101 protein-coding genes (1 of these 101 only partly in view) are annotated in these 115343 nt (G+C 45.7%); 57 read left to right on the top strand and 44 right to left on the bottom strand.

Annotated features, from left to right (window positions below; genetic code table 11):
• Positions 1-1553 carry the 5' portion of a RagB/SusD family nutrient uptake outer membrane protein gene (locus tag DF182_RS32105; protein ID WP_161964069.1) on the bottom strand. It extends 121 nt beyond the left edge of the window, so only the first 1553 of its 1674 coding nucleotides appear in the window; it begins with the start codon at positions 1551-1553; its stop codon lies beyond the left edge, outside the window.
• 11 nt (positions 1554-1564) lie between these two features.
• Complete coding sequence (locus tag DF182_RS05670; RefSeq protein ID WP_161964068.1) at positions 1565-4735, bottom strand: SusC/RagA family TonB-linked outer membrane protein; 3171 nt, start codon at positions 4733-4735, stop codon at positions 1565-1567.
• Between the two features lie 305 nt (positions 4736-5040).
• On the opposite strand from DF182_RS05670, the gene DF182_RS05665 reads away from it, so the two are divergent.
• Positions 5041-5790, top strand: a complete 750-nt coding sequence (locus tag DF182_RS05665) for a DeoR/GlpR family DNA-binding transcription regulator (protein WP_113614687.1) — start codon at positions 5041-5043, stop codon at positions 5788-5790.
• On the opposite strand, the gene DF182_RS05660 is transcribed toward DF182_RS05665, so the two are convergent.
• The 4 genes from DF182_RS05660 to DF182_RS05645 all read right to left on the bottom strand — a co-directional run bounded on the left by DF182_RS05660 (position 5787) and on the right by DF182_RS05645 (position 9785).
• On the bottom strand, positions 5787-6677 hold the full coding sequence (locus DF182_RS05660) for a DMT family transporter (protein ID WP_113614686.1): 891 nt from the start codon (positions 6675-6677) through the stop codon (positions 5787-5789). The two genes, DF182_RS05665 and DF182_RS05660, sit on opposite strands and share 4 nt — an antisense overlap.
• Before the next feature lie 102 nt (positions 6678-6779).
• On the bottom strand, positions 6780-7520 hold the full coding sequence (locus DF182_RS05655) for a polyprenol monophosphomannose synthase (protein ID WP_113614685.1): 741 nt from the start codon (positions 7518-7520) through the stop codon (positions 6780-6782).
• Positions 7521-7593: 73 nt separating this feature from the next.
• Entirely contained in the window at positions 7594-8367 is a 774-nt protein-coding gene (locus tag DF182_RS05650) for a 3'-5' exonuclease (protein WP_113614684.1), read from the bottom strand.
• Between the two features lie 59 nt (positions 8368-8426).
• Positions 8427-9785 carry a UDP-N-acetylmuramate--L-alanine ligase gene (locus tag DF182_RS05645; RefSeq protein ID WP_113616786.1) on the bottom strand — a complete coding sequence of 453 codons (1359 nt, stop codon included), beginning with the start codon at positions 9783-9785 and terminating at the stop codon, positions 8427-8429.
• A gap of 350 nt (positions 9786-10135) precedes the next feature.
• Here DF182_RS05645 and ytxJ point away from each other — a divergent pair, with 350 nt between their 5' ends.
• From ytxJ to DF182_RS05625, 4 genes are all read left to right on the top strand, one after another.
• Positions 10136-10468: a bacillithiol system redox-active protein YtxJ gene (ytxJ, locus tag DF182_RS05640; RefSeq protein ID WP_113614683.1), complete on the top strand. Its 333-nt coding sequence runs from the start codon at positions 10136-10138 to the stop codon at positions 10466-10468.
• 34 nt (positions 10469-10502) lie between these two features.
• Positions 10503-11078: a UbiX family flavin prenyltransferase gene (locus DF182_RS05635; RefSeq protein ID WP_113614682.1), complete on the top strand. Its 576-nt coding sequence runs from the start codon at positions 10503-10505 to the stop codon at positions 11076-11078.
• 38 nt (positions 11079-11116) lie between these two features.
• Positions 11117-11575 carry a type II 3-dehydroquinate dehydratase gene (aroQ, locus tag DF182_RS05630; protein ID WP_113614681.1) on the top strand — a complete coding sequence of 153 codons (459 nt, stop codon included), beginning with the start codon at positions 11117-11119 and terminating at the stop codon, positions 11573-11575.
• Between the two features lie 203 nt (positions 11576-11778).
• Entirely contained in the window at positions 11779-12537 is a 759-nt protein-coding gene (locus tag DF182_RS05625) for a hypothetical protein (RefSeq protein ID WP_113614680.1), read from the top strand.
• 42 nt (positions 12538-12579) lie between these two features.
• On the opposite strand, the gene DF182_RS05620 is transcribed toward DF182_RS05625, so the two are convergent.
• From DF182_RS05620 to DF182_RS05605, 4 genes are all read right to left on the bottom strand, one after another.
• A complete protein-coding gene (locus DF182_RS05620; protein ID WP_113614679.1) occupies positions 12580-13680 on the bottom strand; it encodes a M42 family metallopeptidase in 1101 nt (366 codons plus the stop codon).
• 62 nt (positions 13681-13742) lie between these two features.
• A complete protein-coding gene (locus tag DF182_RS05615) occupies positions 13743-14585 on the bottom strand; it encodes a UbiA family prenyltransferase (protein ID WP_113614678.1) in 843 nt (280 codons plus the stop codon).
• A 94-nt stretch (positions 14586-14679) separates the two neighbouring features.
• Entirely contained in the window at positions 14680-16218 is a 1539-nt protein-coding gene (locus DF182_RS05610; protein WP_113614677.1) for an acyl-CoA carboxylase subunit beta, read from the bottom strand.
• 90 nt (positions 16219-16308) lie between these two features.
• Positions 16309-16758, bottom strand: a complete 450-nt coding sequence (locus tag DF182_RS05605; RefSeq protein WP_113614676.1) for a hypothetical protein — start codon at positions 16756-16758, stop codon at positions 16309-16311.
• A 150-nt stretch (positions 16759-16908) separates the two neighbouring features.
• Between DF182_RS05605 and DF182_RS05600 the strand changes: the two genes are divergently transcribed.
• Positions 16909-17892: a LuxE/PaaK family acyltransferase gene (locus DF182_RS05600; RefSeq protein WP_113614675.1), complete on the top strand. Its 984-nt coding sequence runs from the start codon at positions 16909-16911 to the stop codon at positions 17890-17892.
• 97 nt (positions 17893-17989) lie between these two features.
• A complete protein-coding gene (locus DF182_RS05595; RefSeq protein WP_147243356.1) occupies positions 17990-18856 on the top strand; it encodes a hypothetical protein in 867 nt (288 codons plus the stop codon).
• A 47-nt stretch (positions 18857-18903) separates the two neighbouring features.
• Here the strand turns inward: DF182_RS05595 and DF182_RS05590 are convergent, their stop codons facing one another.
• Positions 18904-19632 (bottom strand): hypothetical protein, encoded by a 729-nt coding sequence (locus DF182_RS05590; protein WP_113614673.1) that lies wholly within the window; start codon positions 19630-19632, stop codon positions 18904-18906.
• A 335-nt stretch (positions 19633-19967) separates the two neighbouring features.
• Between DF182_RS05590 and DF182_RS05585 the strand changes: the two genes are divergently transcribed.
• From DF182_RS05585 to DF182_RS05570, 4 genes are all read left to right on the top strand, one after another.
• On the top strand, positions 19968-20309 hold the full coding sequence (locus tag DF182_RS05585) for a hypothetical protein (RefSeq protein ID WP_113614672.1): 342 nt from the start codon (positions 19968-19970) through the stop codon (positions 20307-20309).
• 71 nt (positions 20310-20380) lie between these two features.
• Positions 20381-21208: an HvfB family MNIO-type RiPP peptide maturase gene (locus DF182_RS05580; RefSeq protein ID WP_113614671.1), complete on the top strand. Its 828-nt coding sequence runs from the start codon at positions 20381-20383 to the stop codon at positions 21206-21208.
• Positions 21192-21941, top strand: a complete 750-nt coding sequence (locus tag DF182_RS05575; RefSeq protein WP_113614670.1) for an HvfC/BufC N-terminal domain-containing protein — start codon at positions 21192-21194, stop codon at positions 21939-21941. Before DF182_RS05580 ends, DF182_RS05575 begins: the two co-directional genes overlap by 17 nt.
• Before the next feature lie 3 nt (positions 21942-21944).
• Positions 21945-22373, top strand: a complete 429-nt coding sequence (locus tag DF182_RS05570; RefSeq protein ID WP_113614669.1) for an HvfX family Cu-binding RiPP maturation protein — start codon at positions 21945-21947, stop codon at positions 22371-22373.
• Positions 22374-22402: 29 nt separating this feature from the next.
• Here the strand turns inward: DF182_RS05570 and DF182_RS05565 are convergent, their stop codons facing one another.
• Entirely contained in the window at positions 22403-22828 is a 426-nt protein-coding gene (locus DF182_RS05565) for a response regulator (protein WP_113614668.1), read from the bottom strand.
• A gap of 211 nt (positions 22829-23039) precedes the next feature.
• Here DF182_RS05565 and DF182_RS05560 point away from each other — a divergent pair, with 211 nt between their 5' ends.
• Positions 23040-23462, top strand: coding sequence for a PepSY-like domain-containing protein (locus DF182_RS05560; RefSeq protein ID WP_113614667.1), 423 nt, complete (start codon positions 23040-23042; stop codon positions 23460-23462).
• Between the two features lie 87 nt (positions 23463-23549).
• Here the strand turns inward: DF182_RS05560 and DF182_RS05555 are convergent, their stop codons facing one another.
• Together DF182_RS05555 and DF182_RS05550 are read right to left on the bottom strand one after the other, a co-directional pair.
• Positions 23550-24299, bottom strand: coding sequence for an SDR family NAD(P)-dependent oxidoreductase (locus DF182_RS05555; RefSeq protein ID WP_113614666.1), 750 nt, complete (start codon positions 24297-24299; stop codon positions 23550-23552).
• Between the two features lie 74 nt (positions 24300-24373).
• Positions 24374-24853 (bottom strand): Crp/Fnr family transcriptional regulator, encoded by a 480-nt coding sequence (locus DF182_RS05550; RefSeq protein ID WP_394337286.1) that lies wholly within the window; start codon positions 24851-24853, stop codon positions 24374-24376.
• Between the two features lie 193 nt (positions 24854-25046).
• Here DF182_RS05550 and DF182_RS05545 point away from each other — a divergent pair, with 193 nt between their 5' ends.
• Positions 25047-25562 (top strand): hypothetical protein, encoded by a 516-nt coding sequence (locus DF182_RS05545; RefSeq protein ID WP_113614664.1) that lies wholly within the window; start codon positions 25047-25049, stop codon positions 25560-25562.
• 64 nt (positions 25563-25626) lie between these two features.
• Here DF182_RS05545 and ric read toward each other — a convergent pair whose 3' ends face one another.
• The 4 genes from ric to DF182_RS05525 all read right to left on the bottom strand — a co-directional run bounded on the left by ric (position 25627) and on the right by DF182_RS05525 (position 30010).
• Entirely contained in the window at positions 25627-26370 is a 744-nt protein-coding gene (gene ric / locus DF182_RS05540; protein WP_113614663.1) for an iron-sulfur cluster repair di-iron protein, read from the bottom strand.
• Positions 26371-26375: 5 nt separating this feature from the next.
• The gene (locus DF182_RS05535; protein WP_113614662.1) at positions 26376-26765 is read right to left on the bottom strand and encodes a group III truncated hemoglobin; all 390 of its coding nucleotides are present in this window, start codon (positions 26763-26765) and stop codon (positions 26376-26378) included.
• 341 nt (positions 26766-27106) lie between these two features.
• Positions 27107-28399, bottom strand: a complete 1293-nt coding sequence (locus DF182_RS05530) for a hypothetical protein (protein WP_113614661.1) — start codon at positions 28397-28399, stop codon at positions 27107-27109.
• 228 nt (positions 28400-28627) lie between these two features.
• Positions 28628-30010 (bottom strand): glycoside hydrolase family 28 protein, encoded by a 1383-nt coding sequence (locus DF182_RS05525; protein WP_161964067.1) that lies wholly within the window; start codon positions 30008-30010, stop codon positions 28628-28630.
• Positions 30011-30199: 189 nt separating this feature from the next.
• Here DF182_RS05525 and DF182_RS05520 point away from each other — a divergent pair, with 189 nt between their 5' ends.
• Complete coding sequence (locus DF182_RS05520; protein ID WP_113614659.1) at positions 30200-30553, top strand: hypothetical protein; 354 nt, start codon at positions 30200-30202, stop codon at positions 30551-30553.
• 83 nt (positions 30554-30636) lie between these two features.
• Here DF182_RS05520 and DF182_RS05515 read toward each other — a convergent pair whose 3' ends face one another.
• Both DF182_RS05515 and DF182_RS05510 read right to left on the bottom strand, forming a co-directional pair.
• On the bottom strand, positions 30637-31161 hold the full coding sequence (locus DF182_RS05515; RefSeq protein ID WP_113614658.1) for a hypothetical protein: 525 nt from the start codon (positions 31159-31161) through the stop codon (positions 30637-30639).
• A gap of 11 nt (positions 31162-31172) precedes the next feature.
• Positions 31173-31805 (bottom strand): DUF6000 family protein, encoded by a 633-nt coding sequence (locus DF182_RS05510; RefSeq protein WP_147243355.1) that lies wholly within the window; start codon positions 31803-31805, stop codon positions 31173-31175.
• Positions 31806-31864: 59 nt separating this feature from the next.
• On the opposite strand from DF182_RS05510, the gene DF182_RS05505 reads away from it, so the two are divergent.
• From DF182_RS05505 to DF182_RS05455, 12 genes are all read left to right on the top strand, one after another.
• On the top strand, positions 31865-32368 hold the full coding sequence (locus tag DF182_RS05505; protein ID WP_113614656.1) for a hypothetical protein: 504 nt from the start codon (positions 31865-31867) through the stop codon (positions 32366-32368).
• A 95-nt stretch (positions 32369-32463) separates the two neighbouring features.
• Positions 32464-33660, top strand: a complete 1197-nt coding sequence (locus DF182_RS05500; protein WP_113614655.1) for an acyltransferase family protein — start codon at positions 32464-32466, stop codon at positions 33658-33660.
• Between the two features lies 1 nt (position 33661).
• Entirely contained in the window at positions 33662-34708 is a 1047-nt protein-coding gene (locus tag DF182_RS05495) for a sensor histidine kinase (RefSeq protein WP_113614654.1), read from the top strand.
• The gene (locus DF182_RS05490) at positions 34705-35415 is read left to right on the top strand and encodes a LytR/AlgR family response regulator transcription factor (RefSeq protein WP_113614653.1); all 711 of its coding nucleotides are present in this window, start codon (positions 34705-34707) and stop codon (positions 35413-35415) included. Before DF182_RS05495 ends, DF182_RS05490 begins: the two co-directional genes overlap by 4 nt.
• A gap of 58 nt (positions 35416-35473) precedes the next feature.
• Positions 35474-36046 carry a DUF4142 domain-containing protein gene (locus tag DF182_RS05485; RefSeq protein WP_113614652.1) on the top strand — a complete coding sequence of 191 codons (573 nt, stop codon included), beginning with the start codon at positions 35474-35476 and terminating at the stop codon, positions 36044-36046.
• A gap of 357 nt (positions 36047-36403) precedes the next feature.
• Positions 36404-37033 carry a response regulator transcription factor gene (locus DF182_RS05480; protein ID WP_113614651.1) on the top strand — a complete coding sequence of 210 codons (630 nt, stop codon included), beginning with the start codon at positions 36404-36406 and terminating at the stop codon, positions 37031-37033.
• A 215-nt stretch (positions 37034-37248) separates the two neighbouring features.
• A complete protein-coding gene (locus DF182_RS05475) occupies positions 37249-39396 on the top strand; it encodes a TolC family protein (protein WP_113614650.1) in 2148 nt (715 codons plus the stop codon).
• Entirely contained in the window at positions 39393-40448 is a 1056-nt protein-coding gene (locus tag DF182_RS05470; RefSeq protein ID WP_113614649.1) for an HlyD family secretion protein, read from the top strand. Before DF182_RS05475 ends, DF182_RS05470 begins: the two co-directional genes overlap by 4 nt.
• 21 nt (positions 40449-40469) lie before the next feature.
• A complete protein-coding gene (locus DF182_RS32435; RefSeq protein WP_211327058.1) occupies positions 40470-41456 on the top strand; it encodes a TackOD1 domain-containing metal-binding protein in 987 nt (328 codons plus the stop codon).
• Between the two features lie 12 nt (positions 41457-41468).
• Positions 41469-42767, top strand: a complete 1299-nt coding sequence (locus DF182_RS05465; RefSeq protein ID WP_211327057.1) for a glycosyltransferase family 2 protein — start codon at positions 41469-41471, stop codon at positions 42765-42767.
• A 40-nt stretch (positions 42768-42807) separates the two neighbouring features.
• The gene (locus DF182_RS05460) at positions 42808-44886 is read left to right on the top strand and encodes an LVIVD repeat-containing protein (RefSeq protein ID WP_147243354.1); all 2079 of its coding nucleotides are present in this window, start codon (positions 42808-42810) and stop codon (positions 44884-44886) included.
• A gap of 359 nt (positions 44887-45245) precedes the next feature.
• On the top strand, positions 45246-45704 hold the full coding sequence (locus tag DF182_RS05455; protein ID WP_147243353.1) for a hypothetical protein: 459 nt from the start codon (positions 45246-45248) through the stop codon (positions 45702-45704).
• Positions 45705-45887: 183 nt separating this feature from the next.
• Here DF182_RS05455 and DF182_RS05450 read toward each other — a convergent pair whose 3' ends face one another.
• From DF182_RS05450 to DF182_RS05440, 3 genes are all read right to left on the bottom strand, one after another.
• Entirely contained in the window at positions 45888-47216 is a 1329-nt protein-coding gene (locus tag DF182_RS05450) for a DUF3472 domain-containing protein (protein WP_211327056.1), read from the bottom strand.
• 268 nt (positions 47217-47484) lie between these two features.
• The gene (locus tag DF182_RS05445; protein WP_113614646.1) at positions 47485-48894 is read right to left on the bottom strand and encodes an MFS transporter; all 1410 of its coding nucleotides are present in this window, start codon (positions 48892-48894) and stop codon (positions 47485-47487) included.
• A 20-nt stretch (positions 48895-48914) separates the two neighbouring features.
• Entirely contained in the window at positions 48915-49955 is a 1041-nt protein-coding gene (locus tag DF182_RS05440; protein WP_113614645.1) for a bifunctional transcriptional activator/DNA repair enzyme AdaA, read from the bottom strand.
• Between the two features lie 258 nt (positions 49956-50213).
• Between DF182_RS05440 and DF182_RS05435 the strand changes: the two genes are divergently transcribed.
• The 4 genes from DF182_RS05435 (at position 50214) to DF182_RS05420 (ending at position 56630) form a co-directional block, all read left to right on the top strand.
• Positions 50214-50774: an RNA polymerase sigma factor gene (locus tag DF182_RS05435; protein WP_113614644.1), complete on the top strand. Its 561-nt coding sequence runs from the start codon at positions 50214-50216 to the stop codon at positions 50772-50774.
• 86 nt (positions 50775-50860) lie between these two features.
• Complete coding sequence (locus DF182_RS05430) at positions 50861-51913, top strand: FecR family protein (RefSeq protein ID WP_113614643.1); 1053 nt, start codon at positions 50861-50863, stop codon at positions 51911-51913.
• A gap of 98 nt (positions 51914-52011) precedes the next feature.
• Positions 52012-55233: a SusC/RagA family TonB-linked outer membrane protein gene (locus tag DF182_RS05425; RefSeq protein ID WP_113614642.1), complete on the top strand. Its 3222-nt coding sequence runs from the start codon at positions 52012-52014 to the stop codon at positions 55231-55233.
• Between the two features lie 11 nt (positions 55234-55244).
• The gene (locus tag DF182_RS05420) at positions 55245-56630 is read left to right on the top strand and encodes a RagB/SusD family nutrient uptake outer membrane protein (RefSeq protein WP_113616784.1); all 1386 of its coding nucleotides are present in this window, start codon (positions 55245-55247) and stop codon (positions 56628-56630) included.
• 101 nt (positions 56631-56731) lie between these two features.
• On the opposite strand, the gene DF182_RS05415 is transcribed toward DF182_RS05420, so the two are convergent.
• The 4 genes from DF182_RS05415 to DF182_RS05400 form a co-directional block, all read right to left on the bottom strand.
• The gene (locus DF182_RS05415; RefSeq protein WP_113614641.1) at positions 56732-57700 is read right to left on the bottom strand and encodes a zinc metalloprotease; all 969 of its coding nucleotides are present in this window, start codon (positions 57698-57700) and stop codon (positions 56732-56734) included.
• 166 nt (positions 57701-57866) lie between these two features.
• Complete coding sequence (locus DF182_RS05410) at positions 57867-58778, bottom strand: helix-turn-helix domain-containing protein (RefSeq protein ID WP_113614640.1); 912 nt, start codon at positions 58776-58778, stop codon at positions 57867-57869.
• Between the two features lie 8 nt (positions 58779-58786).
• Positions 58787-59674, bottom strand: coding sequence for an NmrA family NAD(P)-binding protein (locus tag DF182_RS05405; protein ID WP_113614639.1), 888 nt, complete (start codon positions 59672-59674; stop codon positions 58787-58789).
• 87 nt (positions 59675-59761) lie between these two features.
• Positions 59762-60691 (bottom strand): NAD-dependent epimerase/dehydratase family protein, encoded by a 930-nt coding sequence (locus DF182_RS05400; RefSeq protein ID WP_113614638.1) that lies wholly within the window; start codon positions 60689-60691, stop codon positions 59762-59764.
• 89 nt (positions 60692-60780) lie between these two features.
• Here DF182_RS05400 and DF182_RS05395 point away from each other — a divergent pair, with 89 nt between their 5' ends.
• Both DF182_RS05395 and DF182_RS05390 read left to right on the top strand, forming a co-directional pair.
• Complete coding sequence (locus DF182_RS05395) at positions 60781-61143, top strand: winged helix-turn-helix transcriptional regulator (protein ID WP_113614637.1); 363 nt, start codon at positions 60781-60783, stop codon at positions 61141-61143.
• A gap of 199 nt (positions 61144-61342) precedes the next feature.
• Positions 61343-62110: a basic secretory family protein gene (locus tag DF182_RS05390; protein WP_245957379.1), complete on the top strand. Its 768-nt coding sequence runs from the start codon at positions 61343-61345 to the stop codon at positions 62108-62110.
• A gap of 154 nt (positions 62111-62264) precedes the next feature.
• Here the strand turns inward: DF182_RS05390 and DF182_RS05385 are convergent, their stop codons facing one another.
• On the bottom strand, positions 62265-63134 hold the full coding sequence (locus DF182_RS05385) for an AraC family transcriptional regulator (RefSeq protein ID WP_113616782.1): 870 nt from the start codon (positions 63132-63134) through the stop codon (positions 62265-62267).
• Positions 63135-63226: 92 nt separating this feature from the next.
• Entirely contained in the window at positions 63227-63640 is a 414-nt protein-coding gene (locus DF182_RS05380; protein ID WP_113614636.1) for a nuclear transport factor 2 family protein, read from the bottom strand.
• Positions 63641-64397: 757 nt separating this feature from the next.
• On the opposite strand from DF182_RS05380, the gene DF182_RS05375 reads away from it, so the two are divergent.
• The 16 genes from DF182_RS05375 to DF182_RS05300 all read left to right on the top strand — a co-directional run bounded on the left by DF182_RS05375 (position 64398) and on the right by DF182_RS05300 (position 85003).
• Positions 64398-65675 (top strand): lysine N(6)-hydroxylase/L-ornithine N(5)-oxygenase family protein, encoded by a 1278-nt coding sequence (locus DF182_RS05375; RefSeq protein WP_113614635.1) that lies wholly within the window; start codon positions 64398-64400, stop codon positions 65673-65675.
• 34 nt (positions 65676-65709) lie between these two features.
• Positions 65710-67677, top strand: a complete 1968-nt coding sequence (locus DF182_RS05370; RefSeq protein ID WP_161964065.1) for a class I tRNA ligase family protein — start codon at positions 65710-65712, stop codon at positions 67675-67677.
• Positions 67662-68726, top strand: a complete 1065-nt coding sequence (locus DF182_RS05365) for an NAD(P)/FAD-dependent oxidoreductase (RefSeq protein WP_113614633.1) — start codon at positions 67662-67664, stop codon at positions 68724-68726. Before DF182_RS05370 ends, DF182_RS05365 begins: the two co-directional genes overlap by 16 nt.
• A gap of 5 nt (positions 68727-68731) precedes the next feature.
• On the top strand, positions 68732-70180 hold the full coding sequence (locus DF182_RS05360; RefSeq protein WP_113614632.1) for a class I adenylate-forming enzyme family protein: 1449 nt from the start codon (positions 68732-68734) through the stop codon (positions 70178-70180).
• Positions 70181-70210: 30 nt separating this feature from the next.
• Complete coding sequence (locus DF182_RS05355; protein WP_113614631.1) at positions 70211-71125, top strand: amidohydrolase family protein; 915 nt, start codon at positions 70211-70213, stop codon at positions 71123-71125.
• Between the two features lie 2 nt (positions 71126-71127).
• Positions 71128-71361: a phosphopantetheine-binding protein gene (locus DF182_RS05350; RefSeq protein ID WP_113614630.1), complete on the top strand. Its 234-nt coding sequence runs from the start codon at positions 71128-71130 to the stop codon at positions 71359-71361.
• Positions 71362-71369: 8 nt separating this feature from the next.
• The gene (locus DF182_RS05345; RefSeq protein WP_113614629.1) at positions 71370-71798 is read left to right on the top strand and encodes a GNAT family N-acetyltransferase; all 429 of its coding nucleotides are present in this window, start codon (positions 71370-71372) and stop codon (positions 71796-71798) included.
• Positions 71799-71808: 10 nt separating this feature from the next.
• On the top strand, positions 71809-73581 hold the full coding sequence (locus DF182_RS05340; RefSeq protein WP_113614628.1) for a C45 family peptidase: 1773 nt from the start codon (positions 71809-71811) through the stop codon (positions 73579-73581).
• 14 nt (positions 73582-73595) lie between these two features.
• Positions 73596-75668 carry an alpha/beta fold hydrolase gene (locus DF182_RS05335; protein ID WP_113614627.1) on the top strand — a complete coding sequence of 691 codons (2073 nt, stop codon included), beginning with the start codon at positions 73596-73598 and terminating at the stop codon, positions 75666-75668.
• Positions 75669-75685: 17 nt separating this feature from the next.
• Entirely contained in the window at positions 75686-76807 is a 1122-nt protein-coding gene (locus DF182_RS05330; RefSeq protein WP_113614626.1) for a hypothetical protein, read from the top strand.
• Positions 76791-79010: a GMC oxidoreductase gene (locus DF182_RS05325; RefSeq protein ID WP_113614625.1), complete on the top strand. Its 2220-nt coding sequence runs from the start codon at positions 76791-76793 to the stop codon at positions 79008-79010. Before DF182_RS05330 ends, DF182_RS05325 begins: the two co-directional genes overlap by 17 nt.
• Entirely contained in the window at positions 79003-79629 is a 627-nt protein-coding gene (locus tag DF182_RS05320; protein ID WP_113614624.1) for a class I SAM-dependent methyltransferase, read from the top strand. The genes DF182_RS05325 and DF182_RS05320 overlap by 8 nt, the downstream gene beginning before the upstream one ends.
• A gap of 96 nt (positions 79630-79725) precedes the next feature.
• On the top strand, positions 79726-80991 hold the full coding sequence (locus tag DF182_RS05315; RefSeq protein ID WP_113614623.1) for an aminotransferase class I/II-fold pyridoxal phosphate-dependent enzyme: 1266 nt from the start codon (positions 79726-79728) through the stop codon (positions 80989-80991).
• Between the two features lie 204 nt (positions 80992-81195).
• Positions 81196-82971: a fatty acyl-AMP ligase gene (locus DF182_RS05310; RefSeq protein WP_113614622.1), complete on the top strand. Its 1776-nt coding sequence runs from the start codon at positions 81196-81198 to the stop codon at positions 82969-82971.
• Between the two features lie 21 nt (positions 82972-82992).
• Positions 82993-83247, top strand: a complete 255-nt coding sequence (locus DF182_RS05305; protein ID WP_113614621.1) for an acyl carrier protein — start codon at positions 82993-82995, stop codon at positions 83245-83247.
• A gap of 10 nt (positions 83248-83257) precedes the next feature.
• Positions 83258-85003 carry an acyl-CoA dehydrogenase family protein gene (locus DF182_RS05300; RefSeq protein ID WP_113614620.1) on the top strand — a complete coding sequence of 582 codons (1746 nt, stop codon included), beginning with the start codon at positions 83258-83260 and terminating at the stop codon, positions 85001-85003.
• 59 nt (positions 85004-85062) lie between these two features.
• Here DF182_RS05300 and DF182_RS05295 read toward each other — a convergent pair whose 3' ends face one another.
• Positions 85063-86115 (bottom strand): proline iminopeptidase-family hydrolase, encoded by a 1053-nt coding sequence (locus DF182_RS05295; protein ID WP_113614619.1) that lies wholly within the window; start codon positions 86113-86115, stop codon positions 85063-85065.
• Between the two features lie 201 nt (positions 86116-86316).
• Between DF182_RS05295 and DF182_RS05290 the strand changes: the two genes are divergently transcribed.
• A complete protein-coding gene (locus tag DF182_RS05290; RefSeq protein WP_147243352.1) occupies positions 86317-86904 on the top strand; it encodes a hypothetical protein in 588 nt (195 codons plus the stop codon).
• Positions 86905-86989: 85 nt separating this feature from the next.
• Complete coding sequence (locus DF182_RS05285) at positions 86990-87586, top strand: hypothetical protein (RefSeq protein WP_147243351.1); 597 nt, start codon at positions 86990-86992, stop codon at positions 87584-87586.
• 97 nt (positions 87587-87683) lie between these two features.
• Here DF182_RS05285 and DF182_RS05280 read toward each other — a convergent pair whose 3' ends face one another.
• Together DF182_RS05280 and DF182_RS05275 are read right to left on the bottom strand one after the other, a co-directional pair.
• Entirely contained in the window at positions 87684-88811 is a 1128-nt protein-coding gene (locus DF182_RS05280; protein WP_211327055.1) for an agmatine deiminase family protein, read from the bottom strand.
• Between the two features lie 89 nt (positions 88812-88900).
• Positions 88901-89737 (bottom strand): AraC family transcriptional regulator, encoded by an 837-nt coding sequence (locus DF182_RS05275; RefSeq protein WP_113614615.1) that lies wholly within the window; start codon positions 89735-89737, stop codon positions 88901-88903.
• Positions 89738-89891: 154 nt separating this feature from the next.
• Between DF182_RS05275 and DF182_RS05270 the strand changes: the two genes are divergently transcribed.
• The 3 genes from DF182_RS05270 to DF182_RS05260 all read left to right on the top strand — a co-directional run bounded on the left by DF182_RS05270 (position 89892) and on the right by DF182_RS05260 (position 95168).
• Positions 89892-91001: a serine hydrolase domain-containing protein gene (locus tag DF182_RS05270; protein WP_113614614.1), complete on the top strand. Its 1110-nt coding sequence runs from the start codon at positions 89892-89894 to the stop codon at positions 90999-91001.
• A gap of 181 nt (positions 91002-91182) precedes the next feature.
• Entirely contained in the window at positions 91183-92769 is a 1587-nt protein-coding gene (locus tag DF182_RS05265; RefSeq protein ID WP_113614613.1) for an RICIN domain-containing protein, read from the top strand.
• Positions 92770-93416: 647 nt separating this feature from the next.
• Complete coding sequence (locus tag DF182_RS05260; protein WP_113614612.1) at positions 93417-95168, top strand: hypothetical protein; 1752 nt, start codon at positions 93417-93419, stop codon at positions 95166-95168.
• Positions 95169-95245: 77 nt separating this feature from the next.
• Here DF182_RS05260 and DF182_RS05255 read toward each other — a convergent pair whose 3' ends face one another.
• Positions 95246-95644, bottom strand: coding sequence for a winged helix-turn-helix transcriptional regulator (locus DF182_RS05255; protein WP_113614611.1), 399 nt, complete (start codon positions 95642-95644; stop codon positions 95246-95248).
• An 81-nt stretch (positions 95645-95725) separates the two neighbouring features.
• Between DF182_RS05255 and DF182_RS05250 the strand changes: the two genes are divergently transcribed.
• Complete coding sequence (locus DF182_RS05250) at positions 95726-96622, top strand: NmrA family NAD(P)-binding protein (RefSeq protein WP_113614610.1); 897 nt, start codon at positions 95726-95728, stop codon at positions 96620-96622.
• A gap of 65 nt (positions 96623-96687) precedes the next feature.
• Here the strand turns inward: DF182_RS05250 and DF182_RS05245 are convergent, their stop codons facing one another.
• The 3 genes from DF182_RS05245 to DF182_RS05235 form a co-directional block, all read right to left on the bottom strand.
• Positions 96688-97527, bottom strand: coding sequence for an RNA polymerase sigma factor (locus tag DF182_RS05245; RefSeq protein WP_113614609.1), 840 nt, complete (start codon positions 97525-97527; stop codon positions 96688-96690).
• 51 nt (positions 97528-97578) lie between these two features.
• Complete coding sequence (locus tag DF182_RS05240) at positions 97579-98382, bottom strand: SDR family NAD(P)-dependent oxidoreductase (protein ID WP_113614608.1); 804 nt, start codon at positions 98380-98382, stop codon at positions 97579-97581.
• A 203-nt stretch (positions 98383-98585) separates the two neighbouring features.
• A complete protein-coding gene (locus DF182_RS05235) occupies positions 98586-98903 on the bottom strand; it encodes a hypothetical protein (protein ID WP_147243350.1) in 318 nt (105 codons plus the stop codon).
• Positions 98904-99320: 417 nt separating this feature from the next.
• Here DF182_RS05235 and DF182_RS05230 point away from each other — a divergent pair, with 417 nt between their 5' ends.
• Together DF182_RS05230 and DF182_RS05225 are read left to right on the top strand one after the other, a co-directional pair.
• Entirely contained in the window at positions 99321-100904 is a 1584-nt protein-coding gene (locus tag DF182_RS05230; protein ID WP_113614606.1) for an ABC-F family ATP-binding cassette domain-containing protein, read from the top strand.
• 5 nt (positions 100905-100909) lie between these two features.
• A complete protein-coding gene (locus tag DF182_RS05225; protein WP_113614605.1) occupies positions 100910-101503 on the top strand; it encodes a TetR/AcrR family transcriptional regulator in 594 nt (197 codons plus the stop codon).
• An 81-nt stretch (positions 101504-101584) separates the two neighbouring features.
• Here the strand turns inward: DF182_RS05225 and DF182_RS05220 are convergent, their stop codons facing one another.
• Complete coding sequence (locus DF182_RS05220; RefSeq protein ID WP_113614604.1) at positions 101585-102019, bottom strand: hypothetical protein; 435 nt, start codon at positions 102017-102019, stop codon at positions 101585-101587.
• Between the two features lie 637 nt (positions 102020-102656).
• Between DF182_RS05220 and DF182_RS05215 the strand changes: the two genes are divergently transcribed.
• On the top strand, positions 102657-104174 hold the full coding sequence (locus DF182_RS05215) for a hypothetical protein (RefSeq protein WP_113614603.1): 1518 nt from the start codon (positions 102657-102659) through the stop codon (positions 104172-104174).
• 282 nt (positions 104175-104456) lie between these two features.
• On the opposite strand, the gene DF182_RS05210 is transcribed toward DF182_RS05215, so the two are convergent.
• The 7 genes from DF182_RS05210 to DF182_RS05185 form a co-directional block, all read right to left on the bottom strand.
• A complete protein-coding gene (locus DF182_RS05210; RefSeq protein WP_113614602.1) occupies positions 104457-105821 on the bottom strand; it encodes a RagB/SusD family nutrient uptake outer membrane protein in 1365 nt (454 codons plus the stop codon).
• Positions 105822-105875: 54 nt separating this feature from the next.
• Positions 105876-108893 (bottom strand): SusC/RagA family TonB-linked outer membrane protein, encoded by a 3018-nt coding sequence (locus DF182_RS05205; protein ID WP_161964064.1) that lies wholly within the window; start codon positions 108891-108893, stop codon positions 105876-105878.
• A 668-nt stretch (positions 108894-109561) separates the two neighbouring features.
• Entirely contained in the window at positions 109562-109729 is a 168-nt protein-coding gene (locus DF182_RS32270; RefSeq protein ID WP_153259994.1) for a hypothetical protein, read from the bottom strand.
• Between the two features lie 7 nt (positions 109730-109736).
• Positions 109737-110831 (bottom strand): c-type cytochrome, encoded by a 1095-nt coding sequence (locus tag DF182_RS05200; protein ID WP_245957378.1) that lies wholly within the window; start codon positions 110829-110831, stop codon positions 109737-109739.
• 276 nt (positions 110832-111107) lie between these two features.
• Positions 111108-112499: a c-type cytochrome gene (locus DF182_RS05195; RefSeq protein ID WP_245957377.1), complete on the bottom strand. Its 1392-nt coding sequence runs from the start codon at positions 112497-112499 to the stop codon at positions 111108-111110.
• A 731-nt stretch (positions 112500-113230) separates the two neighbouring features.
• Entirely contained in the window at positions 113231-114100 is an 870-nt protein-coding gene (locus DF182_RS05190; protein ID WP_113614599.1) for an AraC family transcriptional regulator, read from the bottom strand.
• A 418-nt stretch (positions 114101-114518) separates the two neighbouring features.
• On the bottom strand, positions 114519-115157 hold the full coding sequence (locus tag DF182_RS05185; RefSeq protein WP_113616780.1) for an SCO family protein: 639 nt from the start codon (positions 115155-115157) through the stop codon (positions 114519-114521).
• Positions 115158-115343: the final 186 nt, after the last annotated feature.

The following is a 115343-nucleotide window of genomic DNA, read 5'->3' as shown; positions in this document are numbered from 1 at the left end:
ACACTGATATATCCGTTTTCATCAACGGTCAGGTCTTTATTGCCGGCTGGTGGAGGAGGCACTTTAGCACCTTTTGTGATATCCGGATTGGTGGTAGTGGTCAGGTTGTCGCCTAATGACCAGCGCATCAGGTCGTAGTAACGGAAACCATCGAGCATCAGTTCTACCCTTCTTTCGCGTCTGATTTCCCAGATGAGTGAGGAAACCTGAGTATTGTTTGCAGGGTCGCTGAAGCTTGCTCCGTTTACAGCTGTTTGTCCGCCACCGGATGTCTGCAGGATCGGAATACCGGCACGGGTACGCAGTTTGTTGATGGACTTATCCAGATCCGCCTGAGTGAAAGTGTATTGACCCTGCTTGTCGAGAACAGCTGCGGCTTCTGCGTAGTTCAGCAATACTTCTGCCAGCCAGAAAAGCGGAGCGTCTGTATCGTTATAAGGAGCTACGATGTTGGCTACCTGCGGGTTCAGGAATTTGGTAGGGCGATAGCCGGTGGTGCTGGTTCTTCCGGATACCAGGTTGGTTGGATAACATAGCACGGTATCGATAGAAAGCAACAGGCGGTTGTCCCTATTGGTTCGGGTGGCCTTGATATTATTATCTCCCTGGTACAGCGGAGAAAGTTTGATAGGTAATCCGTCAGAGCATACAAATGCATCAATAGCGGATTTATTAAGACCACTCATGGTAGTACTGCTGGTCAGATAACCAATCAGACTATGTCCCAGATAACCCGGCACATACCTTTTATAAAGCATCACCTCTTTGTTACCGGTAAGGTCGAGGGAGTTATAGGTAGTGGTATAGTTGGCGTTCAGCGCAAAAGGACCGTTTATTAATTTTTCGCTGGCATCTTTGGCAGCCAGGAGGAATTTGGCGGCATCAGGCAGTTTTGCCTCTTTATGATATTCGCGCCAGGTTCCTTCAAACAGACATATCCTTGATTTAAGTGCGAGGGCTACGTACTGGTTGATGGTATTTTCCTGATCTTTTACACGGAGGTTAGCACAGGCAAAATCGAGGTCGGCCAGCACGCTGTCCATTACGGCAGCACGGGGATCGCGGGATTTGTATACATAAGCGGTGTCGCTGATGTCGGCGGCGCGGCCCATCCAGGGTACATCACCATAATCCTTTACCATGTTGAAGTAGGAATAGGCGCGGAAAAAGCGGGCTACACCTCTCCAGTGGTTTTTAGCATCATCCGGCATGGGCACTTTGTTGATCCTTTCCAGCAGCACGTTGGCTTTACGGATCAGGGTGAAATCCCATTTGGAGGATGTAGTTGGAACTACCGTGGTTAATACCGAGATAGCGGGAGATGCCTGGTCATCGTTCAGCGTGGTGAAATAAAAATCACCGGAGCCATTACCGTTGCCATAGCCTTTAAATATTTCATAGAAAGGCCAGGAATACATGCGGACATTATCTTCTGAAATCCAGAAGTTATTATCGTCAAACTGATCAACCAGACCTTTATCTACATACTTCTTGCAACCCACAGCTGCGAGCGCAATTGTCAATATAATGGGTAAATATTTACGTTTTCTCATGTTGCTGTTTTTTAGAAGTTCACCTGTAAACCACAAGACCATGTTTTCTGGAAAGGCCAGGTTCTGCCGAAAATACCGGCCTCACCGGTAGTGATTTCCGGATCGAGCGGTAAGCCAACATTGGAGATGGTTGCGATATTCTGGGCACTACCGTAAATGCGTACACGTTGTAAATGCGCGCGTTTGGTCCATTCATCCGGCAGCGTATAGCCGAGGGTGATATTTTTCAGACGCAGGTAAGCGAGGTTCAGCAGATATTTTGACTGAGGGTAGAAGTTATTGCTACCGTCCAGGGAAGTCAGACCTGGTACTTTACCATTGTTGTTGCCTGGATAAGGATTTGGATAACGGGCATCCTGATTGTCCGGAGTCCAGAAATCGATTTGGTGTGCGTACAGGATGTCGCCAGCGCGGTACATCGGAGTTGTTACGTCTCCCTGACCCCAGTAATCCATTTTACCTACACCCTGGAACAGTACGTCCAGATCGAATTGTTTGTAGCTGGTGCCGAGGCGGATGCTATACTGGTAGCGTGGACGGGAGTTACCGATACGTTTCAGGTCACCATGATCGGCGAGGGTACCTTTACCACCGTCGATTACGCCGTCGCCGTTGAGGTCTTTGTATTTGATATCGCCAGGACCGAATTTGAAGTTACCGCTAACCAGTTTGGACTGATCCGGAGAGTTTTTAACATCGTCATCTGAAGTAAAGTAACGATCGGTTTCAAAGCCCCAGATTTCTCCGAGCACCTGACCTTTATAGTTTTGGGTGAGGAGCATGGAAGGGTTGTTCCATTCTGTAACAACGGTTTTGTTGTCCCAGAAAGAGAGGGTACCATATACGGTCCAGTCTTTTTTCAGGTTGTAGTTACCGTCTACAGATATTTCATAACCACGGGTACGCAGGCTGCCGTCATTAATTTTTGGAGCGCTGGCACCGAAGGCACCAGGTACTGCTTTACTGGTGATCATACCATCATTCACACGTTGGTACCAGTCGAAGGTTACGTTGATGTGATTATTGAGCAGGCTGATGTCTGTACCGAAGTCGAGGGTGCGTACTCTTTCCCACTTGAGGCTCTGGCTAACCGGAACAGGTGTTGCGGCGCCCAGTGCATAACTGTTGCCCACCATCCAGTTGACGTTGCTGGTGTTGATAGCAGGGATATAATATTTTCCACCCAGGTCCAGGTTGCCCAGGCTACCATAGGATGCGCGGAGTTTCATGTCGGACAGCACTTTGCGGAAGGGCTGCATGAAATTTTCCTCAGTGATGCGGTAACCGGCAGAAACGGATGGGAAAAATGCCCAGCGGTCGTGTGCAGGGAAAGAGGCGGCGCCATCATATCTGCCGTTCAGTTCCAGTAACCATCTGTCTTTGTAGCTATAGTTTACTCTTCCGAACATACCTGCATAGGCGGTGATGTAGTGGTAGCCACCAACAGTCTGGTCTCCAACAGCCAGTGGAAGTTCAGCTTTGGTAGGGTCCAACGGTGAACGTCTGGAAGCGGAGAAACCGAGGGTATCAGTATCTTCAGAGTTCATACCGGCCATTACTTTCAGGTGGTGGTCTTTACCCAGCTTTTTATCGTAGGTGGCGTAGATGTTGAAAGTATTGGTTTTAAAGCGGCTGTTTCTGTAGGTAACGATGTCGTTTGCATCACCACCAACGCTGGCGAGTGGCATAGTAGACTGCCAGAAGTCCCACAGCATTACTTTTCCACCTACTTCATGACGAACAACGTTATCGCGGCCAATGGTGTAGTCTGCACGTACGTTCAGGTCTTTGGTGAGTTTCAGGGTAGCGCCCAGATTTATGCGGCTATAGTTGTCTGTCACCGTATTGGTATTGGCGTTAGCCATGAAACCGGGCGTATGGCGGAAATATTTTCCCTGGTAGGTGCCGTAAGGGAAGTAGGCTCCCCAGCGCCACATATACTGGAAGTAGTTCTGATATTGGTAAGGAGCGTCGTATTCGTAGTTACGGTACATCATCTTCATGTCCAGGTCCAGCCATTTGGTAACAGCGGCATTCAGGGCACCGGTGATGTTGTATTTTTTCATGTTGTCGGGGTTGAGTTTCATAACACCACCCGCATTATTGAAGCTACCGGAGAGGTAGTAGGAGAGTTTTTCACTTCCGCCCTGTACGTTCAGGTTATGGATTTGCTGAGCGGTCCATTTTTTAAACATGATATCCTTCGGGTTCCAGACGCGGTAGAAATAAGCCGGGCTGGTGGCTGTGGGGAGATCAAAGTCTTCACCAGGTACCATTTCCATGCCCTGACGGTTGTTGGCATATTTCTCTTTCCAGTTGATGATACCATCACGCAGTTTTGTCAGCTGCATACCGAAGAGTTCGGGAGAGGCAGGGCCGGTACGTTTGGCGGCATTGATCATTCCGGTGAGTTCGGCTACCGGGTCTGCGAAGTCGGGCAGGCTGGTAGGAGAGTTCCAACCGAAGTTGTTGGAGTAGGTGATTTTTGTTGGCATGTTGCGCACACCGGATTTTGTTTTGATCAGCACTACCCCAAAAGCGGCGCGGGCACCATAGATGGAGGTGGAGGCGGCGTCTTTCAGTACAGAAATACTTTCAATGTCTTCCGGGTTGATCAGTGTCAGATCTGGTGTTTCCACGTTATCTACCAGGATCAGCGGACGGCTGGTACCGTTGAGGGAGCCGGCGCCGCGGATGTTGATAGAAGGGCTTGCGGTGAGTCCTCCGTTGGAATACTGGATGTTGAGGCCCGGAGAAATACCCTGCAATGCTTTGGAAGGATCTGTGATCGGCCTTCCCTGCATGGTTTTGCCGATGTCAACGGTGTTTACAGCGCCGGTGAGGTTGGCTTTTTTCTGTGTACCGAATCCTACTACAACTACCTGCTCAAGTGAGCGTTGGTCAGGTGCAAGGAGAATTTGCAAAGCATTTTTGCCAACAGAAACATCTTGTGGTTGGTATCCGATGAAGGTTACGTGTACCACAACAGTACCTGCTGGTGCGTCTAATGAAAATTTACCGTTGACATCAGTTACGGTACCCTTTTTACCGGCCATGACAGTGGCCCCGATAATAGGTTGCTGGTTGTTCTTGTCCAGTACGATCCCGGTGACCATCTGTTGGGCCCAGGAACTCGCACAAACCAGCAGAAAACTGAAAATGAAAAGTAGCCTTTTCTTCATGTTTCGAGATTTAGATGTTGGCTGTTTTGAATAGTTTTTAAAATATAACGTGTTAAAATACAGGTGATTACTATGTTGATTGTCTAGCATTTATGGTTACGGTCAGAACGCGGTATAGTCTCTCAGGTACACGGAATCTTGCATTTATATGCGTTTTACTGCATGAATGTAAGGTAAAAATTTTTGAAAAAGGAGCAAGTTAATGGAAATTGCGTTTATTTAATGCGAAAAACTGCTAAAACACGCATCGTTAATTTGAATTAGAATTTTTTAAATTTGTGAGCAAGCAAAAAATTCCCCATAGCATGTTGAAAGAAGAGCGTCAGGCTTTTATAATGAAGCAGATCAACCTGCACAACAAAGTTTTGTCAACCGATATCAGTGCCATGCTCAGTATTTCTGAAGACACCGTCCGACGCGACCTGAAAGAAATGGCAGAAGAAGGTAAGGTATTGAAAGTTCATGGCGGCGCCATCGGCCGCTCTTTTCATTATCCTTTCAATGAAGGCAATACTGTATATGCGCAAGCTGCAAAAAAGCAAATAGCCGAAAAAACACTCAGACTGTTGAAGAACGATATGGTCATCCTCACCGGCGGCGGCACCTCCATGATAGAACTGGCCAAAGCCATCCCGGAAAACCTGAGGGCTACGTTTTTCACCATCAGTCCTCTGGTAGCCCTCCAGCTGGTGGAACATCCCAATCTTACCGTCATCACCATCGGCGGACAATTATCCCGCAGCTCCCATATTCATATAGGCGCCAGCGTTATTAACCAGCTGGCGGATATTAAGGTAGATCTCTGTCTGCTGGGAGCCAATGGTTTTTCTGTACAGGATGGTATGACAGAATCAGACTGGGAAGTAGTACAGGTGAAAAGAGCGATGCTCAGGGCTTCCAAAAAAATGGCCGTCCTCAGTATTGCAGAAAAACTGAATTCCTCCCAACGTATGAAAGTGTGTGATGTTAACCAGATCAACTATCTGATTACAGAACTGGAACCCGACAACCATTTCCTGGCTGCCTATCAGCATCTCGACCTGCAGTTGTTTTAATGGGCGAGCATTTTACCCGTCTTATGCTGCCAGGCCACCCTGGTCATCTGTAATATCACCGATAATATAATACAGGCCAGCCCTATATAAAAAGCACCATTGAGGAGTTGGTTCTCATGAAAGAGAATAAACGCCATCACAATGCTATACACTGGTTCCAGATTAAAACAGAGGTTTACAGTAAAAGGAGAGATTTTTTTCAGTGCATTCATGCTCAGCGTGTACATGCATATTGTGCAGAGCCATGCCAGTACCAGCAGGTAGATAAAATCGGAAGTGCCGGGTATAAAGGAGGTGACAGGGAAAAAATGCAGATAAAACGGCAAGGCGATGGAGAGCACTACCAGGCCAGTAGACAATTCATAAAAGGTAATGGTATTGGTATCAAAACGTTTGACCAGCCGCTTGTTGTACACGGTGAACAAAGCGGCGAACATGGCGGAGATGATTCCCAATATGATACCGGTGCGGTATTGCGTATCGAAATGGAAAATCAGCAAAATCCCGAAAAGCGTCAGCATACTGAGCAGCATTTCGACGATATCAAAACGACGGCGGTTGAGCAGCGGGTCAAAAATAGCTGTAAAAAGACTTGTCAGCGAAAAGCAGATTACTCCGATAGAGACGTTGGAATATTTGATGCTGCCATAAAAAAACAGCCAGTGCAAAGCTACTACCACGCCTGTAGCGCCTATCGGCAGAATATCTTTCCAGGGCAGTTTACGGAAGGTGCCCTGAAGGCGGAACAATATGTACATGGTCACCGAAGTGAGCAACAACCGGTACCATACCAGCAGACCTTCATTCAGAGAGATAAGTTTGCCTAAAATGCCGGTAAATCCTGCAAGAAATACAGAAAGATGCAGCTGGAGAAATGCTTTTTTCATTTTATCAGTCAGAATGACCTGCGTTGAAACCGGCAGGAAGCACGGGTTCGCACCTACGAAGTTTCTCTTCGCGGGAGCCGCATGTTTCCTGCCGATTTATCCTTAGTTGGTAACTCTTTTTTTATAGTTACGGAAAAGACTTTGCCACTGAATTTTTAACACACCTAATACACCTTCCTTAATGATACCTTTGCTCATTTTGGAATATCCTTCGCGGCGGTCTTTAAAGGTAATGGGTACTTCTGCAATGGTAAAGCCAAGTTTCCAGGCGGTAAATTTCATTTCGATCTGGAAGGCATAGCCTACAAACTGGATCTGGTCCAGGTTGATTGCTTCCAGCACGGTATTCCGGTAACATACAAAACCGGCGGTAGGGTCTTTTACCGGCATCCAGGTGATCATCCCTACGTAAACAGAGGCACCGTAGGACAGTACAGCACGGTCCCATGGCCAGTTTTCAGTTTTACCTCCTTTGACATAGCGGGAGCCTACAGACACATCGGCACCACCTTTGGCGCAGGCGTCGTATAGTCGTACCAGGTCTTTGGGGTTGTGGGAGAAATCCGCATCCATTTCAAAGATGTACTGGTAACTTCTGGCCAGTGCCCATTTGAAACCATGGATGTAAGCGGTTCCCAGCCCTTGTTTGCCGGAACGTTCTTCCAGGAACAGTTGTCCGGGATACTCGCTTTGCAGCGATTTTACAATATTACCTGTACCGTCAGGAGAACCATCGTCCACAATCAGGATATGGAAATTCTGCTGTAAGGAAAATACAGCGTCAATGATGTTGCGGATATTATCCTTCTCATTGTACGTAGGAATAATGACAAGCTTTTCCAATTCAGCCGATAAAGTTTTGTGTACTGCGAAATTAGTTCAATTACGACGCAAGATACCCCGTTCCTGAAAAATATTACAGTTTTTTTAACATCATATTGTGATAGATTTCTGACAGTTTTTGCTTGGTATTGAGCGGAAAATCTGCCTTCATCATCCAGTCATAGTATTGAGGCTCAGCCTTCAGCACTTCTTTTACGGGGCGTCCTTTGTATTTACCGAAGTTGAATACTTCCTGTCCGCCCTGCATAACGATACGACGGGCAAAGTCGATGTATTCTTCTTCTTTGGTAAAGTCTGCCAGTCCATCGATATCCTGCTGGAGGTGTTCGTAGCGGCCCAGCTGGGCTTCCAGGATCTCGTAGGTGGCCAGGGCGTCTGCTTCGGCGCTATGGGCGTTTTCCAGGTGTTTGTCGCAATAGAATTTATAGGCTGCGGCCAGTGTTCTTTTTTCCATCAGGTGGAAGATGCGCTGAACGTCCACAAATCTGCGTTTGGAGACATCGAAGTCCATCTCTGCACGGAGAAACTCTTCTACCAGCAGCGGAATATCGAAGCGGTTGGAGTTATATCCGGCGAGATCGCAGCCGTCCATAAACATTTTCAGTTCGTTGGCCGCCTGTTTGAAGGTGGGCGCATCTTTAACGTCTTCGTCCTTAATACCGTGAATTGCTGTAGATCCTGCAGGGATAGGCATTCCCGGGTTGATACGTTTTACTTTGTTTTGGATGGATTTATCAGGGAATACTTTGATGATAGCAATTTCGATGATGCGGTCTGTGGCCACGTTGGTACCGGTAGTTTCCAGATCGATTACGGCCAGCGGCCTTTTGAGGAGCAAAGAAGGCATTATATATCTTATTTATTAATGTTATTGTGTTTTTGAATTAATCCCGCAAATGTAGGGTATTATTTGTGTAGGAGCTTCTCCAGTGATGGGAAATCCAGTCCGTCGTAGGTGCCGGAGCTCATCAGGAGGAGGTTGGCATCGTGATAGTTCTGTTCCTCCAGGAAGGCTTCCAGCCGGGCTCTGTCGTTGAAGACATGAAGGTCTGTGCGGCCAAATTTTTCCATGATCAGTTCGGGTGCCAGGTCGGGCATACGTTTTATTTCGAGGGCATGTTTGCTATAGAATACCACGGCCACATCGGCGGCTTCCAGTGCTCCCTGGTACTGGGAGAGGAAGCTGGCATTGAGGCTACTGTAGGTATGCAGTTCGAGTACGGCGATGAGCCTGCGTTGTGGGAACTGCTGCCGGGTGGCTTCCATGGTGGCTTTCACCTTGGAAGGGGCATGGGCAAAATCGCGGTAGATGACACTGTGATCGTTTTTAGCGACCAGTTCCAGTCTTTTGGCAGCACCTCTGAAAGAGGCGATAGCGGCCAGGAAGGCTTCGTCTGACAGTCCCAGTTCGTTGCACACCAATTTGGCAGCATGCATATTGAGGAGGTTATGTTCTCCGAATACTTCCAGATCGGCATATCCTTCATCAAAAAACACGCGGGTTACACCATCCCGGATCATGTGGATGGGCGTGGTATAAGGTATCAGCCGGAGATGGCGTCCTTCGGCGGTCACGAGGTTGCTGAGGGCGGTGTCTCCGCTGTTGTAGATCAGCACGCTGCCCGGCTCCATCTGACGGAGGAAGAGGGCGAACTGCTCCTCATAGATCTCGTAAGTAGGAAATACGTTGATATGATCCCAGGCGATGCCGGTGAGTATAGCTATCTGCGGGTGCAGGAAGAGGAATTTGGGTCTTTTTTCGATGACGGAAGCCGGGTATTCATCTGCTTCGCAGACGATGAGCGGTGCGTCGGTGATGTTAACGGACTGGTTAAACCCTTCCAGTCTGGCGCCTACGAGGTAGTCAAAAGCTTGCTGGTTGTACTGCAGCACATGCATGATCATGGCGGTGGTGGTGGTTTTACCATGACTGCCACCTACGGCTACCCTTGTTTTATTTTTACTTTCCTGGTAGATGTATTCCGGGAAAGAGTAGATTTTGAGTTGCAGTTCCCGGGCGCGGATGAGTTCGGGGTTGTCTTCCCGGGCATGCATACCTAATATGACCGCGTCTATATCGGCGGTGATGCGGGTGGGGTCCCAGCCGAGTGAGGCGGGCAGGATGCCTGCCTGCCGGAGATTGGACAATGCCGGTTCAAATATCTCGTCGTCACTGCCTGTCACCTCATAACCCTTATGCCTGAGTGCGATGGCCAGCTGGTGCATTACACTTCCACCAATTGCAATAAAATGTACTTTTGCCATAACCGGGAAAAATATGTCCGAAAAGATAACTTTGATATCTTCTGATACCAAAAAGTTACCTAATCTTAAAATGGTATAGTTGTTTTTTTTAATGTATTATTTATATTTGCAAAATAACGTTACAAAAGACTATTAAAAAAGTTGTCGTATCATAAATTCCTATGAAATTTCGTTTACTTATTAAATCTTCTCCCATTATGAAATCGTTTGTAAGAATTTTGGGCTGCGCAGGTATGGTGTGTATCTTTGCAGCTTTCTTAACTTCGTGCGCAAGCCGTCAGAAATTAGGTTGTCCGATGAGGGGAATGGCGAAGGCTCCAGCCGCACATCATAATAAAATGAGCTAACTAATGAATTGGAAAACGTTAACCAGTGAGGAACAATTGCAGGAAATCAATGTGGCTTCTGCTCATCAGCCGGTAGTGATCTTTAAACATAGCACGCGGTGTTCTATCAGTTCGATGGCCAAATCCCGGCTTGAACGTGCAGCAGCTCCCGATGGGTTAACGTTTTATTATCTCGATCTGATTGCTTACCGCGACCTGTCTGGCCAAATAGCGCACACTTACCAGGTACAGCACGAATCACCCCAGGTGCTGCTCATCCGTAACGGAGTATGTACCTATGATGAGAGCCATAACGGTATCAACATGGATGAGATTGCCGATCACCTGAACGGATAATAGACTAGCTTTGTGCTATCATATCGTATAGCACATGAAACATCGTATAGTAGTAGCAGTTACTGGTGCCAGCGGGTCGATATATGCGAGGCAGTTGCTTAACAAGCTGCATGCCGCTGCCGACCAGCTGGATGAAGTAGCCGTTGTAATGACCGAGAATGCCAAGACTGTCTGGCAAACAGAACTGAAGAACGAAGATTATCATCAGCTGCCTTTCCGTTTTTATACCCAACAGGACTTTCACGCTCCTTTTGCTTCCGGTTCCGGGAGATTTAATACCATGATTATCTGCCCCTGTTCCATGGGCACCCTGGGCCGTATTGCCACGGGTATCTCCAACGACCTGATCACGAGGGCGGCGGACGTGGTGCTGAAAGAAAGGCGTAAACTGATTTGTGTGGTCAGGGAAACGCCCTATAACCTGATGCATATCCGTAATATGGAAGCGGTAACACTGGCGGGCGGAATCATCTGTCCGGCTACACCGTCGTATTACAGTCTGCCTGCCACCATTGAAGAGGTAGCAGCCACTGTAGTGGACCGTATTGTAGACCTGGCCGGCGTGGAGCAGCAAACCTTCCGCTGGGGCAGTGATAATAAAGCAGAATAATTATCTTCGTTTATTCATCAACCTACTTTATCATCATCATGAAGATAGCCATCATTAACGGGCCTAATCTCAATCTGCTGGGCAAGCGGGAACCCGGTATCTACGGCAGTGAGTCTTTTGAAGATTATTTCAAGAAGCTGCAAAAAAGTTTTCCTGCTGTAGAACTCAGCTATTTCCAGCACAACGTGGAAGGAGAGATCATCAATCATCTCCATGAGATCGGCTTTTCCTATGATGGTATCCTGCTGAATGCCGGTGGTTATACCCATACTTCCGTAGCCATCCGTGATGCCATCGCAGCCATCAAAGCACCTGTCATCGAAATTCATATCAGCAATGTATATGCCCGGGAGGAATTCCGGCATACTTCCCTTATCGCGGCCAAATGTGTAGGTTCCATCTGCGGATTAGGTATGAATGGGTATCGGCTGGGTGTGCAGCACTTTTTAAATAGTATCGAATTTGATTTTGCGGTAAAACCACCCAGCTTTCAATAAAAGCCAAAGAACATTTGATTAATAGTAGCAGCCATTGATGTATATCAATGGCTGCTGCTCTTTTATCTCCCTATATCAGGAGCATCCTCAGTATCACATAAATCACAGTTGGGAAAGTCATTGAAAAGTAGTTATTTGCGGGCACTCAAAACCACAACCGAGTTTAACCTCTATTTCAAAACCTCTATTTCAAAACCATTGCTATGAAAAACACCTTCAGTGGCAAGCTGCTCGCTTGTTTTTTCCTATCGGTCTTTGTACTGTCCTCCTGTAAAAAACATGATGATCCTGTGACACCGGTTTACAATCTGGATACGCTGTATGCGCATGCTGTAGCGGATGCCATGATTACGGACAGTAACAAGATCTCCAAAAACCTGTGGGCTATCACAGAAAGTAATCCCAATCTTCAATGGAAGACGATTAATGGTCAGACTTATGTACTGATGGCTACTTTTATGCGTTTTCCGACCAGTTATCCGGAAGGCGATTCCATTACCAATACGTGGGGCGAGTCCTGGCTGTTTATTCCAAAACAGATGAAAACCCGGATTGGTCAGAGTTTTACGCCCACTTCCGATACGATCCTTCGTGTCAGCCAGCTGCTGGGGTTGCCGCCGGTGAATCCCAAGAGCAATACGCATATTGCGGAAGTGTGGGTGAAGGCCGTTAATTTGTTCCGTCCGGCAGGAGATCCGGCCATTAATACCACTACAGCCGGTCCTGTACTGATTCCTTCTGCACCGGTGGATTATGTTACGTGGTTTAACAATTACATCATTTATGCGTACTACCGTCCGTTGGTAACGGCAACAGATTACCATTATCCCTGGACGCGGATGGGATATACCTATGACTGGGCTTATGGAGCTAATAAAGTGGGGTTGAGCGAGTATGTGGTAAAGGCTTCTTCCGGTATGTGGGTAGAGAAAGTACGCAGGGCAGCTGATTACTTCCGTTGATCGGGAGCAGCAGGCCGCCCTGCGTAGCAGGGTAACTAACGGTTACAGATATTTGAAATTTGTTTTCGGCGTGATCTGTAATAAAGTCTGATAGATCAGCTGAATTGTATTTTCGATATCATCCCGTTTCACCATTTCAACGGTGGTATGCATATACCGCAGTGGTAAACTGATCAGTGCGGATGGTGTACCATCGTTGGAATAGGCAAAAGCATCGGTATCGGTGCCGGTGCTGCGGCTTACGGCATGCAGCTGGTACGGGATCTCGTTCTTTTTAGCAGTTTTGATGATCAGGTCGCGGAGGATGTTGTGTACAGCAGGGCCATAGGTGATGCTGGGACCGCCGCCGCATTTGATTTCCCCTTCAATGTTTTTGTTGATCATCGGGGTGGTGGTATCGTGGGTTACATCGGTGATGATGGCCACGTCCGGTTTAATACGTTTAGCGATCATTTCGGCGCCGCGCAGGCCAACTTCTTCCTGTACCGCATTCACAATATAGAGGCCGAAAGGCAGTTCCTGTTTCTTTTCTTTCAGCAGGCGGGCCACTTCCGCGATCATAAAGCCGCCGATACGGTTGTCGATGGCGCGGCAGATAAAGTAGTCGTAGCTCAGTTCTTCAAAGCCATCTTCAAAGGTGGCTACACAGCCGACATGTATGCCCAGGTCTTCCACTTCTTTACGGGAGCGGGCGCCGCAATCCAGGAAGATGTTTTCTACTTTGGGCTGGGGCTCTTTGCCGTCGCCGCTGCGGAGGCGGGTATGAATGGCAGGCCAGCCGAATACGGCTTTTACAATCCCCTTTTCAGTATGGATATTGACTCTTTTGGAAGGTGCGATCTGCTGATCAGAGCCGCCATTGCGGATTACATAGATCAGCCCTTCGGGGGAGATATAGTTTACGAACCAGGAAATTTCATCTGCGTGAGCCTCTATCACCACTTTAAAAGGTGCTTTGGGATTGATGATACCTACTACAGAGCCATAGGCATCTACCTGGTGTTCATCAATATATGGTGTCAGATATTTGAGCCACAGTTTTTGTCCTTCTTTCTCAAAACCAGTGGGAGATGGATTGTTCAGGTAGTCTTTGAGGAATGCCAGTGATTCCTTGTTGAGGATGGATTTCTGTTTCTTGGACATAAGAATAGCTTTTTGCGATCGGACAAATGTAGCAAATTACGTTATACGACGGCAGGCTTCTTTTATGCCTGTGCCCAGTAAATCAGGAGGTGTAGCAGGGCCGACAGGGCCATGAGTCCATCGAGTACGAAGTAGAACAGATAATCTGACGGGTTGTGCTGCGCTTTGCGGGTGAGCAGAGCGGTGATCACTACGGGCGCCATCAGGGTAGCGATGACGGGGATGGTTGTTTCCGGGCCCAGGAGGCCGGCAGCAACAGCAGACAACAACAGGGTGAGGTAATATAAGCGGTTGAGGTTTTTCAGGTCGAGGTAAGTGATCAGGCTGCGGATACCTTCTTTTTTATCGGATTCCAGGTCGCGGTAGTCAAACAAGATACAGATCGCATAAATCAGCAGGAAGCGGTGCACTGTAAAAAAAAGCAGCGCCCAGGAGAAGCCCAGATTGGCTACCAGTGCTGGCAGCAGCGTAGTTACATAGGTCCATACTGCTGTCAGAAACAGGGTTTTACCGATCGCGATTTTACGCAGCCAGGTAAATGTTTTGTGTGGCACCTTGGGAGCGGAGTAGAGGAAGGTGAGGAAAGCGCCTCCGCTGAGGGCCATCCAGTGTTCCCGCAGTTGCCAGAAATAAAAAAGGGCGCCTGCCAGGCCTATTCCACAAAACACAAGCATCATGGTACGATGCCGTTCACCCCACTGCAGCCGTTCTGAAGAGGAGTAGGTGCCAGGTGTCAGGTACCAGTGAAAATTATAACTACAGATAGTGGAAAAAAATACGAACAGATAAAAGGTACAATGCGGATAATCCAGATGAAGTAACTGGTTAGTCTGCCATATCATCAGCAGTGCGCAAAGTGCAATAAAGAGGGAGGTGAAAAGGAAAAAGTTAAAAACGGACCGCATAGAAAACAATTACGAATTACGAATAGCGAATTACGAATTACAAGGGGGCCCGGGAGCCTGCGTTTGTAATTCGTAATTCGTAATTCCTAATTAGTTACAAAGGTATATTACCGTGTTTTTTTCTGGGCATATTCACCACTTTATTTTCCAGCATTTTAAAGCCTTTGATAAGTTTGGCGCGGGCTTGTTCCGGGATGATGACTTCATCGATATAACCTTTTTCTGCGGCCAGGTACGGGTTGGCAAACCGGTCGGTGTAATCTGTCACCAGTTCAGTGGTGCGTGTTTCCGGGTCTGCAGCGGTATCGATTTCCTTTTTGTAGATGATCTCTACGGCGCCTTTGGCTCCCATAACTGCAATCTCGGCTTGCGGGAAGGCGTAGTTGAGATCGGCTCCGATATGTTTGGAGTTCATTACACAGTAGGCGCCACCGTAGGCTTTACGGGTGGTGATGGTGATTTTGGGTACCGTAGCTTCGCAGAGGGCATAGAGCAGTTTGGCACCGTTGGTGATGATACCGTTCCATTCCTGGTCTGTGCCGGGGAGGAATCCGGGTACGTCTACCAGTACCAGCAGCGGGATGTTGAAGGCATCACAGAAGCGGGTAAAGCGGGCACCTTTTACAGAGGCGTGGATATCGAGTACACCGGCCAGTACAGCGGGCTGGTTGGCCACAATACCGATGCTTCGTCCGGCAACGCGGGCAAAGCCTACAATGATATTGTCTGCAAAGTCTTTATGTACTTCAAAGAAGCTGTCGGTATCGGTGATCTGAGCGATGACTTCCTTCATATCATACGGCTGGTTGGGACTGGCCGGAATGAGGGTGTTGAGGGCGTCCCGCAGTTCGTTGCCTGGTTCGTAAGGATATACCGGTGCTGTTTCTTCGCAGTTTTGCGGGATATAACTCAGGAGTTGTTTGATGTTTTGTATGCATTCCACTTCGTTGGCGCAGGCGAAGTGCGTCACGCCGCTTTTGGTAGCATGTGTCTGGGCGCCGCCCAGTTCTTCAGAAGTCACTTCTTCATGGGTGACGGTTTTTACCACGTTGGGGCCGGTCACGAACATGTAGGAGGTTTGTTCCACCATCATGATGAAGTCGGTGATGGCGGGTGAGTATACGGCGCCGCCGGCGCAGGGGCCCATGATGGCGGATATCTGTGGGATTACGCCGGAGGCGCGGGTGTTGCGGTAGAAGATATCAGCATAACCGCCCAGGCTTACCACGCCTTCCTGGATACGGGCGCCGCCACTGTCATTGAGACCGATCAACGGAGCGCCGTTTTGCATGGCGAGGTCCATGATCTTGCATATTTTACGGGCATGAGGTTCGGAGAGGCTACCGCCATATACAGTGAAATCCTGTGAAAAGACATAGGTCAGTCTGCCATTGATGGTGCCATATCCTGTAACTACGCCGTCGCCGGGGAATTGTTCCTGATCAGTGGTTATACCTCTGTTGCGGTTGGTCACCAGCATATCCAGTTCTTCGAAAGATCCTTCGTCCATCAGGAGTTGCAGCCTTTCGCGGGCGGTCAGTTTTCCTTTTTTATGCTGTGACGCGATCCGTACTTCGCCACCACCTAACATAGCTTCTTTAATCTTCGACTGTAATTCCTCGATCTTGTTCATATGTGGAAAAATGAATGATAAAGCTTTAAAAAATAAAGGATTCCGTTTAAGGAATCCCTGATATCTTGTAAATGTAAGGCTTTTGAAAGACTATCTGTTCCGCCGGAACGGAAATTTTGGTGTGGGAATGGTATCACTGAAATTGCCGGCGTTGTCGCGGAGGAACACGATATAGTGGGCGCTATCATTGGGAACAGGGTTGTAGGCGGCGGCGAAGTCAATTTCCTGGAATGGCATGATCACGTCGGCTTTCACCTTGTTGCCCCTGTTTTGTCCGATGTTAGGCATTTTATAGAAGGTCCAGATGGTATCGTGGCTGGTGGCTTGCTGACTGTCTTTGAACATGGCCACGGCGATGCTGTCTTCAATATCTCCGTCACCGTCCTCCACCCGCATGGTGAGTACAAAGGTTTTGGTGGTAGGTGTTATACTGTCTTCAGAATAACTTTTGAAGGATAGCAAAGGTTTGGTGCCGATTTTATCCTTTTTACAAGCATAGAAGAGACCGGCGGCCAAGATCAAAAAGAGAATTTTCTTCATAAAACAAACCTACATTAATTTAGGAAATATACAAATATTCAGCTATCTCTGTCTCCCTCCCGGAAAACGTTTTTTTCGGGTCAATTGTTACTTCCGGTAGGTAAATTTATTCTTCTCCCTAACTTTGTGTTCTTTTAAAGACCGATATCCATGCGCGTAGTTTCGCCCGACCATATATTCTCCCTGCAACACCATGAGCTGGAAACGGCCGCTCTGGAGGTGTTTCATTACCAATACCAGGAAAATGAGCTTTACCGTGCCTATACGGATGCCCTGCGTATAAATCCCCAGGAAGTGAAAGGTATCCTGGACATTCCCTATCTGCCGATCCAGTTTTTCAAGACCCATACGGTGGTATGCGGCCAGTTTGAGCCACAGCTGATATTTGAAAGCAGCGGCACTACACAGACCGTCAACAGCCGCCATCTGGTAAAGGATGCAGCCATTTATACCCGGAGCTTTATGATCGCCTTTGAGCAGTTTTATGGGCCGGTGACCGATTACGTAGTGGTGGGGCTGCTACCTTCCTATCTGGAGCGGCAGCATTCTTCGCTGGTATGTATGGTGCAGGAGATGATTGTACGTAGTGGCCGTGAAGAAAGTGGTTTTTACCTTTATGAGCATGATAAGCTGTTTCACCAGCTGCAGGCTTTGGAGGCAAGGCAACAGAAGGTGCTGCTGATCGGTGTTACTTTTGGTTTGCTCGATTTTGCGGAGAAATATTCCCTGCAGCTGCAGCATACCATTGTGATGGAAACCGGCGGGATGAAAGGGCGCCGGGAAGAATGGACCCGTAATGAGGTACATGATTTTCTGAAAAACAGATTAGGCGTTGACGTGGTACATGCTGAATACGGTATGACCGAATTATTGTCACAGGCCTATTCCCGCGGGCAGGGGTATTTTGAAACGCCACCCTGGATGAAAGTGTTGCTGCGTGATGAAAACGATCCCTTCCAGCTTACGGCCGGCAAAGGGTCAGGGGTTATGAACATTATAGACCTGGCCAATATTTATTCCTGCGCATTTATTGCTACCGAGGACATCGGAAAGATCCATGAAGACGGCCGTTTTGAAGTATTAGGCCGACTGGATAACTCCGCTTTGCGTGGTTGCAGCCTTATGGTCAGCTGATACCATTACGAATTATAAATTATGAATTACGAATTACGAATTACGATTAAAATATATTTGATTGTCGTAATTTGTAATTCGTAATTATTCTATGCTTATGCCTATTAAAAAACAGGTTTTACTCCTTGCCTGTATATTGCTGGCCTCTACCCTGCAGGCGCAGATATTGAAAAAAGTGAAAGACAAGGTTCGTCATCTTGCCGGGGCTCCGGTTGATACCGTGTTAACTGAGGGACCTTATGAGACAGAGCACAGCGGCCCGGTCAGCAAGGGGCCTTCCCTTATTATTGGCGGAGATCAACAGGTGCAGATAGATTCCATATTTGAATTTGATATAGCTGTTTACCAGGAAAGTGAAGCCTGGGAAGGCGGTCAGCGTGTAGAGAAGGGAGGGGAGGAGATGATGATTTATTACAGCAGTGCGAGGCCGCAGCTAGGCGTACATCTGCTAAGTAAAAGTACGGGGGCGCGGTATCGTTTTTATGCTGATTTTTTAAAGGGGGCCCAGCTGAGCATTACAGCTATCCATCAGGTGGGGAGCGGCACCCGGGAGAAACTGAACCTGAATACGATGGAACCGGTATATCCCGGTGAGACGGGGTATCTTAACCGGCTTATCCGGACCGGAGAGAAGAAGGTAATTGCCGGTATAGCCTGTGAAGAATATACAGCTGATACTACACGCCGTGATTCCGCCAGTATCGGAGTTACCAGCAGGGTGCTTACAGCAGCCAGCATCTGGGTGCCACAGGAGCCCCACACGCTGTTTCCCGGTTATGTTTTTATCCCTGATCATTATAAAGACCAGATCGAACAGCTCCTCATAGCGGGCAGTTATCCTCCTATAGCCCTGCCGTTGGAGACGCACCTGGAGTACAGTAACGGGGACAAGGTAAATACCTGGACCACTGATATTGTAAGAGGGGAAAGCCGGATGGTGGTGGTATCAGAAGTGATACGATAGCGGGCCGGTCTGCCGCATGGCTGCAGACCGGAGCCGGTTCCTGCGGTTTATTGCCTGCTGCTCTGAGCGGCAGCATTGAGCAGTGCCGGCAGTTTGGAAGGATCGTACATCATGTCGGCGAGCGAAGACATATAGGGGAAGGAGTAATGGTCCATGCCGAATTTGTTCAGCAGGTATACGTCCAGTTGTTCTGGTGCGGTATGGCCCTGTATATAGTCGCCTACGTAAAAGAGGAAACGTTGTTTTTCCTTTTCAAACAGCAGCACCAGCGCTACTTTGTCTTTAAGCTGGTCGCGGAACGGATTTCTGAATATTTTAAGTATCTGTGTAAAATGGGCGGAAGTAAGTGGTTCAGAAGGATTGGGCAGCAGCTGGGTGCAGAAATAGTCCACAGCCAGATCATCGAAGTAGCTGATACCGTTATCTTCTCCCGGATCGTTGTGCCAGGTGGCCCATTGCAACAGCTCTGCCTGGGTAGTGTGGCCGGCCAGCAGTGCTTCCAGCTGATGTATTACTCCTTCACGGGTAGGTGCGGAGTCTTTAGCCTGAGTGAGGGCACCAACTATCTCCTGATAATAATCTTCATGCATGTTAGCGGCAGTCCTCAGCAGAAGGCGGGTAACATCTTCTCCGGAATCTTCCGGGTCTAAAGGTTGTAGGTTTATTTCTCCGTACAGGTCCTGTAACACTTCCTGTTTAGTTTTAGTTCCACGCAAGTATGCCTTCAGCAATGAAATAAAGTATACGGACGTTACAGGGGGCATCTTATTTTTCATGGGCCTTTTTTAATCACGCAGCAGCGTTCAGGCCAAAAATAGCATAAATTGAATAACATTTATTTGCGTTTTCAGGAAAACTAAAACATTTAATTTTCCGTAAGCTTTCTACAGGCAAGATGATGGACGCAGTGACCCCGGATAAAAACTGGTGCAGTAATTGAGGAATGACATCACCGCCCGCACGCAGAAAATGGCTGTAGTAACCGGCCCGGCACTGACCGGTACAGGCAATCAAACAACAGACTGAACTTTGACCCCAGCAATCAGACAGCACTCCGCTTTCAGGTATAAGTCATATATCTAACTATTTCACTCAGTTTAAATTCACAAAAATGGAAAAAAAATCAATCAACAAAAAAGTGCTTTTTTCCGGCTCTCTCGTAGCCAGCGCTATCCTGGGTCTTGCTGCCCTGCAACCTACAGCTGCCAATCCGGTTAGTTATACTAATCTTGGCTCTGGTGCTGCTGTCAGAAGCGTCCTGACTGGTCATTCCTCCCCTGTCAGTGCAGTAGAGCTTTCTTGTAGTAACCACAAGGATTCCACTATGAAATCCCATGAAGGTAAATGCTCTCCGGGCAAATGTGCGCAAGGCAAATGTGTAGGTCACAAAAAGGGCAAAAAAGGCGGCGGTAAAGGCAAGCCTGCCGCTGATACTACCAAGTCCGGCAAATAATTTCCCATTAAATTAAAAGGGAAAGGCGGTTACAGGTCTTTCCCTTTATCCTTTTACCAAAATACCTGGTCATGGTAGGATTAGGCTTTCGCCGCGAGATTGCGGAAGAGATGATCAGCGGAACGCTGATCACTCCTGACTTCGTTGAATTTGCTCCGGAGAACTGGATGAACCTTGGTGGTTACTGGAAAAAGATGTTGCACCGGGTAGTGGAAAAGTATCCGGTACTCTGCCATGGGCTTTCCTTGTCTGTCGGCAGTCCTGAAGAGCTGGACAAAGCGTTCCTCCGTTATGTGAAATCTTTTCTGGAAGAATATAAAATACAACTGTACTCAGAACATCTGAGTTATGCCAAATGTAATAATGCCCATCTGTACGATCTGCTGCCAATGCCTTTCCGGATGGACGCGGTAAAACATATCGCCGGCCGTATCCGTCAGGTGCAGGACTTTCTTCAAAGGCCGCTGGCTATGGAGATCATCTCTTATTATATATCGGTGGCACCGGAAATGAGCGAGATTGATTTTATCAACGAAGTGGTAGCACAGTCTGACTGTCAGCTGCTGCTTGATATTAATAATATCTATGTCAATGCCTTTAATCATCATTATGATGCGAAGACATTTATTTCACAGCTACCGCTTGATAAGGTAGCTTATATACATATGGCTGGTCATGAGCAGGTATCCCCGGATATGATCCTGGACACACATGGGAATCCGATTGCAGATCCGGTATACGATCTGTTTGAATGGGCCATCCAGCGGATAAAACCGGTGCCGGTATTGCTGGAGCGGGATAACAATATTCCGGCTGTGGAAGCGCTGGAGACAGAACTGACGCGGCTGAAATCGATTTGTCAAAAACAATGGAAACAGAAAAATGAACTCGTTGCCTGATACATGGCAGCTGCAACAGCAGTTTGCGACCCATTGCCGTACCGGCGACAAAGTAAAGTTGCCTGGCGTGCCCCAGGACCGTCTTGCCCACTATCGCCGCACTATTCTGCATACGGTGAAAGCTACCATCGAAACCGCTTTCCCGATTACCTCCACCAATATCCCCGCGCGCAAATGGAACAGAATGGTCAGCACTTTTTTTGCTAACCATGCTTGCCAGTCGTACCAGCTATGGAAGATGCCGCTGGAGTTTTACACTTATTCGGTGGAAAACAGCTGGGATGAAGTATATGGTATACCGTATCTCAGTGATCTGCTCGGATTTGAATGGGCGGAGATAGAAGTGTTTAATATGGAAGATATTGCTCCGGCTCCTTTCAGGCAGGAAGGCAGCTGGCTGGAGACGCCGCTGGTACTGAATCCGGAGTACCGGTTGCTGTCATTTAGTTATCCGGTGCACCTGGAAGCGAAGGCAGCGCGGTTGCTGAAACAGAAGGGGGCCTGGTTTGTGCTGTTGTACCGGGAGGCTGGTACCGGCCATGTACAGTTTACTGATCTCTCGCCCTGGCTGGCTTTTGTAGTGGAGCAGCTGGTGCAGGGGGTAACGGTGAGGGACATACTGGATTATTCGCCACAGCTTGGAATAACGTTGACAGATACACTGGAAAAAGATACGCTGGCATTTTTAGGTAATATGTACCGGCAACATTTTGTGCTGGGCTTTCAATCCTGAATCATGCGTTTTTATGCTGCATATGCGCGCCGGCTTTCGGCGCTGAAAGATATTCCCCTGTTGTTTTTCCGGCTGGTGCTGGCTTATGGTTATTATCATCCGGCGCTGCTGAAGTGGAAAGATATCCACAGTATTGGGGACTGGTTTGGCCAGTTGCATATCCCTGCGCCTTATATCAGTGCTTATGTGGTGGCTGTTACGGAAACGCTGGGTATCATTTTGCTGACGCTGGGACTGTGGGTGCGTTATATTACACTGCCGCTGATGATCAGTATGGTGGTGGCTATTATTACAGTACACTGGGCCAATGGTTTTGAGGCCGGTGACAATGGTTTTGAAATCCCTCTTTATTATATTCTCATGTTATTTACCCTGTTAGTGTATGGAAGTGGTAAAATAGGGTTGGATGCATTGTTGGAGCGTAACCGTTAGGGCTATACTACGATGTTCTGATCGCAGGATCAGCTGGCTATAGGGAAAGAGTAATTACCCAGGCTGCAATCGTGGAACTGTTGCATAATTTCCAGCCCTTCTTCATAAGTGTCTGGTTTGACTACAAAAGCTTCTGCACCCAGTTTGATACACTGTTGTTTCTGTATCTCATTCAGGAAAGTGGAATAGATAATAACCCGGATATCCTGGTACCGTGTGTGCTGCTTCAACAGTTCCAGTGTTTGCGTACCCGTAAGTCTGGGCATATTCAGATCAAGGACAATGAGCGAGGGTAATGGCTTTTCGTATAGTGCATCCAGGTATTCGAGTGCCATCATGCCATCCTGTACAAAATGGATGTTATCTGAAAAAGAAAGCTCCCTGCACATCATTTCCATTATGAATACGTCCTCAGGGTCATCGTCGGCTATGAGGATCTGTGCATATTTCTGCATGTTAGGACAAATATTTTTGTAACAATAAGTTAAAAATCTACCTGCAAAGCGGATGCCTGACGCTATACTGCTGCCAGCTGGCTTTTTGCGGGGTATAACCGATACTTTCTGCGGTATCACGTCCTTGACGGGCTACAAAATGTGGAAGAATGTCAGCGCCACAGAAAGAAAACAGAATCCGGATGTAAGTTGCTGCTAAAACAAGCTACATATGAAAAAGCACCTGATGATGGTTTTGTCCATTGGTATAACGGTCACGGCTGTAGCGCAGGTAAAAGTGCCTGCAGCAGCCAAAACGGCCTTTGAAAAGGCTTATCCCGGCGCTACCAAAGTGAAGTGGAATAAAGAAGGGATTGCTGATACCGAAGTAAGTTTTGTGCATAATGGGAAACATCAGTCTGCTGTTTACAATCAGGCAGGCATCTTGCAGGAAACAGAGGAGACGATTGCTGTATCAGCTTTGCCGGCAAGCGTTACTGCTTATTTAAAGGAGCATTATAAGGGCGCCCGTATTGCAGAGGCGGCAAAGATTACCAAAGCCGGTGGCGAGGTAAATTATGAAGCTGAAGTGAATAAGAAAGATGTGTTGTTTGATACCAATGGCAAATTTCTGAAAGAAGTAGTAGAACATTGAGCATGAGCAAATGCGAATGATGGGTGTGTTGCTGTAATGGCAGCACACCCTTTTTTAATTACGAATTACGAATGGAAATCCTGATTATTACCAAGGAATAGTTTGCCACTGATGGGTGAAAAACTGTCGGGTGGGCACTTCTTCCTGGGCTGCCTGTACAATGATCCTGGCGCCTTCAGGGATTTCCAGCAAAGCATCAGCGGTGCCCATGGAGGTCTTCACCCAGCCGGGGCTTACAGTATAGGCGCTGACGGTAGTATCACGTAGTGCTTCCTGGAGATATACAGTGAGCAGGTTGACCATTGTTTTGGAGCTGTTGTAACCGAATTTTTTTACATGATAGATGGGAGAAGCGGGATCGGCCTGTAACTGAATGCTGCCCAGCTCACTGCTCAGGTTGATGATACGTCCGGTATTGCTTTTCAGCAGGAGAGGAAGCATGGTTTGCGTGAGCAGTAGCGTACCCCATACATTGGTATCAAAAACAGCTTTAAGCTCTTCTATGTCTGCCTGCAGGATAGTATTGGCCATTCGTTGAGCGGGCAGCCGGGAAGGGCTGGCATGGGTGATTGCAGCGTTGTTAATGAGAATATCCAGGTGGCCGTACAGGTGATAGATCTTTTCGAAGAGTGCCTGTATCTGTTGAGGCTGGCTGATATCCAGCGGGAGGAAGGCGGCGTGGGGATATTCGTGTTGCAAGCTGCGGACGGCAGCTTCACCTTTTATAGGGTCCCTGGCGGTGAGGATAACTTTTACTCCCTTTTGCAATAACTGCCGGGCGGCTTCCAGGCCCAGCCCACGGTTGGCGCCGGTGATGAGCGCAATCTTTGCTGACATAACGATGTGTTTTATACAACAAAGCTCATGAACATCCGGGCGCCGGAAATTGTCTTAAGGCAATTAATGGAAGCTCAGGTTTGCATGCGGCGCCGTAGCCGGCTGAGGGAAGAAGGGGTGATGCCGATAAAGGAGGCAAGATGTTTCAATGGCACCCGTTGCAAAAAACGGGGCTGCTGTAGCAGCCGGTTGTACCTTTCCTGCGGGGTGTCGAGGAGTAGTGAGGTAGCTCTGCACATGGTGCCTACTAATATTTCTTCCATCAGTTTCCGTCCAAAGGATTCGAATCCGGGTATTTTTTGATAAAGTGCATGCAGCTGATCGTAGTGAATGGTAGTTATTTCGGAATGCTCCAGTGCCTGGAGGTAATAGCGGGAGGGCTGCCGCGTGAGGAAGCTGGCCGGTTCGGTAATCAGGGTGTTTTCAAATACAAGCCAGGTGGTCGTTTCATTACCGGCTTCATCTACAGCAAAAAGCCGGAAGGCTCCTTTCAGGATGATGGAAAGCGTGTCACAGGTTTGTCCTCTCCGGAGGATAACAGTATCTGCCGCAATTTCTCCGAAAGAAAATTGTTGCAGTACTTTTTCAAGGTCCGGATCGGACAGGTTGCAATAGCGAGTGATAAAATCAGCCAGTAGTTTTCTGTTGTCCATCGGGCTGAAATTAGCCATTTAATTTAACAGTTTAGTGGCATATGGATGGTGGGCTGGCATCCCCTTTGTTTTCCAGTAGGTAAAACCATGCGATATGAAAAAGATATTATTTATCGCGTTAGTGATTGCCAGTGGTTTGTTATACCAGGGTGCGTTACAGGCACAGGTGAGGCTGAATGTGAATTTTAATGTTGGCAGTCAGCCTGTATGGGGGCCGGTAGGGTATGACTATGCTCAATACTATTACTTTCCGGACATAGACGCCTATTATGATGTTGCCAGCCAGCAGTACGTATACCTTAACGGAGGAAGCTGGATGTTTGCGCCCACTTTACCACCGCGATATAACTTTGATGTGTACAGGGGGTATAAGGTAGTTATCAATCAACCGAACCCCTGGATGCAAGATAATGTTTACAGGAATAAATATGCGCGTTACAAGGGGCAGGAATGGTACGGCAGCCAGCCGATCATCCGGGATAGCCGGGACAGCAAGTATTTTATTGTGAAAGGGCATCCGATGTATGGCAAGGGTAATGAACAGATGCATGCACGTGGACATGAAGATCATGGTGAAAGAGGACACGGACATGATCATGGGCATAACTAGTAAAATATTTTATAACAGATGCAGGAAGATAAGGAATGGCCGGTGTTTTGCCGGCCATTCTTTTTTATGAAGGTATTTTGCAACTGCCGGTCAGTGTTTTTTCGGCTGCTATTGCTTTAGGAAAAAGGATATTGTTTTCGAGATGTATGTGCTGGTGCAGGTCGTCCTGGAATTCTTTGAGTATGCCGTAGGTAACACGATAGGTGTTGCAGGCATTTTCGGGTGGTGTGTAGTTGTTGCTCAGCTCAGCTATTTTGCGGAAGCGTTCCCCTTCCTGGTCGTGTTCGCCCATCATGACAGCGATGGGTTTATCCACTTTGCTGACAGCGCCGGATTCGAAGTATTCGCCTGCCTCCTGTTTTTTGACGATTTCCCGGATGCGTGGGAAAAGTATCAGTTCTTCCTTTTCCATGTGGGCGGTGAGCTCTGATGCCGCGGCGGTAAACAAGGCTGCTATCTGCCACAGTTCAGGATGTTCTTGTCCATGTACCTGGCAGACTTTTCTCAGGTATTGGTGGAGGACTGGTATTTTTTGTGCGACATAATGGTGGTGTTTGCGGACAATATGTTCTGCTAGCTGATCGAGTGGCCATATGTGATAGGTTTGTATACTACATTCAGGCGTTGCCGTTATATCATGCAGTTCGTTCAGGATAGGGGCCATGTCGAGTTTTTTTTCTGTGCAAACCTGGCCTATGGCCCGGTTTCCTTTGCAACAGAAGTCGATGCCGTGGTGGCGGAAAACGTCGGCGGTGCGGTAGTCGGTGGCAACCAGTTGGCCAATGATGGTGTTTTCATTGATTTCCATAATAGCTATTTTATTGCTGTGGTACTATTGTAATACGTGATCTTGGAGAGGAACATCTGCGCCATTTTTTCTCCCCGCCAGCAGGCTTCGCTGGCTTTTGGCCCGTCAAAAAGCTGTGTTACCGTTTCCCGGAAAAGCTGCTGCCAGCGGTCAAAATGGGTTGCATTCACGGGCATTTGGGCATGTGGCCAGAAAGGACTACCATGGTAGGTATGGTTGTCCAGCAGCAATGTTTCCCAGAAGCGGTACATTTTGTCGAGATGTTCAGGCCAGCGGTTTTGTATGATGCCGTTGAAAATGGGCCCCAGCAGCTCATCAGCACGAGCTTTCCCGTAGAAACTGTCTACCAGCAGGCGGATATCGTCAAGGGAGGAAATGTCTTTTAGTTGCTCCATGATAAATAAATACATTTTTGTCCTTAATTAGGAATCGCGTTCAGGCCGATTAAGGAGATCCTGCAGCAAAAGTAAGTATATTCATTTTAATAAAAGACAAAAATATCCTTAATTAAATAAAATAAAAACGGCGCCGATGATAAGGCGCCGTTTAGTGGGGCAAGCTTTTAGACTAGCCGCTGGCATTTGGGCCTGGGATGTAGCTCTTGTGCCGTTGCATTATTTTTTTTGACTTACCGCTGGCATTGGGACTATGGATATAGTCTTTGTGCCGTTGTGTATTATTCTTTAGACTTAGTATTGATATCTTGGCTACGGATAAGCTTTCGGTCAGCCTGGTATTAATTCTTTTTCAGGGAATAATTACCGTTGGCATCCTGGCTAAGGGTATAGCCTTCGTTGAGCTGAAGTTTCCAGCCTTGTCCACTCACTTCACGGATAGTAAATGCCTGCGGGAGGCTCACCGTCACCTTGTCCCAGTTGGTGCTCATCAAAGAGCCGTCGGTTACGGTGAGAATGCCCCATTTATCGGAGATCCGCATAGTAGGGTATACGGTGCCGTATCCTTCCAGCGGAACGATGTTACTGGGGTTGAAGGATACATTCATTTTTTCGAAACGGAGTTCGGTATGTGGTTGTGTGATGAAGGTTCGGGTATAGGCAGCGATCTGTTCCTGTATACGGACTTCCCTGGTTGTTTCCGCGGCTATGATGGCTGCTGCGTCGTATTGTCCGGCTTGTGCGAGGGCGGCGGCTTTGACATCTTTCGGTATCGTGATGTGGAAGCCTTTGATCAGCAGGGGCATCAGTTGGGAATGGCTGTTAAGTTGTCTGTTCCAGCCTGGTGTGGTCTGAGCCAGCAGGTAGCCATATACGGGAATGGTCTGATACGGGAACGACCGTACGAAAGTAGGATATTCCAGAAAGGTCTGCAGGTATTGACTGAAGTGTGCCTGTGCATCCTTTTTATTCCTGTTGCTGACCATCATACCGGTATATTCGGCTATGCCTTCATTCAGTTCCAGGGCGTTTTCCGTTGTATCGGCGCCGGGGAAGAGGATATAGCGGTATTGGCGGAAGGTCAGGGCATTGGCGAGGTGCTGTTGGCGTTCTGCAGAAGAGGTGGCCTTCAAGGCTTTTTGCAGTGCATTGAGTTCGAGACGCAGATATACACGACCATCCTTTTTATCGAGGTGGTTATTGGGCGGGTCTTGCAGGGTAAAATGCAGGGAGGGCTGCGCTCTGTGGAAGAGTTCATGGGCCATCAGATTCACCCTATCTGCTTTATTGCCGGGGAGGGGCAGCTGAAGCATGGCCCAGTCGCGGCCTTCCCAGTGGAAGGAAGTGTTGGCTGTATTGAACTGCTTTGGCAGTTTGCCGGTGTACACTGTTCCTTGTTTCTGCAATATGCCGGAGCTGTCGGGCATATTGGTGATGATCTCCCGGGTGGCCGGATTTACCAGCAGCATAGGCCCATAGAGGTCGATGCCCCATATCTGCTTTTGTTGCAGGGTAGCGGTGGCTGCTTCGTTGAAGTAGGTTTGCATTTGAGCGGCCAGAGAATCCTGTTGCTGGCAAAAGGTTTTGCCGGCAGTGCTGCATAGCAGGAGACCAGCGAGGTAAGCAGATTTCATAAGTTTGAATTGTTCTAATTACTGTTGCAGGATATATTGATTAAATTCTTATTTTCTTTCTTCAGTATTTCCGCCCATACGGCATATCCTTCCCGTTTCAGATGCAGCCCGTCTATTGTAAGCTCAGCGCGGAGATGATTATCAGCGTCGAGGAAATACAGGTCTATGACGGTTACGGCTTTAGCTGGTTGGCCGGCGATTACTTCGTATCAAAGTTAGAAAATCCGGTTAGTTTTTTAAGATAGAAACAGTGGCAGTGGTGCCGTTGACCCAGCAGCGGTTGTTTTCGAAGCCGCTGACATCGTCCAGCACAAATGCCGGGCGAGCGTCAGGCTGCAGCGTGTTGACGCGGATATCTTCGAAGGAAATGTTTTTGACATGCCGCAGATAAAAGGCTGCTGCAGGCAGTGTGGTACCAAACATTCTGTTTTCGGGATAAGCGGCTATGTTTTCGGGTACGGGTTTGTTGCTATTGGCAGCTCCGCCTGGCGTGGTAATGATCACATGACTGATGGACACATTTTCCACATAATAGCCGGGGATGCCGGTAATGCTGGATGTGAGCTGGCTGGCGCTTTGCGCGATGATGTTGCTGATGATCACATTTTTCAGAGAGCTGATAGTATTGCCTCTGTTACGATCGCCCAGGCGGATGAAAACGGGTGTCTGCACGTCTTTCATAGCGACTCCCGAAATGATGACCTGGTCCATGCTACCGCCGTCTACTACTTCCAGGGCTATTCCGGCGATGACGGTGGTATCGGTGGTGATACCCATCCAGGGCATATTTTTTTTCCAGTGACGGCGGTTTTCTTCGGAAGCCTTGTGTATAGCGATATTGGAGACAGCGATGTTTTTGAAGCCACTGAAGGAGCCGGTGCCGAACTTGAGCGCATTGCAGTTGCTCCGCAGCACACAATTACTGACGGTAATGTTTTCGCAGGAAGCATTGACTTCACTTTTGAAACAAAGTGCATCATCATCGGTATCGATATAACAATCGGAAATGAGTACGTTGCTGCTGCCGCTGATATCTATGCCATCGTTGTTATAGTTGCCGTGGCTGTATATTTTAAGTGCATGTAGTGTTACATCGTCGCAACCTTCGTATTTCTGTACCCAGTAGGCTGCGTTGCGGATATGGACATCTTTTACGGTGATATGCCGGCAGCGTTCCATATGGAGGAGCATAGGGCGGATGGCGCCGGTTTTACTGTCGTCGCCCAGCTGGAAGCTGGGATGGTCGCCCTGGCCGTCGATCGTGCCTTCACCGCAGATGGTGATGTTGGCGGCATCTGCAGCGTGGAGCAGGGAAGGGGTGCCGCCTTTGGCGGGGCGGGGATATTTTTTCATATCGGGGATACCGGTGAGGGTGGCACCGTATTCGAGATACAGCCGGATATCAGATTTGAGGACAAGCGGGCCGGTGAGGTAATTCCCCTGGGGAATAAGGACCGTGCCTTGCTGGCATTCATTTATAGCCTGCTGGATGATGGCGGTATTGTCAGTTTTGCCATCACCTTTGGCGCCGCGGTCGGCAATATTAATGGTATTGGCCATAACATCGCATAACAGGAGAAGAGCAAACAGTGTTAAAAAAACTGTTTTCATAACGAAATGTTTAAAATTTTCAGGAGGTCGGCAGGACATCTTCATCTCTTCACAAAAAAAAGATAAACTACGCTATAATATTTTATTACGCAAGGGGGATATACTTATCAGGGTAATGAGTTGACTATTTTGTGGGATGATCTGCTATAGTCCTGAGGAGTATATTGCAGCGAATTTATTAACTAACCTATGAATGAAAAAGATGCCCGGCAACTGGGCGCAACAACAGCCCTTAAATGCATACTACCGGGCGTGGTGCTGCTGGAAATCATGTTCCTCGTGTGGCGGAGCGATCCCTTCAATAGTATTATCTTTATACTGAGTAGCCAGATCAATCCTGTAGATGGTATTTTGCTGGTGGCCATTGTGCTTCCTGTCTGGCTGCTGGGCCGTAAGGCTGGTAAAGATCTTTTAATAAAAAATAAGTCTTATCCCATTACGGTAGTCAGGTATACCTTTTGTCTGCTATCGCTCCCTGGATCTGTTTTCTCTTTATATACATGCTTACTGCCAGCCTTGATGTTGCAGACAATGCAGTGTTAGGGATGGGGGTGGTGACTACCCTTGTACTCGGAGTGGTATGGGCGGTGGCGTTCAGGTGGATGAGGCTGAAGGCTGCCTGAGACTTACTTTTGCGCCGGTTTCATGTTTTTATTGACATATTCATCCAGCTGTTGCCGTTCAATGACTTCCGCCAATTTTTCGAGGGCTTTGTTTTTATTCACGCCTATTCCTTTTTTATACACCTTGGAAATCGCTATCAGTGCGGATTTAGTGGGTTCTATCTGGTCTTTGTAGGACTGGTGGGAGATGCAGTAACTGGCGTAATTGGCCAGGTAAACCGGGATCAGGGGTGGGTTATTGTCCAGCAGTTTCATGTGGGGTTTTTCAATGACAATGCTGACATTGGGAGATCCGGTTGTCCAACGAAGGATAAAAATGTTGGTAGCCTGTCTGATATCTGTTTGTTTATCGATATCTGTTTCCACCAGCCATTCGGCAGCTGATATCACCAGTGGTTCGTATTTCGGATAATCTTCTTTTACTTTCAGCTCGTTTTCATCCGGGAAGACGGGTCTGTTCTGTGCCTGGGCATGGATTGCCACAAAGCTCAGCAACAATACAAAAACGGCGCTAATGATCTTGTTCATGGCACTATGATTTAGCTTTTCTGTAAAATTTTAAGGAGCGAAAGCTGTTCTTCGTAGTATTGAAGAGAGAGGCCGGATACGTGCAGCCATTGTTGCCGGAGCTGTATCCAGTTCGGAAAATGGCGGCTGCAGTGGTTAGTACCGTTGATGGTGTCCAGATACAGCAAGGCTTCCATTGCCGATTGCTGGTCGTAGTGCAGTTCCGGTTTTTTCAGGTAATAGAGGAGGTAGTTGTCGAGATAATCGATGCTTTTGCTGGTATTGAAGCTGGCGAGTACGAGGGCGTACATGCGTCCCTGATATTGCTCATTTTTGAGAAACCGGGAGCCAATGATGTCTATCAGGTCAGTATAATTGTTGACTGCGGCCAGATAGGCGCCTACTTTTCGGGTCTGCCAGTTGGAATCGCCCAGCAATAAAGTTGTCAAGTCGTGTGTGATGAGTGGCTTGATATTTATAAAGGGTTCTATCCATTCGTCATTGCCGGATCCTACATTCATATAGTAGGGCTTTACCCATTGATGAATGATGTTTAACGGCAGTTCAGAGTTGTTTTGATGAGAAGGCAGGCTGGCAAAGGGAGATGGTTGTTGGACAAGGTTTCCGCCCGCATGGAGGTCGGTCATATGCTGCAAATCGTTCATGGTATAGGATAGCTTAATTACGGGTAATTTACGCGGATTGAAGTAAAATAACAAATGAGATGGATGAAGATATTTTTGTAAGTTTAAAGATATCCCTGACCGTTATAAGGCATAAGCCCATGGAAATTGTATCTACCCAAAAACAGAGGGGTCGTTTATTATACTATGCTGCCTTGGGGCCGTTCCTGCTGGCAGGCTTCTTAATAAATGAAAAAGTGGTGCAGATAATATTCGTACTATTATTTTTGTTTCTTGCTTTTCTCATAGCGATGGACTGTGATACGATAGCCCTGCGTCTCCGGGGCGACCAGATAGAGGTGGATTATATCCGTTTTTTCCGGCGCAGGCGGGTTTGTTTTAATATAGCTGATACTGTTCTGGAGGTCCGGCAACATCAGGAGGCGACTACTTACAAGTCCTTCCGGGAAGGCCGCCGTTATTTTGTACTGCATATTCTTCAGCAGGGAAAAACAAGGTATTATGCAGATGGCAGGGATGGTTTTGAACCTGAGGCTTTTATGCAGTTTTTGAATGCCTTTGCAGCTGCCAGGGTAGCGGGCTGAGGCTAATTTGTCTATTTACCTGGCAAAACTGTCCACACGTCAAAGATCTTTTCTGAAGGCCCGGTTTACGGGTAGGTTTGCATAAAACTGATCACATGCAAACAACCTACCGACAAACTTATCTCGACTGGTTACGGATCATCGCCATTGCCGGCGTATTGTTTTTTCATTCTGCCATGCCGTATGTGGCTGAGTGGGGATGGCATATTAAAAACAATGCCACGAGCCACGCGTTGCTGGAGATGAATGATTTCCTGCACCGTTTCCGGATGCCACTGTTGTTTTTTATTTCGGGTACCGTTAGTTATTATATGCTACAGAGCCGCAGTGGTGGCGGTTTTCTGGGGCTTCGTTTTCGGCGTTTATTTGTGCCCCTGCTGGTGGGCGTGCTGGTGATAGTGCCACCGCAGGTATACCTGGAGCGGGTAACGCAGGGGTATAAGGGTAATTTCTGGGATTTTTATACCGCGATGTTTAGTACAGGAGCCTATCCCAAAGGCAATATGAGCTGGCATCATCTCTGGTTCATCTGTTATCTGCTGGCCTATGATATCCTCTGTGCGCCCTTGTTTGTGTGGCTGGGATCTCCCAAAGGAAAACAATGGCTGCAGAAGCTGAATCCGTTGGCCTCGGGCTGGTGGGTATATATACTGATGGTGCCTAGTGTGGTTTCTCATGCTTTCCTGTCCCGTATGTACCAGCAAACCGGCGATCTTATCCATGATTATGCTTATTTCCCTTATTATCTATGGTTTTTACTGGCTGGTTTTTGCTGTATTGCCAATCCGCTGTTGATGGATAGCCTGGAGCGTAACCGCCGTACTTCTTTTGCCATCGCTTTTGCCAGTCTGATGCTGATCAATTATTTACGGTGGAATAAGCTGGAGCCGGGTTATGGCTGGCAGGGCCTGCAGGGATGGTCATATACAGCCCTGGCCGTTGTGTGTGCCTGGATGTGGGTATTTACAGCGATTGGTTATGGTAAAAGGTATCTTCAGAAAAAAAGCAGGGTGCTGGATTATGTCAATGAGGCGGTTTATCCCTTTTATATCCTGCATCAGACTGTTATTGTGATACTGACTTTTTACCTGGCCAATTTGCAGGAAGATATCGGATTGAAATATATCTTTACCGTACTGGTCACATTCTTTATCAGTATGAGTATTTTTCATCTGTATATCAGGCCCTACCCAGTGATGCGCTTCCTGTTTGGGATGAAGCCGGCTAAACGAAAGAAGGCCCCGGAGAAAGCTGCAACCGAAATTGTATTACCTGAAATGTCGAACGTATAATATGAAATTCTTCTGGAGATATATTTTCCCGGCCTTATATGGTCTGATGGCTTACTTCACGATCCGGCTGCTGACAGACAGTGTTACCGGCATGCAGTTCTGGAAGAGGTCCTGGGCGTTAAACTGTACTGAAATGGCATTCAGTATACTGATGGGGTTTATGTTCCTGTGGGGCGACCGCCGTGTGTTTCACTATTTTGATAAAAAATGGCATGACAATTTTTCCTCCAAAAGAATCCGTCAGGAGTTGCTGGGTGTATTTTTGATCAATCTGGTGGTACAGAATGTATTTATGATACCGATGGTAGCCCTGACAGATAATGGTCTCCAATGGTTTGATCTGGTGGATGTGAATATCATTCCTTTGTTTTATGCGCTGATTTATTATGGGGTAAGACGGAGTTACGATTATTCCATGGCTTATGCTGATAACAGGCTGCAGCTGGAAAAAATAACGAATGACAAGCTGGAAACGGAGCTGAAGTTTTTACGGGCGCAGTATCATCCGCATTTTCTGTTCAATGCGCTGAATACGATCTATTTTCAGATGGATGAAGATGTGGCGGCTGCTAAAAAAACGGTGGAGAAATTTGCGGACCTGCTTCGTTATCAGTTGTACGACCAGCAGGAAAAGGTATGCATCAGCCATGAAATACAGTACCTGCAACATTTTGTAGAACTGCAGAAAATCCGTTCTACCAGAAAACTGCAGTTGCAGGTATATTTTGATGAGCAGTTGCGGGATGAAAAAGTGTATCCGTTGCTGTTTCTGCCGCTGGTAGAAAATGCGTTTAAATATATAGGAGGCGAATATCAGCTGCAGTTGCTGCTGCGTAAGCAGGGTGGTGAGATCAGCTTTTATGTGGAAAATTCCCTGCCGGCCGCAGCACCGGATTTACCGGATATGGATATTGAAAGAAAAAACGGTATAGGGTTAGAGAACCTGCAACGCAGGCTGGAATTGCTTTATCCCGGCAGACATAGATTTTCTGCGGGTGTACGGCAACAACAATTTATAGCAGAATTAAAACTAACGATCAACGAATGAGCAACGTGACTATACGCTGTGTGATCACAGATGATGAACCACTGGCTGCCAGAGGTATACTAGGGTATGCAGAGTGTACCGGTTTTTTACAGGTAGTGGCAGTATGTGAAGATGCCATACAGCTGAATTCCGTCCTGAAACAACAACCGGTAGACCTGTTGCTGCTGGATATAGAAATGCCCTACATCAATGGTATAGAATTTCTGAAGAACTATCCCAACCCGCCCAAGGTAATTTTTACTACTGCTTATGAACGCTACGCCATACAGGGCTTTGAGCTGGACGTGCTCGATTATCTGCTGAAGCCGGTATCTTTTGAGCGGTTTCTGAAAGCGGCGAATAAGGCATATGATTTTTTTGCGGCGCAGAATACAGCAACACAGCCATATTTCTTCATCAAGTCTGACAAAAAGCTGGAGAAGGTTTTATATCAGGAAATTTTGTTTGCTGAAGCATTGGAGAATTATGTGGCTGTTTATACCACAGACCGGAAAATCATTACACATGCCACTTTAAAATCGGTAGTGGAAATGCTGCCGGCTCAGCAGTTCATACAGCCGCACAAGTCGTATGTGGTGAATATCCAGCATATCAGTGCTATCGAAGGTAATATGCTGCATATGGGGTCTCATCAGGTGCCTATCAGTAAATACCAGAAGGAAGAGGTACTGGAAAAGATTGTGAACAACCGCTTGCTGAAGAAGTAACTGGTTGATCCTGCTACGAATTGGCACTTCAATTGATGCCCTTCCTAAAAAAACGATCATGAAAAGACTTTGTATTCCAGTGCTGGCAGTAGTGTTGATGGCCTGTGGACAGCGGGGGAATGAGGCGCGTCATGACAACACGGAAGCCAGGGAAGAAATGACCCGGACGGAAGAAAAAGAAGGCAGTTTCCTGGAACGTATGGCTGCGTTTGATCTGAAACAGATCCGGTTAGGTGAGGTCGCTGTACAAAAAGCGACAGATGATCGGGTGAAAAAATTCGGTGGTGATATGATAAAACAGCATACCGCTTCTACGCTGCAATTACAGGACATCGCGCATAGACAAGGCGTTAACCTGGTGCCGGAGCTGTCAAGGAATGACCAGGACGAAGTAGGGCGGTTAAATGAAGAAAACAAAGATGAATTTGACCGGTCTTATATCAGGCATATGGTACATGAACAAAAGATGATGATTGAAAGACTGAATAAGGATACCAATGATAAGGATACTGCTATCCGGTCATATGTGCAGAGAACACTGCCTGCGCTGGATTCCAGTATGACTGAGGCAAACAAGATCCTGGAAGATATGCGTAAACAGATGAATAACCGGAATATTTCACACGATTAACAGGTGTGGTGTCTGTTTACTAACTCCCTATCCTATACGCGGGCAACGTTCTCATTGTTTCCCGTATCATGATCTTTAATCTGTTAGTGCAACAAAATCTATTTACTGCTTCTGCATTGTCGCGGGGGCGAGAGCTTTCCGCGTTCACATCCAATACCAGAACGGTACGTTTTTTACTTCCAGCAAAGTATCCATCATCCATATAAATAATTAAAGGAAAAATATTATTTGTTTATTTTTTAATATTCAATTCCCAGGAGGAATAGGATTGTTATTTTATAATAAAATAAATACATGTAACCTGTTGTGTTTTATGCGATTAGCTTTTATATTGCAATACATCAGATTCCTAATGCTATGGATGTGCAAATGTACCGTGTTGTGTTGGTGGAAGATAATGAGATGGTCAGCAAAACAATCAGCCACACACTGTCGACTGCTACGCGTTATCAATTAGTGAGCGCATATGATCGTTGCGAAGATGCCTTGCAGTATCTGGATCACGACATGCCTGATATTGTGTTAATGGATATCCGGTTACTGGGAATGAACGGCATTGAAGGCACTTCCCGGATTAAAAAGAAGTTACCCAGATGCATAGTGCTGATCCTTACTGCAGCAGAAAATGATGAACTGATCTTTAGTGCATTAAAGGCCGGAGCAGTTGGGTATATTCTGAAAGATGAAAACATTCGCCGGCTTATTCCTTTGCTGGACGAGGCTTTGGCTGGAGGTGCACCTATGAGTCCTTCAGTAGCCAGGATGGTAGTCCAGTCTTTCCAGCGGCAGCAGGATTCACCCTTGTCAGAGAGAGAAGTGCAGGTGATGCAGGGGGTGGCAGAAGGTAAAAGTTATACCCGTATTGCAGATGATTTATTTCTGAGCAAAGAAACCATTAAGAGTCATATAAAGAATATTTTCCAGAAGCTGGATGTCAACAACAAAGCCGACGCTATCCGTGTAGTGAATGCCCGTAATTGGATTTGATCCTACCTTTTTACAGACCTTTTTATCCCCGGGGTTTAAAAATCCCCCCAACGGGGTGATAACGTATATCCCACACCGTCGTACTTTTGCGCCGTACTTATAAAAATGCAGTTACCCACGCATTCATCGATATACTCCCAATCTGTTGCCTCATAAGGAAACACAATTAACAGAGCATCGCGCATAAGTGCAGAAACCCGAATCATATTAATACGATGGTAAATATATTCTCATACAGGCAGCCCTTCCTGTTGCTGACAGCCCTTTGCATCTTCTTTTTACAGATGTCACCTGTTGCACAGGCACACGACACCCGAACTAACGGTGACGCACCTACTCGTGCTGCATTAACACAAGCCATCGCTTCTTCCTACGGTACACTTTATTTTTCTGAACAAGCCAAACTGTTGCAGGAAGCGAAAGCTACTACCAATACCGCAGTCATCGATAATCTGCTGAATACACCAGTTACTGCTGCCTCCCGTTATGAGTTGCTTAACCGTATCAGTGAACTGGAACTACAGGAACGCCGCCGTAATAATGGCCTTAGTCTTAATGGTGGTTTCCAGCAGAACTTCAAATCAGGTCTCAGTTTCGAAGAAGACATGTACTTCCGCAACCGCGCTTATGCCGGTATCGACTGGGCTTTGCTGGGAAACAAAGGTTTTTTTGACAAAAGCAGAAGCACTGCAAAAGCAAAAGTAGATCAGCAGATCAATGACCTCCTGCAACAAAAACAGGTACGTCAGGAAGCTTATCCGTTGCAGTTACGTTACCTCACTTATATTTTCACCAGAGCAAGAGAAGTCCTCACGGAGGAACGGCTGCAGATGCTGGAGGCGCATACCGCCCTGGCTGCCGATATGCATCAGGTACGTCTGCTGCCTTCCGAACAGTTGATCCGCCTTAAAGGCGAAGCAGCCGCCTGCCGGCAGCTGTTGGAAGATCTGCACAACTTCCGCACTTCCCTCGCTGTCAGCATGGGCAACACCGCTCCTGACACGGCGCTGAACGTAGCTGCACTTCCCCTGCTGGAACTGAATCCGGGCGCACTTGTAGCACAACAGCCCGCAAACGCCCAGTTGACAGACCTTTACAAACAACAATATGAACTGAGCCGCAAACAGAGCAGCAAAGTAAATCTGCATACCTGGTTGCGCTATAATAACTACACCGGCAATTCCGGCAGCGCACGCAACTTTGGTAGCGCCGGCCTCACCGTAGCAGTACCACTGACCGGCAAAAGTAATGTGAAAGCATTGGCCGAGCAACAGGCCCTGTTGCAACAGCTGGAAAATGACAACAACGAACAAGACCATCTGAACGGTCTGCTGAACCTCAGCTACGAGTATACGGACGCGTTACACCGTTATCAGGAAGCTTATGGTCAGCAGATGTACCTGCTGGAAAAAATAAGAAAAGAGTCTTTAAAAGCTTCGCTGGACAGTGCGCACTTCAGCCCTGTTTATGGTATGGACCTGGTACGCCAGTACTATGCCGTAGCTTATGAAATGCTGAGCACCCGTCAGCTGCTGTATATGAAGCTGGTGAAAGCACATTGTCTTTCTGAGAATAAAAGCATTATGGAATATACCAAACCGGTAAAGCTGGAACCTGTATTACAGCCATATGCCGGCCAGCGCTCCGTATACATCTGGAGTGAATCTTTCAGTCAGTACAGTAATAGTGTTATCCTGGCTTACATGGGCAACAACCACATTACAGAGGCGATTCTATCGCCAGGTGAAATGAAAGATAACAGCAAGCTGACGACTTTTTTACAGCAGGCTGCCAAACAAGGTATCACTGTATCAGCACTCATCGGCAACAACAAACTACTGAACAGCACGACAGGAGAACAGGAGCTGGTACAACGTATGGAAACATTAAAGGCCGCAGGTTTTGTACGCTTCCATCTGGACATAGAACCACATGCGCTTCCCGATTGGCGTCAGCAGAAAGATACCTACCTGCAGCGTTTACAGCAGCTGGTATCTGCCGCCGCTCAATGGTGTGCCCGTAATCAATTCGCTGCCCCGGCCGTGAGCATTCCGGTGTTTTATCCGGAATCATTTCTGCAGGCTATGGCGCAACAAAATATTACCGTATATGCGATGGCGTATGAACGTAAAAGTGCTGATGATGTACTGCAGCGTACAGCCGCCGCCAGGGCCATACTGGGGCATCATCTGGTAATCGCACTGAGCGCAGCCGATTACGATAACCGCAACACTATGGAGCAATGGATACAGGATATCCTGACACGCACCGGCGAGAGCACCATTGCTATACATGATCTCAAACGTATGTTGATGCTGGACCAGCGTACCATCTTTAACAAAGAAGGAGAAACGCAGCCATGAACAACACAACGCAAAGACAAGCCATGAAACTGAAATTTACACATCAGCCGGCTATGCCGGCCAATATGACACCGGTAAAGACGGCCAAAAAAATAAACTGGGGACGCTGGATCTATCTGGCCATACTGGCCATTGCTTTGATTTCCTTTAGTGTATGGCTGTTCAACCGACTTTTCTATTACCATGCAGTAGGCCAGCTGCGTCGTCAGTCTGTTGTCGTGAATTTCCCTTATGATGTTCGTGTACTGCAATACCTGGTGAAGGAAGGTGACAGCATCCGCCAGGGACAGCCGCTGTTCCGGTATACCAGGGATTTTCGTCAGGCCAGTAATGACCTGGCTTACCGTGAAGTGACTATGGACCATGCCGATGCAAAGGAAAGGCTCAATATTATCCGCACCATCGAGCAGAAAAAAGCAGAAAGAAGTGCGCTGCTGGCCCAGCAGCGGATATATCAACAGGAAAAGGAAGCCCAGCAGCTGAAGGTATATCTCGATGTAGCACCAGCCACCAGTGTAGACGACGCCAACCGCCAGTCAGCTATGTTGGGTGCCAAAGCCACTGCGTTGGCTGCAGAGATAAAGGCGCTGGAAAATTATGCTGCTCAGTTGTCGGGACTGCAGAAACAGACCACAGCCGCAGTGGCTGCACAAGCCGCCAATGCCGACAGCACCACTGAAACCTACTATGCTCCTGTACATGGCCGGCTGGACCGCCTGCATACGCCTGCACAGGAAGTGGCATACCGCAGCAGTGAAGTTACCAGCATCTTACAACAGGACCAATATATACAGGCTTACCTGGAACAGGACGACCTGCTGCATTTTTCCGAAAACGACCGTGTAGAGCTGCTCTTCCCGGGCAAGATCAAATCAGAAGGCGTGATCGTACGCATATACGAAGAGCTGGCCAAAACACCTGCTGAACTGCGTCTTACCGACCGGCCCGCTGCCCGTAAGCTGGTAGCTGAAATAAGGCCCAGCAGTGGTGCCCGCTGGCCCGCACAAAATATATTAAGCGTAGAGATCTCCCGTAAACGCTCCCTCTTCTAACGATAGTAAAACAGACAAGATATGATAGCAACAATAAAAGACGCAACGCTCATCCTTCACGAATTTGGTAAACACCTGCTGTTTGTACAACAATGCAGGGAAGTGACACCGGCCACGCTGCCGGGCTTTGATGCCGTGATACTGGATGCAGGTGAGGAAAAGGAATGTCTGGATTTGCTCAAAAATATACGTGCGGCCAATGATCCCGCCTGTTATCTCAAACCGGTTTTTGTAATCAACTGGCAGCACTGCCAGGAAAAGGAAATGTTCGCAGAACTGTCTGACGGTCTGCTCAACAGTGTTTCCATAGCAGCATACCTGCCGCTGCTGGGCCGTGTGGAACAACTTATTGAAAAATGGAGCGACAACCATCAGCTGCAACCAGGCATGGCTTTGCCGCTGCTGAAAGCTATGCGTTTTGCGTATAGCCGCCACCGTAATATCACTCCGGTACCTTCCAGGTACTCATTGACAGGTTATATGCTGCCTGTATTTGATGTGAACTTCGCCCATGGCCAGTTTCAGGAGTACGAAAGAATATTGCAATACGCCATTCAACATAACCTGCTGTCCAGGAAGTTTGTGGACAAACTGCATCTGTGCAGTCACTGTTCCAGTGGTTATCTCAATTACCGGGAGACCTGTCCTTCCTGCCACTCTCATCATCTGCATGCAGAGCATGTGATACATCACTTTATGTGTGCCAACGTGGGCCCTGAAAGTGACTATGTACATGGCGACCATCTGAGCTGTCCCAAATGCAGCCAGTCATTAGGCCACCTGGGCACTGACTACGACCGTCCTTCCATGGTGATGACCTGCCAGAGCTGCTACAATACGTTTCAGGAACCGGAGATCTCCGCTTTCTGCGTAAGCTGTAAACATGTGACACCTATTGAGCAGCTGAAGGAGCATATCGTATATGAATATGCGCTTACTCCGGCCGGTGTACAAACTATCTGGAACGAAGGCCGGTACAACCTGCTTGCCGGTATTATGGCATCTTAATACAACCTGGGTATGTGGACTTATCTGTACGACTTTTTTCACGCGCTGGACGACCGTAGTATGATACGATTGTTCTGGTTTGTGCTGTTTATTGAGTTTCCCCGCTATGTGCTGGGAGATTTGATAGGTGTGGTTTTTTCCCGTCTGCAGCGATGGCTTACCCGGAACGAGTGGAAGGCTGCGAGAGAAAGACTATTTACGGAAAACCCGCTGATAACCGTGCTGGTGCCGGGCAAAAATGAAGGTAAACATATCTATGCCCTTGTAAAGTCGCTGGCAGCACAAACCTATCGCAACTATGAGCTGATCATCGTAGATGATGGTTCTGATGATAATACACCGCTGATATGCCGCGACCTGCAGAAGAATGGGCTGATTAACCTGTACCTGCGCAACCCCGAACGAGGCGGTAAAGCCAGTGCGGCCAACTTCGGACTACGATATGCGAAAGGACAATATGTGGTACATCTGGATGCCGATTCATCACTGGCTCCTGATGCTGTAGAAAAAATACTGCTCCCGTTTTTCCGCTATGAAAATGTAGGTGGAGTAGGGGGAAATGTAAAGGTGCGTAATAGCGGAACGAATCTGTGTACTTCGCTCCAGGCGCTGGAATATCTTAACTCTGTGCATGTGGGCCGTATTGTATTGTCCTGGCTGGGCATCTACAAGATTATATCCGGAGCCTTTGGCGCTTTCCCCACAGCATTGTTGCGCCGTATCGGCGGCTGGGACATTGGTCCCGGACTGGATGGAGATATCACCATCCGTATCCGTAAACTGGGCTTCAGAATAATATTCGAAGAAGAAGCGGTTTGTTTGACCAATGTGCCCGAAACCTGGAAAGGGCTTACCAAACAAAGACTGCGCTGGAACAAGTCTATCATCCGGTTCCGACTGCGTAAGCACCGGGATGTTTTCTTCCCCGGCAGAAACTTCAGTATGCTGAATTTTCTGGCCTTCGTGGAAAATATATACTTCAACGTGATTGCAGATTTTATCTGGGTGGTGTATGTCATCGGATTGATATTGTTCAACTTCACGGCGCTGGTATTTGTGTTGCCCATTAAACTGGTCATGTATTTTATTATGAACCTGATGCAGTTTATGATAGCACTGGCGATCAGCAAACAGAAGAAAAAAGACCTGCCGCTGTTGCTGTATGTACCGGCACTTACCGTTTACGTAGGTTATTATATGCGGATAGTACGCACGGTGGCCTATATCAGGGAGTTATTGTTCTATTCATCCTATAAGGACCCATGGAACCCCGCCAAGACCTCCCGTAAAGCATTGGAATATGGATTGTAAATATTAACCGGGAATTTTATCATTTAGATTAGACATGAGAATGAAGCAACATTACATTTACACATTTTGTTTGTTCGCCTTGCTGGCGATGGTAGGCTGCCGTAAAGAACTGCAGCAGGCGATTACGACTCCGGAAAGCGATGCGCGTATCGAAGAAATAACAGATGCCGGTGTACTCAACAGCCGCCTTGCGCTGTCCAATCAGTCACTGGAGTTTGCAGGGCCTAACGGTATGGTCCGCCAGGCTATGGCTACTATGGCAAAAACTGCCACCGCTCCTGATTGCCAGAGTGGTTGCACCCGCACTATCAGCGGTAACGTAAACGCCACACTGGAAGTAGGCAGCGGCGAAGTAGTATGCGTGGAAAGCGGCGCTGTATTCAACGGTGGTATCAATATGAAAGGTGGTGCTTTGCGTATATGCGGCACCGTTAATCTGCAATGGATCAGCGGCAACAAAGGCGAGATCATGATCACCGCCGGCGGCAAATTTTCTGCCAACGATCTGAGCATTCAGAACGGCGTAAAAGTGACCAACTATTCCAACAATTTCTCCCTGAACAGTGAGCTGAGCATCAACGGAGAATTTGTGAACTACGGTATTATCACCCTTAACGGTATCAACGTAAATGGACAGGGTGCTTTCACCAATGGTGGCGAAATTACTGTCAACAACAACGTAAACGTAAATCATTTCTTCCTCAACGAAGGACTGCTGAAAATACAGAAAGAGCTGTCATTTAATGGTAATTCCACCAATACCAATAACTGCAGGGTGATCGTTGGTGGTAATATCAACAGTAATTCCCGCGTTAACAACAACGGCTATATGCAGTCCGGTAATACCCTTTATATCAATGGCAAAGGCGCCATCTATATGACTGGTGGCGCTTACCTGAAAGTAAAAGAGCTGTTTGTAAACGATGGTATTTATGGCGGTGATAACGCTTATGCCCGTGTAGACGTGAGCGGTAAAATCACTGTAAATGGCAGCGGCGTGCTGGATGGCAAGCTGGATATCAATGATCCTGCTGGTATTAGTATCATGAACGGCCGTAAAGGTCCGGAAGTGACTGTTAACGGAGACAAATATATTGCTGCCACTGAATGTAACCCTGGCGCCGGCAAGAACACTTATTGCAGCAACAGTGCTTCCTTTACGCTGATTGCCAATGTAGCGGCTCCTGTTGTAGGTGGTAATAAACTGAGTGCTACAGATGTACGTTTCAGAAACGGATATGCTTATGTGTCTTACCACCAGAATGGCGAAGCTTATGCCGGTGCGCTGGAAGTATTCAATGTGAGTAACCCGGTACGTCCTTCCATTGTGCAGCTGGTGACTTTCAAAGATGCTGAGTTCAACGGTCTGGGCCTGGATGACAGCCGCCTGTTTGCCGTAGGTCAGCGTAATCCTGACAAGTCTAAATACAAAGAAAACAATACCCGTGGTGCTATCATCGAAAAGATACCTTTCTCCGGTGATATGCTGGCAGGTCAAAATACTTTTGCAGAGGCTCCACTGCCTAGTTTCAGCGGCAACTCCGTACTGCCTGCTAATGGTAGCCTGTGGGTTGTTTCCGGTGCTACCGGTGGTGGTTTGTTCTCTCTGGACTACAACAGCCTGAGCATCCTCACTTCCCAGCCCGACGAAAAGGCCAAATACCTGGCCACCAATGGTAACCAAAATGCTTTCCTGACCGTTGCTGAAACAGAAGTGCACCTGAAAGTGTTCAGCAATGGAGGTGGTATGAAAGACTATAAACTGGACCTGCAGGTAACACCGCTCGATGGTAAAAACGTGGTGGTAATGGATGATGAATATGCTTACATTACCCTCAGTAAATACGGCGTAGCCAAGGTGAAACTGAGCGATGGCAGCATCGTGGCCCGCTACCAGCACAAAGGTAAAGGCCTTACCAACGGCGCTACAATTGACCCGTGTTTTGTATATCTCGCCAACGGCGCTGATGGTCTCGTAGTGTTACAGAAAAAAGACCTGTCTTTAGTAGGTACTGTTGCACTGCCTGCATCTTCCAACCTTGTAGCCATCAACAACGATATGATCTTCGTTGCCAGCGGTACAGCCGGATTGCAGATCATACAAGTGAAGAAAAATTAATCATCTTCCTATAAACCAAAAGCGGCAGTAACATCTGTTACTGCCGCTTTTTTATTTCCCTGATAACTCCTGCCTGCTGCAAGATGATTGACGCGCCATGCACTGGAGGAGTTGGTGATGTATACAACAGCGCGTAAATACCAGTCTTGAAAAGCTTGATGTTGCAAGGCTAATTAATCGTGTAACCCCACTGCATATAATATGCAGTAATGCTATACAAATTCTGTCGATAACCGCATAATGTATGCAGTAGTGGTTTATAGATTTGGGAGTAATTTATTAAGGAATCCTGCTTATGGTGTATATGTAGCATGCACTATCATTCCTCTTTTTTTATTCACCCTCATAAAAAACTAAACATGAAAAAGTTAACGCTATTCATTTCCATGTTGCTTGTTGTGCAAGTACTGACAGCAAAAGAAAATCTGCTTACAAAGAAAAATGCCGGTGTAAAGAAAACCACTGTTTCCGCTGATGCACATGGCCGTCGTTCTGTTTCTATCGTTGTGAATGCTCTCTATATCTATCGTGACAATGGCAGCGAGACAGTAAGCCCTCTGTGTAGCATTCTGGCGACAGACAAGGCGTATGTTTTTAATCAAAAAACGAGCACATACAACTATATCAGTTGTCCTTCGTCCAGCACGAATATAGTTGTTTCAGTGGGAGACAGGATAGAACTGCGATACAAGTCAGCTACTCCCTGGCCTGGTGGAGTATTGGGCAGTGGTCCCTATACCATTACGCAGGAGGATATCAATAATGGAACGGTGGAGTTAAGTGTAGGATATACGAATAATGAGCATTTGCAAAAATAATAGTTAACCGGATGAGTTAAAAAGAGGTTGTCTTAAAAATAGTTTGAGGCAACCTCTTTCCTTTTTGAGATTATTTCCGCATACCGAAGGCGGTTTCTACGCTTGTATCCCTTTAAAATAAAAAGGGCTGACCTATTAATTTTAGGTTAGCCCTTTTGTATAAGCAACAGCCGCTATAAACCATCAGGGTAAAGTATTCAGGTTCACTGTTGGTGCTACACCGGTAGCGGAGCGCGTGAAAGTAGTATTGTAGTTAACATAGTCAGCGAAGAAGCCGCCGTTTTTGAGGAAAAACCGGCCGGTGCTGTTGTCTACGCCGCCGGCGTAGTCTCTGCGCTGGTCATTGGTGGCGGTGGCATCAGCGGTGAATCTGGCGCTGGTGATTTCTGTCCATACGCCGGTGGTAGACCGTATCCATTGGTTGTTGTATTGTCCGCTTCTGCCGAGATAGCCGTTTTGATCATTGAAATTTTCCAGGAAGGAATATAATCCACTATGGTAGGTGGTGGTGTTAGGTTGTTTCCAGGTGGCGATAAAGCGCCAGCTGGCTGTTTCCGGAGTATAGATCCAGGCGGAGAAATCGGAGCCGCCTGCGCCATCGGGCAGGATATGCGTAAGGAATTTATAGGTGGTGCCTGCCTGCCAGTTGAACAGCAGATAACTCTGGCCACCGGTACCTTCGCCGCCGAAGGAGTTGTCTACTACGTTGATGCCTTTCCGTACCAGCGTGGTTTTACCAACAGCGGGGTCCCAGATGGAGAACAGGGCACGTCTTTCGGTGGCGCTGTTGACCTGGATACCGAAATAACCACCGTTGAAGCCGTTGCTCATAAAGTAGGAACCGATTTTATCTTCTCCTGCGGGCACGGTTACTTCGTTATAGAACCATTCTGCCGTTGTGCCGGAAGGAACGGGGTAGTTGAGATGTACAGAAGGGCCGCGTCTGGACCAGTAGTAATTGGCAGAATCATTGGCGTATACTACGTTGCTAGTAGTGGCGCTGCCGCTGATGATGATATGAGACACATCGCCGAAGTAGCTGCTGCTTTTGCTGATGCCCTGCAGGTCTACCTTTACATAACCGGCGCTGGTAACGTTTACGGTGCCGATGTTATAATCCGTATAGGCGTTACCGGTAACCGTTTTTGTGAAGACGGTACCATTTACGGTCACCTGGATATTACTGGTGCCGCTGGGCACTTTCATGCGTACGGCCACATTAAGCTGACCAGTAAGGCCCAGACGGAAATAGGTGCTGGTGATGCTGCCGGCATTGGTCCAGTTGCCTAATCCGTTGTTGGTGATCACTTCTGCGCCGCCGGCAGGAAGTGTAGTTACAAAACCATTACCAGCCAGGGCTACTGCATAACTGGATGCGGGTGGTACAGTGGCCTGCTGGAGCTGGTTCTGTGAACGTGCGTTGGCAGGAAGGGTTTCCTGCATGTTTTTACTGCAGGAGAAGATAGCCATGACAGCTATCATCATAAAGATAAGGTGTGCTTTCATTTTCATGGATCGTAATTTTTGATGGTTGCATGAGACAGTTTTGCTTATACTATTTTTTTACAGGACATGACCTTTCTGAGCCTGTAACAGGCCAGGGCAGTACATATGCTGATGGTAAAACGTAATATGGCTAACAGTAACTATTACCCTTCTCTATTGTTCACTACGGTAAAGATTACACGGGAATATTATTCACTGTTGAAAGTATGGTCCAGTCATTTTGGTTATACTGTAAGTTAAGGTAGTATTATCAGAAAAAATATTTTTTTCTGAATTATTTCGTGGCTGATTTGTGAGGCAACCAGTACAACATCAGCGCTACTATGAGCAGGCAGGCCATTCCTGCAACAAGACCGTAGCGCAGGGCAGTGGCATATATCTGTGGTTGTTGTCCGGACTCCAGTACGGCAAAAAATATCCCGCCAATAATACTGATGCCCAGTCCGGATGCTGTTTGCTGAAAGGTGGAGAAGATACCTGAAGCAGCGCCGGCATCTTCCACCGGCACATTATCCAACACAATGTTCAACAGAAAAGGAAGTACCAGGCCATTGCCAAGCCCATATATCGCAATAAATAATATGGATAATAACGGGTGATGCTGACTGCTGCCAAAAAAGAGCTGCAACAGAAAAGCCAGCAGAATGATCAGCAAACCTGTTTGCAGCACCCGTTTACCATAGGTCACCAGCAACCGGGAAGCTATTACAGACGATAACATAAATAATAAAGCATGCGGAATAAAACAGGCGCCGCAGGCCAGTGCAGAGATGCCCAGGCCGTTCTGCAGGAATACCGCCATCATCAATAGGTAAGCGGTATGCAGCATAAAGTGGAAAAGCACCGCCAGCAGCCCAATATTAAACGCCGGCTGTTTAAATAATTGCAGATTAATCAGCGGCCCCTGATCAGCGGCCAGCTTTCGCTGCTGCACATATACAAATATGCCCAGGAGTACCAATGATAAAATCATCAACAGAAAACTCCATCGGGGCCAGTGTTGTTCGCGGCCTTCCGTGATGGAATAGATCAGGCAGCCCAGTGCTGCCGTGAGCACGATAGCTCCGGGATAATCAAATTGTACCTGGTCTGTTTTCTCCGTTTCCTGCAGATAACGACGGATAGCCCACATAGCGGCCACTCCCACAGGCAGGTTGATAAAAAAGATCAGTCTCCAGCCTTCAACGGCAACATGCGTCTGAGAGAGGTAACCACCCAGCATCTGCCCGATGATAGCGGCAATACTCAGTGTAATACCATACCAGCCAATAGCTTTGGCTCTTTCTGCAGCATCGGGGAACAATACCTGTATCAGGGAAATAGACTGTGTGACCATAAACGCAGAACTGACGCCCTGCAGAAAACGGGCAATGTTCAACTGAGCAGCTGTTTGACATAAGCCACATAAACAGGAGGTGAGCGTAAACCAGCCCATGCCCCAGAAGAAAACTTTCTTTTTGCCGAGATAGTCCCCAGCCCTGCCACCAGTGATCAGGAAACAGGCGCTGCCTAGTAGATAAGCGGCTATCACTAACTGGACTTCGCCATCGGTGGCATGTAGACTGCTTTTGATAGTAGGGATGGCGATGTTGATGATAAAGATGTCGATCACATATAAGAGTGGCGCGGTGAGGACAATAAGCAGCGCATACCACTTGTTGATAGTGGAAGAAGAGGATGTCATAAAGCGGTGATGTTAAAAAATCAGGAGTTGTTTTTTTCGAAGTCGAGCAGCCACTGTTTGCGCCAGATACCGCCGCCGTAGCCGGTCAGGTTACCATTGGTACCAATGATACGATGACAGGGGATGAGGATGGATATTTTGTTCATGCCGTTGGCATTGGCCACAGCTCTTACAGCATCGGGGTTTCCCAGCGTGGAGGCCTGGGTTTTATAGGTTTGGGTGGTACCGTAAGGCACCTGTTGCAGTGCCTTCCAGACAGATTGTTGAAATACGGACCCTGGTGTGTGTAAAGGTACTGTGAAGGTTTTGCGCTGTCCTTCGAAATAGTTTTTCAGCTGAGATTCCAGCGTATCGAAGTGTGGGTTGTCGCCTTGTACAATGGTCGCATTCAGTGTACGGGACAGGTACCGGAATTCTGTTTCCAGCATTTTTCTGTCGGTAAACTCGAGCAGGCAGATACCTTCTTCCACAGCACAGGCGTACATGGTGCCTAATGGTGTTTCCAGCCGTTTGAGATCGATGACCCGCTGTGCCCTGCTTTTTTTAGGAGAGACACCAAAGATGTTTTTAAAGGAATCACCAAAGCCGCTGAGGGATTCGAACCCCGCATCATAGGCAGCTTCTGTGACGGATTCACCCTGCTGTATTTTTTTAAAGGCAGAATTGATCCTGAACATACGCTGATAAGCATGAAAGGTGATACCGTGATTTTTAATAAACCAGCGTCTTATCTGATGTGGTTCTATGCCGCGTTTGATAAGGTCTGCATCTTTGTATTTGGTGCCCGGATCAGCAGACAGTTCTTGTAAGAGTTGCCGTATTGCCGGAGGTGTCTGGTTGAGTTTTTCCAGCGGGTGGCATACTTTACAAGGCCGGTAACCTTTCAGTATACACGCTTTGGAGGTTGGGAAAAATTCAATGTTTTCCGGTTTGGGCTTTCGCGCATGACAGGAGGGGCGGCAGAAAATGCCGGTTGTTTTTACGGCGGTAAAAAACACTCCTTCAAAAGTGGCGTCCTTTTCGATGGAAGCCTTATACATCCGGTCAAAGCTCAGTTCCATGGTCAGTTGTTTTAATTACTGCTGCAAAAGTATTTATACGCTGTCCGGCAGACAACCGGAAAATTGACAAGTATTTTTAACTGTGATAATACTGATGTTTTTGATAATACTGATAGGGGGAGATGTTTTAACGGGCACAACAAGAAGATAGTTACTTACTGATAATTATTATTTAATGTCATCCAGTCGCTATTTTATGGGTTCGATTGTACTTTTGTTTGTCGGGAAATTCTATCGTAAAGTAAAATAGGCACAACTTTGACTTCCTTTCTGAACTCAGCTGATGTGAAAGCTTTTGATATGATCTATGATCAGTATCATCATGCCGTTTTTAGGAACATCTGCCGGTTGGTAGAGCAGCACGACATTGCAGAAGATATTCTTCAGGAAGTATTTATGAGTTTCTGGAACAGCCGGCATGAGCTGGACCTGTCACAGGGAGCGGGCAATTGGTTGTTTGTGGTCAGCTATAATAAATCATTACAGTATTTAAAAAAGGCAGCCGCTGAAAAATCGAAACTGGTTGCTTATCCATCTATTCTGGATACTATGGAAGATGATAACCCCGATCTTCGGGAAGCCCGGCTGACATTGATTAGCGAGGCTATAGAGAATCTTCCTCCCCGCAAAAAGGAAGTGTTTCAGTTATGCAGGCTGGAAGGTAAAACAGCCAGTGAAGCCTCCGACATCCTGGGTATCTCCCATCATACCGTAAAAGAATATCTGCAGGCTTCTGTTAAATCTATACGCACCTACATCGCCTCCAGCCAGCGCACAGTACCGGTTTGGGGCGCACTCTTTCTGACTGTGTACCTGTAATAAGCCTATCTTTTTTTGTTAACAATTCCGTAACCTACCTCTTACCCCTCTTTTTTCCGGCATCTTACTTTTTATATTCGAAAGATATGAAACACATCATCGCACTGATACAGAAAATGAAAGACCGAAAAGCAAAGGCGGCCGATGTGACACGTCCGGAAACTACGGCGGAGTGGGGCGGAGAGGGGATGTTGCAGCAATGGCTGCGGAAGGAATTTGATCGGACTGTGGACAGTGGTGAGCAGGTATTGACACCGGAGAAGACCGCTTCTATATTAAAGCAGCTGCATCACAAAATGGAGGAGCAGGAACGGCAGCAGGAGCCTGTACAGCGTTTACGCGTCTCCGGTAGTATATATCGGAGGATGTTGCCGCAGGTTGCTGCTGTTGCAGGCCTGATCATGCTGGTGGGGCTGGGTACAATTTATTACAGTCAACTGCAAAGAAAAAGACATCATCCAATAGCAGCGGCACAACATGTGAAATTCATCCGTAATACTACCGGAAAAACCGTGAAGATCAGCTTGCCGGAAGGATCTCAGGTGACGATGGAGCCAGCAGCTACCTTGTCGTTTTCGGAGAATGCTGCACGGGATATTACGTTGCAGGGTAAGGCTGTGTTCAGTGTACAGGCTGATGAACATCATCCGTTTACTGTTTATGCCGGCAATATTATCACCACAGCATTAGGCACGGTGTTCACCGTAGATGCGCAAACACCGCAGCAGGTAATCGTGAAACTGGAAACGGGGAAAGTATTGGTGAGAACAAAAGACGGGACCGCTAAAGAAGATATTTGTTTATTGCCTGGTGAAGCGTTTCAATTTGATCCTTCCCGGCATATCTATTCGGTAACAAAGGCGAATGCCGGTGACGATCATTCTTCTAAAACAACTGTTACAAAACATGCGGTGCTGATGGCATTTAATAATGCACCGTTATATACAGTACTCAATAAATTACAGACGGCTTTCGGAGTGAGTATCCATTATGAGCACAGCGATGTTGACGGAGCGTATTTCACCGGACAGGTGATGAAAACAGATTCATTGCGTAATATTCTGGAGGTCATATGCCAGTTGAATAACCTGGAGTTAATACCCGGAGAGGGAAATATGTCAATCAGAAAAGTCAGATAAAAATTATCCATCTACAATAAAAATAATGCTTTCAGCATCTGCAATTGTGCAGGTGGCGGGCTTTCTATTCTTAAACTATAATTAATACCTGTCAAAAAATGATCAGACTATTAAAAAGGTACATCTGTGTACTTTTAGTATTAATCTGTGCCTTGCACGCTCATTCACAGGATCCAGGCTTCGCTGTAACCATTAAGGGCAGCGTTATGAGTGAAGACGGGCAGCCGTTGCCCGGCGTGTCTGTAATGGTGAAACAGCGCAATGGCAATGGTAGGATAAACACTGTAACAGACGAAAAAGGTTTTTTCAGACTGGAAGCAATGAAACCCGGTTCGTTGTATGATTTTACATTCAGTTTTGTAGGATATGAAAACAATTCATTAAACGGGTTTCAGGTTAAAGATGGTAACGGTAATCTGTTGCTGATCCGGATGAAAGAAGCCAGCAAAGGGTTGAGTGAACTGATAGTAGTGGGTTATGGTACCCGTACAAAAAAGGAGCTGACAGGCGCTGTATCTTCCCTGCGTTCATCTGACCTGAAACAACAGGCAGTGACCTCTTTTGACGAGGCGCTGGCTGGCAAGATGGCCGGTATCCAGGTGATGCAAACCAATGGAGCACCGGGTGGTAACGTATCTATTCGCGTACGTGGTATCGGTTCTATCAGTGCCGGCAACAATCCTTTGTTTGTAATAGATGGCGTACCTATTACCAACGATACCCGTAGCGCTTCTCCCGGTGTAAATAGTTATCAGCAGCCGTTTAATCCGCTGGCATCTATCAATGTGAATGATATTGCTTCCATTGACGTGCTGAAAGATGCGGCTTCCGCTGCCATCTATGGTTCCAGAGGATCTAACGGCGTAGTACTGATCCGCACCAAAAAAGGGGTAGCCGGTAAAATGACTGTCAGCTATGATGGTAGCTATGGTCTGCAGAATGTAAATAAACATGTAGATGTGCTGGATGCCTATGATTACGCAAAGCTCGTATACGAAGGGCATAACAATGCCTACTTCGATGCTGTGCCTACCGGTAAGCCCACTGATCCCAACAGCATCCGGCCAAAGAACCCATCCACCTGGATTCCGCCGCAAATACTTCCCTATCTGGAAAATAAACCGGGACTTACCAATACCGACTGGCAGAAAGAAATTTTCAGACAGGCGCCCATGCAAAGCCACACCATCAGCATGACCGGCGGAAGTCCCAATCTTTCCTATTATTTTTCCGCCAACTATTTTAACCAGGATGGTATTGTGATCAACAACAACTACAAGCGTTATTCCAGCCGTTTCCGTGTTGATGGCAACTCCGGTAAGTTCCGCTTTGGCGTGAATATGACACCGTCCTATACTGATAACCGGGTGGTAAATGCCGAAGGGCCCTGGTTTGCACCCAACTCCGGTGTGATCGCCCTCGCGCTGGGTTATGCACCTATTTTCCCGGTACGTAATCCGGATGGCACTTTCGCAGACTCTGTAAACGTATGGGGTTATGGACAAACCAATCAGCTTAACCCTGTTGCAGTAGCTTCCCTGGTAAAAGACCGGATCAAAAATTTCCGTCTAACGGCTAACGCCTATATGGAATATGAATTTATCCGTAACCTGAAATACAGGATCTCTGCCGGTACAGACCTGAACAGCTTCCGCAGGGATTATTACCGGCCTTCCAATTTACCACTGCCCTCCGGTACACTGCCTTCTGTAGCCACAGGCTTCTCCAATACGGATATGTATACCAACTGGCTGACAGAGCATACCCTTACCTACAATACCACTTTCGGTAAACACAAACTGGATGCCCTCGCAGGATTTACAGTACAGAAGGAAAACCAGGAACACAATACCCTTACTGCCAATAATTTTCCTACCGATATCATCACCACGCTGAACGCAGGCCAGGTAAATGCAGGCAGCTCCAACCTTGAACAATGGAGCCTTAATTCCTGGTTGGGCAGGGCTCAATACAGTTACGCCGACAAATATTTTCTGACAGCATCCATCAGACGTGACGGTTCATCCCGTTTCGGTATCAACCGCAAATGGGCTTCCTTCCCCGCTATATCAGGCGCCTGGCAGGTTTCCAACGAACCTTTTTTCCGTAAAGTAAAACATATCAGTTCTCTGAAGATCAGGAGCAGCTACGGTCTTACCGGCAACTTCCAGATCCCGAACTACGGATCACTGGCACAGATGAGCAATACAAACAGTAACTACATTCTGGGCAACAGCACATTGGTAAACGGCGTATCCATCACCAGTCCGGCTAATCCCAATCTCACCTGGGAAAGTATGGCCAGCTTTGATCTGGGGCTGGAACTGGGTTTGTTTGATGAGATGCTGAACTTCACCATCGATTATTATAACGCAAACACCACCAAACTGCTGCTTAATCTCCCTGTTCCTGGTGCATCCGGTTTCAGTACCTACCTGCAGAATGTAGGAGCCGTAAACAATAAAGGAATTGAAATATCACTGTCGTACAACAAAAAGATCGGAAAAGACTGGCAGCTGGAAGGAAATGCAAACATTGCCTTTAACACCAATAAGGTAACCAGGCTGGGACCTTCCGGTGCTCCTATCATTGCTACAGGTGGTACCGGTAATACTTACTTTATCACCAAGATCGGTGAAACCATCGGCTCTTATTATCTCTATGTAACAGATGGTATTTACCGCGATCAGCGGGACCTGGACACCTCCGCCAAAACCAGCAACCCTACTCGCATAGGTGACCTGAAATTTAAAGATGTGAATGGTGATGGCAAGATAGATGCTAACGACAGGGCCGTTGTAGGCAGTTTCCAGCCAAAGTATATCTTCGGCTTCAGCAATACTGTCCGCTATAAAAACCTGGACCTGAGCATTTCCATTCAGGGTAGTCAGGGTAATAAGATCCTCAACCTCTTCAGACGTTACATCGCCAATGTGGAAGGCAACTTCAACAACCTGAGCGAGGTAAAAGACCACTACGTTTCTCCGGAAAATCCGGGCAACGGGCTGGTAAACCGCGCCAACAGGCTAGCTACAGGTGGCAATGGTATCACTTCTTCCTGGCATGTGGAAGACGGATCCTATATCAGGGTGAGAAATATTGCACTCGGCTATAACTTTCCGGCAGCACTGCTTGGCCGCACAGGCATATCCTCCGCAAGGATTTATGGCGCTGTTCAGAATCCGTTCACTTTCTCCAAATATTCCTTATTCAACCCTGAGATCAGCAACCGCACGGAAAATGCGCTTACTGCCGGAGAAGACTATGGCTCCTACCCATTGGCACGTACTTACATGATTGGTCTTAACGTCACCTTTTAATGCAGCAAACCATGAAAAAATATAATTGCTATCTCCTGTTACTGATATTGATTTTTACCTCCTGTAATAAAGAATTTCTGGACCTTAATCCGGTTTCTACCATAGCGCCCGGTCAGTTCTTTAAAACCGCAGACGATGCCATTACGGCTGTTAATGCTTGTTATGCCTCACTTGCCCAGGGCAGCCAGTATGGCGCTACCTTTCAGGTACTGATGGAAGCCAGGGCAGATAATTTTACAGACCAGGATCCGTCTTCCAACTCAGGACAGAACTATCAGATCAACCGTTATTCAGATAACTCCGGTAACACTAACTTTTATAATGCCTGGGTAGGCGTATATAACGGTGTTTTCCGGTGTAATACGCTGCTGGCTGCTTTGGACGGTATTCAAATGGATGAAACACTGAAGAACCGTATCAGGGGAGAGGCTCGTTTTATCAGAGCATTGGCATACTTTAACCTGGTAAGGTTATGGGGAGCAGTGCCATTGCTGACTACAGCAGTAGATCCTGTTAATGCGAGCAACCTGAAGCGGGATAATGTAGCAGCTATCTATGCGCAGGTAGAAGCGGACCTTGTATTTGCAGCCGCCAATTTACCGGCCACCTATGCTTCGACTGAAACAGGGCGCGTTACCAGCGGGGCAGCCAAAGGCTTGCTGGGAAAGGTATATCTCTATCAGAAAAAATATGCTCCTGCTCAAACAGTGTTACAGGATGTTGTTAACAGTAACGTATACACGCTATTGCCTAAAGTGGCAGATGTATTCAGTACTACTAACAAGTATAATGCAGAAATATTGTTTGCGGTACGTTATGCCAAGGGAGTGGCTAATCAGAGCCATGGTTTCTGGTATGCCAATTCACAAACGATCACGGTAGATACCACACTGCAGAAAGCATATGATGATGCTGACCAGCGCAAGCCGTTGTCGGAATCGGTGAAGCCAGCAGGTAATGCTAACATGATGCCGCGCAAGTTTGTAGATGATCCGGTGAATGGCCAGGCCGGTAATGACTTTCCGGTATTGCGTTTGGCAGATGTGTTGCTCATGCAGGCGGAAGTGTTGAATGAGCTGGGATACAGTACTACCGGTAATGCCTATACTTACCTGAACATGGTACGTACCCGTGCGGGGCTGTCTTCGCTGACAGCTGCTGATCTGCCGGACCAGGCCAGCTTCCGTAATGAGGTATATAAACAACGCCGGCTGGAGCTGCCATTTGAATGTGACCGCTGGTTCGACCTGATACGCACCGGCCGCGTTGTTTCGGAGATACTGGCCAACAAAAAGGTTAACCTGCCTGCTTTTCGTTTGCTCTATCCTATACCACAGCAGGAGATAGATATCATGAATAACAAAGCGACCTTCCCGCAGAACCCGGGATATGATTGATGAAACTGTTGAGACTTTAAATCCAAGCGGGTGCCTTTTTGTGAAGGCACCCGCTTTTGTTTGTGAATACGATGGCTGGTGATCTCTCCCCTTTGTTTTAATTAGTGTGCAAAGCCGTTACGACCGCCGCCAGTCAGGAAAGTGGCTAGCATCCTGGTTTTCTGGCCTTTGGTGAACATAGCCATGCAGGCATCGTCTGAATAGTCCATGTAGTTCATGGTCATTTCAATTGGTGTGCCGGTGCAGGTGCTGCGATGCGGGTAGGTAGGGCAACCGAAGTTGGCTGCATCATGTAATGGAGTATCGTCTACCAGGTCGTTGCCGCAGGTGGCATCGCCCCAGATATGGCGAAGATTAAGCCAGTGGCCTATTTCGTGGGTGGCTGTACGGCCTACGTTAAACGGACTGGCAGCAGTACCGATGGTACCAAAGCAGTCATAGGCAATCACAACACCATCAGTGGCAGCAGGACCACCAGGGAATTGGGCATAACCAATCACTCCGCCGGTCATGGCGCCTACTACCCAGAGGTTGAGTACAGAGTCCGGAGTGGTAGGATTGATACCACCTTGCGCACTCTTCTTCATGGCGTCGTTGGTGCCCCAGGAAGTTTTGGTAGTGGATTTACGCACTACGTTTTTCAGCGAGAAGCGAATACCTACAGATGCTCTCAGGGAATCAAAAATTGGGGGCACAGTATACAGGGTGTTATAGTCTGCATTGAGCGCATCTATCTGTGACTGGATCTGCGCCTGGGACACGTTTTGTGCTGCTGTTCTGTAAAGTACGTTCACTACTACAGGGATTTCTATTGTTCCATTCGGTAGCAGTCTGTATAGTGATTTGTTTTTCTGTACATCGGCCGTCAGCTGTTCTATCCTGGCCATGCGTCCTGCCAGGGAAGGATCGGCCAGCAAACTTTGCTGCAGTACATCATACGATGCGCAACGGCGTTCTTTTATTGCTGCTACTTCAGGTACAGGATTTTGCTCAATGATTTGGTTGTCTTTTCTGGTACAGCCGGAGATGGCCATAGTAGCCAGAAAAAGGAATAGTGCTTTTTTTTTCATGATAATGAGGGTTTAGGTTTTTGGGAGTATTATCTATAGGGAGAGGTTGTAGGGGAGAGATGGTTGATTGGTTTTTTATGGATAATGAATAACAGATTTTACCCGATAAAAATAATGGAAAGCACTGCGGGAGGAATACAGGACAAAGGTGTGTCTGTTGTAATGTTCAGTTGAATGACTGCCGGAACTCCAGCGGTGAAAGGCTGGTTTTGGCTTTGAACAACTTGCTGAATGACTGGGGATGTTCAAAACCCAGCTCATAAGCGATTTCACTGACGGATAGGTTTGTAGTAGACAGTTTTTCCTTCGCCTTTTCTATCAGTGTATCATGAATATGTTGCTGGGTACTTTTGCCGGTCAATACCTTGAGTAGTCCACTTAAATAATTAGGTGATACGTTTAAGGTATCTGCAATGTACTGAACAGTAGGGAGGCCATTTGTCAGCAGTTCATCACTGTTGAAATAGCTGGTGAGCAAGGTTTCCAGCCGGTCGAGAATTTTATGATGGGGGATTTGCCGGGTGAGAAACTGACGATGATAGAACCGCTCTGAATAGGTGAAGAGTAGTTCAAGCTGGGCAATGATTACAGGCTGGCTGAACTGATCGATGTTGGAATGGTATTCCCGCTCTATGTTTTGCAGGATTGTTGTAATGGTGGTTTCTTCTTTCTCTGACAGATGCAGGGCTTCATTAGCAGCATAGCTGAAATATTCGTATCGTTTGATCGTTTTGGCCAGTGGCGTATTCCAGAGAAAATCGGGATGGATGAGTAACAGCCATCCCGTATGTTTAAAATCATCATCTGCCTCAATGGAAAATACCTGGTTGGGCGCAACAAAAAAAAGTACTCCTTCATTAAAATCATATTGCTGCTGCCCATACTTCATTTTACCATTAAAATTCCGTTTCAGCGCTACCGCATAAAAATCCTGTGTAATATTTTGGGGATCATCCGGCCGTTTTTGAATTGTTTCAAAATTGATTACACTCACCAAAGGATGTTCAGGTTTGGGTAAATGCCTGAACTGATGGTATTCACTGATGGTTTTAATCCTGTATGGTTGTGTATCTGCCATATGATGATTTAATTGTTGGTGTTGAAGGCGGCTGCAAACTCTGCTGCAAAATCTTCCAGTTTCACTTTACCCATTACGGCAGGCGGGTTCTGGTAATAATCTTCTGCCAGTATCCCGCTGTGAAGGGCTGCATTTAATTCTACCAGGAGGCTGGCTATCAGCGGAGGTACGCCATTCGCTTCGAGACCTGTTTGCATCTGCTCACCCGGAATGATATTCCATTGCAGGTGGGGCTGACCAATAGCCTTGCCTAAAATAGCGGCCACTTCGTTGCAGCTGCGTTCGTCGCTGGCAATATACCGTATTTTAGGGCCATGAGGCCTGATAATTTCTTCGGCCACCGCTTCAGCAATATCTGCCGGAGAAACCCATAAAACCTTGTCTGTGCCGCCATAGTTGGCAGCCATAAAGCCCATCTTTTTTATCATGCCTGCAAATGTGTGCAAATTATAATAAAAAGCAGCGGGACGCATATGCGTGACAGCCACGTCTGGCAGCTCGTTCAGCATTTGTTCTACATAGTGGGAGCCCAGGATGATCCCGGTACCTTTGTTGAGATGAGCACCAAAACTGCTGAGGAGAACGACGCGTTTTACGCCAGTCGTTCCAATGGCTTGTGCATAGTTTTTTCCGATTTTTCGGTAGTAGGCGATGAGGTCATTTTCTGCAAAATTGGATGGTGTCATACAATACACTGCATCTGCACCGGTAAAGGTGTTGACAAGAAAATTCACATCTTCCAGTTGTCCGATAGCCGCGGTAGCACCCAGGGATGTTATTTCATCCTGTTTTTTTCCATTACTGCTGATAACGGTTACATCATGTCCTTTTTCTATGAGTTGTTTGGTCAGTGGCTTACTGATATTTCCCAGCGAGCCTGTTACGATGATTTTCATGTTTGGATCTTTTTATTGCTGCAAAGTTCTGTTGCAATAAAGAGAAGGATGAAGCCAATTCTATGTTTGTTGTAGCCGGATCTGCGTTTACTGTACAGCAAGACTTTCCACCGTGAATTGCACTGCTTCGCGATTGCTGGTAGGAGTGTAGTTAAACCTGTTATTAAATTTAGTACTGTCAAAATAATAATCCCGGTCGTATTGATAAAGCATTTCATGTGTTTCCCGGATAATGGAATCTGACAGCCCTATTGCTGCAATGGCGTCATGAGACAAGACTTCAATTTGATGGGGTTTATTTAATGCGGTGGCAAATAGCTCTGTCCATTGTCTGCCGGTTAGCCCTTCTGTAGCGACTGGTAAATTCCATATCTGATTGAAGGTATTGTCGTGGTTGCCTAACATGGCAGTGCCAATGGCGAGGTCTCTTGTAAGCCCGCTGGAATGAATAACGTCTGCATTGCATAACCATTTAGCGGGAGTGTGCTGTATCAGACTATCATAAATCAGCCCCATCATCAGACTCTTGTGTTTAACAGGCCCGAAAAAATCAGGAGCTCTTGCAATAATAGCTTCTATATTGCCTTTTTCAACATTTTCGATAATTAGCTGATCCACCTTTGCCCGTACGGCTCCTTTTCTGCTGACAGGGCTCACAGGGGAGGTTTCGGTGATATGATTAACATGGTTGCCTCCAATGGCGTATACATTGTCGAAGAAAACGAGCCTGGTTTTATGACGGATACATGAAGCTATTACCCGTTGCATGAAAGCGTACCATTTAGCCTCCCATACCGCGATATCATAGTCGAAGCCTATGGTAACGTAACAGGTTTCGCTGCCTTCAATGGCCTTATCTAGCTGATGTGTTTCATTCAAATCGGCCGGAAACAGTATATCTGTGTCGTTGATTTTCTGAGGATTCCGGCTAACCAGCCGGATATCATGGGTATATACGTTCAGTGCTTTGGTTAGTTCCACGCCTATTGCTCCGCCGGAGCCTAAAATTGTTTGCATGTTATTCTGTAATTTTATTGCAAAAATCAGTCAGCTCATTGTTCCGGACAATAACGAACAAAATTGTGAGCCATAAAAACGGAGATGTCATGCGTAAGGAAAATTCCAGCAATGCTATCAACAGGCAGTTCCTTTCTGAATCCTGTATATTAAATGCAGCCGTGGATGCATTCAGCGGGCGTTGGATTCCTCAGATCATTTACTCAATTTCAGAGGGATTGAATCGTTTTCATTTATTGAAGAATGAATTGCCCAATATTTCGGAGCAGGTACTAGGTAGAAAACTGAAGGAGTTGGAGAAGGAGGGTATTATTATTAAAGAAGTAATTCCGGATACTGTTCCGGTGGGAGTTTGTTATATTCTTACCGGGAAGGGGAAAGATTTACTGCCGATATTTGTCAGTATATGTGAATGGGGAAAAAAATATGTGGTGGAAAATGAGATGAGTTGATTATCAGGGTACACTGCAAAATCGATATAGTCAGGTATTGCAGCCGATGACATAAAACTGCGTTTTTCTTTGTTCTTCTTACAGATCTATCTCAAAAAAATGTCAGTTTTAGATAAATGTTGTGGGAAAATAGAAGTGATTTCTTTATCTTACATAAGATCGACTGATTTATCAGCCCCCTATAGAACCCAACATCCACATGAAATATCCATTGAAGGATTGCATCATTCCCATTGTTGCATGTACGCTGTTATTCTGTTCCTGCAGCAAATCCGCCCTCGTATCTCCTGATCCGCAAAACAATCCGGCTAATATGCCCGGAGGAAAACAAACCAGTGTAAGCGCTGCTGCCACCACACCTGTAGGTACTGTTATCTATACCAGCAACGGCTATACGCTTACCTTCACCAACAACGATGCTACCTTTGACGATGCCGTGCGTCAAAGATTGGTAAACACCTTCTTTACTGTTTATCCAAAAATGCTAAATCGATTTTATCCTGGCGCGACAAAAAAAGTAACTTTCCTCATTGATCCCAATTACAATGGGGTGGCTTACACCTCCGGTGACCAGAGCGTTTACAGCCCGGCCTGGTTTCGCAGCCATCCGGAAGATATAGATGTGGTAACCCATGAGGTAATGCATATCGTTCAGGCATATACGGGCGGAACGCCAGGATGGCTGACAGAAGGTATTGCCGATTATGCCCGTTATAAATATGGTGTCAACAACGGCCCTGCAGGATGGTCGCTGCCCAACTGGTCGTCTTCTCAAAAATACACAGATGCCTATCGTGTTACTGCCCGTTTCCTCGTATGGCTCGAAAACCATGTACGCAGCACTATTGCAGATGACCTTAACACCGCGTTACGAAACAAAACCTATACGGCCAATACCTGGAACCAGCTCACCGGTAAATCTGTAGATCAGCTATGGACGGACTATTCCAATAATCCGGCATTATAATATTTCAACTTATAATAGTGTTGCTAATTATTCTCTAACCAGGGGAATGATGAAACAGTCGATCAACTTTTCCGGCAATACTATTTCTTACCGGTTACCGGCAACCTGCACGGGTTGCCAGGTGGCCGGTATTCCCGTTTCTGCAAGGTAAAACCTATATATTCTTCCTGAAGCTTTCGGGGGAGAGTCCTGTCTGATTCTTAAAAAACTTACAGAAATAGGAATTGTCTTTAAAATTCAGGCTGTAGGCAATCTCCGTTACGGTCATATCCAGGTGGATCAACATGCGCTTTGCTTCCAGCACAATCCTGTTCCTGATCATATCTCCGGCGGATGTGCCTAACAGCTCCTGGCAAATATTATTAAGATGGCCAGGGGTGATACATAGTATTTCAGCATAATATTTGGGCAGTCGCTGTTGGAGATATTCTTTTTCTATCAGCTTTTCGAAATTACGCAGCACAGTATAATTATGATGGGTGGCCGCTTTCACCGTGTCATCCTGATGAGTGGCTTTAGCCATCAGCAGAAAAAACGTTAGTAACAGCACCCGCAGCGTATCTGTACGGTATTTACCTGTGTCCTCTGCCTCGTTAACGGCCTTTTCCAGTATATCAATGGCCTGCTGGCGGTAGTGGTCGGGGATATCTATTGCTGAAAGAGCGGCATTACCGCTGAAAAATGGGAACTGTTCGAGATACTGGCTATCTAATAGAAAGGATTTAAAAAAAGAAGCCGAAAAATTAATGACATAACCATCTGTTTCTCCTTCAAAATTCCAGCCATGGACCTGACTGGGGGCCATGAAATAAACATGATAAGGGCGTATCGTAAATTGCTCGAAATCGATCGAATGGGTACCGCCACCTTTGGTGAAAAAAACAATATGGTAGAAATCATGCCGGTGTGGGAAATGCAGCTTCCGCATGGCCTGGAGGTAGGGCGCAAATCGTTTTACAATGACGTCTTCTTCCTGAGAATAAGAAAATTTGCATATATCGTAAACCGGAAACTCCTTTTTCATTATATATGAATGCCCGGATTGGCGGGCATCCTGCGGTAAAGATACAGTATATTGTAATGGGCCGGTTTTAGCACGGCCCATTACAATATCTTTTACAATATCCTGCGCTCCGATTCCTGTATGGGCACATCGTTGATGCTGGCATATCGTTTTTGCATATAGCCGTTTTCATCAAATTCCCAGTTTTCATTGCCATAAGCCCGGAACCATTGCCCATGATCGTCATGGTACTCATATTCAAAACGAACGGCGATACGGTTGTCTGTAAAAGCCCACAGCTCCTTTTTTAGTTTATAGGCATGTTCCTTTTCCCATTTGGCGGTCAGGAATTGTACGATCTCTTCGCGGCCATTAATAAAGGAGGAGCGGTTGCGCCATTCGCTGTCTATGGTATAGGCCAATGATACTTTCACCGGGTCCTGGGTATTCCAGGCGTCTTCTGCCATCTGTACCTTTTGTTGTGCTGTTGCTGCAGTGAACGGGGGTAATGGGTGTCTTTGTTCCATGATATCAATAGTTTATACTGATTTACTGACCCAAAGATAGCAGCGGATATCCGTCGTGTTACGGTGGTTTTTATGGATGGTACGGTAAAAATTGAAAACGATACTCAGCTTGAAGATACAGGCTGTTTCTTTCCTGTTATAATTCCGGTTGCAGTCATTCGTTGTAGCTTTCCTTATTATAATGTCCTGATTCCATTATTGCTGCTATTTGTAAAGTTGATACCGGAAAACCAATAAACTATGCTATAAATCTTACCGGATTTTTCCCGTAAAAATTATATAGATGATATAATCACGATTCATAGTTCTGCTACAATTATAATCTGTTATGATTTAATAAATTAACAGTTTGTGTGCTGCTCGTATGATGGCACAGAGACTGTTTTTTGTTTCTTGAAAACCGTTTCAGCAGCGCTTTTCGCCGCAGTAATACTGCGTGGAAACGGGGGCTGGTGGCTCACCGCAAATATGCTGCAGACAGTCACAATAACTTTATCTCACATCTGATAAACAGGTGATTGATAACATGTATATAACAGGTTAGTTTTGCCAACAATAAATAGGAATACTGCTGGAGACAACATGTTTGAAGATGCCTGGCAGTGTTTATTCCCAAAATCAGTATTAAATCTATTGGAGAGAAATATGCTAGAATCAGGTAATTGACCCCCAGTTAACATAGAACCTACAATTTTTTATTTGCAAAGCGTCAGACATTTTGTTCCCTGAAGATGTTGACCTGTAAAAATAATTTCCTATGCTTGTGTATGACGTATTAGGCGTGGGTATTGGCCCATCAAATCTTAGTTTGTCTGCCTTATTGTATCCACAGAATGAGATCAGCTCTTTATTCCTTGATAAAAAGTTTTCTTTCGCGTGGCACAATGGAATGCTGATGCCTGAAGCGGGACTACAGGTTTCTTTCCTGAAAGATCTGGTTACCCTGGTAGACCCCACCAACCCTTTTTCTTTTCTGAATTTTCTGAAAGAAGAAGGACGTCTGTACAGGCATTCCATGACAAGATTTCCTTCTATTAAGAGGAAGGAGTTTAACCAGTACTACAACTGGGCCATCAGTAAAATGGCTAACCTGCGTTTCGGCTGTGATGTGGTAGATGTAACATTTTTACAAGATAGATTTTTGCTGAATTCTACCAGTGGTATGTTTGCCGCAAAGCACCTGGTGGTGGGAGTTGGGCTGGTACCCTATATCCCTGATTTTATGAAAACACATCTCAGCAATGAAGTGTTTCATTCTTCTGAATATCTGCAGCGTAAAGATATTGTAGCTAATAAGCGTGTAGCCGTTATCGGTGGTGGTCAAAGCGGTGCTGAGATCGTCAATAACCTGCTGAATGAAAGCAGTGGAGACGGGCCTTTGTCTATTAACTGGATCACGCGCAGATATAATTATCTGCCTATCGATGATACTTCTTTCACCAATGAATTGTATACGCCGGCGTACAGCGAGTTCTTTTTTAAGCTGCCGCTGAATATAAAAGATAAGTTACTGGACTATCAGAAACTCACCTCAGACGGCATCAGTCAGGATACCCTGCAAAACATTTATAATAAGCTGTATGAGATGGAGGTGATAGAGAACAGGCCGCGCATGTGTCATCTGAGCCCGGGTATGGAAGTGAAGGAAGTGGCGGTGAACGGCTCTTCCCGGCGGATTACCTGTGTGTCTATGCAAAAGGATGTCACCGTGCTGGATGCTGATATTATTATTCTGGCTACAGGTTATCAACATAAGATACCGGCGTTCATGAAAAACATACAGGGTGAATTCAGGAATGGTGATCAGATAGTGTCCATGAACGAAGATTTCTCTATCCGCTGGGATGGCCCGGCGGGGCATAAAATATTTATTCAGAACGGTAACAAAAGGATATGGGGTGTGCCCAATCCCAATCTGAGCCTGAATGCCTGGAGGTCTGCCAAGATTGTTAACTCACTGCTCAATACAGAGCGGTATCTACTGAAGAAAGAGAGCTCTGTGTTTGCATGGCCGGCCAGCAATGAATACTGCTGAATACCCTATTGAACCAGATAAAATATTTTGTTTCATGCGCATATTTGGATCTCCACAGGTAAGGAGAAAATATTTACTGATCCCTGCAATGCCTACACCCAATGGCAGATTACACCTCGGACATATGGGTGGTCCGTTTCTTAAAATGGACATACTGGCAAGGCTATACCGCAGAAATGGCCATCAGGCTGAAGTGATGTCTGCATCGGATGTGTATGAATCGTATACCCTGATGAAATCTTTCCGGACTCACCTGCCGGTGAAAACGGTGTGCAACGATTTTCATGAGCTGATCGTAAAAGATCTCTCCGCCATGATGGTGGAGTGCAGCCACTATTTTAATCCGTTGGAAGAAACTTTTCGTACTACCGTTGACGATACCTACCGGGATACCCTGGAGAAAATTACTGCTGCAGGTGCTGTGGTGAAGAGAACTGAAAAAGTATTATACAGCCCTTCTGCTGATAAATATATCGTGGGCACCTGGCTGAAAGGCAAATGCCCGCATTGCCACAGCGATGCCGGTAGCTATCTGTGTGAAGCCTGTGGGATGCAGTTTAATCCGGAAGATGTACTGGAACCTGCTGCTGTTACCGGAGAAACAGACCTGGAAGAAGTGACCGTAGATTCTTTTTTTCTGAAGATAACACAACCCGAAGCGCTGATTGCACATATACAAAAGATGGGCGTACCGGATATTAATCTGGAGATCGTGCAGCGTTACCTGACACATTATAACAATGAAGTGAGGCTGACTAATCCTGGTAAGTGGGGCGTGAAATGGCAGGATGATATATGGCGTGGAGAAAACTACAATGTCGTTTTCCCCTATAGCGGTTTACTTTCCCTGTCAAGGGTTTGCGGCGGGCTGTATCCTGGAGGGCAGCATCCGTTCAGCAAAGATTCGGATGTGATCACTATCGCCAGCTTTGGCATTGACAGCACTATTCCCTGGTTTGCAGGCGTGCTGGGGAGTTGTCTGGCTACAGATGAACTGAAGCCTTTCGATTATTTCCTGACCAATCATTTTTACAGATTGGAAGGTTCGAAATTCTCTACCAGCAGGTTGCATGCCATATGGGCCGCAGATATTGTTAATAAAACCAAAGCATCTGTAGATGCTGTCAGATACTATCTCACAAAGAACAATCCGGAGTTTGAAGAGAAGGATTTTTTTGTGCAGGATTTTATATCGCTCAATAATCATTTTCTGGTTGAACGCCTGAACAACCAGATAGAAAAATGCTGGCATTATCTGGAGCCAGCGGAAGTGCAGCCTATATCGGATAGTTTGTTGCGTGCGCTGGAGGCAGCGCTGGAAACACAATCCGCTTATCTGGAACCTCCCCGGCAGCAACTGGCTGAAAGCCTCACTGTATTTGATAGCTGGGTGAAACGCCTTACTGATAAAAACATCTGGAAGCAGCAGCCTTACTGGGCTTTGAAAAGTATTGCACTACTGGCTTATCCGGTGATGCCGAAGATGAGCCAGGCGCTGTGGACAGCTTTGTCTGCTGCCGGGGCACCTTCACTGGAGGGATTTTTGGCGATCGAGCCTGTTGTGAAGAATGCGTCCTTGCCCCGCTTCTTTGAAGTGCTGACGTATGAAGACCTGCTGCCTTGTCTGCCTGCCACTTTAACACAGGCTACAACCCAGTCTCAGACATCATCTAAGATCCTGCTCGATTTTATGGAACCCGAGGTCGAAGCAGGTATCATGGAAGTAAGGGAAGTGAATCTGATCAATAACGATGAACGTATTGCGCCATTTAAAGCGTCTCGTTTCGAAGTATATCCTGGTCAGCAATCACCTTTAGACATACACGAAGTAAGGGAGTGCTGGTTTGTTTCACAGGGAAAGGGAGAGGTGATTTACAATGGTACTGAAGTAGTGCCGGTGTCATCAGGAGATGTGCTCTACTTCGAATCGAATCAGTCGCACCAGGTAACCAACACCGGTGAGGACCAACTGATAATATTTTCTGTATGGTGGAAGGAATAGATGATAGCATCCTGTACGACCTGGTGATAGTGGGTGGCGGATATGCAGGCGCCTGGCTAAGTTATTTCGCTGCCAGGGAATGTCCGGACTGGAACGTGTTGTTGCTGGACCGCAAGAATTTGGGCAGTGGTGCTTCGTATTATTCCGCGGACCTGGATTTTCCGAATAATGCAACGCCAACGCATAAACGTCTTTCCAGCGAAAGCAGGGCATTGATCGCAGCAGCGCAGGCTGGGATACCGGACCTGCCTATAGCAGGACTGCCGGCTTTTGCTATAGGAGATACTGACACCCAACTGGCACAGCTGGCAGAAAGTGAAGGTGGTGTCCCTGTTGAGGAGGAGATGTACGTTTCCGGCTTCCGGTTCAGAAAGGCTTATCAATGGCAGCGTAAAGGTGTCCGTGCTCAACGAGCCGTCGATAAAACCACCATCAGTAAACTGATGGGGCAGGCTATGCAGAATACCAGTGTTTTTGTGAACCACCAAACGGAGGTGACCAATATCATGGCTGGTCCGGCAGGTAACGAAGTGTTTTACAGTAACAAGAGTGTACAGGCCCGGTATGTGATTACGGCTGTGGGGCCCTGGATATTGCAGGCGCCATGGATCAATGAAGATATACATGCAGCGGTACGGATCAAAAAAGTGGTAGCCTTTGAGCTGCGGCTGCCGCCGGCTCCGGACGATACGCTGATCTATATGGTGAATGAAGGCGCTTTCCTGTTGCCTCAACCGGAAGCAGGGCAGTGGCTCTTCAGTATCACCAGTACAGAATGGGATTGCAGGCCGGTGACCGGAGAGTTGAAGATCAGTGCAGATGATAGAGCCACGGCACAACGTATACTTGGCAAATACGTTCCGGAGTTGTTGCCTTTCCTGTCAGACGGACGTGTATTCTGTGATGCCTATCCGGTTTGCGGGCATCCGGGAGTATTTAAACTGAATGAAGAAGGTACACACCTTTTCGCCGGCGGCGGCTCCGGATCAGGATTCCGGCTGTCACCAGCCATTGCATATGAAGCCATACAAACAATCAAAAACCGATAATAAAGATGAATGGATTGAATAAAAACGCATTGATAGATGTCAGCAGCGGAACCGCTGTCACTTACCAGATGCTGTTTAATGCGGCAGAGGGTCTCGCAACTATGTTTGCTGGCCTGGGAGTGCGGAAGGGTGGTGTGGTGATGGTGCATTGCAGGGAAAGACTGCATCAGGCACTGTACGTACTCGCTGGTTTGCATTTGCCCTATGTTATCAATCCGGTCAACCCCGAATATACAACGGAGCAACTGCGGAGAGTAATCGTTCATGCAGAACCAGCACTGATCATCACAGATATGCGGGAGTTATTGCCCACGACAAATATTAATGTGATCTCCGCGGATGCTGAGCGGCACTGCTCTGGCAAGGTATCTCCGCAGGTGCGCCGGTATGAGGTGAACGGCAGTCTGCTGATCTATACTTCCGGTACCACCGGCAATCCCAAAGGGGTACTGCTTTCTCCGGGAAACATCACGAAAAATACCACGGAAGCTATACTGGCGTTCGGATACAATCCGCAATCTGTTTCTGCGAGTCTGCTACCCATGTTTCATACATTTACGCTGATCAGCGACCTGATACCGGTGCTCCGTGAAGGCGGCACCTGTATTGTCTGCCCGACATTCAGTGCTGCTGTTTGCGCCGGCATACAACAGGAATTGATCCGGTACCGGGTACACACTTTCAGTGCGGTACCGGTGATCTTTCAGGCTATTACCAGCCTGTTTGATACTTCACAAACATCTTCCCTGCGATTCGTTATTTCCGGCGGTGCGCCGCTGGGTGAAAATGTTCGTTTAGCCTATAGCGTGAGATTCGGTCATCCTATAATCCCCTGTTATGGTCTGGGAGAGGTGACCTGTTTTGCTACCATCTCTCCGCTGGATGGTATCAGGGCCAGATCTGCGGGCAAGCCTGCCGGTGTGACCATCTGTATCGTAGGTGCAGACAATGGCAACGACTACCTGCCTGTCGGAGAAACCGGAGAGATTGTGATCAAAGGTGCCAGTGTAATCAGCAACGGATATTTCAGAGATGAGCGTACTTGTTATAACATCCATGGTGATTTTTTAACCGGTGATATCGGTCATCTTGATAAAGATGGTTATCTGTTTATTACCGGCAGAAAAAAGAATATGATCATCCGCGGCGGTACAAAAATTTATCTGGAAGACGTAGATCGCTGTATGGAAGGGAGTTCCGGCGTCAGGCACTGTGTAAGCATCTCGCTGGTGAAATCAGGAGAGCAGGACAAATCATTGTGTTTTATTGTACTGAAAGATGAAGCGCAGCTGAGCCGGGAGGAAGTGAGGGCAAGAGTACAATCGGTACTGTCTTCGTTGCATATTCCTGATGAGATTTATTTTGTGGATACCATCCCGATGACCAAAACGGGTAAACCCCTGATAGACCAGCTCCTGCAGCTACGGGAAAACGAAGTAGCCCACAAGCGTTAATTGTTATCACTACTTATAACCATCACCGTAATGACGATCGACTGTCATACCCATATTGCCTCCGCCCGCGTTATCCCTGCACCTTTTGTGAAAGGGATAGGCGATAATATTTATGCCAATGCAGTAGCAACACAGGAAAATATAAAAGCGGAGAACATCAATATGCTGCTGAGCCGTCTGATGTCGTTTGACGAAGACTGTGAGTTGTTGCTCGCAGAGATGGATAAAGCAGGTATTGAAAAATCGGTGTTGCTGATTGTAGATTTCAGCATCACTTTCCCGGATGTGGCAGAAGACCTGGAAACATTATACGCCCTGCATAAACGTATACTAGACCGTTATCCTGGCAGGTTTGAAGTATTTGCTGGTATTGATCCCCGCAGAAAAACGGGTGGCCTGGAGCTGTTCGAGAAATCAGTGCGGGACTGGGGATTCAAAGGGCTTAAACTATATCCGCCCTGCGGTTATTCACCCAGCGATGAACGGCTCTATCCCTACTATGAGATCTGCGCGGCTTACGATATACCAGTGTTGCTGCATACAGGGCCTACCAGCCCAAGCATGTCTTTTGCTTTCTCTGCGCCGGAACTGATCAACGATGCGGCCCACCAGTTTCCTACCGTAAACTTCATCCTGGCACATGCCGCTTTTATGATGCATGAACAGGCAGCCATCCTGGCGGAATACAGGCCCAATATATATCTGGACGTATCCGGGTTTACGAATGCACTGCGCATGGAACGATTTGAAACCATATTATCAGAACACAAAAAGAGAGGCATCATACATAAAATATTGTTCGGTACCGACTGGCCCATACATAAGTTGAGCGGCAGCCAGCAAACACTGGTAGAGCTGTTCCGCAACGCTGCCGGCAACATACTGAACGAATCCGAAATGAAACTGGTGATGGGAGAAAACTTTAACCGACTGCTAAAAATGTAATCATGGAACAGTTATTTACAATACTGGCAAAATACGCTTACGCCGACGGCCCTACGAAGGAGATAACGCTGGAAAGCCCTATCAACACACTTGGGATAGACTCACTGAAGTTTTTGCTACTGTTGATAGATCTCGAAGCGAGTGGCCTCATGAGACCCCTGCAGCCCGGTGTACTCAGTGATATCAAAACAGTGGGTGATCTGGCTAATCTCTGTAAAAAAGAAGATAAAAAATAAACAACACTATGGATATAACATTGAAACTACTGACGACTGATGATGAAATCAGGTCATTCTTCAAAGTGATGAAAGAGCTGCGTGGTCATCTGAAGGAAGAGGAATTTCTGGATAATATCCGGGAACAGGAGCAGCTGGCTGATTTCAGGCTGTTGGGCATTTATACCGACGGAGAGCCGGAAGGCGTAGCCGGATTCAGGATCAGTAAATGCCTGGCATGGGGCAAGTTTCTTTATGTAGATGATCTGGTAACCCTGCCTGTAGAGCGCTCTAAAGGACATGGTAAAAGGATGATGGACTGGCTGATTGATTATGCCCGTCAGCAGGGATGTGCACGATTTGAGCTGGACTCAGGTGTACAACGCTTCGGGGCCCACCGGTTCTATCTGCGCGAGCGCATGGAAATATCCTGTCATCATTTCTCATTGATTCTATGACCCATGTTTTATGAAAGAAAATGAAACAGCCGGTTCCTGGACAAGCAGGGCCGTTCATAATACTGCCGGATTCAGGTCCACAGAAGATATTATCAGTGCCTTTGAACACGACGGCTATGAGGTGATTAAAATAGTGGAATATGAAGGCGTCCGTGGCTTCATGGCGAAAAGCAAAACTGCTTTTAACTATGAAACCGGTGAACGCAAACTCAGCTACTATGTAGAAGGCACTTCTTTTCAGATGGGGTATCTGATGGGATTGCTGGCGCCTCAAACCGTGGAACGGATGGCTGTTGACTATGTGTACAATTTCATTCCCTGTATGCTGAAGCCGGATGGAGACCCTGAAAAATTCAGGCTGCTCTGGAAAGTGCTGTGGTGCTTTATTTCACTGGCTACCCGCTGGCTTCGTAGAAAATATCCGAAGGATATCCCTGCTATGTATGCAGAAGAAATGAAAGGGCTGGTGGCTGGCTGTAAAAAAGCTACCAATGGCAACACAAAAGTCACTTTCAATAAACTGTGGAATTTAAATACCTCCTTCGATCTGATATTAAGTCTGACCTACACCAATTTCGGTATGTCAGAACTGGAGCGTTATGTTAAAAAGCGGCTGCCCTGGTTTAATCGTACCATGATGATGATGCCAGCCTTCTGCAATGGTTTTTCGGCATTCGGAGCGGCTACTGCCAGCGGTAATGCGCATTACTTTGGCCGCGACTTTATGCTTAGCACCGGCAATGTGCTGGAGTTTACAGCGGCCATGATCATCTACAATCCTGTTGAATCATTCGACGGACATAAGGCTGTTCCGTTTGTAAGTATGGCTGCTCCTGGTTTTGTAGGCTCGCTTGCGGCCATGAATAACCATGGTATCGGTATGGGCGTGAATACAGTGCCTGCGGCCAACTGTGCGCCCTGCCGTCCGGGGATCAATTCCGTGCTGCTGGTGCGTCATTGTGCGCAATATTCACAAAGCGCGCAGGAAGCGGTGGCGATCACAACAGAGAGTCAGCGCGGCGTATCCTGGCTGTATATTGTTGCCGACGGTACTGCGGATAAGGCCGTCGTGATAGAATGTGGCAAAAAGGAAATTCACACCGACTACCTCAGCTACATTCCGGACAACCTGAAAAAACTACTGCCGGACCAGGCTTTTCTGAAAGCACACCCGTCTGATATCCCGCAGCAAATGGGACTTATGCAGCGATGGAATGACTATCGTTATCCACAGGCATATATGTCTTTCAACAAACCACTGTTTGAACATTTCAACAAACCATATACTGACTGGCAGTTTTCGGAGAAAGGTTATGTAGATAAAAAAGTGACCGATACCGGTTGTCCTTTTACCTATTATTTTTCACCACAAAGAGAAGATAAAAAAGATCTGCTGCTGGTCACCAATATGTACATCATTCCGGAGATCCGGCTGGCGATGATGAATGCTTCCACTGTCAAAAAGGCCAATCCTGCACAGGCCATCAAGATCGCGAAGACTACCTATGACGACGTACAGTGGCGATACGATGTACTGAACGACGAATTGCTAAACGCATACGGTCATATTGATCTGGCTGCCGCAAAGGATATTATCAGTTTCCTGCGGCCTGACGGAAAATATCCGGACTATACAGAGAAAAACCCTACCAGCAGCGATGGTAAGGTGAGAACTATCCAGGGGACTATTTCACTTTGTGATCTTAAAAATAAGGTGATGGAAAGTCATTACGGTTATTATGCTGATGCCTGGCTGAAACTGACATTGCCCCAATATTTATAAATAATGCTACCGATATGAACAATCGCAAAAATATCTTTTTTACAGGTGCTACCGGGTTTCTGGGTGGTTATGCCATCATCCACCTGTTACAACATACTTCTCATCAGTTGTATTGTCTGGTACGTCCGGGAAGAAATACCTCAGGGGAACAGCGTCTCAGAGCGAAACTGGAAAAGATGGAAGGTTTTGATGAAGAAGCCTATAATACCCGGGTTGTAGTGATTGAAGGTGATATTACAGATGAAGGACTGGGCATCGTAGAGCCGTTCCCGTATCATATTGATGAATGCTGGCATTCCGCTGCTGTATTGTTTTTTGAGCACTACCTGGAGAAGGAAACCATGCATGTCAACTACGGTGGTACCCTGAATGTGCTGAAGTTTGTAAAGGAGCAGCAGATACCACTGTTGAATTTTGTGAGCACTGCCTATGTGTCGGGTGAGGCTAACGGTCTTATCAAAGAAGCCGTGAGTGAGCATGTACACAACCCGCATAATCCATATGAGAAATCCAAACGTTTTTGTGAAGCTGCTGTGTTGGATGCGCACAAGGAATGGGGCCTTCAGTTCCGTATTCTGCGCCCGTCCATTATAGTGGGGGATTCCAAAAACTTTGTGGTGGATTCCAATTCCGGATTATATGCCTATCTGTCTATACTGTTGAAGCTGAAAGACAAGATAGAAGCGAAGATGCCGGAGTACTTTAAATTCAATCCGTTGCGGGTGCTGATCAAGGAAAATGCCACCGTAAACCTTATCTGCGTAGACCACGTAGCCGCTTTGATGGCAGCCGTATGTGAAAAACCGGAAACCATCAATGATGTGTTTCATCTCACCAATCCCAATCCTACACCACTGGAAGAATATATCGATGTAATCGGTAAGGTGACTGGTGTCAACGCATTTACCGTAACGGATGAATCTGTGTTGAATACAGTAGACCATCTGTTGTTGTCGGAAGAAGAGGTGTTCAACTCATACCTGAAAACCGTGCAACACTTTGAATGTAACAAAGCATATGATATCTCTGGTATGAGCAGGGATCTGCCCAGGCTCAGCTATCAGGATGAAATGAATATCACACAGAATGCCAAAGACAAATACGATGCTGATGAAAGGGTGCAGGCCAAACGCCTGAGGAGCGTGGTTCACCGGCTCAGCGCTTCACAGCTGTTGATCGATGGTGAAGAAGACCTGACTTATTACACTGGCGGCAACGGCCCTGTGATGGTGATTCTGAATGCATATGGCCAGAGCCTTGCATTCTGGGACTGGGCGGTGGAGTCGTTGTATGAACATTACCGCATTATTATATGGCCCATGCGAGGCACTTCTTCTCAGAAAGGTGGTGTGGCACAGGTGTTTCCTGTACAGTCGCATGTCAATGATATCAAACAGATACTGGACAAGGAAGGGGTGAAGGAATGTTATATCGTGGCCTGGTGTACCGGGCCTAAGATAGCGTTGCATTTCCAGGAGCAGCATCCGGACTATGTGAAGTCCATGGTTTTCCTGAGCGGCTGCTTTAAAGGGCTGCCCCAGTTTGATATGTATCATACCAATTACGAGCGTGATATGCAGGAGATCTGCAGTCGTGTAGATACACATCCTCATATAGCCGGGATCGTGATTGAAGCCCTGAAAAACGTGCTGGTGAAGGAGAATAAAACTATTGCGTTTGCAGAACTGAAGGATGAAGATGGTAAAAGAGATTTGGTGGATGATATCCTGTCTCTTGTTAGTGAAGATATCAAACCCATGGTAGTAGAGCCTTTCCTGATGCCTTCCAGTGTGCTGAACTATGCAAGGCAACTGTTATTGCTGTGGAACGAAGATGTAACCTTACAACTGGAACGACTAAACGTTCCTGTGCTGATGATCACCGGAACAGCCGATAATATCGCTTCTCCGGAAATATCACAGGCAGCCGCGAAGCTGTCTGATAATGCCACCTGCGCTGTTATTGAAGGAGGCTCCCATTATCTGCAGTTTGATAATATCCAGCTGGTGGTGCCTATGATCAGGGATTTTATCAGCGGCACAGGCAAGTATCAGTTCAAGCATGGGCTGGTAACCATTTGCGACTAACAATAAAATGAATACCTATGGCCAACATCATGGTGAAAGAAGTAAATGATAGCAAACTGCTGGGGCAGTTTGTAGACTTTCCGTATCACCACTACCGGGAGTCTTCCTACTGGGTGGCGCCGCTCAGGTCGCAGGCGCTCGCATGTTTTGATAAAAAAGCCAATCCTTTTTACGAGTCCGGTGATATGCAGTTGTTCATCGCTGTAGACAACGGAAAGGTGATAGGAAGAATTGCTGCTATTGAAAACAATGCGCATAATATTCACCATAATGACCGTACCGGTTTTTTCGGATTCTTTGAATGTATAAATGACCGGGAAGTAAGCCGGCAGCTATTGGACAGCGCTGCTGCATGGCTGAAGAAAAGAGGGCTGATGACCATGAGAGGACCGGTAAGCCCCAGTACCAACCATGAGTCAGGGTTTCTGGCTGTTGGTTTCGATGATACACCACGCCTGATGATGCCCTATACTTTCCCTTATTATCTGGAGCTGATGGAACAGTGCGGACTCAGTAAGATAAAACAGTTGTGGGCATATAGTATCTCCGGCGATAAAGTGCTGGCCAATGATAAAGTAAGGCGGGTGGCCGACATCGCGCAAATAAAGTCGCGTATAACGCTGAGGCCTGTACGAATGAAACACTTTCAGGAAGAAATTAATACCATCGCGGATATCTACAACAAATGCTGGAAAGACAATTGGGGTTTTGTACCTATTTCAGAAAAGGCGGCCTTCCTGATGGCCAAAAGTATGAAGAGCATTGTAGAACCTTCGCTGATGCAGATTGCAGAGATAGACGGAAAACCCGTCGGCATGATTGTTACCCTTTATGATTATAATGAAGTGCTGAAGAAGGTAAAAGGTAAACTCTTTCCGTTCGGTATCTTCCATCTCATCAATGCCAGAAAAAAAATCAGCTGGGTGCGCATGATGCTGATAGGCATATTGCCGGAGCACCGCAAAAAAGGCATCGATGCCGTTCTGTATTACCAGGCCAGCCTGATTGCCCGGAAACTGGGCATAAGTCGTTGTGAAGGCAGCTGGACACTGGAAGATAATGATGATATAAACAGAATTGCCACGATGATAGGCGGTGAGGTTTATAAAAAATACAATATCTATGAAAAAGATATATAGCCGTCTTTTAAAAAAATCGGAGCAGCTGTTGCTTTCATGGTTGCTGCCTTCCAAAGAAAAGATAGAAGCATTACATTATGCATTGTTCGATTTTTTCCTGCCCTATAAGGATGATAATGAAGAAGTAAAAGCAGCTATCAAGGAAGCGCGTATCCGGCAGTATGCGATGGCCAGGAAAAACCTGCAGCTGATGTGGATATTGCTTTTTATTTCCAGGCCAGCCCTGTTATTGAAATCAGGATGGATCCGGTTTTATTTCCGGAATATGGAAAAGACAAAGGTGAATGATGCGGTGATAACAGCGGCAGTGGCTGAATGCAGGCAGTTTCTGTCCGGTCTGTCCACGACTTCATTTGTGAATATGACTGATTTGCAAAGGAATCAATTTCTGCAGCTGCTGACAAACTCAAGGATTAATTTTTACCGTCGTATCGGCGCTGGTATCAGGGCCTACTATATCGTGAATGTCTACAAAGGCAGGATAGGCCGGCTGTTATCCGGTATTGGAGATTTCAAGCAGGATGCTTTTATTCCTGACCTGGACATTCCGGTGCCGGCGTTTAAAACGTCCTTACAATACAATTCCGGGCAGCGCTGTATTACCGGTGAAATAGACTGTGTGGTGATCGGCAGTGGTCCCTCCGGATGTCTTGTGGCCGCCGAAATGCATAAGGCCGGCAAAAGGGTGCTGATACTGGAGTCCGGCTCTTTCTTCATCCCCGGCACTTTCGATGGCCGGGCCGGGTTGCAGTTCTATGAAGATAAAGGATTCAGGACTACCAGCGATGGAGGCGTATTTGTGCTGAATGGTAGTGTGGTGGGCGGTGGCGCCACTGTTAACGTGGATATGGCTTTCGAGCCGATGATACCTTCTGTCAGCGGCCGTTTTGAGCGCTGGCATGCGGAAGGGATCATTGATGACAGCATCTGGACAGCATCCCAGCTGAAAGCTGCTCACGACAGTATAGCGCATTTACTGAACACCAGAGCAGTGGAACACAGTGAGATGAATGCGCATAATAAGATATTGTATGATGGTGGGCTGCAGCATGGTCTTCACCCTCATTTCTATAAACTCAATACTTATAAGCCCGGTGAATCTCCCTACAAACGGACAGACAAAAGAGGGCCTGTAGAGCATTACATTCTGGATGCCATGCAGGATAAACACAATCCTATTACACTCATCCCGGATGCACAGGTGGAAAAACTGGTTATCAAAAATGGCAAGGTAACAGGAATAGAGTTCGAAGTGCGTGCTGCGGATATGTTGCAGGGAATCATTGCAGATCCTTTCCGGCTGGGGCTTCCACTTAATAAACGTATAACCGTCAGCCCCCGGGAAGTGGTGGTTACCGGGGGTAACCTCGGCTCTTCTGTGCTGCTGAAAAAATCAGGGCTGTCTGATCCGATGATTGGCAGGGGATTTATCATGCATCCTTTTATGCTGGTGCTGGGCCTTTTCGATCATATTGTGGATAACCATATCGGTACGCAGTCATCCGTTTATATCAGTGATTATCTCACTACAGATTACAGGCGGCCTGCAGCCGATTTTATGATTGAATCCGCCAGTGCGAGGCCGGAGATAGCTGCGATGCTGCTGCCCGGAAATCCTGTGCAGGTGCTGGATTGCGTTAAACAATACCGGTATCTCGGCGGCATCGGCGTACTACTGATCGACGAAGTGAATCCGGAAAACAGGGTAGAGGTGAATGTAAAAGGAGAGCCGGAGATCTACTACAGACTGAGTGATAAGGACATAGAGAGATTCAGGTATGGTGTAAAGGAGGCGATAGAAATTATGTTTAAAGGCGGCGCCCGGAAGGTGATACTGCCGAGCTTTGAACCGCTGAGCGGTAGCGCGCTGGAGCCTACCGGTTGTAATATGCTTGACAGTATGGACCAGGCGGCGGATGTTGTAGCCCGGCTGAACTTCAATGCCAACGAGACCTTGCTGTTTGCCGCGCATATGATGGGAGGGGTGAAGATGAGCAGCGATCCTGCCAAAGGCTGTATTGACAAACATTACAGGGTGAATGGTGTGGATAACCTGTATGTGGCCGATGCCAGCGTGTATCCGTCATCGGTAGGTGCCAATCCTATGCAGACGATCTATTCCACTGCAAAAATCTTCGCGGACAATCATCTTCATAAGAGAAATCATATTGATCATGTTAATACTACAATGAGCTATGAATGATCAGGAATTTGTGCAATATAACCAGCAGCTGTTTAAGAAGGTAGCCCCCAACTACAAGTGGCTGGACCTGCTGGCATCCCGGTGTCGTGGTAAATTCTGCAATTTTTTGGGAGATATACAGGGACTGAAAATATTAGATGTTGCCACAGGTACCGGGCAGCAGGCGCTGGCAATGGCCAAAAAGGGCGCTATTGTGACCGGCGCCGACCTGTCTGAAGATATGTTGCATTACGCTATACGCAATGACAAACAGGGCCTGGTACACTTCGAATATGCCAATAGTACGTCGCTTCCCTTTGATAATGAGGTATTTGACATTACGGTCATGTCTTTTGCACTCCATTGCATGACACATGAAATCCGTATGGGCACGCTAAAGGAAATGATGCGGGTAACAAAAAAAGACGGTTTTATCGCTTTTATAGATCATTGTAAGCCGTCCAAATCAATCGGTAAATTGATCTATTCCAATATCGCACGCTTTGAAACACCCTTGTATAAACAGTTTCTGGATACGGATTTCAGGCAGGAGCTGCGTCTGTTGGATCTTGATATAGTCAGGCATCATAAGTTCTTTTTTGAGACAATGCAGATGATGGCATGTAAATATTATCATTAAATGAAATTTTTACATATCAAAGGAAATTCTTTTCTTTGATGTTTGTTATTCAATCTCAAATGTTCCCAAAATAAGACCTTCAAAAAATACCACACAATGAGAGATTTATTTGATAAAATCAGGGAGGATAAAGGTCCTCTTGGAAATTATTCAGCTCAGGCAGAGGGATATTTCATTTACCCCAAACTGGAGGGAGAGCTTTCCAGCAGAATGAAATTCAGAGGACATGAAGTAATAGTATGGAGTATTAACGATTATCTCGGATTAAGTAATAATGAAGAAGTCAGGAAAGCGGATTTAGAAGGTGCTCAGCAATATGGACTGGCCTATCCTATGGGCTCCCGGTTAATGTCTGGTCATACCGATCTGCATGAGGAGCTGGAGCGCAGGCTTGCAAAATTTGAACGTAAGGAAGCTGCCTTCCTGCTGAACTTCGGCTACCAGGGCATGGTGTCCGGTATTGAGTCGCTGGTATCAAGAAACGACGTAATTGTGTACGATGCAGAAGCACATGCCTGTATTATTGATGGTGTGCACCTGCATCAGGGAAAACGTTTTGCCTATAAACACAATGATATAGAAAGTCTCCGGACCAACCTCAGAAGAGCCACCAATCTCGTGAAAGACAATGATGGTGGTATTCTGGTTATCTCTGAAGGCGTATTTGGCATGAGTGGCGTACAGGGCAAACTCAAGGAGATCGTAGCCCTGAAAGAAGAGTTTAATTTCCGCTTCATGATCGATGATGCGCATGCCTTCGGTGTACTGGGTGAAACCGGCGCTGGTACTTCAGAAGCACAGGGTGTGATGGATGGCGTTGATATTTATTTCGGCGCCTTTGCCAAAGCGATGGCCGGTGTAGGCGGTTTCTTCGCCGGTGATAAGGATGTTATCAACTACCTCAAGTACAACATGAGGTCGCAGATATATGCCAAAGCCCTTCCTATGGCGATGGTAGTAGGCTCCTTAAAACGCCTCGATATGATTGAAAACAGACCTGAACTGAGGCAAAAGCTGCATGCCAATACAGCTACTCTTCAGAATGGGCTGCGCGACAAAGGTTTCCGCATTGGTGAAACTTCTTCCTGTGTTACACCGGTATTTCTCGAAGGGGATGTGCAGGAAGCTATGGCCATGGTATTCGATCTGCGTAATAACTATCATATTTTCTGCTCTATCGTGATTTATCCGGTAGTGCCAAAAGGTACTATCCTGCTTCGCCTTATCCCAACGGCCACGCATACACTGGCTGATATTGAGGAGACCATCGAAGCTTTCTCCGCTATCCGCGATAAGCTGAAAAACGGAACTTATAAAAAAGCAAAAGTGGATATCTCAGCCATGACAGCTGAAGTGTCCTGATCATAATATGCTGATATCAGCGCATAAACAATGGCATTGCTGTTGTTTATGCGCTTCCATTACAATCGTGAAGCGGCCCCTGACCTGAAATAATAAGCCCTGCCAAAGTCCAACATTAGCTGTAAACCCGGAATATACGATAGGAAAAGACCCCTCAAAAACAGTAGTCACCGCAGCCCCCAAATTTTAATAATCTGAGTCATCATGCATGTCAACAAGGCCCCCGATAATTTACTGACGCTGTTCGGGAAAAGAATTGCCGAAAGCGGAGATAAGCCTGCTTATAAATTTCTGGTGACGGATGATCATTACAATATGATCTCCTACCATGATTTTCATGAAAGAGTGCTGGGATATGCAGCCTTTCTGCAACACGATGTGCAGGTGAAGCCGAAGGAACGGGCATTGATATTATATCCGCCAGGGTTGGATTATATCTATGCATTTTATGCCTGTCTCTTTGCCGGCGTCATTGCTGTGCCGGCCTATCCGCCAGATACGAGGAATGTAAACAGGATCATATCCATTATCAGGGATTGTTCCCCTTCCGTGATCCTTACTACCCATCAGCATCAACGAATACTAGATAATTTTATAGCGCAGCATCGGCTGGGTGATTCCTTTTCCGGCCAGGTGATCGTATTGCCGGAAGTGGCTGAAGAACGGCTGCATCAGCACTATACAGATCCCGGTATGCAAAAGCACGATATTGCCTTTCTGCAATATACCTCCGGTTCCACTTCAGATCCGAAAGGCGTGATACTCACCCATGAAAATCTCATGGCCAATAGCCACTGTATTGAAGCGAACCTGAAAACCAGGCGGGGTATGGAGATGGTGAGCTGGTTGCCACCTTATCATGATATGGGGCTGATTGGCGGTATTATACATCCTTTATCCATGGGGATGACGGCTACGCTGATGTCGCCATTGAATTTTGTGAAGAAGCCGGCCAGGTGGCTGAAAATGATCTCCGACGCCACCCATGCAGATGGCGTGATGAGTCCGGCCCCCAACTTCGGTTTTGAACTATGTACGGAAAAAGTAACCGAAGAACAGCTGAAAGGCCTGCACCTCGATAATTGGGAGAGCGCCATCTGTGGAGCAGAGCCCATACGGTTATCTACCTACGAAAATTTCTGCCGGCGGTTTAAAGCCGCAGGTTTTAAAAGATCTTCGTTTGTGCCGGTGTATGGCCTGGCAGAAGCCACGCTGCTACTCAGCGGCGAGGTGACTCAGCGCAACCCGTTTGTAGGCGTATTTGATGCGGCCGGAATAAAACACAACAAAGTAAGAAACGCCGGTGCCGACAGCGACGGAGAACAGGAGCTATTTACCCGTATGATCGGATGCGGACCGGTAGTGAAAGATCATTCGGCACTGATCGTTAACCCCGATACACTAAGCACTTGCGACGAAAATGCCATCGGCGAAATCTGGATACGCGGTAACAGTATTGCCAAAGGCTACTGGAACAAACCCGCGGATACTACCTTTAACGCCTATACGAAGGAAGGAGCCGGGCCTTACTTCCGCACGGGAGACCTCGGTTTTTTCAGGGATACCCAGTTGTATATCGCCGGCCGCCTGAAGGACTGTCTGATTATCAACGGCAGAAATCATTATCCCCAGGATATTGAATATACCGTCAGCAGCGTAGATGACCTGCTGCGGAAAGACAGCACCGCCGTATTTGTGATGGAAGTAACGGCAGAAGGACGTCTGAAGGAAGAAGTAGTGGTCGTGCAGGAGATCACCCGTATCAGAGAAGAGCTGCCTGATTTTTCCGCCTTATTCAACGCTATCAGGCGTGCTGTGTTTGATGCCCATGGAATCAATGTGGCGGAGATACTGCTGATAGAGCAGTCTTCCATTCCTAAAACTTCCAGCGGTAAAATCATGCGGCATAAAGCGAAAGAGCTGTATGCAGAAAAAAAACTAAAGACCATTACCCTCTCGAGTGTGCATACAGATCAATAAACAGCATAAAATATTTGTGATATGAAAAAGTATACTGTAGAAGAAATTTCGAACTGGATCGTCAGAAAACTCTCTGTAAAACTGAACCTGCCGACTTCTGCTATCCGCCTGGACAAAGACATTCTCGACTACGGCCTGGATTCAATGGAAGCACTGGGCATGGTGGGTGAAATTGAGGCGCTGATTGGTGTGGAGATACCTGCCACGAGTGTATGGGATTATCCTACTATCAGCCAGCTGGCGCAGTTTATTCATGATGAAGCTCCTGTGATATAAAAATATCCCTATGCTGGCTGATGTTATTACCTATCATGATTTTGAAACTTTTCTGGGCGGTGTCAATAAAAAAGATGGTCTGTTCAGCTTTGACAGCCTGTTGGCCCTGGATGAAAAAGCCCTGTATCCGGAACAGCAAGTGGAGGCCCTCAATCAATGGGGCCTGCACCGGTATTTTATTCCGGCTGCCTATGGCGGAAAACTAACAGATCTGCGGGATATCTACTATTACTGGTTTCTGCTGGCAAGGCGCGACCTTACCACTGCTATTGCCTATGGTGGCACTTTTCTGGGTGCGCTGAGTGTATGGGTGGCCGGTAGTGAAACGTTGAGACATAAGGTGGCAGCGGATATCCTGTGTCATAAAAAAATAGCCTTCTCACTGACGGAGCGGGAGAACGGCAGCGATCTGCTGCAGACACGGGTGTTGGCAGATTATGATGCAGAAACAGATACCTTCGAATTGTCAGGGGAGAAGTGGTTGTTTAATCATGCTTCCAAAAGCAGCTTCACCAGCGTATTAGCTAAAACATCGCCGGATAGCGGTCCGCGGGCCTATTCCATGTTGTATACGCCTACCCTGGGAGAGGCAGCTGACAGTATAACGGTAACGGGCCTTGACAGAATTCATACGGTAGGGATGAAGGGGCTCGACCTGGGAGGCCTGGTCTTCAACGGGCACCCGGTCCAGGGGACATCGCTTGTAGGCAAGCAGGGGATGGGGTTTGAGCTGGCAGTCACTTCTATGCAGGTGTCCAAGCTGCTGCTGGGAGGCCTGGCGTTAGGCTCGCTGGATACCTTGTTCAGAACAGCTGTTGACTTTTGCAGACAGCGGATGCTGTATAAAAATGAAATCATTCATATTCCCGTACTCCGGTTAAAACTCACCAGTATTCTGCTGGATATGTTGCTGGCAGAATCTTTCTGTCTCTCCGGCATAAGAGCAGCACAGGTATTGCCATCACAGTTGTCGCTGTTATCCGTGATGGTGAAGGCGTTTGTGCCTTCCCTGGTGGAGAAGGCTACGGGCGTGCTTTCCGGCCTGCTGGGTGCAAGGTCGTTTATCACCAGTGAAACGGATTACCGTATCTTCCAGAAGCAGGCCCGGGACAATGCTATTATCCCGGTGTTTGATGGGAATACGTATGTGAACTATCAACTGGTGATCAAACAGCTGGAAGTGGTGTTTGCATTGGCTGAAACAATTCGTCAGCCTGATCCGGAGACGCTGCGGCAGGTATATCAGCGGGATGTGGAATTGCCTCCGGTTGATTTTTCGCGTTTGTCGCTCTTGTCCAAAGGCAAGGACGACCTGGCATTTGGATGCCAGTACCTGAAGGAAGCATTAAATAAGGAAGATATGGCAGAAGAGGAAGGGGTTTCCGCTATCATCGAAATGCTGGATCTGCTGATCCGGGAAATGGAAAAGGTACGGCAATGGTTTCTGCATGAAAAGGGCCAAAGTAAAACGCCTTACGAGATGGAAGCGGCCGTGTTTCATTATGCGGAGCGGTATACCATGTTGCGGGCAGCTGGTGCTGTGGCCTGTATGATTTTTTATAACAGAAAAGAAATTCATCCGTTGTTGAAATGGCCGTTGTTACTACAGCTTTCTCTGAAAAAAGTGATAGCAGCACTAAACGGAAAATATTTTGATATGCAGAAAGAGGAGGAAGATATGTTGATGGCATATATCCTTCATTGTAATAGTAATGGATATACGTTTTCTCTGTTTCCGGTTAAAACTGCTATGTAATATAATGTCACTGAAATTTGAAAGGCTTGTAAGCATTGACTTACAAGCCTTTCTTTATCTTACTGTAAATTCATTTTCTTTTCTCCCGCATCCACGCCTTTGATAAATTTAATAATACCAGTCATATAAGTTTGCTGATCATCGTACAGGGACATATGGCTGCCATTGGCGCAGTACAGATAGCTGCCATTTTGTACCTGTTTGGACACCCATTTCATATGTTCGGGGTCCATAGTGTCAAACTGTGAGCCCACTGTCAGAGTAGGAACTGTGAGTTTAGATAGTTCGGCGGTAATGTCCCATTTTTCCAGTTTCCCGCTGGTACCGAATTCACTGGGTCCCTGCATCGTTACATACAGTGATTGATTGATTTTGCCCAGGGAGCGGTTGACCGGCTCCGGCCATTGGTCCAGGGGCAGGCGGAGTACATGTTTGGTATAAAAATGAGCCATCAGCAGGTTCATATAGTCAGGGTTGGAGAAGTCTTTTTTTGCTTCCAGTTCCCGTATCCTTGCCAATACTTTCGGGTCAAACTGTTTGGCGAGTACATTCTCTGCATACTTAGCATACGCAGGAATGCTCATCATCATGTTGGAGATGATAAGACCTTTCAGGTGTTGCTGATATTTTAATGCATACTGGGCTGCCAGCAGTCCGCCCCAGGAATGTCCCAACAGATAGAAATTTTCTTTATCCAGTTTGAGCGCCTGCCGTACCTGCTCTACTTCTTCCACATAGCGGGACAGGTCCCACATGGACGTGTCTTTGGGGTTGTCTGAATTACCGCAGCCAAGCTGGTCATAATAAATGAATTCTATGCCTTCGGCAGGCAGAAAACTCTCCATACATTCGAAACACTCATGAGTAGCGCCAGGACCGCCATTTAACAGCAGTAACTTTATTTTGGGGTTGTTACCGATACGTTTGGTCCAGACATTAAATTTCCCTTTGGGCGTATTGATGGGAATGACTTGTATGCCGCCGCTTTTAATACCGGATGTGGTATCCTGTAGGTAGGCAGAATAGGGTTGGCTGTTTGAGGGTTTGTTAGGGTTACTGCAGGATATAAGCAGCATCACTACCCATATTAGCAATGTGATACCGGATTTCATGATGTGGATTTTTTTATTGTAAGATAAAGGTTTTAAAATAGGATAAAACCCTGTCGGATATACGAACTTATCCAGGTGAAAATATTTCCTTTGGTTAAGATTAGTTGGCCGAACATTTGATTAAGCAGTCTCATACAATTGTGGAAACCATTTTTAATTGCCGTCACCTGACGGAACCGTCTTTATTAAATGTTAAACGATATGAAACCACTGAAACCACTAGCTGTGCCAGCATTTATGCTTATGATTTTACTTTCTGCTGCTTGCAAGAAAGACCACAACGAACCCAAAGTAGAACCGCCCATTGAAACAAAAAAATCCGATGAATGGATAAGTATGAAAGTAGATGGTGTAACTTTTGTCGATTCGCTGACGACCAAAAGTTTTATGCAAAAATCCACTGTAGAATCTTCGACGCTTGAGATACTGGGGATTGATCCTTTGCAGCCAAAAGATAAGGAAAGAGCTTTTCTTCATTTAAGAATCAACCTGGAAGGGCATGAAATCAGGAAGGGAGTTTATGATAAGGTTAAAACGGGTATTGACAATGCCATTGATTGGCAGACATTTATTGAGAATGAAGGCCTTCAGGAAGTCTATCACGCTACAGGCACAAATCTCCAGCATCCGGACGCCCCATTCAGGATTGAGATCACCAGTAATGATGGTGTATTTGTAGAAGGCACTTTCAGCGGAAAAGCTTACGGTACCAATACCCTAAGTGAAAAAGGTGAGAAAGTTATTACTGAAGGTAAATTCAAAATTGCCAAAGGAAGGATTGGGACTTGATAACCAGATTAGTTTATTTCTGACACAATTGTATCTAAAAATTGCCGTCACCAGACGGAATTGTCTTTATTAAATGTTAAACGATATGAAACCACTGAAACCACTAGCTGTACCAGCATTTATGCTTATGATTCTACTTTCTGCTGCTTGCAAGAAAGACCACAACGAACCCAAAGTAGAACCACCCATTGAAAAAAAACCATCTGTTGAATGGATTAGTATGAAATTGGATGGCGTTACCTATGTCGATTCGCTGACTGCCAAAGGCGCTATTCAAAAAACCAATCCTGAATCCTCCTTGTTTGAAATAAACGGCGTGGATAAGGAAGCGGCAAAACAAAAAGGAAAGGCCCTGCTTTATTTAAGAATCCACCTTGAAGGACATGAAATCAAAAAGGGAGTTTATGTTAAGTCTCCAGGTATTGATAATGCCATTCAATGGCAGATATCTACTCCGGATCATGGCCTTCAGGATTACTTCTATGCTTCAGGCACAAATCTAAAGGATCCGGATGCCCCAACCACCTTCAAGATCGAGATTACCAGTTATGATGGTGAATTTGTGGAAGGTACTTTCAGTGGAACAGCGAAAGGAACCAATGCCGAAGGTGTAAGAAGTGAGAAGGAGATTACTGAAGGTAAATTCAAAATTGCCAAAAAGAACATAGCAGCTATTAACTAACCAGATTGATTTTATTCTAACACAATTGTATAAAGCCATAGCATTATTCCTTTGCAGGAGTGCTATGGCTTTTTTACGAGCACTGAATATATGGATATTACCGAGGTTGTTGTTGTGTTACACAGTGTACCATGCCTCCATTGGCAAACAGATTGCGGCAATCGATCCCTACCACTTTTTTATCAGGATACAGTTTTTGAATGATGTTCATAGCCACTGCATCATTAGGATCATTATATACTGGTACCAGCACGCTGTTGTTGGCGATGTAATAGTTGATATAGGACGCTTTACCCAGGTTTTTCCCATAGGTGGTTACCACATCATTTTGTGTAAGCGGTACTTTTACAAATTTGTAGGTAGCAGAAGCCTTGTTGGTAGCAGCGTATAATTTATTGATATCATCCTGAGGTACCTGCCAGTAGATCAGGTCATCATTGTTCATGGTTATGATGGTAGAAGGATTGGCGAACCTTGCAAATCCATCTATGTGCATATCCGTGATATCGAGTCCTGCCTTACCTTCCAGCCAGATGAACTTGGTAATACCGAGATATTTGGTGAATATTGCTTCTGCCTGCTGTTGTGTCATGCCGGGGTTCCGATTGTTGTTTAAGACAGAACTTTTGCAGGCCATTAATGTTCCTTTTCCATCAATTTCCACGCTACCTCCTTCATTGACCATCACATTATTAAGGTCGATGACTGCGGAACCTTTGTCAGCGGCGATTTTTGAGGGTATGGCATTGCAGTTGGTATAAGCTGCTTTCCGGCCCCAGCCATTAAAGCCCCAGTCTTCAATCAGTAACTTGCCGCTTTTATCTTTTACAAAGATGGGCCCGTTATCTCTTGCCCATACATCATCTGTGGGATAAATGCTGAAGTCTATATTTTTTAAAGGTACCGCTTCCTGTTCCAGCAGAGAGGTGATCCTTTCCTGTTCGGTTTGATCGTAAGCAACGATATGGACTTTTTCACCCTGTACCAGTTCTTTAGCCATGGCTATCCAGGTGGCATCCAGACGATTGCGGTAAGTGTTGCCATATTGATACTGATGAGGCCACTGAAGCCAGGTACCTTCATGAGGACTGGATTCTTCCGGCATAGTATACATGATGGCTGTATCGGACGGAGCCGGGCCTGGGCCGGGATCCGGCGTCAGGGAGGCCACTTCTTTATTACAGGATAATAAAAGTGCTGGTAACAGTAAGAGTAGATTTTCCATTTTACACATGATTAATAATGTTGCTTTGTTTTCCAATACAACAAAACTAGGCGAATACGCGAGTGCAATGTTGTCCGAAATTGACAATCTCATTTAACCGGTAATAGTATATCTGTCAGTTGTTCTTCTTCCGTGTCGGTATTATCCGGATGTTTGATATATCTCTCAATAATAGGTGTATGGCCAAACTCCAGTTCTGATTCCAGTATCCAGCCTGAATAAATATTTTTATATGTTTCTTCTATTGTTTCATAAGTCCCTGTGTGAATAAACCGTGCGTACCGGCCGCCCAGTATCATTTTGGAAGGGAGGGTTTTATGTTTTGCCTGTATGGAAGAGCAGGCATCATACCTGCAATCCAGTTTCTCTCTGATTAGCGGCTCATCGGCTATCACTCCAAAGTAAGTTGTACCGGTACCCCCAAAGTCATACTGCATGAACCGCTCCCATAACAATTCAATTTCATTGTTTTCATATGGGATGAATGCGCTTTCATAATATACCTGAACAGATGGCAGGTAAATGATCTCAGGCTGTAATATTATATCGGATTCAACCGGCGTAATATCAGCTTCGCTGAATAACAGTGTTTTGTTGGACTTCGCTTCTTTGGGGGAGCAGTTGAATTGTTGTTTAAAAGCTTTGGAGAACGAAGCCAGGTTGGCGAATCCGACTTTGAGCGCAATGGAAGTGATGTTTTCTTTCGTGTATAACATTAATTTATATGCGTTCTCTACCCTGAGTCTTTTCTGATACGCGCCAATGGTTTCTCCGCAGGTATATTTAAAAATCCGTTGAATATTCCGGTAGGAGTAATGTGACACCTCTTCCAGTTGCTTTATTGAAATGGGCTGGTCATAGTTTTTTTCAATAAAGTGGAGTGTGTTATAAACACAATGCAGATTGGAGGAGCTGTTCCCATTCATTCCCATGCTTTTTAGCAATACAAATTTCCGGAATTAAAGTGAAAACTGAATTTTTTTACCGCCGCATAGGGGTGAACCGTTCTCTTCCCGTCGTAATCATGCATGCATGTTTTTTAGCGGGAATTCCCCATAACCATTTTTTAAAATCTTTATTATGAGAACCATTATTCCCATTCTACTGGCTGTCATATGTTTTTCCTGTCACAAAACAAATGAAGATCCACTTCCGGAAACACCAGACCAGGAAACAGGCACCTTTGAAGAAGCCAACATAGACAAAGAAAAAATCCTCAAACTGGAAAACGAGATTAACAGTGGTAAGTACAACATTCACAGTCTTATCATTCTCCGAAAAAACAAACTCATATATGAACACTATTTCGCCGGAGAGGATGCTGTTTTTCCCAATCCGGTAGGCAAAGTACCCCATACGAGGGATAGTCTGCATGATTGCAGGAGCGTTACCAAAAGCATCGTATCTGCCTGTGTGGGCATTGCGCTGAAGCAAGGGAAGATCAAAAGCATAGATGACAAGATATTCGATTATTTCCCTGGCTACAAACAATACGCTACAGGTGATAAAGCCGATATCACCATCCGTCATCTGCTGACGATGAGCTCCGGGCTTGACTGGAATGAGCGTATATCTTATGCAGACCCTGCCAACAGCGAGCGACAAATGCTGGAGGCACAAGATCCTACCGGTTTTGTATTACAATGTAAAAGCGCTGCTAAACCCGGCACTGTTTTTAACTATAGCGGCGGTAATACCCATCTGCTCGGACAGATAGTAGAAAGAAGTACGGGCATGACTATACGGGAATTTGCCAGCCGTTATCTTTTCCAACCGCTGGGGATAGAGAAGTTCTTCTGGACTACACGTGCGGATGGTATTACGTGGATGCCTTCCGGTCTTCGTATGCGCCCGATTGATATGGCTAAAGTAGGCCGGCTGTATATGCAGCAGGGACAATGGGAGGGGCAGCAGCTGCTTCCTGCATCCTGGATTGCGCAGTCTACCCGCTGGATTGTCAACAGCAGCGAAGATGGTGTAGGCTACGGTTTTCAATTCTGGTGCTCGCGGCCGCAGATAGCCGGGCAACAGGTAGATATGGCACAAGCTGCAGGCAACGGTGGTCAGATAATTTCAATGATACCTTCTCTCGATCTGGAAGTAGTGATGACTGCCGGATATTATAATGATGAAACAGATATCATTGGTAAAGTGCTGGTAGAAGAAGTGCTGAGCGCAGTGAAGAAATAAAACAACCGCTTTTCGTTTATCCGGAAATTACAAAAGCCTTGTAAGTTAATGCTTACAAGGCTTTTGCGTGCTACAAGACATGCTTCTTTTATCACGTGCATGGTGGATTCAGTACCTTAAACGATATTGCTGTTAATTAAGAGCTATCCGGACAGCTATGAGTGACCCTTAAAAAAACGTTATGAAAAAGCTCTTTTTTAACACAGCCCTATTGCTGGTTGGACTTATTTGTTCCACCATTTCTGTATCTGCTCAAATAGCCTCTGCGCTGGAACCCTATTTCACATCTTACACGAGATTTGTTACCAGCAATCCACGCGACAAAGAGGTTTTAATGTACCAGTATAATAGAATAGTAAAAGACAGCTCAAGCCTCAAAACCAGACTAACTTCCACTTTCCCCGGCAAAACATTTTCGAATTTCAACTTTCTCATAGTGGGTGGTTATGGCACTAATACTCCTGTCAGAAGTATTGGTGATGGCCAGGCATCAGATCTGGACCTTAATATGCTTTTTAAGATAGACAACGGCGCGCAGGCTACTATTTCGGCCTTTACATTTAAAACGCAGGTCCAAAGCTGGTTAACAGGTCTTTTCACCAATACCGCCAATTCCCACTACTATCTTACAATGAAAGATCCTGTTATAGAAATCAAGGCTGATACTACTTTCCCTGATGGTACCCGGCTGGATTACCACATGGATTTAGGATCTTTTAACCAGTTGAATAATCCTCAAAACCCGAATTGCCATCCAGCTAAATTGTGTTCCCAGATGGCGTGGGGGACAACAAGTGATAACGCGATAGGCGGGGCCACCTGGGAGGAGACAGAGTCACCAAGTTTCGTTGGGGGTTTTAACGGGAAATTTCCGGAAGGAACTACGACCGGTGACAGAGTACTGAGTGTTTGTAAGATGCTGAAGTACTGGAATAAATACGCGAATAAGGATACTAGTCAGGATAATGTTCCGCCGTCTATTACTTACCTGATAGGCGCTTATAACTGGATTCCTCCGTCAACGACCGATTACCGGCTGGGCATACTGATAGCTGAAGTAGATAGTTTGCGTAGAAATATATTTAATAACAACTGTTCCTCTGTAGCAGGCGCTCACCTGGATGTACCATTTTATACATCTATGGACCCCAATGTACTGAGAAAAATGAGCCCGGCTTCACTGACAAAATTTTGTGATTCCCTGAAAAAATTATCTGATACCTTACATTATGTTGCAACGTTGCCCAGTACGAGTTTGAACAGAGGACTGGCGGCATTAAGTAATGTATTGCCGGATTTCAATAATCTGGCTCCGGGCATTTACAACATTTATTCCTGGCACAGTAAGAAGCTCATTTATCCCAAGAACGGAGGTGTGGCCGATGGCGATACGATTGTACAATATAGCTACAGCAACGATTCCATTAAAAAATGGGAAATGGGCAATATTGAGGCAGCTCAGGGAAAATTCTATTATGTTGCTAAAAATCTGAAGAGTAAAAAAGTAATGGATGTTTTCGGTGGATCATATCTGCCGGGAACAGCGGTTATACAGTACGGCTTTGGTAATGCTGATAACCAAAAATGGGAACTGGTGTTTTTAGGATATGTAGATGCTGATAACAAAAAGTTGTATCAACTGGTGTGTAAGAGAAGTGGCTTGTTGCTGGATGTTACAGGCGCTTCATATGATGATAATGCGGTAGTGGAACAATGGGGTGATAATGGTGGTAATAATCAGAAATGGTATTTTGTAGAAGTGCCATGAAGCCAGCTGCTGTTACAAATGAAAATAAGGTAGCGGTTCAGGAACGTGTCATAAAAAATACTACAGGCTCAAAATAATGATAGTTATCTCATCATTGAAAAGGACTGCCCAAAAGGTCGGTCCTTTTTAATATTTATTCCTGGCTTTAAAACATGTAATTTATTTTAAATATATAGATTGAGGGAATTAGCGACTCCCGGGGCCTCTTCATTTAAAATTATACTTTTAAAAAATAAATAAGGATAAAATTATCCTTAATAGATATATTTGCTCCATGAATACTGTTTTATGGCGAAATGGGATCTTATAAACAACCTGCTTCATCCCCGTAACAGGGGAGGCCCCTTGCGAGGGATACATACCTATATAATCATTACCAGCAACGGGAAGGGATTGTCAATGGACCCGGCGGAAGGCCCGAAATGTCATGTGTAGCCCGGATGGGCAGGAATTATTTACGCTGAGGTAACGAGGCATCGAAAAGAAAGCTGAGATGAATAAAACGATAACCGGTTTCCTGGAACAGCAGACCTGTGCCACTGTCTGTTGCATAAACGAAGACAACATACCCCTTAAAGATGACAGACAGCCAACTGGGTTTTGGCAGGAAACATATATGGAGAAGAGAAGACTAAAAAATAAGTAGCATGCATACATTTCATATCCCGGTAATGGGATTGGCCTACACGGTCGATAGCCCGATAAAAGTGGCGCGTTATGGTATCTCGTCAGTTATTTCAATTGTGGAAGACCGGCTGATGGAAATGATGAGAAAACATTATTATCCCACCATCAACCAGGAGTATACGCCTATAGCTGATTATGAAGAAAACCATCGGGAAAAAAGGATCACCGATTACCTGAACCTTGTCAATACAATTGTCCAGTCTCAGGTGGAAAAACTGAGGAAAGCTGCATTTGAAAAGGGTTCTGAAATAGTAAAGTATTTTGAAATGCTGCCGGAGGACTCCCTGCTGAAGAATCTTTATACAAAGATGCTTCATGTCACTAATACCGCTGAGAAACTGGACCTGCAGGCCTTTTTACGCACGCAGATAAAGCCCGGCGCTATTGATGTGAACATCATGACCAAAACGGTGGACCCTATTACAGCCCTGAAAGGGTATGTGAACAGCGATCTTACAGATTCATCTGTCGTTTTTTCTGCCGGTATGGACCCCAGGCTGTATAACTACCTGGAAGAGTGCAGCCAGTTTGATGCAGATGCAGCAGGCGTTTTCAGGAAGAAGGTGATCGTTAAAGTGAGTGATTACCGTTCTGCCCTGATCCAGGGTAAATACCTCGCTAAAAAAGGAATCTGGGTGAGTGAGTTCAGGATTGAATCCGGATTGAATTGCGGCGGACATGCCTTTGCTACAGAAGGGTTTCTGCTGGGCCCTATCATGGAGGAATTCAAAGCCAACAGGAAAGAACTTGTCGCTTCCTTGTTTGAGCTGTATCAGGCTGCTGTAAAGCGGAAAAGTGGCCGGGAGATAACGGCCCCGCCTGAACTGAAGTATTCGGTACAAGGTGGTATAGGCACCTGCGAAGAAGATGAGTTCCTGCGTAATCATTATGAGGTGGCAGGTACAGGATGGGGGACACCTTTTCTACTGGTGCCTGAAGCTACGACAGTCGATGAAGCGACCCTGAAATTATTGTGCGACGCAAAGGAAAAGGATGTGGTACTGAGCAACAGTTCTCCATTAGGCGCCCGGTTTCATTACCTGAAAGGTACCACCGGCGAAAGCGAAAGATTATCCCGCATCGCCAAAGGCAAGCCGGGAAGTCCGTGTACAGAGAAACACCTCACGTTTAATACTGAATTTACATCAGAGCCTATTTGTACAGCTTCGCGCAAATACCAGCAGTTAAAGATTGCTCAACTGCAATCGCTGAATTTACCCGAGGCTGAATATGAAAAGCAGTGTGACAGTGTACTGGAGAAGGAATGTTTGTGTGTAGGACTGAGTAACGCCGCAGCAATCCATTATAACGAGAAATTCGTTAAAACACTGAATGCAGTAACCGTTTGTCCCGGACCGAATATTGTCAATTTTTCCAAGGTAGTTTCGTTGCAAACGATGACGGACCATATATACGGCCGGGCCGATATTCTTAGCAACCCCGACAGGCCGCATATGTTCATCGCGGAAATGCGGTTATATATTGCCTATCTGAAGGAACACCTGGAAAACGATAGCCTTTCAGACCAGCTATCAAAGAAAACAAAATATTATTCCGCCTTTTTTCATAATCTGAATGAAGGGATCCGGTATTACCAAAAGTTGGCGGATACCGTGACTGCCGCGACAGAAAAGTTTATGGCACAACTGGAGGATGCATGTGCAGCGTTGGAATTGTTGAATTGCCGGTATATGGCGTGCGCTGTTTCCTGAGGCCACATTGATTTTGCAGTTAAAAGAGAAAGGTCGGATTTTATCTGACCTTTCTCTTTTTTAAGAAACAGGTAATTTTACGCTTTCGGGAAGTCTTCTATTTGTTTTGAAAATTGTTTGGATTGTTTGCCGCCATTAATTACTGCCCATTCCGCCATTGCATATAATACAGGTCTTAGTTCCCTGCCTTTTTTGGAAAGTTGATACGTTACATAAGGCGGAACAACAGGCTTTGATTTCCGGATGATAAGTCCGTCAATTTCCAGCTGTTTCAACTGTTGTATCAATACTTTTTCAGTGATGGCCGGTATGGACTTTTTAAGTTCGCTGTACCGCTTTGTTCCTGTCAGTAAGTTGAACAGAATAATCGGCTTCCAGTATCCGCCAATCCTCTCCATTACAAACGTTACCGGACAATTTGCATACGCAATGTTTTTGTTCTCTTGTATAACCGAAGTTTCCTTTATCGCTGTCATATGTATACATACTATAGGGTAAGTACTTGTACAAAAGTAAGTGCTATTTTACTTTTGTACCAGAAAATTTAAACAAAATATATGAAAGTAACAGTAACGGGTTCTTTAGGAAATATCAGCCGCATTCTCATTGATAAGTTGGTATCAAACGGACACGAAGTAAAAGTAATAACTTCCAATGCCGAAAGAGTAGAAGAGATCGAACAATTAAATGCCATTCCGTTGGTAGGTTCGGTGGAAGACTACGAGTTCGTTAAAAGCGCTTTTGAAGGAAGTGATGCGGTTTATTTGATGATACCGCCTAATTTCCGGACCGCCGATTTAAAAACGTATATTAAAACTGTTGGTGAACAATATGCTAATGCGTTGAAGGCAACCGGTGTAAAATACGCTGTAAATCTGAGCAGCGTAGGTGCTCATCTTAAAAATGGTTTGGGTCCTACAGGTTCAAACTTTTATGTGGAAGAAAAGTTGAACGAATTGCAGGATGTGAATGTATTGCATTTGCGTCCGGGAATGTTCCTGACTAATTTTTACGGTGCCATACCAATGATCAGGCACCAGCATATGCTGGGAAACAATTTCAGCGGTTCAGTTAATTTGCCGCTTACACACCCTAAAGACATAGCAGCCGCCGCTTTCAGTGCGTTGAATGACTTGTCGTTTTCAGGTAAACAAATTCAATACATTATCAGTGATGAGAAGAACGGTTTTGAGATTGCCGAAATATTGAGTAATGCAGTTGGGAAATCAGGTGTTAATTGGATTGAGTTTTCTGATGAACAACTTTTAAATGCATTGGTACAAAGCGGATTTTCAGAACAAATGGCAAAAGTTTATATGGTTGAAATTGGCGAAGCCTTGCGGGATGGCAGTTTTATGGAAGATTACAACAAAAATAAATCTCTGTCTGCCGGCGGCACTACCTTGCTGGATTTTTCCAAAGAGTTTGCAGTGGCCTATCAATACAGTAATTAAAGAGGATATCTGGTTACAACAAATAAAGGAGGTTAGCTGGGCCCGTCAGCTAACTTCCTTTATGTTTACTTGTCAAAAAAATTACTTACTTCTCCAATGGCAGTTCTTGTGCATCTCATAATAATGTCCTGCAGATCAGCGCCTGAAGAGTGAAGCGGGTCAATCGCCTTAACGAGTTGGGCCCTTAAGTCGAAAAGTTCCGATCTGTCAAACTTCTTCGATCCTTTTACCAGATCGAGTTTCATGCGTTGTTCCTGCTGGTCCTGTTTGGGATTAAAGATGCCATTCAGTTGACTGCACTGATCACAGATACCATTTTTGTTTACGAGGGCACATCTGTGATCAAAAATTTCAGTCATTGTTTCTCTTGAATCATTCAGCAGATGTTTTACAACTCCTTCGGTCTTATCGAGGATGAGGCATATTTCCTTCACCGGGAAATCATAAATATCTTTCAGGATCAATGCTACCTGGTTTTCGATGGGTAAGGTTTTGGAGATGCAGGTAAAACAAAAATCGATATGTTCTTTCATCTCATAGGCCCCGGCATTGAAGGTGCTGTGAACAATCCTGAACGATTGCGCGATCCCCTCAGTGCCCATGGCTAAACTGGCGCCCTGGTCCTGTGCGTCCGCGGGCCATCGTTTTAATTTCTTCAGATGATCATAAGCCAGGTTGGTAGCTATTTTAAATACCCATGTTTTGAGGGAAGACTGCTGGTTGAAGGTGGATATTTTATCAAATGCCTTGATGAAGGTATCATGCGTCAGGTCGTCTACATCATTACGATCTGTTACCAGGCGATAGAGATATGATTTCAGCTGATTTTGGAATTCCGCAAACAGCAGTTGAAATGATGTGATATCCCCGGTCAGGGCTTTATTGAGTATTGCTTCTCTTTCCATTGTATTTTCTGTTAATGCGGGTTGAAGGAGGTCTGCAGTCCGAAGACGATACTATAATACATTTATTTTCCCACAATCAAAATCGACAATATGGCTGTTAAAAGGCGCTCCGTTTTCGGAAACGAGGAAGGCGGCTGTTTCGCCGAGTTGTTTCAGTGTAGGCCCTGATGGCAGGATATTAAATTTGGTGTATTGGGATTCCATTTGTTCCCGGGGGATGCCTGCGTATGCGGAAAAGTCGCTGATCATTTCCTGGATCTTTCTGGTCTCCATCAAGGCGCCGGAGCAGATGCAGATAGCCTTGATGCCATGTTTACCAAACTCAGCAGCCATTACTCTGGTCAATCCTTCTATGGCTGCGCAGGCGGCCGCAAATCCCGCCATATTGGGCGTTTTGGTCTTTGCCATGGAGGCGTTGAGCAGTAGGAGGGTGCCGGCTGATCCGGATTCGATCATGTATTTCGCAGCAACTCTTGATGTCAGGAACTGTGACCCGCAGATTCTTTGCAAGGGGTTCATAAATTGCTCGAAAGTGGCCATGGTACTAGATGTTCCACTACCTGCATCTTTATAGTAGCTTCCAATGCCATTAAATACCATATCCAGTTTCCCGTTGTCAGCCACTACCATTTGTAAGTAGGTGTCGATCTCGGTTTCGTTCAGCGCATCCACTTTACCGGCTTCAGCGCGGCCGCCATTGGCTACAATTTCTTCGACCAAAGCTGTTGCCGCATCCAGGTTCCGGGCGGTCACATATACTTTTGCCCCATGTTGGGCGAATGAGCGGGCAACCGCTCCTGCAATTTCTCCCGATGCCGCAAATACTACGGCTACTTTGTCTTTTAAACTGTTCATTTTGTGTCGCTTTTTCTTTTGGACGATTGAGCCACACAAAACGATCGGGTTTTTGAAAAATAGTTTGAATCCTGGAAGAGGGTAGTTTTTGGGGAAATTGTGGGGCGGGAAATGCGGACAGAAGCGTACTTTCCCTATATACCGGAAATACGTTAAGAGGCTACCCAAATAGAATAGCCTCTTTAAATTATATGACAAATCACTTATTTCGAGGTTTTTCTCTCCCTGGTGATCTTTTGCAAACTCACATTCTCGCTAATGGCATATACTGCGTAGAAGAACATCAGTGTAAAAATTGTGTATTTGCTGGTATTAGCTCTGTTGACAACAGCATAAATGGTCATGCCTGCCAGGCAGAGCATCATCCTGCTGATCATTGCACCGTATACCCGAAGCATAAATACGCTATTGCTTTCAGCCTGTACGCCTTTGCGGCTCATGTTGTAGGTGAATGCTGAAAGTAAAGCTAATGCAAGGTTGCCGAAGAGTAGCACATTGTGGTGTACACCATTATCTAACAACCAGGTCTTTAATAATAATAAGGCGCCGTTTAATAAAATGAATAGGCCAATGACTCTAAAGTAAAATCTATCCCACATTTCTGCTCTAGCATTTGGTAAAATCAGGGCGCGAAATTACGACTAAAACTGATAAGGACAAAATGATTAGAATTAAAAATAATGTCAATCAGCAATTGGTATACATTTTTTGTAGATTTTGATACCGCCCAATGCTGCTACCAGCGCACGTTTTCGCTATCCAGGCATTACCATTATATATTTAAGGGAACACAAGGGTAAGCATCTGTTTAAATTATCTAAGGTGCTTTTCTATCTGTTAATTTTTTATTTTAACAATTTTGTCTAACAAAAATGAATATTAAATGCCATATTTGTTTTCTTGGAATGAAGTGTTAATATTTAAAATCAGAAAATACCGTGGGCTTAATTATAAGATCATTGAATTATGTTCATCCAGATAATGAGGAGCTATTCCATGACCTGAATTTTATTTTAAATGATGGAGAAAAGGCTGCATTGGTTGGAATAAATGGTGCCGGTAAATCAACGCTACTTCGCATCGTTTCAGGAAAAATTGAATTAACATCGGGAGAGATTATCCATTCGGAGACACCCTGGTATGTGCCACAACATTTGGGAGAGTTTGACACATGGTCTGTTGCTCAGGCATTAGGAGCTGATAAGAAACTGGATGCGCTTCATGCTATTTTAGGAGGAGATACTGATGAACGGCATTTTACACAGTTGGATGATGATTGGGATATCGAAAATAAAGTTAAGATGGTCCTTGAAAAATGGGAGCTGGGTAATATAAGTGAAAATCGGCTACTGGGAAGTCTAAGCGGCGGCCAGAAGACCAAAGTTTTTCTTTCAGCGATGGATATGAATAGCCCGGATCTTATTTTGTTGGACGAGCCCTCCAATCATCTGGACATCAAAACCAGAATGAAACTTTACACGATGATCCTTCAAAGCAAATCAACCATGCTTATAGTGAGTCATGACAGAACATTATTGAATCTCATGAACAAAACACTGGAACTTAGTGAAAAGGGAATTGAAGTATTTGGTGGAAATTTTGATTTTTATCAGCAGAAAAAAATGGAAAAAGTAAATGCATTGCGCGCCCGGTTGAACGAGCAATCCAAAGCATTGAAAGAGTCAGGGAAAAAAGCCACAGATATGGCTGACCAAAGGGCGCAGCTGGAATCCAAAGGCCGGTCGGCGGGATTGAGCATACCACGTATTATTGCTGGTGGTTTAAAAAACAAAGCCGAACGCAGTACTGCGAGGATGTTAAATGCACATGAAGAAAAGATAGCCACTCTTCTGCATAATATTGAAGAGATCAAAGCTCAAATCGAGGAATATGAAATTCTTAAAATCGACATCAAGGCTCCGGAACCCAATCCGGGAGCGCTGCTGATCGATATTGCAGGTATCAACTTTAAGTATAGTGATAAATTTTTATGGAATAATCTTAGCTTTCAGATTAAATCCGGAGAGCGGGTACAGATCGAAGGGGGGAACGGAAGTGGGAAGACCACATTGCTGAAAATTATTACACGGGAGCTGAAACCTTTTGAAGGCAGTTATAACAGTGCAGAATTTTCTTATTTTTATCTTGATCAGAACTACTCAATGATAGATCCGAAACTAAGTGTTTATGAACAAATACAAGAACATAATAAACGCGGGTTAGACGAACATGAATTAAGAGAATTATTGGTTTATTCCCAGTTTAACCCGGAAGCTTTTGATAAAAAATGCTCAGGATTAAGTGGTGGAGAGAGAATGAAATTATCGTTGAGTTGTTTGTTGGTAAGTAATCAGGCGCCGGATTTACTGATCCTTGATGAACCTACAAATAATCTTGATATTAAGAGTTTGGAGGTGCTGACTTTGGCAGTAAAAAATTTTTCGGGTACACTGTTAGTGATTTCGCATGATGATTATTTTATCAACGAAATCGGAATTGACTATAGAATAAGTTTAACTTAAAAAATATGCCGCTAAAAAATACGGGTACAGAGCAACATATAAAAGACACTGCAAAACGCCTACTTTTCGCAGAAGGGAAACTCCATGCTACTACGCAGGAAATCGCAGATGCAGCTGGGGTTAACAGAACTGCACTACATTATTATTTCCGTTCGAGAGATCAGTTGATTGCTGCGATATTTCAAGAGGCTATGCAGGATTTGAGCCAACGCCTCAATGAATGCATGACTTCTGACCAGTCTTTTAAAGCTAAGACAGAAAATATTATTGCAGTTTTTCTCAGGCATATGATTGCTTTTCCCTATCAGGAAACATTTTTGGTTACTGAGATCAACACTTTAGGTAAGAAACTGATCACCAACATTGAATCGGACCCTGTAAAGTCTTATTTAAAAGAAGCAGCGGACGAAATGGACAAAGGAACGATTGAGAAGATGAATCCGGTTCATTTTCTCATGAACTTATTTTCTCTGTTGTCCTATCCATTAATCATGGCTCCTCTTTATAAAAAGTTGTTCCATGTATCTGGGAAAGATTTCAAGGAGTTGATAGACGAGCGCGGGAAACTTATTATCAGTTTACTATTTAAGAAACAATGATTAGCATAATTCTTTATTCATTGTGGCTATATAATCTACGAGAATAGGTTTTTTACCGAATCTTTCAGCAATTTTGTCTCGCTATTGCTCAGCGTCTTCTTCTTTATTATACAGGTTTTGCTCCAGGTAGCCAACATCTCCTTTCACGAAAGCCTGCAGGCAGGAGAATGCAAACGGCGTATCCATACCATCCATTTGTGTGGAGAACCTGGGGTTAAGTACATCTTTCTTTTTAAAAAATCCTTTACGTTCCATTTTAGGTCGCATATACCCTATTCCAACACGGCCCCACAAACATCCGGAAATGCAAAGCGTTTCCTTTTCCCCGAGGTTATTTTGCCGGTCTATTTCGAAAAAGTAAAACGGATTTTCAGGGCTGCTTCCACTGGCTTCGATCTGCTTATATAGGTCTTCCCAGTCGATCTCCTGGTATAAGGCAATTGCTTTCTCACTATTGCAATTAGCATGAGCAACAGGGTAGCGGGTAAATGGAGATTGTACTTTTATATCGTGCATAGATAATTTTTTTCGAGAACAAGAATAAATAGGTGCATTCCGGACGAGAACCGCAGCGAACAATATAGAGAATATTTTTGATTGGTAGATGTTATTTCTTGTTGAAAAATAAATCTAATACCCGCCTGTATATGGAGAAAGCACTTGCAATAAACCCTGTGCATAAAGAAGCCAAAGTATTACTTCGGCAATTGTAGTGAGTAAAGTAGTGAGCGAATCAAAGCTGAGAATAGGGACTGTAGGGGGCTTTGTACTCATTTTCTATTCCTTTGCTATTGTTTTTAGTCAAACAATGCTAAAAAACAATTTTTTCAGTTCCGGTTTTTTATATAACTTAAATCACTGTTCAGATAAATAGTAAGGAGTGCTATATATCTGGAAGGAGTGACAGCAAGGCCTCAGTACCATTATACATTCATCTCCTCATAATAATCGATCAGCCTCTTATTTATCAAGTATCTTCAATGGCACCCATTCATGTGATGTAAAAAACAATTTATCATCATATAAATTCTCCCATTATGACAAGCAAAAACGGAAACTCTGGTGCCGGTCCCCTGAAGACAGGCCATTAATCAGCAAAATCTTCATAAGATGGAAATCAGATAAAATCGTTCTTACCCTCAATTTAACAATTATGAAAAAATATGTTTTTATTGTGGCAATATTAGTTGCAGGTACTGTAAGTATGTTGCTGATACGAAGAAAGCCGGCAGTGGCGGAAGAATCCAAACCTGCTCCTACTGAGAAGGATGTGAGCCAAACATTTCCCATCACCATTTCTTCTGATGTACCTCACGATGTTTCAGGTCAGGCAACACCACAGAACCTTTGCACTTTTGCCTGGGATGAATTTTTTGCGCTGAACTGGAAATCCGACTATGAGCAATCTGGTACCAGAGGAACGCCAGATAAGAAATGGAGGTATGAAACAGATAAGAACCCTTATCCACCTCTGTTTGTTTGGGAAACTTATAAACACAGAACAGAGTTAAGGCCGGCAACCAATGTGATGAGCAAATTCGATACCGTGCCATACTATACTTATTACAATTGGACGCAGCCGCTCAAAGGTACAGATACCACAGTATTTAATAACCTGGATGAAAACAATGAAATAGGCTCCTGTATTGTGTTTGGGCAGTCGATTACAAACGATAAGCAATATCAGGTGTTGTACCAGGCAAAGGTGAATCGCGATGAGTATAACTATATCAAGACAAACTTTGGCACCAAAGAAAAGCTCTACCAAGGTAATATCAATAATAAAGATAGCATCACAGCGGATTCTGCATATTTTAAAGGTTCAACTTCAACTTGTGAAAGTGATACTATCTCCGTGAATGGGAAGGGGAAGGGAAGGGTAATTTGCCTGCCCTGTGGAAACAATCAGCGGGTAACTGAAGGCGCCATTGAAATTAAGACAGCCTGGCGCAGACTTAAACCCAATGAAGACAGTACCAGGTATGTAATGCGGACAGTACTTACCTATGCACAAACTTCAAATGGATTCAGGGCTGTTAATGAACGCTATGCACTGATTGGCATACACATTATCCATAAAACCCAAACCTTCCCGAATTTTGTATTTGCTACCTTCGAACAGGTCGACGTACAAAATAGTTTAGCCGGTACAGGACATATCACTGACATGGGCTATATAAAACTTGATCGTAAGGGGAACCCGACAGGCCCTTTCATCAAAAATTATCCACGCTATCATCCAATACCGAAGGTAGTGGCAAGCTCCACTACTGCGGCGCATAGTTTAATATTACAGAGAAACCCCAAATCAATATGGCAGTATTATCGGCTAGTGGGGGTACAAGCTGCCACCACCAGCGATTCCACCAGCTTTAGCTACTTCCTTGCTAATTATGTGATAGAATCGGATGATATACTGGCCAAATTCAGAGGCAGCTCTATAGGCCACCCTATGGATAATAAAGTGAATGTTATTTATGGCGGTAAAGGCTATGTGATGGGCGGATGCCAGGGATGTCATGGTGCGTCTCAGGTAGGATTAGGAACTGACTGCTCTTTCCTGCTGGATACCGTAGACAAACCTGTACATCATCCCGATACAGGATTTACCAGTTCGAAGTTGCAGAGGTATTTAAACGCATTCAGGCGTGTGCGTGAGGAGCAAAAATAAATTGAAGAAGCGACAGATTATGGTTAGGTGTTCCCTGAAAAACTGGTTTTAGACGGGATTAATTACAGAACCACCTGACTAAACGAAGCTGTTAAGCTAATATATACGCTGGAAACGGGTTTTACCGAAAACAAAAAGGACAAATCGAAACAATTTTCGATTTGTCCTTTTTAGTACCCTCTGGTGGAACATTATCGAACCAGTTTATCCTATAGTCGAAAGCCGATTTTTAGAGGGTGCACACTTAGTGAAATAAGCCTCCTTTTTTATCTGCAAACAACTCTATTTTCCCCAATTCAACTCGGCCAGGGGCCTTGGCATGGCATCGAAGATGGTCTGACCTGGCTGGTCGATTGGCAATTGCGTCAGTCGTCCATACCGCCGCATATCGATCCAGCGATGTCCTTCATAGAATAAGGAATAACGACGCTGTTTCAGCAGTTCATCGATCAGGGCATCCTTAGTTTGCTGACCGGCGTAGTTACCCAGGTGCCCGGCTTTTGTCCGGATGATATTCAACGCCTGAACTGCATTGGAATTCTGTCCCAGTTGGATCATGCATTCTGCATAGATCAATATCAATTCTTCATTACGGATAATGGATACAGGAGTTAAGTTAGTAGAGTAGAGATTAACATCATAATTTCCGGATATCCCTACCAGATTGAGTGCTGAAGATCGCTGGACAACTTTATTCAACCGGGCATCTCCGGGTTCTGCTTCGGCAACAAAGGCATTGTTGGCCACTACCGAAATCGCATTGCCCAAGGGTTGATACAATGGGTTCAAAAGATCTGGCGCGACCCCCCAGTTAAAAACCGGTCCTGTTGACAAAGCCCCATTGATATCGAAATAGCTGGCATTCAGGGCAGACAAAGCCTTCTGCCAATCCCGCTGATAAAGGGCAACCCTCGCAGCGATCGCACGGTTAAACTGCAGGAATGTTGATGGCTGATCAAACCCCGAAAATCCCGGAGGACAGGTGAACATAAAGGCGCTGCCTGCCGCCTGGAGTTGTGCGCTGGCGGTATCGAGCAGTCCTCTGATGACAGCAAGCCCCGAATCATAGGGCACAAATGGACCTGGGTTGAGATAATCCCGCATATCCACACGGATACCGTTTTTTCCCTGCATATTCAGGATATGCAGCATCTCGAAGGCGATGACTGTATTGGTAAAACCCAGTATGCCTGATTTCTCCTGGCTGTTGATAGCGTTAGTATTTAAGGCAGACAGCTGGAATATAGCGGCCGTTTGCCGGGCGTTGCTAAAGGAAAAATAATATCCATTGTAGAAGGCCCCGGGATCGAGCGCTCCGTTTAATCCGGCCAGTTCATTAACCCACCTGGTCTCTGAGCTATTGATCACATATACTTCCCGGCCCAGCGTTCCTGTTACTTTGCAATAGGACTCATAACTGCTCGTCCCATTTCCCGGATTGGTATTGTAACCGGTACGCATGGCAGAAAAAGTTCCGGTGGCCAATTGCTGCAGCTGGGTACGGGAGGCATTGGTCAATACCGTCGAAAGCTCGGCTCCATTCGGGTTGGTTACATCAGGCGTGTCAATAATTTTATTACAGGATGCTGCTACGATCAGGATCAATCCTGCAACAGCGGGGATCAATTTATTTTTAATGTATGCCATAAAAACATTGCTTTCAAATCAACGAATCGGATTAAATATTCAGCCTATTTTAAATTAGAAATCGACACCCAGATGGAACAATATCCGCTTGGTATAAGGCGCACTCACGATATCGTAGTTGCTGCCTACTGAAGTCTGGCCGAAAGCAGAGACCTCGGGATCAAAACCAGTGTACTTGGTGATGGTTAGCAGGTTTTGCGCGGATACCCCCACTTTGATTCCGTGAATACGGCTGCCTAAATATTTTTGAAGTTTGTGCTGATCTATTACATAATTCAGCGCAACTTCGCGAAGCTTGATATAGCTGGCATCTTCGATAAAATAGGCTGCGGTTAAACCCTTTTGTCTGGCAAGGCCTGTCGGAATAGAGGCCCCGGGTATCTTATTGCCGGAAGCATCGAGATGGGTCGGTACCATCCAGTCGGGGCTTTGTCCACCCTGGTCTAACTGGAACCGGGTGAAATTGCTGACATAACTGCCGTAATTCCAGTGGAGTAAAAAAGAAAGTTGAAAGTGTTTTAAAAAGTCTATCTGGTTAAAGCTGCTCAACTGAAATTTGGGCTGCGCATCTCCATAAAGGGTCAAAGAGCCATCTGGTTGAACCGGCGTTCCAACAAAAGCAGTCGGCGACTGGCCTACCCGGAGTTCATTGAATCCGTATAAAGCTCCCAGATTGGGTCCTGCAGCGGCAGGTGGAATGATGAGTCTCGTCATCTTGCTCCTGTTATACCAATAGTTGAGCGTAGAGTTCCACTTCACATTGGGCTTATTCAGCGGAGTAAAACCGAGCGATACTTCCAGTCCTCTATTCTGTAGATCGCCGATCGGATAACCGGTAATGCTTTCATAGCCTACAGAGGGCGCCAGTATAAAAGGTTGCAGCAGATTCCTGACCTTCTTGTCATAATACGTCAGTTCCAGAGTGATCCGGTTGTCGAAGAAGCCCAGGTCTGCACCATATTCCATCTCACTGGCGATCTCATACCTGATCTTGTTGTTTCCGATAGTGACGGGTGCGGTAACACCCAGGGTATTCTGGTATACGGTTGGATTCAGCTGGCTGTAATTGCTGCCAAAAGCTGCAGGGCCACCCGTTTCCCCATATGCAAACCGCAGTTTGAAATGGTTGATCTCACTGATATTCCACCAATCGAATTTTGTAAGGTTGGCAGCTAATGAAGCCTTGGGGAAGGGGTAGAAGGTATTGTAAGAAGCATTTGTCGTGTTTTTATCCACCCGGATGGCGGCAGTGGCAATGAGCCGGTCCTGCCAGTTGATTTCATGTTGCAGAAAAGCGCCGGCGTTGATAATTTGTTGATTGTAACTGTAAGTTGAACGTACTACAGCGTTATTCGGATTCTCCTGACCGGTTACCAACCCTTCTCCCTGAACTGCATTGACAGACAGGTTTTGATTGAAGCGCACCAATCCGGCAGAGGTTTTATTCGTAAATCGATCACCAAATACTGTATTGACCAGTGCCAACTGGAAATTGGTATTCATATTCCTGTTATTGGTAAACCTGGATGCACCGGGATAACCGCTGATGGCATTGATCTGGGACTGCGCATCTGCCGGAGCATAGAGCTTAGCTTCCGTCAGCAAATAATCAAACCCACCCTGGAAGCTGGCTTTTAACTGATCGCGCTCATTTTTGATCAGCATATAATTGGTAGAGAAAGATTCGATCAGCCGGTTGGTTGTTTCCTGGTTGATGAATGCATCGATAACATGAAAGGGGTTTTCTGCATAATATGGATTAACAGGATATGTCCCATCGGGCAAGCGATGGATCTGTGCATAAGCGGGCAGTGAAGTCAGATTGGTGCCGATATTGACGCCATTGTTATCATTGTTTTCCCAGCCCCGGTTTGTAACATTATTGATAAAGTTGGAATTGAGTTGGAAATCCCATCTGTCATTGATTGTATGATTGATATTAGCACGGAGCGTAGCGCGTTGGAAACCGGTGTTTTTGGTGAGTCCATCCTCATGGTTGTAGCCACCGGATATATAAAACCTGGTTTTTTCCGATCCGCCGGATATGCCGAGCTGACTATAGGTGCCAATGGCTGTACGGCCATAAATTTCTTTTGGGTAATTATAGATATGCCCTGCAGCTTTGGCAGCATCATAGGCGGCAATCTCTGTATTCTGTTGGGCGGTATCACTATAGAAAGCCCTGATCTTGGTGGCATCCCAACTTCCGTAGGGTAAAAATTTCGTAGCAGAGATGGCAGCTACATCCTGTGTAAGGCTAACTTTGGTAGGACCTATGCTACCTTTTTTGGTTGTGATGATCACCACTCCGGCATTGGCGAGGGTGCCATAGATGGCTGCTGCGCTGGAACCTTTTAATATCTCTACGGATGCTATATCCGCGGCGTTCAGGTCGGCCAGCCGATTGGCCAGGTTGTCCTGTCCCTTGGAAATGCTGTTAGACCCATTAAATGCATTGGTGCCCCTGCCGGCATCGAAACTGGCATCATTGATAATGACGCCATCCAGGATAAACAACGGCTGTGAACTGCCGGTAATAGAGGATATCCCTCTTAGTTGCATCGATATGCCACCACCCGGTGCGCCGCTCATTTGTGTAATCGTAGCACCCACGATTTTTCCGCTGAATGCGCCATCCAGTGTGGAAGGAACCACCGTACCCGTCAGGCGGTTTGCGGATAAGGATACTATTGAATTGGCAGCATTGCTCTTCTTAATTCCGGTGGCTAGCCCTGTGGTAATGATGATCTCTGTCAAGTCCTGAGATGCCAGCTCTAATACAACATTGAGTGTAGATGGCACATGCCCGGTAGTTTGTTTGGTCTTATATCCCATCAGGCTGAAAGATAATTCACACGCACCCGTAGGTAAATTGATCCTGTAAACACCTGCTGAATCTGTGGTCGTTCCCCGGCCGCTACCTTTTACCATAATACTTACACCGGGTAGTGCCTCGCCTTTGTCAGAGGTCACCTTCCCCGAAAGGATACCCTGCGCAAAAAGACCAGCAAGCGGAGTGATAAGCAGCAGCCAGATGATTCCTAAACTGTTGATTGTAGTTTTGATCTGCATAATTTCTGAATTTGTGATGGTTTTCTTCAGGCATGGCATTGCCATGCAGCATCAGTGCTGTTAATTTTGGATTTGTCGGAATTGCGGAAAAAAAATGTGGGAGAAAATAATTTTTTCCCGCAATAGTCACGATGGTGGTCGATACCGCTGCGGAAGGCAAGGTGCAGCAACAATGTCTAAAGGATAGACATTGTTCTCATGCCGCGTTTTCTTAAATAAAGATTTGAACTTGAACATGACTTCGTTTTTTCCACATTGGGAAGACAACGAAAGTCATCTCTACAATGGGAAGGTTAATAATAGCGGTACCAACTTGGAGGTTCTGTATCCATTATACTGTTTATTGCATTGGTCTTGTTAATGCGCTGCAAAAGTAGAGCGCTTCGTTTGAAAGGGCTATTAGGATTAGGACAGAAATTTATTAGAATGTTATTAGAAGAAATCGTTTGTGGTTTTAAAGAGACTTGGAAAAATTAATGGGGAAGAGGTGGCACTAAACGGGGGCATCAGACCTTGACGGATATGAACTGGCGGTTGGGTTTGAAGATTGAAAAAAAGGTTGCGAGTATCACTCGCAACCTTTTTTCAATCTTCAAATTTAAGAAGGCAGATCTAAAAATATGGAAAACTAAATAATCGCTGCTTTAAAAAGTTTACCATGTCAGCATTTAATATAATCCCTTTATAAACAAATACTCATCCTCTTCTTTTGCTTTGTGCTGTAATAAGGAAGGGTCTTTTGATAAAAACTGAATGGTAGTGCTGAGGATGATCAGCTGTCTGAGAATTCCCAAAATGAGCAGTACAATAGCAATGATAAAAATAGTCGTCCACATTATAAGTTTATTTGATTGAGAGAATGTATTTAGTCAATTCATTGAGATCGGCTTCTGACAGTTGTGGGAAGCCCGGCATCTGAGGATATCCGGCACGTTTTTTCCCTGGTGCCTTAATCCAGCTTTTTAATCCCATTTCGTTATCATGATATATGTTAGCCATTTCGGTCATTGGGGGGCCTACCAGCTTTTCATGTGGTTTGTGACACGCGCTGCAGTTTGACTGGAATATGGCAGCTCCTTTTGCCGCCCCGCCAAGGGAGGAATCAATTTCAACCGGATTTTCATCTTCCACGGGTGGATGCAGCCTGGCTTCAGCGGATATCTTTTCGAATTCAGCTGTTTTGGCAGCCATCAGCTTTTTATGGGGAGCCAATGCATTCGCCCGGTAAATATGCCTGCCACTTCCCATAAACAGCACCGTTATTGTCATTGCAATAATCACTTTTCCATAATGTCTGTCAATATTCTCAGGCGGCCCGGTAATAGCTTTCCACATCTGGTACATTGCCGGCAACGCAATGACCGCACCGGAAAATATTACCAGGATAAGATTCCATTTAACTCCCTTTGATGGTAACGTTAATAGTACAATGGGGCCAATCATAAATTGAAACAATGACATCGCGAATGTCAGGGAGTATGCCTTTTTCTTGATATCATAGCGGGTAAGTGTATGGAAATAACTTTCAAAAGCATATTTTTTCCTGCCGACATACCAAAACAGGAACAAACCTGTAACTGCCATGGATGCACAGATAAAGTGGAGATAACGTGGAAATACATTTGGTAGTGTTAACGCACTCACAAATCCTTTAATGGTACCCCATTTTTCAGGGAATAACATCAGATTGATATTGGTTAAAAAAATCAAGGGGATGAACAGAAAAACCAATACAGCTGCCGCAATAATTGAGATATGCAGTGGTTTATTATTATCGAGCTTATGCCAGGTGTATTTATGCAGATAAGTTAAGAGAAAAGCAATCGTGACGAGTGGAATAATTGAAATCCACATGAGCCCTGTCAATGCATTGGCAGAGTAAAAGTATACTGTGTAAAGGGTATTGATGCTGAGTAATGGTGCTACTCCCAATACCACTGCAAGACTTTTGTTAACTGTTATCGTCTTCGCAATTTCATGTGCCAGCGTGTCATATTCTTTGTTTTTCAGACCTTTGATCTGTGCCCATAGTGTTAGTATAGAACCACCTAACATCAGGTTTACAAATACGATATGTGCCAGAAAAGATAATATCAAAAGTGCTATCAATATCCATTCCGGTAAAGGAAGCTCAAGTGGAATGTCTCTGGGGACGGGTGTGTTGGCCTGTAGTAAAGTGATCATGTTGGATTTAATATTAATTTTCAGCTACTGTTATTTATTCAATTCATTATCTGCCATCGTCTTCTCATTCGTTTTCATCAGCTCTTCGGCAGCCTGGATATTATTTTGCGGATTAACGGTTACTCCTTCTGTTTGAGCGCCACCCAGCGCTTCTCCGCTTAGCTGAAGGTGTCTTATATATGTAGCCAATGCTTTTAACTCTTTTTTATTTCCGGGAAATGGTGGCATATATGTTCTTCCGTTATGCATATTGGGGATATAGGCTTCCATTGAGTTTTCATCCAGCGGTTTCCCAGCTCCGTATATTCGCTCAAATACTTCTACAATGGAGTTGATACCATTTGTAGTATGACAGCGGCTGCATGACAGCATAAATACATCGCGGCCGGCCGCAAGCTTATTTTCTGCTGTTATCTCCGCTGTATTAGCATAGGTAGCATATTTTAAAATACCATCCCTTTTGTAAAGTGGATAGTCTTCTTCCCGTAGCAGATTCGAATACATATATCCTCCGATCACATATGGTTTTCTGATAAACTCTCTCACGCGCTCGAAAATGCCAAGGAACCCAAATGCAGCCAGGCATGGTACCAGCACAATGACGAAGCGGATTGACCTTGGCCGCAGTAATGCCCATATGCTGACAATCACCACCAATGAAACAGTGCCGGGAATGATGTAACTAAGTAATTTATAGTACTGAGAGAATTCGATAGTGCCCACTGCGGTACTCATATTAAAGCGCATCGCCTCGGGCATGGCATGATAGTATATATAGGCCGCCACCAATGCTACAGGAGCCCACAACAATATCCATTTTGATGCACTTTTTAATGCGATACTTCTTTCAGCAGTATGCTTCTTTGCGAAGATGGTCGTTAACAACATACCGAAAATGCCACCCAAGACCATCGCGGCCGGAGTTCGGAAAAACAACTGAGGCAAATAAATAGGATTGGTAAATCCATTCAGCAGACTATGATGCTTGTTCCAGTTACCGGGGTCCATCATGAAACCTAAGATAGAGACAATGATAGCCATGGTTATCCAGGAAAATATGGAAAGGAACCATCCAAACCTTATGTGGCGTAGTTTGGATTTAAGTGTCGTATTTGCATTCTTCCAGGTGAGAAAGTAGATCATTATTAACACTACTTCTGTTACAAACGTCAGCCACTCCACAAACCATGCAAAATAAAATACGCGGATGAGGCTTCCAATTGAAGACGGACTAATTAACGCTGCAGAAAACCAGATGCCAACGCCTGTCATGGCACCCAGGGTAGTGGTGATAATAAAGGCTACCTTCATTTTCCTATATACCATATCATCCCATACAGGATTGGTGATTTGTGAAGTGCCAGACATTCTCACTCCCCGTTGTTCCAACCAGGTAATATAAGGTATGAATCCAACTGCCAAACCATGATTAATAAAAACATGTATGATGGCAATCATAGCAATAAGGAACCGGTCATTTAACCAGTCAAGATGAAACATTGGGAAATCCATTTGGTAGTATTTTACTTTCTGCAAAGCTAATGCAGACATATCCCACCAAAAAGAAATGAAGAAGCCGGTTATTTAGCTAAACAAGCCGGCTTCTTCTGATATACATAAAGTTTTTTTTGAAAAACAATTTTGTTGATGTAACTATTCCATTCTTTAATTTAGAAAAACAATACCGGTTACAATAGCTTGGACAGCACAAGTAGTAAGCAGAACAACAAGATTCCGAAGGCTATCCTGTTAACTACAACGATTATCTCAATTATACCTGATTTCGTCAAGTTTTCAAATCTGGAAAATATATTCAAAAGTTTCATTGCTGGTCATTTTTAAAATGAATGAGGCTTTCTAATTAGCGCCTATAAAGCTCTTTAGTATATTGATGATATGGTCATATTGCAGTATGACTATTAAGAAAAACAGTATCAGTAATATTACCTTTACAAGAATTCTGCTGCGGCGAAATTTTTTTTCATTTCTTTTTATGACTTCATTGGTTTCCATATACCATTTTTTAAATAAAAATTAATTGAGATTGAGTTTAACAATAGCGGGTTTCTTTACAACACTAATGCTGCTGCCTGATCTTACCTGTACCCGGATGCTTATTTTTTCGTTTGTTGAATGACTGTTCATATGTGTAATTACGGATGGTTTTTCCTGAAGTTCTCAGGCGTCATGCCTGTATTCTTTTTGAAAAAAGTAATGAAATAAGAAACGCTTTCAAACTCCATCTCTTTGGCTATTTCTGCGACTGAACGAGTGGAATAGTGCAATAAACGTTGAGCCTCGATAGTTATCCTTCTCCGGATTAATTCTCCGCCGGATAGGCCCTTATATTTCTTACATATTTTGTTAAGGTAGTTCGTCGTGATATTTAACTGCTCCGCATAGAATGAAGGCATTTTATGCGCTATAAAATGAGCATCCAACAGTAATTGGAACTGCCTGATTTTTTCTTCTTTGTTATTCCGTTTTTCATTTGTCACAACCGGATTGAATTGTCTGTCCAGTTTACAGAGAAGAATGTTTAAAAACGATCGCAGTACGCTGTCTGTATTTTTTTGCCGGCGATTAAACTCCTCAAGTATATGTCCGCAAAGTAGTTTCCACTCAGAAGCCCTGCTTTCTCCGAGGCGTACATAATTACTATTCCCTTCATTCATGAAGGAAAATTGGAAAAGTGCATTGTTGTTATACCTTAATGAAAAAAAGTCTTCTGTAAAAAAAATAACTGTACCGCTGGCCGTTCTGTTGACGTCTATACTGAATACACTGCCAGGTTTGACAAAAATGATTTTGGGTCGGTCCATCCGGATTGTAACACCATCAATTACCGCGTTGCCCTGTGCATTTTCAATGCACAGTAAAATAAAGAACGATTGCCTGTGGGGCCGTTCCAGCAGCGGGTACTTTTCAAGTATACCTTCAAGACTGCCAATCCAGAAAACGTCATTGCCTGCCCCCAACATGTTCGGTGACAAAACAGCTATTTCGCTGAATTTCATACTCATGTAGTAGCTTAATAATGTGAATTACAATAAATGATTGGCTATATCATTCGGACCGGAGGTTTGAATACCTGCGAGAGATGTAAATGTGGGAAGTGAGGCGATCTATAGTCGCAAAAGGAAAATGGGTTTTCAATGGAAAGGGGTTGTTCTGTCATGCTTGTATTACGCACACAGAATAATGTGATCTCCTTATATTTAATATCAGGTGATTTTTCCTGCCTGTTTTCATTCTCATTTAACCTGCGTTCCAGAAAACAAGCGCCCCGACAAACGGGGATCAGGTCAAATCTATTTATGCAGACAGTCGCAGCAATACGATCTCTGTTTAGATAAAATGCGGCAACAATCCAGCAATTACCTGTACCTTGTACAAGCATTATACATAAAAGCAATATGGATATTAATCGCTTCAATCTGCTCAGGAAGGTTCTTTCAATAAAATATTGATATCGTTAATCAATCTATACGTCTCTTTTGGATTGGTACCATCATATACACCCCTGATATGTCTGTTCTTATCAATTAGAAGTAATCCGCCACTGTGAACATAACCGCCAGGCGCAGTACTGTCTTTGTAGGCATTTGAAAAGTATCCCTTCTCTGCCAGCTGTAAAATGCTATCCTGGTTTCCGGTTACAAACTTCCACTTTCTGTCGTCAATATGCAGGCTGCTGGCAAATGCTTTCAGCCTTGGAATAGAATCGCGTTCCGGATCAACAGTATGCGAGATAAAGCATATGCGGTCATTCCTGAGAAAGAAATCATGCGTTCTCTTCATTTCTGCCGTCATTTTAGGGCAAATACTGGGGCAGGACAGAAAAATGAAGTCTGCTACATAGATTTTACCTGAAAATGATTGGTTGTTCACCTCTGTACTATCCTGATCTAAAAAAGAAAAATGCGGAATGGTTGGGAAGGCAGAATCATAAACTATCTTTCCGTTAAACAATCGCTGTGTAATAACCGGTTCACCAAGTATTGGGAGCCTTACCTCCGGACGCCGGCAGCCTATTGAAAGAAAAAATACGACACCTATTAATATACCAATGACTTTCATCTTCTTTTCTTTTAAATCTGCCTCTTTCTTATAAGCCTTCAAGACATAAAATACCAGAGGCTTTTTCCTGCAGGAGAATCAAACCGGCAGTTGCCATTTTTCCTGTCACTATAATATCTTGTTCTGGTAAGGCCAGCAGCATTACAGCGATGGGTATAAACGTCCGCAAAATTATACCTAAAAAAG

It is taken from the genome of Chitinophaga flava (assembly GCF_003308995.1).
GTDB lineage: Bacteria > Bacteroidota > Bacteroidia > Chitinophagales > Chitinophagaceae > Chitinophaga > Chitinophaga flava.
This window is presented reverse-complemented; position numbering and strand designations above follow the sequence as displayed.

Coding starts and splice junctions, on each gene's coding strand:
- DF182_RS05320 (WP_113614624.1), top strand. CDS start 79,003: ATGAATGATCAGGAATTTGTGCAATATAACCAGCAGCTGTTTAAGAAG.
- DF182_RS05615 (WP_113614678.1), bottom strand. CDS start 14,585: ATGCGGTCCGTTTTTAACTTTTTCCTTTTCACCTCCCTCTTTATTGCA.
- DF182_RS05345 (WP_113614629.1), top strand. CDS start 71,370: ATGGATATAACATTGAAACTACTGACGACTGATGATGAAATCAGGTCA.
- DF182_RS05240 (WP_113614608.1), bottom strand. CDS start 98,382: ATGAACAGTTTAAAAGACAAAGTAGCCGTAGTATTTGCGGCATCGGGA.
- DF182_RS05555 (WP_113614666.1), bottom strand. CDS start 24,299: ATGTCAGCAAAGATTGCGCTCATCACCGGCGCCAACCGTGGGCTGGGC.
- DF182_RS05275 (WP_113614615.1), bottom strand. CDS start 89,737: ATGAATGGGAACAGCTCCTCCAATCTGCATTGTGTTTATAACACACTC.
- DF182_RS05505 (WP_113614656.1), top strand. CDS start 31,865: ATGGATGAAGATATTTTTGTAAGTTTAAAGATATCCCTGACCGTTATA.
- DF182_RS05255 (WP_113614611.1), bottom strand. CDS start 95,644: ATGACAGCGATAAAGGAAACTTCGGTTATACAAGAGAACAAAAACATT.
- DF182_RS05525 (WP_161964067.1), bottom strand. CDS start 30,010: ATGAAAACAGTTTTTTTAACACTGTTTGCTCTTCTCCTGTTATGCGAT.
- DF182_RS05425 (WP_113614642.1), top strand. CDS start 52,012: ATGATCAGACTATTAAAAAGGTACATCTGTGTACTTTTAGTATTAATC.
- DF182_RS05375 (WP_113614635.1), top strand. CDS start 64,398: ATGCTTGTGTATGACGTATTAGGCGTGGGTATTGGCCCATCAAATCTT.
- DF182_RS05295 (WP_113614619.1), bottom strand. CDS start 86,115: ATGAAATCCGGTATCACATTGCTAATATGGGTAGTGATGCTGCTTATA.
- DF182_RS05340 (WP_113614628.1), top strand. CDS start 71,809: ATGAAAGAAAATGAAACAGCCGGTTCCTGGACAAGCAGGGCCGTTCAT.
- DF182_RS05385 (WP_113616782.1), bottom strand. CDS start 63,134: ATGAAAAAGGAGTTTCCGGTTTACGATATATGCAAATTTTCTTATTCT.
- DF182_RS05485 (WP_113614652.1), top strand. CDS start 35,474: ATGAAAAGACTTTGTATTCCAGTGCTGGCAGTAGTGTTGATGGCCTGT.
- DF182_RS05585 (WP_113614672.1), top strand. CDS start 19,968: ATGGAAAAAAAATCAATCAACAAAAAAGTGCTTTTTTCCGGCTCTCTC.
- DF182_RS05660 (WP_113614686.1), bottom strand. CDS start 6,677: ATGAAAAAAGCATTTCTCCAGCTGCATCTTTCTGTATTTCTTGCAGGA.
- DF182_RS32270 (WP_153259994.1), bottom strand. CDS start 109,729: ATGTGGACGACTATTTTTATCATTGCTATTGTACTGCTCATTTTGGGA.
- DF182_RS05590 (WP_113614673.1), bottom strand. CDS start 19,632: ATGAAAAATAAGATGCCCCCTGTAACGTCCGTATACTTTATTTCATTG.
- DF182_RS05390 (WP_245957379.1), top strand. CDS start 61,343: ATGAAATATCCATTGAAGGATTGCATCATTCCCATTGTTGCATGTACG.
- DF182_RS05445 (WP_113614646.1), bottom strand. CDS start 48,894: ATGACATCCTCTTCTTCCACTATCAACAAGTGGTATGCGCTGCTTATT.
- DF182_RS05545 (WP_113614664.1), top strand. CDS start 25,047: ATGAAAAAGATATTATTTATCGCGTTAGTGATTGCCAGTGGTTTGTTA.
- DF182_RS05215 (WP_113614603.1), top strand. CDS start 102,657: ATGAAAAAATATGTTTTTATTGTGGCAATATTAGTTGCAGGTACTGTA.
- DF182_RS05495 (WP_113614654.1), top strand. CDS start 33,662: ATGAAATTCTTCTGGAGATATATTTTCCCGGCCTTATATGGTCTGATG.
- DF182_RS05365 (WP_113614633.1), top strand. CDS start 67,662: ATGGTGGAAGGAATAGATGATAGCATCCTGTACGACCTGGTGATAGTG.
- ytxJ (WP_113614683.1), top strand. CDS start 10,136: ATGAATTGGAAAACGTTAACCAGTGAGGAACAATTGCAGGAAATCAAT.
- DF182_RS05620 (WP_113614679.1), bottom strand. CDS start 13,680: ATGTCCAAGAAACAGAAATCCATCCTCAACAAGGAATCACTGGCATTC.
- DF182_RS05575 (WP_113614670.1), top strand. CDS start 21,192: ATGAACTCGTTGCCTGATACATGGCAGCTGCAACAGCAGTTTGCGACC.
- DF182_RS05190 (WP_113614599.1), bottom strand. CDS start 114,100: ATGAGTATGAAATTCAGCGAAATAGCTGTTTTGTCACCGAACATGTTG.
- DF182_RS05405 (WP_113614639.1), bottom strand. CDS start 59,674: ATGAAAATCATCGTAACAGGCTCGCTGGGAAATATCAGTAAGCCACTG.
- DF182_RS05455 (WP_147243353.1), top strand. CDS start 45,246: ATGAAAAAGTTAACGCTATTCATTTCCATGTTGCTTGTTGTGCAAGTA.
- DF182_RS05645 (WP_113616786.1), bottom strand. CDS start 9,785: ATGGCAAAAGTACATTTTATTGCAATTGGTGGAAGTGTAATGCACCAG.
- DF182_RS05515 (WP_113614658.1), bottom strand. CDS start 31,161: ATGAACAAGATCATTAGCGCCGTTTTTGTATTGTTGCTGAGCTTTGTG.
- DF182_RS05665 (WP_113614687.1), top strand. CDS start 5,041: ATGTTGAAAGAAGAGCGTCAGGCTTTTATAATGAAGCAGATCAACCTG.
- DF182_RS05560 (WP_113614667.1), top strand. CDS start 23,040: ATGAAAAAGCACCTGATGATGGTTTTGTCCATTGGTATAACGGTCACG.
- DF182_RS05360 (WP_113614632.1), top strand. CDS start 68,732: ATGAATGGATTGAATAAAAACGCATTGATAGATGTCAGCAGCGGAACC.
- DF182_RS05260 (WP_113614612.1), top strand. CDS start 93,417: ATGCATACATTTCATATCCCGGTAATGGGATTGGCCTACACGGTCGAT.
- DF182_RS05270 (WP_113614614.1), top strand. CDS start 89,892: ATGAGAACCATTATTCCCATTCTACTGGCTGTCATATGTTTTTCCTGT.
- DF182_RS05350 (WP_113614630.1), top strand. CDS start 71,128: ATGGAACAGTTATTTACAATACTGGCAAAATACGCTTACGCCGACGGC.
- DF182_RS05605 (WP_113614676.1), bottom strand. CDS start 16,758: ATGAAGAAAATTCTCTTTTTGATCTTGGCCGCCGGTCTCTTCTATGCT.
- DF182_RS05625 (WP_113614680.1), top strand. CDS start 11,779: ATGAAAAACACCTTCAGTGGCAAGCTGCTCGCTTGTTTTTTCCTATCG.
- DF182_RS05460 (WP_147243354.1), top strand. CDS start 42,808: ATGAAGCAACATTACATTTACACATTTTGTTTGTTCGCCTTGCTGGCG.
- DF182_RS05290 (WP_147243352.1), top strand. CDS start 86,317: ATGAAACCACTGAAACCACTAGCTGTGCCAGCATTTATGCTTATGATT.
- DF182_RS05530 (WP_113614661.1), bottom strand. CDS start 28,399: ATGAAATCTGCTTACCTCGCTGGTCTCCTGCTATGCAGCACTGCCGGC.
- DF182_RS05580 (WP_113614671.1), top strand. CDS start 20,381: ATGGTAGGATTAGGCTTTCGCCGCGAGATTGCGGAAGAGATGATCAGC.
- DF182_RS05480 (WP_113614651.1), top strand. CDS start 36,404: ATGGATGTGCAAATGTACCGTGTTGTGTTGGTGGAAGATAATGAGATG.
- DF182_RS05670 (WP_161964068.1), bottom strand. CDS start 4,735: ATGAAGAAAAGGCTACTTTTCATTTTCAGTTTTCTGCTGGTTTGTGCG.
- DF182_RS05415 (WP_113614641.1), bottom strand. CDS start 57,700: ATGAAAAAAAAAGCACTATTCCTTTTTCTGGCTACTATGGCCATCTCC.
- aroQ (WP_113614681.1), top strand. CDS start 11,117: ATGAAGATAGCCATCATTAACGGGCCTAATCTCAATCTGCTGGGCAAG.
- DF182_RS05185 (WP_113616780.1), bottom strand. CDS start 115,157: ATGAAAGTCATTGGTATATTAATAGGTGTCGTATTTTTTCTTTCAATA.
- DF182_RS05410 (WP_113614640.1), bottom strand. CDS start 58,778: ATGGCAGATACACAACCATACAGGATTAAAACCATCAGTGAATACCAT.
- DF182_RS05520 (WP_113614659.1), top strand. CDS start 30,200: ATGAATGAAAAAGATGCCCGGCAACTGGGCGCAACAACAGCCCTTAAA.
- DF182_RS05220 (WP_113614604.1), bottom strand. CDS start 102,019: ATGCACGATATAAAAGTACAATCTCCATTTACCCGCTACCCTGTTGCT.
- DF182_RS05245 (WP_113614609.1), bottom strand. CDS start 97,527: ATGGAAAGAGAAGCAATACTCAATAAAGCCCTGACCGGGGATATCACA.
- DF182_RS05300 (WP_113614620.1), top strand. CDS start 83,258: ATGCTGGCTGATGTTATTACCTATCATGATTTTGAAACTTTTCTGGGC.
- DF182_RS05265 (WP_113614613.1), top strand. CDS start 91,183: ATGAAAAAGCTCTTTTTTAACACAGCCCTATTGCTGGTTGGACTTATT.
- DF182_RS05470 (WP_113614649.1), top strand. CDS start 39,393: ATGAACAACACAACGCAAAGACAAGCCATGAAACTGAAATTTACACAT.
- DF182_RS05565 (WP_113614668.1), bottom strand. CDS start 22,828: ATGCAGAAATATGCACAGATCCTCATAGCCGACGATGACCCTGAGGAC.
- DF182_RS05595 (WP_147243356.1), top strand. CDS start 17,990: ATGCCTATTAAAAAACAGGTTTTACTCCTTGCCTGTATATTGCTGGCC.
- DF182_RS32435 (WP_211327058.1), top strand. CDS start 40,470: ATGATAGCAACAATAAAAGACGCAACGCTCATCCTTCACGAATTTGGT.
- DF182_RS05440 (WP_113614645.1), bottom strand. CDS start 49,955: ATGGAACTGAGCTTTGACCGGATGTATAAGGCTTCCATCGAAAAGGAC.
- DF182_RS05535 (WP_113614662.1), bottom strand. CDS start 26,765: ATGGAGCAACTAAAAGACATTTCCTCCCTTGACGATATCCGCCTGCTG.
- DF182_RS05500 (WP_113614655.1), top strand. CDS start 32,464: ATGCAAACAACCTACCGACAAACTTATCTCGACTGGTTACGGATCATC.
- DF182_RS05475 (WP_113614650.1), top strand. CDS start 37,249: ATGGTAAATATATTCTCATACAGGCAGCCCTTCCTGTTGCTGACAGCC.
- DF182_RS05650 (WP_113614684.1), bottom strand. CDS start 8,367: ATGCCTTCTTTGCTCCTCAAAAGGCCGCTGGCCGTAATCGATCTGGAA.
- DF182_RS05400 (WP_113614638.1), bottom strand. CDS start 60,691: ATGCAAACAATTTTAGGCTCCGGCGGAGCAATAGGCGTGGAACTAACC.
- DF182_RS05335 (WP_113614627.1), top strand. CDS start 73,596: ATGAACAATCGCAAAAATATCTTTTTTACAGGTGCTACCGGGTTTCTG.
- DF182_RS05305 (WP_113614621.1), top strand. CDS start 82,993: ATGAAAAAGTATACTGTAGAAGAAATTTCGAACTGGATCGTCAGAAAA.
- DF182_RS05285 (WP_147243351.1), top strand. CDS start 86,990: ATGAAACCACTGAAACCACTAGCTGTACCAGCATTTATGCTTATGATT.
- DF182_RS05325 (WP_113614625.1), top strand. CDS start 76,791: ATGAAAAAGATATATAGCCGTCTTTTAAAAAAATCGGAGCAGCTGTTG.
- ric (WP_113614663.1), bottom strand. CDS start 26,370: ATGGAAATCAATGAAAACACCATCATTGGCCAACTGGTTGCCACCGAC.
- DF182_RS05380 (WP_113614636.1), bottom strand. CDS start 63,640: ATGGAACAAAGACACCCATTACCCCCGTTCACTGCAGCAACAGCACAA.
- DF182_RS05355 (WP_113614631.1), top strand. CDS start 70,211: ATGACGATCGACTGTCATACCCATATTGCCTCCGCCCGCGTTATCCCT.
- DF182_RS05370 (WP_161964065.1), top strand. CDS start 65,710: ATGCGCATATTTGGATCTCCACAGGTAAGGAGAAAATATTTACTGATC.
- DF182_RS05330 (WP_113614626.1), top strand. CDS start 75,686: ATGGCCAACATCATGGTGAAAGAAGTAAATGATAGCAAACTGCTGGGG.
- DF182_RS05315 (WP_113614623.1), top strand. CDS start 79,726: ATGAGAGATTTATTTGATAAAATCAGGGAGGATAAAGGTCCTCTTGGA.
- DF182_RS05450 (WP_211327056.1), bottom strand. CDS start 47,216: ATGAAAATGAAAGCACACCTTATCTTTATGATGATAGCTGTCATGGCT.
- DF182_RS05205 (WP_161964064.1), bottom strand. CDS start 108,893: ATGCAGATCAAAACTACAATCAACAGTTTAGGAATCATCTGGCTGCTG.
- DF182_RS05280 (WP_211327055.1), bottom strand. CDS start 88,811: ATGGAAAATCTACTCTTACTGTTACCAGCACTTTTATTATCCTGTAAT.
- DF182_RS05420 (WP_113616784.1), top strand. CDS start 55,245: ATGAAAAAATATAATTGCTATCTCCTGTTACTGATATTGATTTTTACC.
- DF182_RS05570 (WP_113614669.1), top strand. CDS start 21,945: ATGCGTTTTTATGCTGCATATGCGCGCCGGCTTTCGGCGCTGAAAGAT.
- DF182_RS05510 (WP_147243355.1), bottom strand. CDS start 31,805: ATGAACGATTTGCAGCATATGACCGACCTCCATGCGGGCGGAAACCTT.
- DF182_RS05250 (WP_113614610.1), top strand. CDS start 95,726: ATGAAAGTAACAGTAACGGGTTCTTTAGGAAATATCAGCCGCATTCTC.
- DF182_RS05490 (WP_113614653.1), top strand. CDS start 34,705: ATGAGCAACGTGACTATACGCTGTGTGATCACAGATGATGAACCACTG.
- DF182_RS05210 (WP_113614602.1), bottom strand. CDS start 105,821: ATGGCATACATTAAAAATAAATTGATCCCCGCTGTTGCAGGATTGATC.
- DF182_RS05430 (WP_113614643.1), top strand. CDS start 50,861: ATGAAACACATCATCGCACTGATACAGAAAATGAAAGACCGAAAAGCA.
- DF182_RS05635 (WP_113614682.1), top strand. CDS start 10,503: ATGAAACATCGTATAGTAGTAGCAGTTACTGGTGCCAGCGGGTCGATA.
- DF182_RS05225 (WP_113614605.1), top strand. CDS start 100,910: ATGCCGCTAAAAAATACGGGTACAGAGCAACATATAAAAGACACTGCA.
- DF182_RS05600 (WP_113614675.1), top strand. CDS start 16,909: ATGCGCGTAGTTTCGCCCGACCATATATTCTCCCTGCAACACCATGAG.
- DF182_RS05310 (WP_113614622.1), top strand. CDS start 81,196: ATGCATGTCAACAAGGCCCCCGATAATTTACTGACGCTGTTCGGGAAA.
- DF182_RS05395 (WP_113614637.1), top strand. CDS start 60,781: ATGCGTAAGGAAAATTCCAGCAATGCTATCAACAGGCAGTTCCTTTCT.
- DF182_RS05465 (WP_211327057.1), top strand. CDS start 41,469: ATGTGGACTTATCTGTACGACTTTTTTCACGCGCTGGACGACCGTAGT.
- DF182_RS05610 (WP_113614677.1), bottom strand. CDS start 16,218: ATGAACAAGATCGAGGAATTACAGTCGAAGATTAAAGAAGCTATGTTA.